The sequence below is a fragment of the Janthinobacterium silvisoli genome (assembly GCF_014200725.1).
GTDB lineage: Bacteria > Pseudomonadota > Gammaproteobacteria > Burkholderiales > Burkholderiaceae_D > Janthinobacterium.
This window is the reverse complement of the sequence record NZ_JACHCL010000003.1, coordinates 56,885-172,227: the sequence shown is the minus strand read 5'-3', so window position 1 is coordinate 172,227 and position 115,343 is coordinate 56,885. Positions and strand designations below refer to the sequence as shown.

Annotated in this window: 100 protein-coding genes, 1 tRNA gene and 1 other RNA gene (2 of these 102 running past the window's edge); 68 read left to right on the top strand and 34 right to left on the bottom strand. The window is 60.4% G+C overall.

Annotation, left to right across the window (positions count from 1 at the left end; translation table 11 throughout):
- The 3 genes in view from HDE75_RS17165 to HDE75_RS17155 are tightly spaced (at most 26 nt apart) and all read left to right on the top strand, a layout consistent with a single transcriptional unit that may run on beyond the window.
- Positions 1–788: the 3' portion of an alpha/beta hydrolase gene (locus HDE75_RS17165; RefSeq protein ID WP_260174172.1), read on the top strand. 304 nt of this gene lie to the left of the window's left edge; only the last 788 of its 1,092 coding nucleotides appear in the window; the start codon falls outside the window, past its left edge; it ends in the stop codon at positions 786–788.
- Positions 789–797: 9 nt separating this feature from the next.
- Complete coding sequence (locus HDE75_RS17160; RefSeq protein ID WP_183678436.1) at positions 798–2,012, top strand: MFS transporter; 1,215 nt, start codon at positions 798–800, stop codon at positions 2,010–2,012.
- 26 nt (positions 2,013–2,038) lie between these two features.
- Positions 2,039–2,596 (top strand): cyclophilin-like fold protein, encoded by a 558-nt coding sequence (locus HDE75_RS17155; protein ID WP_260174173.1) that lies wholly within the window; start codon positions 2,039–2,041, stop codon positions 2,594–2,596.
- A gap of 98 nt (positions 2,597–2,694) precedes the next feature.
- Here HDE75_RS17155 and HDE75_RS17150 read toward each other — a convergent pair whose 3' ends face one another.
- The 5 genes from HDE75_RS17150 to ompA all read right to left on the bottom strand — a co-directional run bounded on the left by HDE75_RS17150 (position 2,695) and on the right by ompA (position 6,613).
- Positions 2,695–3,474, bottom strand: a complete 780-nt coding sequence (locus tag HDE75_RS17150; protein ID WP_183678434.1) for a site-specific integrase — start codon at positions 3,472–3,474, stop codon at positions 2,695–2,697.
- Positions 3,475–3,814: 340 nt separating this feature from the next.
- Positions 3,815–4,175: a transfer-messenger RNA gene (gene ssrA, locus HDE75_RS17145) on the bottom strand.
- 131 nt (positions 4,176–4,306) lie between these two features.
- Positions 4,307–5,011 carry an HAD family hydrolase gene (locus HDE75_RS17140; protein ID WP_183678432.1) on the bottom strand — a complete coding sequence of 235 codons (705 nt, stop codon included), beginning with the start codon at positions 5,009–5,011 and terminating at the stop codon, positions 4,307–4,309.
- Positions 5,012–5,077: 66 nt separating this feature from the next.
- The gene (gene ubiG, locus HDE75_RS17135) at positions 5,078–5,773 is read right to left on the bottom strand and encodes a bifunctional 2-polyprenyl-6-hydroxyphenol methylase/3-demethylubiquinol 3-O-methyltransferase UbiG (RefSeq protein WP_183678430.1); all 696 of its coding nucleotides are present in this window, start codon (positions 5,771–5,773) and stop codon (positions 5,078–5,080) included.
- A gap of 123 nt (positions 5,774–5,896) precedes the next feature.
- The gene (gene ompA, locus HDE75_RS17130; protein ID WP_183678428.1) at positions 5,897–6,613 is read right to left on the bottom strand and encodes an outer membrane protein OmpA; all 717 of its coding nucleotides are present in this window, start codon (positions 6,611–6,613) and stop codon (positions 5,897–5,899) included.
- 584 nt (positions 6,614–7,197) lie between these two features.
- Between ompA and gyrA the strand changes: the two genes are divergently transcribed.
- The 15 genes from gyrA to HDE75_RS17055 all read left to right on the top strand — a co-directional run bounded on the left by gyrA (position 7,198) and on the right by HDE75_RS17055 (position 24,032).
- On the top strand, positions 7,198–9,870 hold the full coding sequence (gene gyrA / locus HDE75_RS17125; protein ID WP_183678427.1) for a DNA gyrase subunit A: 2,673 nt from the start codon (positions 7,198–7,200) through the stop codon (positions 9,868–9,870).
- A gap of 68 nt (positions 9,871–9,938) precedes the next feature.
- On the top strand, positions 9,939–10,487 hold the full coding sequence (locus HDE75_RS17120; protein ID WP_183678425.1) for a DUF2059 domain-containing protein: 549 nt from the start codon (positions 9,939–9,941) through the stop codon (positions 10,485–10,487).
- Positions 10,488–10,513: 26 nt separating this feature from the next.
- The gene (gene serC, locus HDE75_RS17115) at positions 10,514–11,605 is read left to right on the top strand and encodes a 3-phosphoserine/phosphohydroxythreonine transaminase (protein WP_183678423.1); all 1,092 of its coding nucleotides are present in this window, start codon (positions 10,514–10,516) and stop codon (positions 11,603–11,605) included.
- Between the two features lie 84 nt (positions 11,606–11,689).
- Positions 11,690–12,760: a prephenate dehydratase gene (gene pheA, locus HDE75_RS17110; protein ID WP_183678421.1), complete on the top strand. Its 1,071-nt coding sequence runs from the start codon at positions 11,690–11,692 to the stop codon at positions 12,758–12,760.
- An 89-nt stretch (positions 12,761–12,849) separates the two neighbouring features.
- Positions 12,850–13,956 (top strand): histidinol-phosphate transaminase, encoded by a 1,107-nt coding sequence (hisC, locus tag HDE75_RS17105; protein WP_183678419.1) that lies wholly within the window; start codon positions 12,850–12,852, stop codon positions 13,954–13,956.
- A 4-nt stretch (positions 13,957–13,960) separates the two neighbouring features.
- Entirely contained in the window at positions 13,961–14,869 is a 909-nt protein-coding gene (locus HDE75_RS17100) for a prephenate dehydrogenase (RefSeq protein WP_183678418.1), read from the top strand.
- Positions 14,870–14,883: 14 nt separating this feature from the next.
- Complete coding sequence (gene aroA, locus HDE75_RS17095; protein ID WP_183678416.1) at positions 14,884–16,239, top strand: 3-phosphoshikimate 1-carboxyvinyltransferase; 1,356 nt, start codon at positions 14,884–14,886, stop codon at positions 16,237–16,239.
- A gap of 80 nt (positions 16,240–16,319) precedes the next feature.
- On the top strand, positions 16,320–16,988 hold the full coding sequence (gene cmk, locus HDE75_RS17090) for a (d)CMP kinase (protein ID WP_183678414.1): 669 nt from the start codon (positions 16,320–16,322) through the stop codon (positions 16,986–16,988).
- Between the two features lie 116 nt (positions 16,989–17,104).
- Complete coding sequence (gene rpsA / locus HDE75_RS17085) at positions 17,105–18,817, top strand: 30S ribosomal protein S1 (RefSeq protein ID WP_183678411.1); 1,713 nt, start codon at positions 17,105–17,107, stop codon at positions 18,815–18,817.
- 20 nt (positions 18,818–18,837) lie between these two features.
- On the top strand, positions 18,838–19,143 hold the full coding sequence (locus tag HDE75_RS17080; protein WP_183678410.1) for an integration host factor subunit beta: 306 nt from the start codon (positions 18,838–18,840) through the stop codon (positions 19,141–19,143).
- Between the two features lie 235 nt (positions 19,144–19,378).
- On the top strand, positions 19,379–19,684 hold the full coding sequence (locus HDE75_RS17075; RefSeq protein WP_183678408.1) for a LapA family protein: 306 nt from the start codon (positions 19,379–19,381) through the stop codon (positions 19,682–19,684).
- Between the two features lie 36 nt (positions 19,685–19,720).
- Complete coding sequence (gene lapB, locus HDE75_RS17070; RefSeq protein ID WP_183678406.1) at positions 19,721–20,896, top strand: lipopolysaccharide assembly protein LapB; 1,176 nt, start codon at positions 19,721–19,723, stop codon at positions 20,894–20,896.
- A gap of 77 nt (positions 20,897–20,973) precedes the next feature.
- On the top strand, positions 20,974–22,341 hold the full coding sequence (locus HDE75_RS17065) for a UDP-glucose dehydrogenase family protein (RefSeq protein ID WP_183678404.1): 1,368 nt from the start codon (positions 20,974–20,976) through the stop codon (positions 22,339–22,341).
- Positions 22,338–23,282 (top strand): D-glycero-beta-D-manno-heptose-7-phosphate kinase, encoded by a 945-nt coding sequence (rfaE1, locus tag HDE75_RS17060; protein WP_183678402.1) that lies wholly within the window; start codon positions 22,338–22,340, stop codon positions 23,280–23,282. Before HDE75_RS17065 ends, rfaE1 begins: the two co-directional genes overlap by 4 nt.
- Positions 23,283–23,468: 186 nt before the next feature.
- Positions 23,469–24,032, top strand: a complete 564-nt coding sequence (locus HDE75_RS17055) for a ComEA family DNA-binding protein (RefSeq protein ID WP_183678400.1) — start codon at positions 23,469–23,471, stop codon at positions 24,030–24,032.
- Positions 24,033–24,113: 81 nt separating this feature from the next.
- Here the strand turns inward: HDE75_RS17055 and HDE75_RS17050 are convergent, their stop codons facing one another.
- A complete protein-coding gene (locus HDE75_RS17050) occupies positions 24,114–25,034 on the bottom strand; it encodes a LysR family transcriptional regulator (RefSeq protein ID WP_183678399.1) in 921 nt (306 codons plus the stop codon).
- A gap of 123 nt (positions 25,035–25,157) precedes the next feature.
- Here HDE75_RS17050 and HDE75_RS17045 point away from each other — a divergent pair, with 123 nt between their 5' ends.
- Positions 25,158–26,558, top strand: a complete 1,401-nt coding sequence (locus tag HDE75_RS17045) for a DHA2 family efflux MFS transporter permease subunit (RefSeq protein ID WP_183678397.1) — start codon at positions 25,158–25,160, stop codon at positions 26,556–26,558.
- On the opposite strand, the gene HDE75_RS17040 is transcribed toward HDE75_RS17045, so the two are convergent.
- Together HDE75_RS17040 and HDE75_RS17035 are read right to left on the bottom strand one after the other, a co-directional pair.
- The gene (locus HDE75_RS17040) at positions 26,473–27,333 is read right to left on the bottom strand and encodes a sterol desaturase family protein (RefSeq protein WP_183678395.1); all 861 of its coding nucleotides are present in this window, start codon (positions 27,331–27,333) and stop codon (positions 26,473–26,475) included. The two genes, HDE75_RS17045 and HDE75_RS17040, sit on opposite strands and share 86 nt — an antisense overlap.
- Positions 27,334–27,409: 76 nt before the next feature.
- Entirely contained in the window at positions 27,410–28,162 is a 753-nt protein-coding gene (locus tag HDE75_RS17035; RefSeq protein WP_183678393.1) for a PEPxxWA-CTERM sorting domain-containing protein, read from the bottom strand.
- Positions 28,163–28,517: 355 nt separating this feature from the next.
- On the opposite strand from HDE75_RS17035, the gene HDE75_RS17030 reads away from it, so the two are divergent.
- The gene (locus tag HDE75_RS17030; RefSeq protein WP_183678391.1) at positions 28,518–29,873 is read left to right on the top strand and encodes a M28 family peptidase; all 1,356 of its coding nucleotides are present in this window, start codon (positions 28,518–28,520) and stop codon (positions 29,871–29,873) included.
- Positions 29,874–29,877: 4 nt separating this feature from the next.
- On the opposite strand, the gene HDE75_RS17025 is transcribed toward HDE75_RS17030, so the two are convergent.
- Positions 29,878–31,641: an FAD-dependent oxidoreductase gene (locus HDE75_RS17025; RefSeq protein WP_183678389.1), complete on the bottom strand. Its 1,764-nt coding sequence runs from the start codon at positions 31,639–31,641 to the stop codon at positions 29,878–29,880.
- 265 nt (positions 31,642–31,906) lie between these two features.
- On the opposite strand from HDE75_RS17025, the gene cysM reads away from it, so the two are divergent.
- Entirely contained in the window at positions 31,907–32,809 is a 903-nt protein-coding gene (gene cysM / locus HDE75_RS17020) for a cysteine synthase CysM (protein ID WP_183678387.1), read from the top strand.
- Positions 32,810–32,939: 130 nt separating this feature from the next.
- Here cysM and HDE75_RS17015 read toward each other — a convergent pair whose 3' ends face one another.
- The 5 genes from HDE75_RS17015 to HDE75_RS16995 all read right to left on the bottom strand — a co-directional run bounded on the left by HDE75_RS17015 (position 32,940) and on the right by HDE75_RS16995 (position 38,728).
- Positions 32,940–33,272, bottom strand: coding sequence for a hypothetical protein (locus tag HDE75_RS17015; protein WP_034751784.1), 333 nt, complete (start codon positions 33,270–33,272; stop codon positions 32,940–32,942).
- A 437-nt stretch (positions 33,273–33,709) separates the two neighbouring features.
- Complete coding sequence (mltB, locus tag HDE75_RS17010) at positions 33,710–34,882, bottom strand: lytic murein transglycosylase B (RefSeq protein ID WP_260174174.1); 1,173 nt, start codon at positions 34,880–34,882, stop codon at positions 33,710–33,712.
- Between the two features lie 8 nt (positions 34,883–34,890).
- Positions 34,891–36,876 carry a transglutaminase TgpA family protein gene (locus HDE75_RS17005; RefSeq protein ID WP_260174175.1) on the bottom strand — a complete coding sequence of 662 codons (1,986 nt, stop codon included), beginning with the start codon at positions 36,874–36,876 and terminating at the stop codon, positions 34,891–34,893.
- A gap of 8 nt (positions 36,877–36,884) precedes the next feature.
- The gene (locus HDE75_RS17000; RefSeq protein ID WP_183678381.1) at positions 36,885–37,805 is read right to left on the bottom strand and encodes a DUF58 domain-containing protein; all 921 of its coding nucleotides are present in this window, start codon (positions 37,803–37,805) and stop codon (positions 36,885–36,887) included.
- 5 nt (positions 37,806–37,810) lie between these two features.
- On the bottom strand, positions 37,811–38,728 hold the full coding sequence (locus HDE75_RS16995; protein WP_183678379.1) for an AAA family ATPase: 918 nt from the start codon (positions 38,726–38,728) through the stop codon (positions 37,811–37,813).
- Positions 38,729–38,922: 194 nt separating this feature from the next.
- On the opposite strand from HDE75_RS16995, the gene HDE75_RS16990 reads away from it, so the two are divergent.
- Positions 38,923–39,849, top strand: a complete 927-nt coding sequence (locus HDE75_RS16990; protein ID WP_183678377.1) for a histone deacetylase family protein — start codon at positions 38,923–38,925, stop codon at positions 39,847–39,849.
- 12 nt (positions 39,850–39,861) lie between these two features.
- Here the strand turns inward: HDE75_RS16990 and HDE75_RS16985 are convergent, their stop codons facing one another.
- The gene (locus HDE75_RS16985; RefSeq protein ID WP_183678375.1) at positions 39,862–40,263 is read right to left on the bottom strand and encodes a hypothetical protein; all 402 of its coding nucleotides are present in this window, start codon (positions 40,261–40,263) and stop codon (positions 39,862–39,864) included.
- Positions 40,264–40,415: 152 nt separating this feature from the next.
- Positions 40,416–41,093 (bottom strand): hypothetical protein, encoded by a 678-nt coding sequence (locus tag HDE75_RS16980; RefSeq protein ID WP_183678373.1) that lies wholly within the window; start codon positions 41,091–41,093, stop codon positions 40,416–40,418.
- 316 nt (positions 41,094–41,409) lie between these two features.
- Between HDE75_RS16980 and ylqF the strand changes: the two genes are divergently transcribed.
- Positions 41,410–42,357, top strand: coding sequence for a ribosome biogenesis GTPase YlqF (gene ylqF, locus HDE75_RS16975; protein ID WP_183678371.1), 948 nt, complete (start codon positions 41,410–41,412; stop codon positions 42,355–42,357).
- 50 nt (positions 42,358–42,407) lie between these two features.
- On the opposite strand, the gene HDE75_RS16970 is transcribed toward ylqF, so the two are convergent.
- On the bottom strand, positions 42,408–43,226 hold the full coding sequence (locus tag HDE75_RS16970) for a DODA-type extradiol aromatic ring-opening family dioxygenase (RefSeq protein ID WP_183678369.1): 819 nt from the start codon (positions 43,224–43,226) through the stop codon (positions 42,408–42,410).
- Positions 43,227–43,340: 114 nt separating this feature from the next.
- Between HDE75_RS16970 and HDE75_RS16965 the strand changes: the two genes are divergently transcribed.
- From HDE75_RS16965 to HDE75_RS16945, 5 genes are all read left to right on the top strand, one after another.
- The gene (locus HDE75_RS16965) at positions 43,341–44,243 is read left to right on the top strand and encodes a LysR family transcriptional regulator (protein ID WP_183678367.1); all 903 of its coding nucleotides are present in this window, start codon (positions 43,341–43,343) and stop codon (positions 44,241–44,243) included.
- Positions 44,244–44,359: 116 nt separating this feature from the next.
- A complete protein-coding gene (locus HDE75_RS16960) occupies positions 44,360–46,288 on the top strand; it encodes a TonB-dependent receptor (protein ID WP_183678365.1) in 1,929 nt (642 codons plus the stop codon).
- A gap of 176 nt (positions 46,289–46,464) precedes the next feature.
- Entirely contained in the window at positions 46,465–47,136 is a 672-nt protein-coding gene (locus HDE75_RS16955; protein WP_183678363.1) for a thiol:disulfide interchange protein DsbA/DsbL, read from the top strand.
- Between the two features lie 33 nt (positions 47,137–47,169).
- On the top strand, positions 47,170–47,394 hold the full coding sequence (locus tag HDE75_RS16950; protein WP_183678361.1) for a hypothetical protein: 225 nt from the start codon (positions 47,170–47,172) through the stop codon (positions 47,392–47,394).
- A 220-nt stretch (positions 47,395–47,614) separates the two neighbouring features.
- Positions 47,615–48,361, top strand: coding sequence for an SDR family oxidoreductase (locus HDE75_RS16945; protein ID WP_183678359.1), 747 nt, complete (start codon positions 47,615–47,617; stop codon positions 48,359–48,361).
- Here HDE75_RS16945 and HDE75_RS16940 read toward each other — a convergent pair whose 3' ends face one another.
- The 6 genes from HDE75_RS16940 to HDE75_RS16915 all read right to left on the bottom strand — a co-directional run bounded on the left by HDE75_RS16940 (position 48,362) and on the right by HDE75_RS16915 (position 54,154).
- Positions 48,362–49,282, bottom strand: coding sequence for an efflux RND transporter periplasmic adaptor subunit (locus tag HDE75_RS16940; protein ID WP_183678357.1), 921 nt, complete (start codon positions 49,280–49,282; stop codon positions 48,362–48,364).
- Between the two features lie 30 nt (positions 49,283–49,312).
- Positions 49,313–49,513, bottom strand: a complete 201-nt coding sequence (locus HDE75_RS16935) for a DUF1656 domain-containing protein (RefSeq protein WP_183678355.1) — start codon at positions 49,511–49,513, stop codon at positions 49,313–49,315.
- Positions 49,503–51,662: an FUSC family protein gene (locus HDE75_RS16930; RefSeq protein ID WP_260174176.1), complete on the bottom strand. Its 2,160-nt coding sequence runs from the start codon at positions 51,660–51,662 to the stop codon at positions 49,503–49,505. Before HDE75_RS16930 ends, HDE75_RS16935 begins: the two co-directional genes overlap by 11 nt.
- A gap of 14 nt (positions 51,663–51,676) precedes the next feature.
- Positions 51,677–52,183, bottom strand: coding sequence for a MarR family winged helix-turn-helix transcriptional regulator (locus HDE75_RS16925; RefSeq protein ID WP_183678353.1), 507 nt, complete (start codon positions 52,181–52,183; stop codon positions 51,677–51,679).
- Position 52,184: 1 nt separating this feature from the next.
- Entirely contained in the window at positions 52,185–53,681 is a 1,497-nt protein-coding gene (locus HDE75_RS16920) for an efflux transporter outer membrane subunit (protein ID WP_183678351.1), read from the bottom strand.
- Between the two features lie 170 nt (positions 53,682–53,851).
- A complete protein-coding gene (locus HDE75_RS16915) occupies positions 53,852–54,154 on the bottom strand; it encodes a DUF4148 domain-containing protein (protein WP_183678349.1) in 303 nt (100 codons plus the stop codon).
- A 363-nt stretch (positions 54,155–54,517) separates the two neighbouring features.
- Here HDE75_RS16915 and HDE75_RS16910 point away from each other — a divergent pair, with 363 nt between their 5' ends.
- Positions 54,518–54,823: a hypothetical protein gene (locus tag HDE75_RS16910; RefSeq protein WP_260174177.1), complete on the top strand. Its 306-nt coding sequence runs from the start codon at positions 54,518–54,520 to the stop codon at positions 54,821–54,823.
- Positions 54,824–54,869: 46 nt separating this feature from the next.
- Positions 54,870–55,340: a DUF2244 domain-containing protein gene (locus HDE75_RS16905; protein ID WP_183678347.1), complete on the top strand. Its 471-nt coding sequence runs from the start codon at positions 54,870–54,872 to the stop codon at positions 55,338–55,340.
- Positions 55,341–55,343: 3 nt separating this feature from the next.
- On the opposite strand, the gene mgrA is transcribed toward HDE75_RS16905, so the two are convergent.
- A complete protein-coding gene (gene mgrA, locus HDE75_RS16900) occupies positions 55,344–56,384 on the bottom strand; it encodes an L-glyceraldehyde 3-phosphate reductase (RefSeq protein ID WP_183678345.1) in 1,041 nt (346 codons plus the stop codon).
- Positions 56,385–56,522: 138 nt separating this feature from the next.
- Here mgrA and HDE75_RS16895 point away from each other — a divergent pair, with 138 nt between their 5' ends.
- The gene (locus HDE75_RS16895; protein WP_183678343.1) at positions 56,523–58,082 is read left to right on the top strand and encodes a CYTH and CHAD domain-containing protein; all 1,560 of its coding nucleotides are present in this window, start codon (positions 56,523–56,525) and stop codon (positions 58,080–58,082) included.
- 37 nt (positions 58,083–58,119) lie between these two features.
- On the opposite strand, the gene HDE75_RS16890 is transcribed toward HDE75_RS16895, so the two are convergent.
- The 4 genes from HDE75_RS16890 to xseA all read right to left on the bottom strand — a co-directional run bounded on the left by HDE75_RS16890 (position 58,120) and on the right by xseA (position 61,798).
- Positions 58,120–58,992 (bottom strand): Kdo hydroxylase family protein, encoded by an 873-nt coding sequence (locus HDE75_RS16890; protein WP_183678341.1) that lies wholly within the window; start codon positions 58,990–58,992, stop codon positions 58,120–58,122.
- Positions 58,993–59,096: 104 nt separating this feature from the next.
- Positions 59,097–59,468: a lysozyme inhibitor LprI family protein gene (locus tag HDE75_RS16885; protein WP_183678339.1), complete on the bottom strand. Its 372-nt coding sequence runs from the start codon at positions 59,466–59,468 to the stop codon at positions 59,097–59,099.
- A gap of 227 nt (positions 59,469–59,695) precedes the next feature.
- Positions 59,696–60,274 (bottom strand): superoxide dismutase [Fe], encoded by a 579-nt coding sequence (sodB, locus tag HDE75_RS16880; RefSeq protein ID WP_183678338.1) that lies wholly within the window; start codon positions 60,272–60,274, stop codon positions 59,696–59,698.
- 165 nt (positions 60,275–60,439) lie between these two features.
- A complete protein-coding gene (gene xseA, locus HDE75_RS16875) occupies positions 60,440–61,798 on the bottom strand; it encodes an exodeoxyribonuclease VII large subunit (protein ID WP_183678336.1) in 1,359 nt (452 codons plus the stop codon).
- Between the two features lie 1,387 nt (positions 61,799–63,185).
- Between xseA and HDE75_RS16870 the strand changes: the two genes are divergently transcribed.
- The 8 genes from HDE75_RS16870 to HDE75_RS16835 all read left to right on the top strand — a co-directional run bounded on the left by HDE75_RS16870 (position 63,186) and on the right by HDE75_RS16835 (position 70,116).
- Complete coding sequence (locus HDE75_RS16870; protein ID WP_183678334.1) at positions 63,186–63,791, top strand: MotA/TolQ/ExbB proton channel family protein; 606 nt, start codon at positions 63,186–63,188, stop codon at positions 63,789–63,791.
- Positions 63,788–64,228, top strand: coding sequence for an ExbD/TolR family protein (locus HDE75_RS16865; RefSeq protein ID WP_183678332.1), 441 nt, complete (start codon positions 63,788–63,790; stop codon positions 64,226–64,228). The genes HDE75_RS16870 and HDE75_RS16865 overlap by 4 nt, the downstream gene beginning before the upstream one ends.
- A 59-nt stretch (positions 64,229–64,287) precedes the next feature.
- Entirely contained in the window at positions 64,288–65,340 is a 1,053-nt protein-coding gene (gene lpxK / locus HDE75_RS16860; protein WP_183678330.1) for a tetraacyldisaccharide 4'-kinase, read from the top strand.
- Positions 65,321–65,497: a Trm112 family protein gene (locus HDE75_RS16855; protein WP_183678328.1), complete on the top strand. Its 177-nt coding sequence runs from the start codon at positions 65,321–65,323 to the stop codon at positions 65,495–65,497. The genes lpxK and HDE75_RS16855 overlap by 20 nt, the downstream gene beginning before the upstream one ends.
- A 3-nt stretch (positions 65,498–65,500) precedes the next feature.
- Positions 65,501–66,259 carry a 3-deoxy-manno-octulosonate cytidylyltransferase gene (kdsB, locus tag HDE75_RS16850; RefSeq protein ID WP_183678326.1) on the top strand — a complete coding sequence of 253 codons (759 nt, stop codon included), beginning with the start codon at positions 65,501–65,503 and terminating at the stop codon, positions 66,257–66,259.
- A gap of 229 nt (positions 66,260–66,488) precedes the next feature.
- A complete protein-coding gene (gene adk / locus HDE75_RS16845; RefSeq protein WP_183678324.1) occupies positions 66,489–67,145 on the top strand; it encodes an adenylate kinase in 657 nt (218 codons plus the stop codon).
- 182 nt (positions 67,146–67,327) lie between these two features.
- A complete protein-coding gene (locus HDE75_RS16840; RefSeq protein WP_183678322.1) occupies positions 67,328–69,469 on the top strand; it encodes a sodium-translocating pyrophosphatase in 2,142 nt (713 codons plus the stop codon).
- A gap of 173 nt (positions 69,470–69,642) precedes the next feature.
- On the top strand, positions 69,643–70,116 hold the full coding sequence (locus HDE75_RS16835; protein WP_260174178.1) for a hypothetical protein: 474 nt from the start codon (positions 69,643–69,645) through the stop codon (positions 70,114–70,116).
- Between the two features lie 22 nt (positions 70,117–70,138).
- Here HDE75_RS16835 and HDE75_RS16830 read toward each other — a convergent pair whose 3' ends face one another.
- Positions 70,139–72,208, bottom strand: coding sequence for a TonB-dependent receptor domain-containing protein (locus tag HDE75_RS16830; protein ID WP_183678320.1), 2,070 nt, complete (start codon positions 72,206–72,208; stop codon positions 70,139–70,141).
- A gap of 284 nt (positions 72,209–72,492) precedes the next feature.
- On the opposite strand from HDE75_RS16830, the gene HDE75_RS16825 reads away from it, so the two are divergent.
- From HDE75_RS16825 to HDE75_RS16800, 6 genes are all read left to right on the top strand, one after another.
- Positions 72,493–72,954 carry a hypothetical protein gene (locus tag HDE75_RS16825; RefSeq protein WP_183678319.1) on the top strand — a complete coding sequence of 154 codons (462 nt, stop codon included), beginning with the start codon at positions 72,493–72,495 and terminating at the stop codon, positions 72,952–72,954.
- Positions 72,955–73,037: 83 nt separating this feature from the next.
- On the top strand, positions 73,038–73,796 hold the full coding sequence (locus HDE75_RS16820; RefSeq protein ID WP_183678317.1) for a 3-hydroxyacyl-CoA dehydrogenase: 759 nt from the start codon (positions 73,038–73,040) through the stop codon (positions 73,794–73,796).
- 195 nt (positions 73,797–73,991) lie between these two features.
- Positions 73,992–75,767 (top strand): gamma-glutamyltransferase, encoded by a 1,776-nt coding sequence (gene ggt, locus HDE75_RS16815; RefSeq protein WP_183678315.1) that lies wholly within the window; start codon positions 73,992–73,994, stop codon positions 75,765–75,767.
- 41 nt (positions 75,768–75,808) lie between these two features.
- On the top strand, positions 75,809–76,978 hold the full coding sequence (locus HDE75_RS16810) for a patatin-like phospholipase family protein (RefSeq protein ID WP_183678313.1): 1,170 nt from the start codon (positions 75,809–75,811) through the stop codon (positions 76,976–76,978).
- 44 nt (positions 76,979–77,022) lie between these two features.
- Positions 77,023–81,303: a two-component regulator propeller domain-containing protein gene (locus HDE75_RS16805; RefSeq protein ID WP_311735132.1), complete on the top strand. Its 4,281-nt coding sequence runs from the start codon at positions 77,023–77,025 to the stop codon at positions 81,301–81,303.
- A gap of 79 nt (positions 81,304–81,382) precedes the next feature.
- Positions 81,383–82,105, top strand: coding sequence for a response regulator (locus HDE75_RS16800; protein WP_183678311.1), 723 nt, complete (start codon positions 81,383–81,385; stop codon positions 82,103–82,105).
- Positions 82,106–82,117: 12 nt separating this feature from the next.
- Here HDE75_RS16800 and HDE75_RS16795 read toward each other — a convergent pair whose 3' ends face one another.
- Positions 82,118–82,861, bottom strand: a complete 744-nt coding sequence (locus HDE75_RS16795; RefSeq protein WP_183678309.1) for a hypothetical protein — start codon at positions 82,859–82,861, stop codon at positions 82,118–82,120.
- Positions 82,862–82,907: 46 nt separating this feature from the next.
- A tRNA-Arg gene (locus tag HDE75_RS16790) sits at positions 82,908–82,982 on the bottom strand.
- Between the two features lie 232 nt (positions 82,983–83,214).
- Between HDE75_RS16790 and HDE75_RS16785 the strand changes: the two genes are divergently transcribed.
- The 21 genes from HDE75_RS16785 to HDE75_RS16685 all read left to right on the top strand — a co-directional run bounded on the left by HDE75_RS16785 (position 83,215) and on the right by HDE75_RS16685 (position 108,870).
- The gene (locus HDE75_RS16785; protein WP_183678307.1) at positions 83,215–85,125 is read left to right on the top strand and encodes an ATP-binding cassette domain-containing protein; all 1,911 of its coding nucleotides are present in this window, start codon (positions 83,215–83,217) and stop codon (positions 85,123–85,125) included.
- A gap of 232 nt (positions 85,126–85,357) precedes the next feature.
- A complete protein-coding gene (locus HDE75_RS16780; protein WP_183678305.1) occupies positions 85,358–86,029 on the top strand; it encodes a CAAX prenyl protease-related protein in 672 nt (223 codons plus the stop codon).
- Positions 86,030–86,097: 68 nt separating this feature from the next.
- A complete protein-coding gene (gene epsL / locus HDE75_RS16775) occupies positions 86,098–87,342 on the top strand; it encodes an XrtB/PEP-CTERM-associated polysaccharide biosynthesis outer membrane protein EpsL (protein ID WP_183678303.1) in 1,245 nt (414 codons plus the stop codon).
- A gap of 8 nt (positions 87,343–87,350) precedes the next feature.
- The gene (locus HDE75_RS16770) at positions 87,351–88,733 is read left to right on the top strand and encodes an undecaprenyl-phosphate glucose phosphotransferase (RefSeq protein WP_183678301.1); all 1,383 of its coding nucleotides are present in this window, start codon (positions 87,351–87,353) and stop codon (positions 88,731–88,733) included.
- 348 nt (positions 88,734–89,081) lie between these two features.
- Complete coding sequence (locus HDE75_RS16765; RefSeq protein ID WP_260174179.1) at positions 89,082–89,990, top strand: EpsD family peptidyl-prolyl cis-trans isomerase; 909 nt, start codon at positions 89,082–89,084, stop codon at positions 89,988–89,990.
- An 83-nt stretch (positions 89,991–90,073) separates the two neighbouring features.
- Positions 90,074–90,841: a polysaccharide export protein EpsE gene (epsE, locus tag HDE75_RS16760; protein ID WP_260174180.1), complete on the top strand. Its 768-nt coding sequence runs from the start codon at positions 90,074–90,076 to the stop codon at positions 90,839–90,841.
- Positions 90,842–90,909: 68 nt separating this feature from the next.
- Complete coding sequence (gene epsF, locus HDE75_RS16755) at positions 90,910–92,319, top strand: chain length determinant protein EpsF (RefSeq protein ID WP_183678297.1); 1,410 nt, start codon at positions 90,910–90,912, stop codon at positions 92,317–92,319.
- Between the two features lie 16 nt (positions 92,320–92,335).
- Positions 92,336–93,223 (top strand): chain length determinant protein tyrosine kinase EpsG, encoded by an 888-nt coding sequence (gene epsG, locus HDE75_RS16750; protein ID WP_260174181.1) that lies wholly within the window; start codon positions 92,336–92,338, stop codon positions 93,221–93,223.
- Positions 93,224–93,625: 402 nt separating this feature from the next.
- Complete coding sequence (locus HDE75_RS16745; protein WP_183678293.1) at positions 93,626–94,777, top strand: glycoside hydrolase family 5 protein; 1,152 nt, start codon at positions 93,626–93,628, stop codon at positions 94,775–94,777.
- Positions 94,778–95,310: 533 nt separating this feature from the next.
- A complete protein-coding gene (gene xrtB, locus HDE75_RS16740) occupies positions 95,311–96,204 on the top strand; it encodes an exosortase B (RefSeq protein ID WP_183678291.1) in 894 nt (297 codons plus the stop codon).
- A complete protein-coding gene (epsI, locus tag HDE75_RS16735; RefSeq protein WP_183678289.1) occupies positions 96,197–96,910 on the top strand; it encodes an exosortase-associated protein EpsI, B-type in 714 nt (237 codons plus the stop codon). The genes xrtB and epsI overlap by 8 nt, the downstream gene beginning before the upstream one ends.
- Positions 96,911–96,955: 45 nt before the next feature.
- Positions 96,956–98,242, top strand: a complete 1,287-nt coding sequence (locus tag HDE75_RS16730; RefSeq protein WP_183678287.1) for a polysaccharide polymerase — start codon at positions 96,956–96,958, stop codon at positions 98,240–98,242.
- A complete protein-coding gene (locus HDE75_RS16725; protein ID WP_221291912.1) occupies positions 98,232–99,359 on the top strand; it encodes a glycosyltransferase family 4 protein in 1,128 nt (375 codons plus the stop codon). Before HDE75_RS16730 ends, HDE75_RS16725 begins: the two co-directional genes overlap by 11 nt.
- A 179-nt stretch (positions 99,360–99,538) precedes the next feature.
- Positions 99,539–100,606, top strand: a complete 1,068-nt coding sequence (locus HDE75_RS16720) for an acyltransferase family protein (RefSeq protein WP_183678285.1) — start codon at positions 99,539–99,541, stop codon at positions 100,604–100,606.
- A gap of 51 nt (positions 100,607–100,657) precedes the next feature.
- Positions 100,658–101,860, top strand: a complete 1,203-nt coding sequence (locus HDE75_RS16715) for a glycosyltransferase (RefSeq protein WP_183678283.1) — start codon at positions 100,658–100,660, stop codon at positions 101,858–101,860.
- Between the two features lie 13 nt (positions 101,861–101,873).
- Positions 101,874–103,367, top strand: coding sequence for a lipopolysaccharide biosynthesis protein (locus HDE75_RS16710; RefSeq protein WP_183678281.1), 1,494 nt, complete (start codon positions 101,874–101,876; stop codon positions 103,365–103,367).
- 18 nt (positions 103,368–103,385) lie between these two features.
- Positions 103,386–104,111, top strand: a complete 726-nt coding sequence (locus HDE75_RS16705; RefSeq protein WP_183678279.1) for a WecB/TagA/CpsF family glycosyltransferase — start codon at positions 103,386–103,388, stop codon at positions 104,109–104,111.
- 147 nt (positions 104,112–104,258) lie between these two features.
- Positions 104,259–105,404, top strand: a complete 1,146-nt coding sequence (locus HDE75_RS16700; protein ID WP_183678278.1) for a sugar phosphate nucleotidyltransferase — start codon at positions 104,259–104,261, stop codon at positions 105,402–105,404.
- Positions 105,405–105,420: 16 nt separating this feature from the next.
- Positions 105,421–106,839 (top strand): mannose-1-phosphate guanylyltransferase/mannose-6-phosphate isomerase, encoded by a 1,419-nt coding sequence (locus tag HDE75_RS16695; protein ID WP_183678275.1) that lies wholly within the window; start codon positions 105,421–105,423, stop codon positions 106,837–106,839.
- Positions 106,840–107,080: 241 nt separating this feature from the next.
- Entirely contained in the window at positions 107,081–107,671 is a 591-nt protein-coding gene (locus HDE75_RS16690) for an FxDxF family PEP-CTERM protein (protein ID WP_183678273.1), read from the top strand.
- Between the two features lie 212 nt (positions 107,672–107,883).
- Entirely contained in the window at positions 107,884–108,870 is a 987-nt protein-coding gene (locus HDE75_RS16685; RefSeq protein ID WP_183678271.1) for a TIGR03790 family protein, read from the top strand.
- A 4-nt stretch (positions 108,871–108,874) separates the two neighbouring features.
- On the opposite strand, the gene HDE75_RS16680 is transcribed toward HDE75_RS16685, so the two are convergent.
- Entirely contained in the window at positions 108,875–109,705 is an 831-nt protein-coding gene (locus HDE75_RS16680) for a PEP-CTERM sorting domain-containing protein (protein WP_183678269.1), read from the bottom strand.
- 391 nt (positions 109,706–110,096) lie between these two features.
- On the opposite strand from HDE75_RS16680, the gene HDE75_RS16675 reads away from it, so the two are divergent.
- Both HDE75_RS16675 and HDE75_RS16670 read left to right on the top strand, forming a co-directional pair.
- On the top strand, positions 110,097–113,114 hold the full coding sequence (locus HDE75_RS16675) for an ExeM/NucH family extracellular endonuclease (protein ID WP_183678268.1): 3,018 nt from the start codon (positions 110,097–110,099) through the stop codon (positions 113,112–113,114).
- 10 nt (positions 113,115–113,124) lie between these two features.
- Entirely contained in the window at positions 113,125–113,772 is a 648-nt protein-coding gene (locus HDE75_RS16670; RefSeq protein ID WP_183678266.1) for an NF038129 family PEP-CTERM protein, read from the top strand.
- Here HDE75_RS16670 and HDE75_RS16665 read toward each other — a convergent pair whose 3' ends face one another.
- Complete coding sequence (locus HDE75_RS16665; protein ID WP_183678264.1) at positions 113,773–114,105, bottom strand: protease inhibitor I9 family protein; 333 nt, start codon at positions 114,103–114,105, stop codon at positions 113,773–113,775. It lies immediately after the preceding gene.
- A 114-nt stretch (positions 114,106–114,219) separates the two neighbouring features.
- On the bottom strand, positions 114,220–115,343 hold the final stretch of the coding sequence (locus HDE75_RS16660) for a S8 family peptidase (protein ID WP_183678262.1). Its footprint extends 2,029 nt past the window's final position; the window shows 1,124 of its 3,153 coding nt (coding positions 2,030–3,153); its start codon lies beyond the right edge, outside the window — the gene reads right to left on this strand; the stop codon is at positions 114,220–114,222.

Sequence of the window (115,343 nt, the reverse complement as noted above, 5' to 3'; positions counted from 1 at the left end):
AAAGTTCGAACCTGTACGCGCAGAAACTGGCCGAACAGGGCTTTGTCACCCTGGCCATCGATCAGTCGTTCTGGGGCGACAGCGCCGGCCAGCCGCGCAATGCCGTGGCGCCGGATATCTACGCCGAAGCGTTCAGTGCGGCGGTGGACTATCTGGGTACCCAGTTGTACGTCGACAGGGAGCGGATCGGCGTTCTTGGCATTTGCGGCAGCGGCAGTTTCGTCATCAGTGCCGCTAAAATCGATCCGCGCATGAAGGCCATTGCCACTGTCAGCATGTACGACATGGGTGCCGCCAACCGCAACGCGCTGAACCACTCGCAGACGCTAGCGCAGCGCAAGCAGATCATTGCAGAGGCTGCGCAACAGCGCCACGTGGAGTTTGCCGGTGGCGCAATCGCCTACACCGGCGGCACTGTGCACCAGCTCGATGCCAATACGCATCGCATCCAGCGCGAGTTCTACGACTTTTATCGCACTGCGCGCGGCGAATTCACGCCGGCAGGGTCGTCGCGCGAACTGACGACGCACCCGACTCTGGCCAGCAACGTCAAGTTCATGAACTTTTACCCGTTCAACGATATCGAGACGATTTCCCCGCGCCCCATGTTGTTCATCACGGGCGACCAGGCGCATTCCCGGGAGTTCAGCGAAGATGCCTATCGCCTCAGTGCGGAGCCGAAGGAACTGGTGATCGTGCCAGGCGCCGGGCACGTCGACCTGTATGACCGGGTCAAGCTCATCCCCTGGGACAAGCTGAACGCGTTCTTCCACAAGAATCTGGCGTAGGCGCATCCCATGACAGCACCAATCATCAACGCAACCCCAGATGGCGTGCACGGGCACACTGATGCCGTTACGCAAGCGGCCATGTGGGGTGGGGTCTTCGCAATGACGCTGTGCGTTTTCGCGCTGATCGCCTCGGAATTCATGCCCGTCAGCCTGTTGACGCCCATGGCTAGGGATCTCCTGGTCAGCGAAGGCTTGGCAGGACAGGGCATTGCCATCTCCGGCGCCTTCGCCGTGCTCACCAGCCTGTCGATTTCCACAATCGCTGGCAGTATGGACCGCAAGACGCTCCTGCTGGGGCTGACCGCACTGATGGCCGTTTCCGGGGCCGTCGTCGCGATGGCGCCGAACTATCTTCTGTACATGGCGGGACGTGCGTTAATCGGCGTGGTGGTTGGCGGCTTCTGGTCTTTGTCGGCCGCCACCGCGATGCGCCTGGTGCCTTCCCATCAGGTGCCGCGCGCGCTGGCCATCTTCAATGGCGGCAATGCGCTGGCGACCGTCGTCGCCGCGCCCCTGGGCAGTTACCTCGGTTCCGTCATCGGCTGGCGTGGTGCCTTCCTTTGCCTGGTGCCAGTGGCCTTGGTTGCCTTTGTCTGGCAGTGGATCAGTCTGCCTTCCATGGCGCCCCAGGCCAGCTCGGCGGGTACGCGCAAGGTCTTCACACTGCTGCGGGACCTGAAGGTTGCCCTGGGCATGCTGGCTGTCAGCACGTTTTTCATGGGACAGTTCGCCTTGTTCACCTATTTGCGTCCATTCCTTGAAAGCGTGACGCGCGTAGACATATCCACGCTGTCGCTGATACTGCTGGCGATTGGCGCAGGCGGCTTTATCGGCACCACCGTCATCAGCAAGTTCCTGAAGTGGAATTTTTCCAGCACGATGGTGGCCATTCCCGTGCTGATGGCATTGATCGCCGTGGCGCTGCCCCTCGTTGGCGGCAAGGTCGCTGCCGTGACGGTACTGCTGGGCATCTGGGGCGTTGTCGCGACCGCTGCGCCGGTGGGCTGGTGGTCATGGTTGGCTACAACGTTGCCGCGCGATGCAGAGGCGGGGGGCGGGTTGATGGTTGCCGTCGTGCAACTCGCCATCGCCCTCGGTTCCACGATTGGCGGCTTGCTGTTCGACAAGAGCGGATATCAGAGCACGTTCATCGCCAGCGCGGCCGTACTGCTGCTGGCTGCCTTCCTAACCTCGCGCTCGCAAGCGCTGCAGGCAAGCTGATCCGTCTACCAAAGAAGGGGCAAGCAATGACTACACGCAAGCCAGCGGTATTTAAAGGCGCCTGGCACCCATTGGCCAGCAAGAGTGAACGCCGCCTATCTGATGGCCTGCATAGGCTGGGCCTGTTGCTTGGCATGCTCATCCTCGGTGCTTGCGAAGCCCGACAGCAGTCCGCCTCCATGCCATTCGCTCTTGCCCCGGTTGCGGCTAGCGCATCCCTGAGGCCCGAAGCGTCGCGTATGTGGATGGTCGTTGGAGAACGTCGCTTCGTCGTCATCTTGTCCGACAACCTGACCGGGCATGCATTTGCCAAAATGCTGCCGCTGACGCTGGATATGGCCGAACTCAACGGAAACGAGAAGTATGCAGATCTGCAAGGGGCGCTGCCGGCTAACGCGACTAGGAAGGAAATGATCAGCAATGGCGACCTTTTGCTGTACGGCTCGAAGACCTTGGTTGTCTTCTATAAGGCATTTACTTCACCGTACTCCTACTCAAACGTTGGTCGCGTGGCAAATCCGGTTGGGCTGGCCCATGCACTGGGCGAGCACGGCGCTAGGGTCGAGTTTCTTAGATACAAATGAACGCTCACATGGCTTGCACAATGACCGCTTTGGGGCCTTTCCTGCCCCTCAGTCAGGATAGGTAATGTTGCATGACAGCCAGCCTATAGACTTAATCCTTAAAGACCGAACACAATTTCCGCTTTTGATCCGGCCGCCTGATCTGCATCCGGCATCCAACGCCCATATACCCTGGCAATCATTGTCCAATCAGCATGCCCCATCTGTTTTGCCACCCACATAGGGTGCTCACCTGCCGACAGCATCATGCTGGCATAGGTATGCCGCGTCTGATATGGGTTGCGATACCGCACCCCAGCGTTTTGCAGGACGCCAGTCCATAGTGTCTTGCGGATTGGCTGGTCACCCTCCCAGCGCCGCTCCAGGCGCGGATTTTGAAACACTTCCTCGCCCTTCACCCAGGTGAATACCTTTTGTTCCTGCAGCGCATGCATGGCACGCTCCAGCAGCTTGACCTCGCGGCGGCCGGCGTTTGTCTTGGTGCTTTCTGCCGCTTTGGAATGCTGGGTGAGGGCGCGCGTCACCATCACTACGCCGCGCACGAAGTCTACGTCGGCCCAGTCCAGGGCCACCAGTTCGGACGTGCGCAAGCCGGTCCAGAAGGCAAATTGCAACAGGTTGCGCCCCTGGCCGGTTGCCTGCGAAAGAATCGCGGCCTGCTCCTCCTTCGTGAACGGGTCGATATCGTCCTTTGACTGCGGCGCCTCGACCTTGGAATAGCACCAACGCGCCAGCGGGTTGACCTCGATCAGCTCGTCCTCTATCGCGTCGTCCAGTGCCTTGCGCAACACGCTCTGAATGTTGGCCATGGTCTTGTTAGTCGCATTCATGGGCTCCAGCTTCGCCCGCACGTCTTTCTTGCGCAGCGCCGATCGCATGATGGTGCTGAACCAGGGGATCAGCTTGCCGACGACGATCTTGTGACGCCAGCAGGAAGCTAAGGGCCGAAACCAGGGCAGTTCTGCCGGTTCGATACTGACTGGGTATGGGATGGTGTTTTTAGTAACGGCAGCCAGTATCCTAAAACCTGGTCAGAAGAATCGGAGGGGGTTGCGCTTGCAAGCGCAACCCGGTTTTGCGGCGGCGAGCTGCGCTCGCCGAAGTCCCGCAAAACCCCCGCGTCCGTACCGGACGCGGATTCGAACCCGGCTATCGGCGCCCTGGATAAAAAATAAAGGCCCCGTCGCTTGCGCTCGGGGGCCTTTATTTTTTATCCAGTGGTGGAGACGGCGGGAATCGAACCCGCGTCCGCAAGCACTCTACAGACAGTTCTACATACTTAGCACTATCATTTAATTTAACCGGTATGGCACGGATGTGCACGTTACATACAAGCGAGTCACCTATTATTTAGTCGAATGCTAAGTAACCCAGCATCAGACGAGTCCCTGTAAATGACTCCAGAGCTTTTGACGGCCCACCCCAGGGACGAGGTGTTCTAGAGCTAGCAGCGATTAAGCTGCCAGTGCGTACGAGTTATCGTTTGCAGTTAAGTTTTTTCTGGGTGTATTTACGAGGTAACCAGCCCTCGGTATGCCCTGCGCTGCTTTGCAACCCACGTCGAAACCAGGTCGTCCCCACAGAACCTTCATTGTAGCGCAATCTTCACACTCTTGCATGATGCATTCGAGGTAAGCAAGCGCACATGCTCAAATCGTTTGAGCCAGACGAATCGGGGAGGCTTGCGCTGGCAGGCGCAAGCGATCAAATTCAAGCCGCCATCTGTCGCTCTTGCTCTGCCTTCACCACAGCCTGCACCAGTTCCAGCAATGCCAGTGGCGTATCGAGCAGGTGGTCGGCTTTCCAGTGCTGTGGCTCGAGCGGGCCGCAGTAGCCCCAGGCGCAGGCGATGGTGCGCATGCCGGCGGCGCGGCCGGCCTGGATGTCGCGCAGGTCGTCGCCCACGTACCAGCACGTTTCCGGCGCCAGGTCCAGGCGGCGGGCTGCTTCGAGCAGAGGGGCGGGGTGGGGTTTCGGGTGCGGCATGGTGTCGCCGGAGATCACGCAGCCGGCCGCGCCCAGGCCGATCGGGCCGACCAGTTTATCGGTGAAGCGGGCGGCCTTGTTGGTGACGACGCCCCAGGCCAGGCCCAGGGAGGTCAAACCGTCGAGTAGAAAGGGGATGCCGTCAAATAAACGGCTTTCTACCGCCAGGGCTGCTTCGTAGTTGGAAAGAAAAGCGTCTTTCAGGGCTTCGTAGCCGCTTTCGCCGGGGGCTATACCGTAGGACGCGCCTATCATGCCGCGTGCGCCGGCCGAGGCGGTGGGGCGCAGGATGTCGTAGGGGGTGGGCGCCAGGCCGTCGCGGGCGCGCAGGCGGTTGATGGCCGCTGCCAGGTCGGGCGCGGTGTCGGCCAGGGTGCCGTCGAGGTCGAACAGGATGGCGCGCGGCGCTGGCAAGTGGTCAGTGGTCATGGCGGTCGTGTGGCTGGATCAGGATGAAAAATGGCGGCCGCAGCCGCCTGGTGGTGGTCTTGCCGCCTATGCTGGCCGGGTGCAGGCCACCAGGTAATTGACGCTGGTGTCGTTATTAAGTGAGTAAATCTTGGTTAATGGATTGTAGCCCATGCCACGCATGCTGTTGACGTCCAGGCCGGCGCTGCGGGCAAATTGCGACAACTCGGCCGGGGTGATGAATTTGTCGTAGTCGTGCGTGCCTTTGGGCAGCAGGCGCAGCACGTATTCGGCGCCCAGGATGGCGAACAGATAGGCTTTGGCGTTGCGGTTCAGGGTCGACAGGAAGATGTGGCCGCCCGGTTTGACCAGGGTGGCGCAGGCTTTCACGATGGCGGCTGGGTCAGGCACGTGTTCCAGCATTTCCATGCAGGTGACGACGTCGTACTGGCCCGCTTCGGCGTCGGCCATGGCTTCGGCGGCGATCAGCTTGTAGCGCACCTTGGCGCCCGATTCCAGGCTGTGCAGGTCGGCCACCTTCAAGGCTTTTTCGGACAGGTCGATGCCCGTCACGTCGGCGCCTTTGCGGGCCATCGATTCGGCCAGGATGCCGCCGCCGCAGCCGATGTCGATCACGCGCTTGCCGGCCAGCGGCACTTTTGCGTTGATCCATTCCAGGCGCAGGGGGTTAATTTCGTGCAGGGGACGAAACTCGGAAGTGGGGTCCCACCAGCGGTGGGCCAGCTCACTGAATTTTTGGATTTCAAGAGGGTCGGCGTTCATAGTGGAATGATAGCGGCAATTTCGCAATCGGGCAGCCACGGACGAAAAAAAACCCCGCCATGGCGGGGTTTTTATCTGCTGCGCCTGACTTGCTGCTGCTGTCAGGCGCGGGCAGTGGAGTGATTACTTGTTGCGGGTACCAACAACTTCGATTTCCACGCGACGGTTTTTCGCACGGCCTTCGGCAGTTTTGTTATCAGCAACAGGTTGTTTTTTGCCTTTGCCTTCGGTGTACACACGGTTGCTTTCAACGCCTTTGGAGATCAGGTAGGCTTTGACAGCATCAGCACGACGTACCGACAGTTTTTGGTTGTAAGCATCGGTGCCGACGGAGTCGGTGTGACCCACAGCGATGATGACTTCCAGGTTGATGCCGCCCAGTTGAGCCGTCAGCTCGTCCAGTTTGGCCTTGCCTTCTGGTTTCAGCGTGGCTTTGTCGAAATCGAAGAATGCATCAGCAGCGAAGCTGACTTTTTCCGAGGTAGGAGCAACTGGTACTGGCACAACGACTGGCGCTGGTGCTGGAGCAGGAGCTGGTGCTACTGGCGGTGGTGGAGGAGCCACGCACTTGCCGTTTTGCAGGGTTTCTGGTTCTACGCACAGTGGAACGTCGCAGCCTGGCACCGCATCAGCTGGTGTCCAGTAGCCGGTACGCCAGCACAGACCGAATGGATCACGCACGATTACGCCGCGAGCATCTTGCACATAAGCGCTTTTTGGGCTTGGTGCTTTCAGATCGGTGGTCACTGGCGCGAACGGTGGCGAGGTTGGGGTTTGAGCCGAAGCCGAGCCGGCGATCACTGCGGTTGCAGCGAAAAACAGCGTTACAAATTTATTCATTCTTCTTTCCTTTCGGGGGGTAATATCCGCAGCACAACACTGCGCTACTGGTGCTACGTGCCGAGATTTTATCATGTAGACCACATGCGCTCGTTTCAGATTGTGAAACTAGCAATTAACTTCCCAGTTATTTTGCCACACGCACCGGGGGTGCACGACCGTGGTTAAATCAAAGCTTCCCGGATTTTAGACCGCCCGTTGTTTCTGCGCAACGAAAATGCCCGATTATGAAGCACCTGTAACATTTGATTACTTTTTGTGCCTCTTTTATGGGCAAGGGTCTTGAACTCATATTGCTATTGTGCATTAGTGTGTCCTCTTGACAAGCACGGGCCACCGTACTGAGCCAGCACCGGCTGCGTGGTCCTGATGCAAACTGTTAATTTTTGCTGACCTGGCAATTTGTACTGATCGCAGGGCGCGCATGCTAAAATCGTGCGCTTGACTGTCACGGATGGGCACCAGGCCACGCCAGCAGCGCGCGGTACAGGGGTCCACGACCACAGCCGCCTAGGATATGCAGTATTGCTCATACATTGCGTAACAGATAAGTTAACCACAGCCTGAGATCAGTCGAACCGCCAATGGATCAATTCGCAAAAGAAACAATTCCTATTTCCCTCGAAGAAGAGATGCGCAAGAGCTACCTCGATTACGCCATGAGCGTGATCGTCGGCCGTGCCTTGCCGGATGTGCGCGATGGCTTGAAGCCAGTGCACCGCCGCGTCCTGTTCTCGATGCACGAGTCGAACTACGTGTGGAACCGTCCTTACGTCAAATGCGCCCGCGTGGTCGGCGACACCATGGGTAAATACCACCCGCACGGTGACGCATCGATCTACGACACCCTGGTGCGCATGGCCCAGGACTTCTCGCTGCGCTACACGCTCGTCGATGGCCAGGGTAACTTCGGTTCCGTCGATGGCGACGCCGCCGCGGCGATGCGCTACACCGAGTGCCGCCTGGACAAGATTGCCAGCGAATTGCTGGCCGACATCGATAAAGACACCGTCGACTTCGCGCCCAACTATGACGGCAAGGAAAAGGAACCGACGGTATTGCCGACGCGCATCCCTAACCTGCTGATCAACGGCTCGTCCGGTATCGCAGTCGGCATGGCGACTAATATTCCTCCGCACAATATTACGGAAGTCATCAACGGCGCGTTGCACGTGCTGCGCAATCCGGAATGCACGATCGATGAATTGATCGAGCTGATCCCGGCGCCGGACTTCCCGACCGGCGGCATCATTTACGGCGTCTCTGGCGTGCGCGATGGGTATCGCACGGGCCGTGGCCGCGTGGTCATGCGCGCCAAGACGCACTTTGAAGAATACGGCAAGGATGGCGGCCGCATCGCCATCATCGTCGACGAGCTGCCATTCCAGGTCAACAAGAAGTCCTTGCTGGAGCGCATCGCTGAAAACGTGCGCGACAAAAAGCTGGACGGCATTTCCGACATCCGCGACGAGTCCGACAAATCGGGCATGCGCGTGGTGATCGAGCTGAAACGTGGTGAAGTGCCGGAAGTGGTGCTGAACAATCTGTACAAGCAGACCCAGTTGCAAGACACCTTCGGCATGAATATGGTGGCCCTGGTCGATGGCCAGCCACGGTTGCTGAACCTGAAGCAGATGCTGCAATGCTTCCTGGCGCATCGCCGCGAAGTGGTCACGCGCCGCACCGTGTTCGAACTGCGCAAGGCGCGCGAACGCGGCCACGTGCTCGAAGGCCTGGCCGTTGCGCTGGCCAATATCGATGACTTCATCGCCATCATCAAGGCGGCACCGACGCCACCGATCGCCAAGAGCGAACTGATGTCGCGCGCCTGGGATTCGTCCGTGGTGCGCGAAATGCTGGCCCGTACCGGCGATGGCAATACGCCAGGAGGCATCGACGCCTACCGTCCGGAAAATCTGCCGGCGCACTATGGCATGCAGAAAGACGGCCTGTACAAGCTGTCGGACGACCAGGCGCAAGAGATCCTGCAGATGCGTCTGCAGCGCCTGACCGGCCTGGAACAGGACAAGATCGTCAACGAGTACAAGGAAGTGATGGATCATATCGCTGACTTGCTCGACATCCTGGCCAAGCCTGAACGCGTCACCGTCATCATCACCGATGAAATGACGCTGGCGATGAACGAATACGGCGCCGGCAAGAAAGACGTGCGCCGCTCGCAGATCGAACTGAACGCCACCGACCTGGAAACGGAAGACCTGATTACGCCGCAAGACATGGTGGTGACCCTGTCGCACACCGGCTACATGAAGGCGCAGCCGATTTCCGAATACCGCGCGCAAAAACGCGGTGGCCGCGGCAAGCAGGCGATGGCGACCAAAGAGGAAGACTGGATCGACCAGCTGTTCATCGCCAATACGCACGACTACATCCTGTGCTTCTCGGATCGTGGCCGCATGTACTGGCTGAAGGTGTGGGAAGTGCCGCAAGGCTCGCGCAACTCGCGCGGCAAGCCTATCGTCAACATGTTCCCGCTGCAAGACAACGAAAAGATCACCGTGATCCTGCCGCTGTCGGGCGAGAACCGCACCTTCCCGGAAGACCATTACGTGTTCATGTCGACCAGCCTCGGCACCGTGAAGAAAACGCCGCTGAAAGACTTCAGCAATCCACGCAAGGCCGGCATCATCGCGGTCGACCTGGACGAGGGCGACTTCCTGATCGGCGCCGCGCTGACCGATGGCAAGCACGACGTGATGCTGTTCTCCGATTCGGGCAAGGCAGTGCGCTTCGATGAAAACGATGTGCGTCCGATGGGCCGTACGGCGCGCGGCGTGCGCGGCATGAACCTGGAAGAAGGCCAGCACGTGATCGCGCTGCTGGTGGCCGAGAACGAGCAGCAGTCGGTGCTGACGGCCACCGAAAACGGTTACGGCAAGCGTACGCCGATCACCGAGTACACGCGCCATGGCCGTGGCACGAAGGGCATGATCGCCATCCAGACGAGCGAGCGCAACGGTAAAGTGGTTGCCGCGACCCTGGTCAATACCAGCGATGAAATCATGCTGATCACCACCGGTGGCGTGCTGATCCGCACCCGCGTGTCGGAAATCCGCGAAATGGGCCGCGCCACGCAAGGCGTGACCCTGATCGCCGTGGAAGACGGTACCAAGCTGTCGGGCCTGCAGCGTGTGGTAGAGACCGATATCGACGAAGTCGAACTGACGACGGAGGCGGCCAGTGTAGCGGCCGCACCAGAGCCGGCCGATCCTGTCGATCCGGCCCAGCCGGAGTAAGATCATTGGGGCTCTTTCGGGAGCCCCAATTGTTTATGGTTTCCCCCTTCTAGCCATCGTTTAAAAACATGAAGAAATTATTTGCCGTTTCGCTTGCCTCGATAGCCTTGCTGTTCGCTGCGCCGGCCTGGGCCAAGGATGAAGTCTCTCCTGAAATGAAGGTCGCGGTTGAGCAACTGCTCGATACCATGCAGTTTAATGACATGGCGCGCAAAACCATGGGTCAGATGATGCAGGTGATGCCTGCCATACTGCGCCAGAGCGCCTTGCAGACGGCCAAGGCCGGCCGCAAGCTGAGTGCCGAGGACGAGGCGCAAGTGAGCGAGCTGCTTGAAAAATTTATTCCGGAAGCGTCTGCGGCGATTGGGAAGGTGGTGACGGATCCTGCCTTGATCGCTGAAATGCGTACGGAAATGGTGCCCTTGTACGCGCGTTATTACACGGTGCAGGAAGTGCGCGGCCTGGCTGCGTTCTACGCATCGCCGCTGGGTCAGAAAATGGTCAGCATCACACCTGAGCTGACAGCCGATTCGATGGCGATCAGTCAGCGCGTGCTAATGCCGCGCACTAATGCCGTCATTCAAAAAATCGTGCAGAAGATACTCGCATCGCAATAATCCCACCATCAGACTAGGACCGTATCGTGACTCACATCTACAATTTCTCCGCCGGCCCGGCCGTGCTGCCCAAGGAAGTGCTGGCGCAAGCGGCCGCTGAAATGCAGGACTGGCGCGGCAGCGGCATGTCGGTGATGGAAATGAGCCACCGTGGTCCCGAGTTCGTCTCCATCTATCGCCAGGCGGTGGCCGATCTGCGCGAGCTGCTGGCCGTGCCCGACAATTACAAGATATTGTTCCTTCAGGGCGGTGGCCTGGGCGAGAACGCCATCATCCCGATGAATCTGGTGGGCCATGGCGCCACGCAGCCTGCCACCGTCGACTTCGTCCACACCGGAACCTGGTCGGGCAAGTCGATCAAGGAGGCGGCCAAGTATGCCAACGTCAACGTGGCCGCCTCGTCGCAGGCCAGCGGTTTTGACGGCGTGCCGCCAGTGTCTGACTGGAAGCTGACGCCGGGCGCCGCCTATCTGCATATCTGCACCAATGAAACCATCGATGGCGTGGAATACCAGCACGTACCGCAAGTGCCGGCCGGGACCACCATCGTGGCCGACATGTCCTCGCACATCCTGTCGCGCGTGATCGATGTGTCGCAATACGGCGTCATCTTCGGCGGCGCGCAAAAAAATATCGGTCCGGCCGGCCTGACAGTGGTCATCGTGCGCGAAGACTTGCTGGGCAAGCCGCTGCCGATTTGTCCATCGGCGTTTGACTGGACCATCGTCGCTGAACATGAGTCGATGTACAACACGCCGCCCACTTATTCCATCTACATCGCCGGCCTGGTTTTCCAGTGGCTGAAACGACAGGGTGGCGTGGCTGCCGTGGAACAGCGTAATATTGAGAAAGCGGCGCTGCTGTATGCGGCGCTCGATGCGGACGACTTTTACCAGACCCGGGTCGCCCCCGCATACCGCTCGCGCATGACGATTCCATTCTATCTGCGCGACGACAGTTTGAACGATGCATTCCTGGCCGGCGCGAAGCAGCGCGGCCTGTTGCAACTGAAGGGGCACAAGTCCGTCGGCGGCATGCGTGCAGCGATTTATAACGCGATGCCGATCGAGGGCGTGCAAGCATTAGTGAATTATTTGAACGAGTTTGCCGGACGCTGAGTCGCCATAGACGACCGCGCTGGCCCGCCGCCGGCGCAGGCCGTGCGGTTATGATTGATATACAGCTGACGAAACAAACCCACCATGACTGACAAATTAAAACCGCTGCGCGAACAGATCGATGCGATCGACGCGCAAATCCTGGAATTGCTCAACCGCCGCGCACTGGTCGCACAAGAAGTGGGGCACGTGAAAGCCGAAACCCAGGCGCCCGTGTTCCGCCCCGAGCGCGAAGCGCAAGTGCTGCGCGGCGTGGCCGAGCGCAATCCCGGCCCGATGGGCGACCGCGAAGTGCAAACCATCTTCCGCGAAATCATGTCATCGTGCCGCGCGCTGGAAAAGCGCGTCACCGTCGCCTACCTGGGCCCGGCCGGCACTTTCAGCGAACAAGCCGTGTACCAGCAGTTCGGCAGCGCCGTCGATGGCTTGCCTTGTGCGTCCATCGACGAAGTGTTCCGCTCCACGGAGGCAGGTACGGCGGACTTCGGCGTGGTGCCGATCGAGAATTCCTCGGAAGGCGCCGTCAACCGCACCCTGGACATGATGCTGCAAACAAGCCTCATCATCAGCGGCGAAGTGTCGATCGCCGTGCACCACAGCCTGATGACGAAGAGCGGCAACATGGATGGCGTGACCGTCATCTGCGCCCATTCGCAGGCGCTGGCCCAGTGCCAGGCCTGGCTGAACCAGCATTACCCGCATATCGAACGCCGCGCCGTGGCCTCGAATGCCGAAGCGGCCCGCATGGCTGGCGGCGATGTCACAGTGGCGGCGATTGCCAGCGAACTGGCAGGTACGCAGTACCAGCTGGGCGTGGTGCAAGGCCATATCCAGGACGACCCGCATAACCGCACGCGCTTTGCCGTGGTGGGCACCCTGCAGACGGCGCCGTCGGGCAAGGATCAGACCTCGCTGGTATTGGCCGTGCCGAACAAGGCTGGCGCCGTGTACCAGTTGCTGGCGCCGCTGGCGAAACATGGCGTGTCGATGACGCGCTTCGAGTCGCGCCCCGCGCGCATGGGCAGCTGGGAGTATTATTTCTATGTCGATGTGGAAGGCCATGGCCAGGATGGCGCCGTGGCGCAAGCCCTGGCCGAGTTGCAAAACAATGCGGCCTTCTTCAAGGTGCTGGGGTCGTATCCGGTCAGCCTTTGACCCAGTCAAAAGCCGAAAATTCTGGGGTCAGACCCGACGGGACTAGGCGTCCCCGTCCGACCCCGATCTTAACTTTTAAAGAATTTATTATGTCTAAAACTATCGGTCCAGAATACGTCCGCGCCCTCGCTCCTTACCAGAGCGGCAAACCCATCGCCGAAGTGGCGCGTGAATTCGGCCTCGACGAGGCTGCCATCGTCAAGCTGGCCTCGAATGAAAACCCGTTCGGCATGCCGGAATCGGCCAAGCAGGCGATGATCGCCGCCATCGATGAACTGGGCCGCTACCCGGACGCCAACGGCTTCGAGCTCAAAGCCGTGCTGTCGCAGCGCTACGACGTGCCTGCCGACTGGATCACCCTGGGCAATGGCAGCAACGACATCCTGGAAATTGCCGCGCATGCGTTCGTCGAGCACGGCCAGTCCGTGGTTTACTCGCAATACTCGTTCGCCATCTACGCCCTGGCTGCCCAAGGCCTGGGCGCGCGCCATATCGTGGCGCCGGCGCAAGCGTATGGTCATGACCTCGATGCGATGGCGGCCGCGATTACGGACGACACGCGCCTGGTCTTTATCGCCAACCCGAACAACCCGACCGGCACTTTCCTGACGGCGGCGCAGCTGGAAGCGTTCCTGCACAAAGTGCCGCAGCACGTGGTGGTCGTGCTCGATGAAGCGTACAACGAATTCCTGTCAGCCGAAGACCAGTACGAGTCGACCACCTGGGTGCGTCAATTCCCCAACCTGGTGGTCTCGCGCACCCTGTCGAAGGCCTATGGCCTGGCGGGCCTGCGCATCGGTTTCGCCATCGCCCAGCCGGTGCTGACGGATCTGATGAACCGCATCCGCCAGCCATTCAACGTCAACTCGATGGCGCAGGCGGCCGCGATTGCCGCCCTGAGCGACAAGGAATTCCTGGAGAAAGGCGCGCGCAATAACGCGGCTGGCTACCAGCAATTCACCGAAGCGTTCACCCAGCTGGGCCTGGAATACGTGCCGTCGTACGGCAATTTCGTGCTGGTGAAAGTAGGCGACGACGATGGCGCCGGCGCGCGCGTGAATTTGTCGCTGCTTCAGCAGGGTGTGATCGTGCGCCCGGTGGGCAGCTATGGCTTGCCGCAATGGCTGCGCATTTCCATCGGCCTGCCGCAGGAAAACGCGATCTTCATCGCCGCGCTGACGAAAGCGCTGGCTTGATAGTATGGCTTCCCCTGTCTTCAATAAAGTAGTTATTTTCGGCGTCGGCCTGATCGGCGGCTCGTTTGCGCGCGCGCTCAAACACATGGGCGCAGTCGGCACGGTGGTTGGCATGGGCCGTTCGCCAGCCTCGATGACGCGCGCGCTGGAGCTGGGCATCATCGATGCCATCGGCGGCGACATGATGGATGCCATCCACGGCGCCGATCTGGTGCTGGTGGCGGCGCCAGTGGCGCAGACGGGCGCCATCCTGGCGTCGATTGCACCGCATCTGCAGCCGGGTACCGTGGTGACGGACGCCGGCAGCACCAAGTCCGATGTGGTGGCCGCTGCGCGCGCTGCGTTGAAAGACAAGATCGCCCAGTTCGTGCCGGGCCACCCGATTGCCGGGCGCGAAACGAATGGCCCCGATGCGGCCATTATCGATCTGTACCGTGGCAAGAAAGTGGTACTGACGCCATTGGCGGAAAATGCCGCCGCCGGCGTGGACCGGGTGGCGGCCGCCTGGCGCATTTGCGGCGCCATCATCCACGTCCTGACGCCGGCCGAGCATGACAAGGTGTTTGCCGCCGTCAGCCATTTGCCGCATTTGCTGGCTTTTGCGCTGGTCGACGACATCGCCCGGAAACCGCACGCGGATTTGCTGTTCCAGTATGCGGCCAGCGGCTTCCGCGACTTTACGCGCATCGCCGGCTCGTCGCCGGAAATGTGGCGCGACATCAGCCTGGCCAACCAGCCGGCATTATTGCAGGAGCTGGATGCCTACCTGGCGCAATTGACGACATTGCGTGCCAGCCTGGCTGCCGGCGACGGCGCCGCCATCGAAGGCGTGTACGCGAATGCCCAGCAGGCCCGTCAGCAATGGATAGGCGCGATCGAGGCGGCCGAAGTGCCAGCCCCTCCCGCACAATAATCAAAGGAATCAGCATGACCCAAACCAAACAATACCCGCATCATATCGATTTGACTCCGGTGATGCATGTCGAGGGCACGGTGCGTTTGCCCGGCTCGAAAAGCATTTCCAACCGTGTGCTGCTGCTGGCCGCGCTGGCCAAGGGCACGACCAGGATCGTCGACTTGCTGGCTTCTGACGACACCTTCGTCATGCTGACGGCATTGACCTCGCTGGGCGTGCACTGGAAGCAGGATGAACTGATTGGCGACCCTGCCACCGCCCACCAGGTGCACCACGTGGAAGGCTGCGGCGGTGTGTTCCCGCACCATGAAGCGGACCTGTTCATGGGTAACGCCGGCACGGCGATCCGCCCATTGACGGCGGCCCTGGCCGTGATCGGCGGCGACTACACCCTGCATGGCGTGTCGCGCATGCATGAACGTCCTATCGGTGACCTGGTCGATGCGCTCAACGCCGTCGGCACGCAGATCGAATACACGGGCGAGCAGGGTTTCCCGCCGCTGCGTATCCGCCGCGGCCACATTCACGCGCAGCGCATCGCCGTGCGCGGCAATGTGTCTAGCCAGTTCCTGACGGCCTTGCTGATGGTGGCGCCGCTGATGGCGCGCGACCACGCCGTGACGATCGACGTGACGGGTGAACTGATCTCGAAGCCGTATATCGAAATCACCCTGAACCTGATGCGCCGCTTCGGCGTGACGGTCGAGCATGACGGCTGGCAGTCGTTCACCGTGCAGCCGGGCCAGCAATACCAAAGTCCGGGCACCATCCATGTCGAGGGCGACGCGTCCTCGGCGTCCTATTTCCTGGCAGCCGGCGCCATCGGCGGTGGCCCCGTGCGTGTGGAAGGCGTGGGTCGCGACAGCATCCAGGGCGACGTGCGTTTCGTCGAAGCCTTGCAGCAGATGGGCGCAAGCATCACCATGGGCGAGAACTGGATCGAGGCGCGTGCCAATGGCGTGCTGAAAGCCATCGACATGGACTTCAATCACATTCCCGACGCTGCCATGACGATCGCCGTGGCCGCCCTGTATGCGGACGGCACCAGCACCTTGCGCAATATCGCCAGCTGGCGCGTGAAAGAAACCGACCGCCTGGCGGCCATGGCCACCGAGCTGCGCAAGCTGGGCGCCGAAGTGGAAGAGGGCGCGGACTACCTGCGCGTGACGCCGCCGGCCGAGATCCAGGCTGCCACCATCGATACCTATGACGATCACCGCATGGCGATGTGTTTCTCGCTGGCATCGTTGGATGGCGCTGCCCGCCGTGGCAACGCCATGCGCATCAATGATCCGAAGTGCGTGGCCAAGACTTTCCCCGAGTATTTCGCCGCGTTTGCGGGGATTGCAAAGGATAGCCTGATTTAACCGAAGGCTAATTCTGGGGTCAGACGGGGACGCCAAGTCCCGCCGGGTCTGACCCCAGCTCTAATTTTACCGATAAAACAATGTCCACATCTCACATTCCCGTCATTGCCATCGATGGTCCCACCGCTTCCGGCAAGGGCACGGTGGCGCACCGCGTTGCTGACAAGCTCGGCTTTCACTACCTCGATTCGGGCGCCCTGTACCGGCTGACGGCCCTGATGGCGATCCGCCGTGGCACCGACTTGCGCGACGAGCACGCGCTGGCCAAGCTGGCCGAGCACTTGCCATGCCACTTCACGGGCGGCGAGATCCTGCTGGCGAATGAAAACGTTACCGAACAGATCCGTGCCGAAGCGGTTGGTAATACGGCTTCGCAGATTGCCGTCCTGCCAACGGTACGCCAGGCATTATTTGCCTTGCAACTATCTTTTCGCAAGGCGCCTGGCCTGGTGGCCGACGGGCGCGACATGGGCACGGTGATCTTTCCGCACGCCCCGCTGAAGGTGTTCCTGACGGCCAGCGTGGAAGCGCGCGCGGGGCGGCGCTACAAGCAATTGATAGACAAGGGAATTTCTGCTACTATGGAAGACCTTCTGATGGATTTGCAGGCGCGGGACGAACGTGATACTCACCGTGCGATTGCGCCGCTGGTCCCTGCGGAAGGGGCGCATGTCCTCGATACCTCGGCCATGACAGCTGATGAAGCTGTTGAAACCGTGTTGAAATGGTATGCCGCTGTAACGAAATAGCTGCTTTTTCGCTATGTGGTGCCCGTGACGGCTCCTGGCCAGTCCGGGTGTGTCAAAAACCTAACCCAGTTTAAGTCGCATCGTGCGATCTCTGCTGGATAACCTGTGTGAACCCTATGTCTACTGTTACAACTAACGAATCTACCGGTATGGAAAGTTTTGCTGCGCTCTTCGAGGAATCGTTGTCGCGTCAAGATATGCGCTCCGGCGAAGTTATTTCCGCTGAAGTCGTGCGCCTCGACCACAATTTCGTGATCGTGAACGCTGGCCTCAAATCCGAAGCATTCATCCCTGTCGAAGAATTCAAAAACGACCACGGCGAACTGGAAGTCAAAGTTGGTGACTTCGTTTCCGTGGCGATCGAATCGCTGGAAAATGGTTTCGGCGATACCATCCTGTCGCGCGATAAAGCCAAGCGTCTGGCTTCGTGGCTGGCTCTGGAAAAAGCGATGGAATCGGGCGAAATCGTCGTCGGTACCGTCAATGGTAAAGTCAAAGGCGGCCTGACCGTATTGACCAACGGCATCCGCGCATTCCTGCCGGGTTCGCTGGTTGACACCCGTCCTGTCAAAGACACCACCCCATTCGAAGGCAAAACCCTCGAATTCAAAGTTATCAAACTGGACCGCAAGCGTAACAACGTCGTTCTGTCCCGCCGCGCTGTCATCGAAGCTTCGATGGGCGAAGAGCGTCAGAAACTGATGGAAACGCTGAAAGAAGGCACGGTAGTGACCGGCGTCGTCAAAAATATCACCGACTACGGCGCGTTCGTGGATCTGGGCGGTATCGATGGCTTGCTGCACATCACCGACCTGGCATGGCGCCGTGTACGTCACCCGTCGGAAGTGTTGACGGTTGGCCAGGAAATCACCGCCAAAGTCCTGAAATACGATCAAGAGAAAAACCGTGTTTCGCTGGGCGTGAAACAACTGGGCGACGATCCTTGGACCGGTCTGTCCCGTCGTTACCCACAAAGCACCCGTCTGTTCGGTAAAGTAACGAACCTGACCGACTACGGCGCGTTCGTTGAAGTGGAACAAGGTATCGAAGGTCTGGTACACGTTTCCGAAATGGACTGGACGAACAAAAACGTTGCTCCTAACAAAGTTGTCCAACTGGGCGACGAAGTAGAAGTGATGGTTCTGGAAATCGACGAAGAGCGTCGTCGTATCTCGCTGGGTATGAAACAGTGCAAAGCCAACCCATGGGATGACTTTGGCGTAACCCACAAGAAGGGCGATAAAGTCCGCGGCGCGATCAAATCGATCACCGACTTCGGCGTGTTCATCGGCCTGGCCGGCAACATCGACGGTCTGGTTCACCTGTCCGACCTGTCCTGGACCGAAACCGGCGAAGAAGCCGTACGTCGCTTCAAGAAAGGTGACGAGCTGGAAGCCATCGTTCTGGCCATCGACGTTGAGCGCGAGCGCGTTTCCCTGGGCGTCAAGCAACTGGAAGGTGACCCATTCAACAACTTCGCAGCCATGAACGACAAAGGTTCGCTGGTAACCGGTACCGTTAAATCGGTAGAGCCTAAAGGCGCCGTGATCCAACTGTCCGAAGAAGTTGAAGGCTACCTGCGCGCTTCCGAAATCTCGCGCGACCGCGTTGAAGATGCTGGTACGCACCTGAAAGTCGGCGACACCGTTGAAGCTCTGGTTCTGAACATCGACCGCAAAGCCCGTGGTATCCAACTGTCGATCAAAGCGAAAGACAACGTTGAAACCCAGGAAGCGATGCAAAAAATGGCAGCTACCGACAACAACGCAGCTTCGGGCACCACCAGCCTGGGCGCATTGTTGAAAGCTAAGTTCGATAACAAGAACTAAGACCACGCGGATACCGGCAGATGACAAAGTCCGAGCTGATCAACCGCCTCGCTGAGCGTTATTCTCAGCTGGTGGCGAAAGATGCGGAGTATGCCGTCAAGACCATTCTCGATGCGATGACCACGGCCCTGTCGACCGGCCAGCGTATCGAGATCCGCGGTTTTGGCAGTTTTGCCCTGAACAGCAGGCCACCGCGTATCGGCCGCAACCCGAAGTCTGGCGACAAAGTGATGGTGCCCGAAAAACGGGTGCCTCATTTCAAGCCAGGCAAACAGTTGCGCGAGCGCGTGGACGCGATGGTCGGACAACCGATCATCGAGGATTAATCGTCTGCTGGAAGGCGACATAAAGAGCGGCGTCCTTGGATGCCGCTTTTTTTTGCTAATATGCAGGGAATACCTGACATAAGCTACTGCGCGTCGCGCTTTGCGGCCTGCGATGCTCACCGTGCGCCAGCACGGTTGCGCTTCTCGGCCACAAATCACTGACGCTCGCTACGCTTCTGTCAGGCATTCCAAGGTTGTGCCATACGGGCATTTTTTGTACTTTCTGGGCGTATCGATGAAAATTATTACCACCATCGTTGGCTGTGTTCTTTTCGTCCTGTTCTTCAGTTTTGCGCTGAAGAATGCGCAGGTTGTCGACCTGCATGTTTTCCTCAATTATGAAATTCGCGGCCCCCTGGTCTTGATGCTGCTGGGCTTTTTTGTCGCCGGCGCCAGCCTGGGCGTACTGGCCTTGACGCCGACCGTGTTCCGTCATCGCCGCGAAGCGAACAAACAAAAAACCACCATTGCCGCGCTGCAAACCGTCGTCGCTCCCAGCACTGTCCAGCCGCAGCCGGATGGCGTGAGCGCACAGGCCTGAGCGCAGGCACATTTTTACTCTTACTCGAAATAACGCATGGAATATGAACTCTGGTGGCTCTTGGGCATCCCCGTGTTTTTTGCACTGGGCTGGATCGCCGCGCGCGTAGACATTCACCAGCTGGTGTCGGAATCGCGCAGCTTGCCCCGCAATTACTTCAAGGGCTTGAGTTTCCTGCTCAATGAACAGCACGACAAGGCGATTGACGCCTTTATCGAAGTGGTCAAGCTCGATCCTGAATCGGTCGATATGCACTTTGCCCTGGGTAATCTGTTCCGCCGCCGTGGCGAGACGGAGCGGGCCATCCGCGTCCACCAGAACTTGCTGGCGCGCCCAGACCTTCCCGTGGAACAACAGGGGCACGCAGCCTACGAGCTGGGCATGGATTACCTGAAGGCAGGCTTGCTGGACCGTGCCGAAGAAACCTTCAATGGCCTGGTCGAGACGCAATACGCAGTGCAGGCGCGCCGCGCGCTGCTGGAAATTTACCAGCGCGAAAAGGAATGGCCGCGCGCGATCAAGGCGGCGCAAGGCTTGCAGGAATCGGGTGCTGGTGCTCGCCAGAAAGAAATCGCCCAGTTCTATTGCGAGCTGGCGCATGATGCACTGGTGCATCTGAAGCCGGACGACGCCATGCCGTTGCTGGAAAAAGCCCTGGAAACGGACCGCAAGAGCGTGCGCGCCACCATCCTTACCGGTGATGTGCTGCTGGCGCGCGGCGACGTGGAAGGCGCCTTGATGACCTGGCGCCGGGTGGAGCAGCAAAGCGTGCCGCATGTCGCCCTGGTGGCGCAGCGCCTGATGGATGGCTACACCAAACTGGGCCGCCCGCAGGAAGGCGTGAACCTGCTGCGCTCCTACCTGGAAGAAGCGTCCTCGATCGATTTGATCGAAGTGGTGTTCAAGGCGGTGATCGAGCTCGACGGCGTGGACGCGGCCAAGCAATTGGTCAGCGCCGAACTGCGCCGTACGCCAACCTTGCTGGGTCTCGATAAATTGCTGGAAGCGCGCATGATGGACGCCCCGGCAGCCATCTGGTCGGAGCTGTCGATGGTGAAAAACCTGGTGCACGGCTACACGCAGAAACTGGCCCGCTACCAGTGCAGCCATTGCGGCTTCAAGGCACGCCAGTTTTACTGGCACTGCCCAGGCTGCAATAAGTGGGAAACCTATCCACCGCGGCGTACAGAAGAGCTTAACGTCATGAATTAATCCTACCCGCCACCATGCCCCAGGCATCGGGGCGGGTACTTGTATGTAACACAGAATATTATTAACACGGCAATCCAATGAAAATAACCATTATCGGCACCGGCTATGTGGGCCTCGTTACGGGCGCTTGCCTGGCAGAATTGGGCAATGACGTCTTTTGCCTCGACCTCGACGAAAAAAAGGTCGCCTTGCTCAACAGCGGCGGCATCCCCATCCATGAGCCTGGCCTGGAAGAAGTCGTGGCGCGCAATCGCGCCGCCGGCCGTCTGCACTTTTCCACCAACGTGGAAGCCGCTGCCGCCCATGGCGTGCTGCAATTTATCGCCGTCGGCACGCCGCCGGACGAAGACGGTTCGGCCGACTTGCAGTACGTCGTCGCTGCCGCCCGTGGCATCGGCAAGTACATGACGGACTACAAGGTCATCGTCGACAAATCGACAGTGCCTGTGGGCACGGCAGAAAAAGTGCGCGCCGCGATCCAGGGCGAGCTGGACGCGCGCGGCGTCGTGACCACCTTTTCGGTGGCATCGAACCCGGAATTCCTCAAGGAAGGCGCGGCCGTGGAAGACTTCATGCGCCCGGACCGCATCGTCATCGGCGTCGATTCCACGCCGGAAGGCGAACGCGCCCGCGATTTGCTCAAAACCCTGTACGCACCGTTCAACCGCAACCATGAACGCACCTACTGGATGGATGTGCGCTCGGCCGAATTCACCAAATACGCGGCCAACGCCATGCTGGCCACGCGCATCTCGTTCATGAATGAACTGGCCAACCTGGCCGATAAAGTGGGCGTCGATATCGAAGCGGTGCGCCACGGCATCGGTTCCGACCCGCGCATCGGCCACAGCTTCCTGTACGCCGGCTGCGGCTACGGCGGTTCCTGCTTCCCGAAAGACGTGCAGGCGCTCGAGCGCACGGCGCGCGGCTATGGCCAGGAATTGCTGATCCTGCGCGCGGTGGAAGCGGTCAATGACAAGCAAAAGCAGGTGCTGGGCGAGAAAGTGGTCAAGCGCTTCGGCGCGGATCTGACCGGCCGCCATTTTGCCGTGTGGGGCCTGGCGTTCAAGCCGAATACGGACGATATGCGCGAAGCGTCGGCCCGCGTCTTGCTGGCCGACCTGCTGGGCCGTGGCGCCACGGTGGCGGTCTACGATCCGGTCGCCATGGCGGAAGCGAAGCGCGTGCTGCAACTGGACTTGACGCCCGAGCAACTGGCCAAAGTGCGTTTCGCCACCAGTCCGCTCGATGCCTTGCAGGATGCCGATGCACTGACTATCGTGACCGAGTGGAAGGCTTTCCGCAGCCCCGACTTCGAGCAGATCAAGACGCGCTTGAAGCAGGCGGTGATCTTTGACGGCCGCAACCTGTTCGAGCCGGCCGTCATGGTCGAGGCTGGCATCGAATACCACGGGATCGGTCGCTCGATCCTGACACGCGCATGAGCGCCCGCGACATGATCGCGCCAGCGACTCTGGCCGAAGTGCGCCTGCTGGTGGTGGGCGATGTGATGCTGGACCGTTACTGGTTCGGCGACGTCAGCCGTATCTCTCCGGAAGCACCGGTGCCCATCGTGCGTATCGAAAAGCGCGAAGAGCGCCTGGGTGGCGCCGCCAACGTAGCGCGCAACGCGGCCGCGCTGGGTGCGCAAACCAGTTTGCTGGGCGTGGTGGGCGACGATGAGGCCGGCAGCCAGGTTGAGCGGCTGCTGGTCAGCGATGGTATCCATAGCTATTTGAAGCGCGATGCCGCCATTTCCACCATCATCAAGCTGCGCGTGATTGGCCGCCAGCAGCAAATGCTGCGCATCGATTTCGAGGAAGCGCCCAGCGATACGGTGCTGCGTGACAAGTTGGCGCAATTTAATGCCTTGCTGCCCAACTATGACGTGGTGATCCTGTCGGACTACGCCAAGGGCAGCCTGGTGAACGTGGCCGAGATGATCAAGGTAGCGCGCGCCGCTGGCAAGATTGTCATGGTCGATCCGAAAGGCGACGATTTCTCGCGTTATGCGGGTGCATCAGTGCTTACTCCGAACAAGTCCGAATTGCGCCGCATCATCGGCAACTGGAGCACGGAAGAGCAGCTCACGCAGCGCGCGCAGCAGGTGCGCGCCGATCTGGGCCTGGACGCTTTGCTGCTGACCCGTTCGGAAGAAGGCATGAGCTTGTACACGGCCGATGAAGTGGTGCACATGCCGACCGATGCGCGCGAAGTGTTCGATGTTTCCGGTGCGGGCGACACGGTAATCGCCACCATGGCGGCGATGCTGGGCGCCGGCATGGGTCTGGGTGACGCGGTGCGCACGGCCAACCGTGCCGGTGGCATCGTCGTCGGCAAGCTGGGTACGGCTACCGTGACCCGCGACGAGTTGTTCCCGCAATAAACTTCCCCCCACGCTGCGCCGGATCGCTTGATCTGGCGCAGGGTCCGCTTTTCTGCACTGCTCCAATCTTGTCAACCAACTCACGCTGTGGCCGTTAAAGCCTTAAGGCGCTGTCCTCCCTTGCGTTCGAGTGAGCTTGAAATAATGTTGTTAACGATGTTTGACACCACTTCATGGAGAGATCATATGTTCAAGAAATTATTGCTGGCGGTCATCACCTTGATCGCGACGATGGGCTTTGCGTTTGCCCAGGTTGACGTCAACAAGGCTGACCAGGCGGCGCTTGACAGCGTCAAGGGCATCGGCCCCGTCACTTCGAAGGCCATCGTCGATGAGCGTGCCAAGGGCGGTCCTTTCAAGGACTGGGCTGATTTTGAAAGCAGGGTCAAAGGCGTGGGGCCGAAAAGTTCGGTGAAACTGTCGGAAGCGGGCTTGCAAGTGAATGGTCAGGCCAAGTCTGGCGCGCCAGCTGCCCCGGCCGCCGCCAAGTCGACTGCCGCCAAGGCTGCACCGAAGGCAGCCGCTGCTGCTACGGCTCCTGCTGCTGCTGCTGCTGCTGCTGCTGCTGCTGCTGCCGACACCGCTGCCGCGCCAGCCAAAACGGCTGCTGAAACGAAGAAAGAGGCGGCTGCTGCCAAGAAAGAAGCCAAGAAAGAAGCAAAAGCTGCCAAGGCCGCCGCTGCTGCTGCCAAGAAAGATGGCAAGGTGGCTGCATCCGATGCAACCACGCCTGCTACGGATAAAAAGTAAGTTGTTGCTGTAGCGCATGCTGCGTGGTGGTGCCGCGCAGCATTCCAGGAAACCCGCACGGTACCGGCCGTGCGGGTTTTTTTATGGCTGATTCGCTTGCAAGCCGGGCGGTACATGGCTGCGCAAGGTATCGATTACCAGGCGTAGCCGCACCGTCATGGCGCGCGACGCGGGCCAGGCTGCGTACAGGGGCATGCCCGCAGTTGCATACGGTTCCAATACCATCTGCAGGTGGCCATTGGCCAATTCTTTTTCCACCAGCCATAAAGGTAGTTGCGCCAGCCCATGGCCAGCCAGCGCCGCTTGCCTGACGGCTTCCAGATGGCCCAGCCGCAGCCGCGAGGTGATCGCGACGTCGCGCGGTTTGCCCTGCAGATCCTGAAATTTCCACGCTTCCAGCCGGCCATCGCGCAGCATGGCGATACAGGCGTGACGCTCCAGTGCATCGGGCGTGGCAGGCGCACCATGCTGCGCCAGATAAGCGGGCGCAGCGCACACGGCCAGGCGCTGCACGCCCAGCTGGCGCGCCGCCAGATTGGCACTGTCTTGCAATAAGCCGATGCGCACGGCCAGGTCGCAGCCTTCCTCGGCGAAGTCGACGGGGCGGTTGGAAAACTGCGCCTCGATCGCCAGCGCAGGATATTGCGCCGCCAGTTGCAACAACACCGGCATGACCCAGTCACGTCCCAGCAGCACGGGCACGGTGATGCGCAGCCGTCCCGCAGGCTGGCTGCGCCGCTCGGCCAGGCCCGCTTCGGCCTGCTCCAGTTCGCGCAGGGCGCGCAGGCAGCTGTCGTGAAAGGCCAGTCCCTCATCGGTCAGCGACAGGCTGCGCGTGGTGCGATGGAACAGGCGCACGTCCAGCCGTTGTTCCAGGCGGGCCACGGCCTTGCCCACGCTGGACGGCGACATGCCCAGCTGCTGCGCGGCGCGGCTGAAGTTGCCCGCTTCCACCGCCTGCACGAAGGCGCGTATGCCGGCAAAGCGTTCATTGGAGATCATGGCCAGTCCTGTCGATAGTTGATTCGATCATTTTAGTATCAAATGATGGGAATGAGTGGCTTGACTGGCGCTTTCCAGTCGCAGATAGAATCAAGCGTCTGATCATTGAAGAGTGGAGTAGCCATGCACAACCATATTGAGAGCCGCCGCCGCTGGCTGGCCCTGGCCGGTATCGCTATCGCCAGCTTTCTGGGTTGTATCGACTTTACCATCGTCAACACCGCCATCCCGGCGATCCAGACGGAGTTGACAGCCAGCGTGGACCAGATGCAATGGGTCGTCACGGTGTTCGTGATGGCCTTGTCGGCCTGCATGGTGGCGGCCGGCCGCCTGGCCGACTTGCTGGGGCGGCGCCGTTTGCTGTATCTGGGCATGCTGGTGTTTGGCCTGGCCTCCCTGGGCGCGGGCCTGGCGTCATCGATTGCCATCCTCGTCGCCTGGCGTTTGGTGCAGGGCGTGGCATGCGCGGCCTTGTACACCACCTCGGCGGCCATCGTCGCCCATGCGTTTCCGGAAAGCGAACGGGGCACGGCGCTGGGCATGTTGTTTGCGGCCAATGGCCTGGGCCTGGCCGTCGGTCCCGTGGCGGGTGGCTTGCTGGTGGCCAGCCTGGGCTGGCGTTCCGTGTTCCTGCTCAACGCGCCCTTGATCGTTATCGCCTTCATGCTGTGCCTGGGCCGGGTGGCGGAGTCGCGCGGCGAAGCAGACCAGCGCTTTGACGTGGCCGGTTTTGTCTTGCTGGCCCTGGCGCTGCCGTGCCTGCTGCTGGCTATCGGCCAGGGCGGGTCATGGGGCTGGACTTCGCTAGCCACCGTGGGCACGGCCGGCGCCGGGCTGGTCTTGCTGCTGGCTTTTGTGTGGGTCGAGCGCACGGTGGCCTCGCCCCTGCTGCAAATGACCTTATTCGTGAATGGCCGTTTCCTGCTGGCCAGCCTGGCGAACTTTTCACTGGCCTTCTTTTATTGCGCCGCCTTCTTCTTGCTGCCCCTGTATCTTGGCGAAGTGCGGGGGCAGGGCAGCAGCCAGATCGGCTGGCTGCTGCTGCCGATCACGGCCGTGATGGCGCTGGTGTCGCCGCAGGCAGGCCGCGCCGCCGACCGTTTTGGCACGGCGCCGCTGCTGGCGCTTGGTTTCATGTTCCTGGCAGTATCGGCGGCCATGCAGGCCGTTTTTGTGCAAGATACCAGCTGGACCTGGGTGGTGGTGGCGCTGGCTTGCATGGGTACAGGCTGGGGTTGCATCCTAGGGCCGGCCACGGTGGCGGCGCTGGCGTCCGTTTCGCCGCAGTTGGCGGGCGTGGCCATGGGCGCCGCCTGGACCTTGCACAATGTGGGCGCGGCGCTGGGGCTGACGATCGCTACCGTCGTATTCCAGGCGGCAGGCGGCAAGACCGTTTTTTTACCGGGCTTTCAAGCGGCATTGTGGCTATTGCTGGTGCTTAGTTTGCTGACTCTGCTTTGTTTGCTGGTGGGGCTGTGGCAGGCGCGGGGCGCCAGGGAGCGAGCAACTGGCCAGCCAGGCTGATGGGCATTGTTGCTTCGATACCGCAGGCGCTGGGCCATTCACGCGGCAAATGATGGGTGCCGAAGAGGCGATCCAGCACCGGCAGGGTGGACGCATAGTTGCGGTTGATATGGTCGTATTTGCTGTGGTGCCAGTGATGGAAGGCAGGCGTGGCCACCAGCCACTCCAGCGGGCCGAAGCGCCAGCGCAGGTTGGCGTGGATAAAGAAGCCCCACACGGTGCCGACCAGCAACAGCAGCACGGGCGCCGCGCTGCCGGCCGCGCCAGGGCCGGCCAGGCCCAGCAGATATAAAGGCGTCAAGCCGAACAAGCGCGTGACGATCATGTCGACCGGATGGGTGCGCGTATTGGCCAGAAAATACAAGTGTTCGGTGCTGTGGTGGACGGCGTGAAAACGCCATAGCCACGCAATTTCATGGCTGAGCCTATGCCCCCAGTAAGTGCCGACTTCGCCGATCAGCAAGCCCAGCAGCAGCTTGGCCCATAGCGGCAAGTCGGCCAGCGTGGCGGGAATCGCGTCGGGCAGCAGCCGTTGTCCGGCTACCGCGATTAGCGCCAGCGGCATGGCCAGCAAGATGGCCGGCAGCAGGCTGCTAAGGAAATAAAAGCCCAGGTCACTGAACAGTTCGGCTTTGGAGCGCCCCGCGTGGCGCTGGCCGAAAAAGCGTTCCAGCGGCACAAATAACAAGGTCAGCAGCACCAGCCACAGGCTCAGGCGCACCACATCCACGGCCAGGCCGGGCAAGTGTTGTTGTATCGATTGCAGCAAGCTCATGGCAGGATAAGGGACGGTAGATGTAAAAAATCCGGACGGGCAAGGCCGGTCCGGATCTTATCAATACAGCAGATGATCAGGCTGCGTTGTGACGGCGGCGGCGCACCATAAAGCCCAGCAAGCCCAGGCCGCCCAGCAGCATGCCCCAGGTCGATGGTTCCGGCACGGCCGACACCAGCGATACGCCGTCGAGCAGCATGAATGGTGGCGCGCCCGTCGGGCCGCCTTTGGCCATGAAGGACAGCAATTCGCTGCTGCTGTTGGCCGTGAACGTCATGCTGGCCTGGTTCCAGCCCGTGAAGCCCTGGCTGGCGTTGCTCAGTACGGTGGTTTGCTGCGATTGATTACCCAGCGACACATCCCAGTAATTGATCGGATTGGCGCCCGTGAAGCCCACTTGCTGCGCGGCTGCATACGAGAAGCTCAGGGTGTACGATTGACCGGCGACCAGGCCGCTCACTTGTTGGGTGATCGGCGCAGGGAAATAATCCCAGTCGGCGGCGACGAAATTGCCGCCCGTTGGGCTATTGGTCAGGCCGTTTTGCGGGCCACGGCCATTATAGGAATTCGGACCCCACAAGGTCAGGCCGTTCGAGCCCGTGGTGTCGGCCGTGTTTGGACCAAAAACGAAGTTGTAGCCCTGGGTCGACCAGTCGGTCAGTTGCGTGCGGTTGGCGCTGGTGTCACCGTTTTGCGACAATTGCTTCGAGGTGCCGTTGGTGGTTTGTTCGAAATCGCCGTTTTTGACGAGATTGACGCTATCGGCTTGAGCAGCCGATGCGCTGAAGAATGCCAGTGCGGCCAATGCCAGCAGAGTAGATTTACGCATGAAAAGCTCCAATATAGACAGGTTGAGTAACAGACTGTCGGCGAGCTTTTTGGCCAACGGCATGATTCGGCACCATGTAAGGTGAGCGAACCGGATTCTGTGTATTTCGTATTTATGTGACAACTATTATGTCTTCTTGGTCAGATTATAGCAGCGTTTAAAAAAGAGCATGTGAAATATCTTGAAAACAACAGAAATTTAATATTGATAAGTTTTTCAAGTTTACCGTTTTGCTATTCAATTCCTGTGGCGCGTTGCTTTATGGCATCAAAAAGCATGTTCAGCGGATCTCTGCCACGCGGCTATTGCTGGAAATGCGAGAATGTCCAGCTAACAACGATCAGGAGAGCAGTACATGTTACGTATGTTGACAGGAATGACGGCGGCCTTGCTGTCGTCTGGTGTGGTGGCGGCGCCGGCGGCGGACCAGCTGCAGCCCGAAATTGCCCAGATCGTGGCCGGCATTTCGCCGCAGCGCATCGGGGCGCATGTGCGCAAGCTGGTCAGTTTCCAGACGCGCCACACCATGTCCGATACCGTGTCCGACACGCAGGGCATCGGTGCCGCGCGGCGCTGGATCAAGGCGGAACTGGAGCGCTGCGGCGCTCAGGCAGGCGGACGCCTGCAGGTAGCTTTCGACAGCCATATCGCACCGGTTTCGAAGCGTATTTCTCGTCCCACGGAAATTGTCAATGTGGTGGCGACCTTGCCGGGCAGCCAGCCGCAATCGGCCGAGCGCATCTATGTAGTGAGTGGCCACTACGACTCGCGCGCCACCGACGTGATGGACGCCACCAGCGACGCCCCCGGCGCCAATGACGATGCCTCGGGCACTGCGGCCGTGATCGAAATGGCGTGCGTGATGGCGCAATACAAATTTGACGCCACGCTGGTGTTCATGACGGTGGCCGCCGAAGAGCAGGGCTTGCTCGGTTCGGGCCACTGGGCGGAACAGGCGAAATTGAAAAAAATCAATATTGCCGGAATGCTCAACAATGACATCATCGGCAGTTCACGCGCCGACGACGGCACCGTCGATGGCGGCCAGGTGCGCCTGTTTGCCGAAGGCATCCCGGCAGTGAAGGAAATGAGCGATGGCGTGCGCGGCCTGGTGGCGACGGGGGGCGAAAACGACTCGATTTCGCGCCAGCTGGCGCGCCACGTGAAGCAGGTGGGCGAGCGCTATGTACCCGGTTTCCAGGTCAATGTGATCCAGCGCGCCGACCGCTATCTGCGCGGCGGCGACCATATGCCTTTCCTGGCGCAAGGCTATGCCGCCCTGCGTTTTACGGAACCGCACGAGGATTTTGCGCACCAGCACCAGAACGTGCGCGAGGAAGGTGGCAAGCAGTATGGCGACTTGCCGCAATTCGTCGATTATGACTACGTGGCCAAGGTGGCCCGCGTAAATGCGGCGGCGCTGGCCTCGCTGGCCCTGGCGCCAGCCGCCCCAAGCGGCGTGCAAGTGCGCACGGCACAGCTGGAAAACGACACTTCACTGGTCTGGCAGCCGAACACGGAACCGGACCTGGCCGGCTACCGCGTCGTCTGGCGGGCCACCACGGCCGACCAGTGGCAAGGCGCGAAAGACGTGGGCAATGTCACGCAAGCGAAGATCAAGCTATCGAAAGATAACTATTTCTTTGGCGTCCAGGCGATCGACAAGGATGGCAACGTCAGCGTTGCCACCTACCCGACGCCGCTGCGTTAATCCGTCAGGCGATGCCTGCAGGCAGTTTTGCCAGGAAGCCGTGGATTTGGGAAACCACGGCTGCTCCCTCGCCCACGGCGGCCGCCACGCGCTTGGTGGAACCGGCGCGCACGTCGCCGATGGCGAAGACGCCGGGCACACTGGTTTCCAGCGCGGCCCGTTCCGGCAAGTTGTCGTCGCGCGTGTCGCCGGCGCGGATGCGGGCGCGGCATTCCTCGCGCGTGACGTCAAAGCCCGTGCGGATAAAACCCTGTTCATCGACGGCCACGGCGCAGCCGTGCAGCCAGTCCGTGTTCGGATCGGCGCCAACGAACAGGAAGACGCGGCGCACGGCGTAATCGTCTTCCTGGCCCGTCTGGTTGTTGCGCCAGCGCACGCTCGTCAAGCCGTCGTCGTCGCCTTCGAGCGCGATGATTTCCGTGTGCGCGTGCACGCTGATGTTGGCCGTGGCGGCGATGCGGTCGATCAGGTAGCTCGACATGCTGGCCGCCAGGCTGGGGCCGCGTATCACCACATGTACCTTATTGGCGTGACCGGACAGGAACACCGCCGCCTGGCCCGCCGAGTTGCCACCGCCCACCAGTACGATTTCTTCCTGCTTGCACAGCTTGGCCTCGATCGGCGAAGCCCAGTAATACACGCCCCGTCCCTCATAGGTTTTCAGGTTGGCCAGCGACGGGCGGCGGTAGCGCGCGCCGCACGACAGCACCACCGTGCGGGCGCGTACCGTGGTGCCGTCCGTCAAGGTCAGGCGCAGCGGCCAGCTGTCGCATTGCAATTTGGCGGCACTGGCCGGGGTGGCGATCTCGACGCCGAATTTCTGTGCCTGCACAAAGGCGCGGCCGGCCAGGGCGCGGCCCGAGATACCGGTTGGAAAACCCAGGTAATTTTCGATGCGCGCGCTGGCGCCTGCCTGGCCGCCATACGCCCGCTGTTCCAGCGCCAGCACGGACAAGCCTTCCGACGCCGCATACACGGCCGTGGCCAGGCCCGATGGCCCGGCGCCCACCACCAGCACGTCGAAGATACGGTCGCCCGATAAGTCGGGCAGCATGCCCAGGCAGCGCCCCAGTTCCGCGTGGCTGGGGTTTTTCATGACATTGCCATCGGGACACACCACCAGCGGCCATTCCGGCGGCGTGCCCTGGTAACGCTCGACCAGCGCAGCGGCGGCTTCATCCTGGGCCGGATCGAGTACCGTGTGCGGATGGCCATTGCTCGACAAAAAACTTTGCATGTGGAACAGATTGCCATTGCCGCGCGGGCCGACCAGCACCGGGCCGCCCGAGTTGACTTCGATCAGGCCGACCCGGCGCAGTATCAGGGCGCGCACGATGCGCTCGCCCAGTTCCGCTTCGGCCACCACCAGCGCGCGCAGCGATTCCGAACTGATGATCAGTACTTCCACGTTGCCCACCGCGTGGCCGTTGACGAGGGCCGGCCGGCCTGACAGTTGCGCTACTTCGGCAACAAACTGGCCGGGTGTCAATTCGCTCATCGGCGAAGTCTTGCCCAGGCCTTCGTGGCGGCTGATGGCCACCTTGCCAGACAGGATGACCAGCATGCCGAAGTCGCTGCTGCCAGCCTTGAACATGCTGGCGCCATCGGCGTAGCAGGCGCGGTGGCCGAAGCGTTCCAGGCGGCGCAGTTCGGCGGCGCTGAAAATTGGCCAGATCTGGTGGCGGCGGTTGGCCAGTTCGGCCGCGCGCGGCGAGATCGCGTCTTCGGGGGAGGATTCAGGGATGAATTCAGGTGTGTTGCTGGCCATGGCAAGTCCGTTAAGCGAATAAGCAAATAACTAAAATAACTAACTGAGGCGAGTCTAGCGCATGCGCGCGCGCCGTGTGGCGATTGTACCCGCCGCCACCCGTAAAACAGCAAAAATGCGGCCTCAGGCGGCTTGCAGCGTGGCTGTTTTGCCCGCTGGCGCACCGGCCGTGCCCCTTGATTAGCCGTACACAGGCTGGCATCTCATATTAGAATGGGCCTTTGTTGCACTTATTTGCACTTACTCAGACAGACTCGAAGATACGATGGCTTACAAGACACTTGAAGATACGATAGGCAATACCCCGCTGGTGCAATTGACGCGCCTGCCTGGGGCCGATGCAATTGCGCGCAACAACGTCATCCTCGGCAAGCTGGAAGGCAATAATCCGGCCGGTTCCGTGAAAGACCGCGCCGCCATGTCCATGCTCAAGCGCGCTGAAGAGCGCGGTCTCATCAAGCCAGGCGATACCCTGATCGAAGCGACCAGCGGCAATACCGGCATCGCGCTGGCCATGGCTGCCGCCCTGCGCGGCTACAAAATGCTGCTGCTGATGCCAGATAACCTGAGCGTGGAACGGCGCCAGAGCATGGCTGCCTATGGCGCCGACATCTTGCTCACGCCGAAGACGGGCGGCATGGAATATGCGCGCGACCTGGCTGAACAGATGCAGAAAGATGGCCGTGGCGTGATCCTCGACCAGTTCGCCAATGAAGACAATTCGCGCGCCCACTATGAAACCACGGGACCGGAAATCTGGCGCGATACGCAAGGGCGCGTGACGCACTTCGTCAGCGCCATGGGCACCACGGGCACCATCATGGGCGTATCGCGCTACCTGAAAGAACAAAACCCTGCCATCCAGATCATCGGCGCCCAGCCCGAGGAAGGTTCGCAAATCCCCGGCATCCGCAAATGGCCGGAAGCATATTTGCCGAAAATCTATGACAAGGCGCGGGTGGACCAGATCGAATACGTGAGCCAGGGCGTGGCCGAACGCATGGCGCGCAGCCTGGCGGCGGAAGAGGGTTTGTTCTGCGGTATATCGGCAGCCGGTGCATGCGAAATCGCGCTACGCATTTCGCAGACTGTGGAAAATGCAACGATCGTGTTTGTCGTCTGCGACCGCGGAGATCGTTATCTGTCGACCGGCGTGTTTCCAGCCTAAAACTGCTGCGTCGCGCTTTACAGAGCGTTTTTAAATAGAGGATAAAACGGGGGGAGTTTGCTTGGCCAGAACGGCCAGTGAAATACCCCCTCCCCGGAACTGGGGAGGGAAAACCTGCTAAGTGGCAGGATCAGCCTTGTGGCGTTTCGCCTTCTTTAGGCTTGAATTGCTTGTCGCTGATGCGGAATTTGTTGCGACGGTCACCCATCAGGTAGCGCAGGTCACGAATGCTCAGATCGCTGACTTCGTGCATGCGGATCAACAGCGATGCGCCGACCGGCAGGCGGTGGTGGCGGATTTTGCTGATGACTGGTGGCGCTACTTCCAGCGCGCGGGACAGGGCTGCGTCATTTTTCAGGCGCAGGTTTTCGATCAGGGTATCGAGCAATCTGTTTGGGTTGTATTGCAGCAGATCATCGGAATCCGAATCGCTGTTCATATCAATGCCGACTTGATTTGTCATGATGTTATTTGTTCCTTCTGTAGTTGCACTGCAAAGTAAAAACACTCGGAGCTCGCTCTTGCTGCGTTCATGTTCATTCTTTACTAAAAGGAACGATTTCACACATGGTAGATCCGGGATACAGTTTTCGTAATATATACACAATTGTACAGCACGATTCAGTTTCTTGCAGGAAAGTATCTGTATCGTGCTTTGTACTTGGTAGGCGTTGTCGATTTGCAACGCCTATTTACTCTTTGCTATCCTCTATGATAGATCAAAAATTGTACTTTGACAAAAGTTAATTATAAAACCACGCCGTATTTCCCGTCGCACCGAAGACTGGCGAGCAGAGCAAGAACGATGTTGACGTCTCTACCATAAGCCTGATTGGCAAGGCCTTCAACATCGCTTACGCTTTCTTACAAGTAATATTATAACTTTACACCGACTTTTAGTTAGCGAGAGCGCGCTTGGCGAACTGCCTTGCCCAAGTCAATAACGGACATGGCATAAAAGTAACTTCTGTTGTATTGAGTTATAGCAAAGAAGTTATTGGTTGCCAAGCTATACTCTGTTGCTTCGGAACCATTTTGCAGGTCGATCAGGCCAAAAAGCATGTTTTGTGGCGGGTTCGCCACGCTGCTGACACCGGCCGCCTGCAGCTCTTCCAGACGGAATTTTGCCTCCAGTCCCTGGCCGATAAATTTCTCCCAGGCGCGGTTCGGCGACACAGTTGCCGGATAGGTGATGATGGCCGGATCGTCGCGTTTCCAGCCGTGCTGCACCAGGAAATTGGCCACGCTGCCGATGGCGTCGGAGGTCGAATTACGCAGGTCGATGTGACTATCGCCATCGAAGTCCACCGCATATTTCATGATGCTGCTGGGCATGAATTGGGGCAGGCCGATGGCGCCCGCATACGAGCCGAGCAAGGTCAGCGGATCGATGCCATCCTTGCGCGCGAACAGCAGGGCGTTTTCCAGTTCACCCTTGAAAAACTCCATGCGGGCGGTGCGGTTCGGACTTTCCGGATACGAAAACGCCAGGGTAGCGAGCGCGTCGAGCACGCGGAAGCGGCCCGTATTGCGGCCATACACAGTTTCCACGCCGATGATGCCGACGATGATCTCGGCCGGCACGCCGTACTCGCGTTCGGCGCGCGCCAGCGCGTCGGCGTTCTCGTTCCAGAATTTCACGCCCGCATTGATGCGTACCGGTTCGATGAAGCGGGCGCTGTAGGCTTGCCAGTTCTTCGGCTTGCCTGGCGGCGCTGGTTTCATCAGTTGTACGGCCGTATCGACATACCGCACCTTGCTGATCAGGTCGTCGAGTGCTGCCCGGTCGAATCCGTCCCTGGCCGCTATGTCGTCGAGGAAGCTGCGCACTTCTTTCCAGTTGGCGTAGTTGACATCATCGCCTTCGAAGTCGAATTTGGCGGGGGCTTTTTGCGCCACCGTTTTCGGGGAGGACTTCTTGGCGGCTTGCGCCTTGGCTGCGCGCAGTGCCTGGGCGCGGTCGGCGGCCGAGATATTGCTGTTTTCAGCGGCGTAGGCGGTGCTGCACACGCCGGACAGTAACAATGGGAGCGAGAACAGTAGGGACAGGGGGGCGTATTTGATCGGTAGCAAGGAGCGTCTCATCGGCATTGGGTTAGCAGGCGGCGCAAGGTGTGCTGCGCACGGGTTTGTTCATCCAGACTGGCATTACCATACTTCATCGCGGCATAGATTGCCAGGAAGCGTGCCATGGCGGCGTGCGCCTCGGGTGTCGCGGTGGTAGCGGCCAGGCGGGCAGCATAACCGTGCGGGCCTTCATGCGGCGCACGGCTGCAGCCGCGGCGTGCCTGCTGGCGGCAAAATTGCGCATATAGCGCGTCGAGCGCGCTCAGTGGATCGATGTGCGCAGTTTGCCGCCTATGCATCAGCCATCCTGCCAGTGCGGCCATGCTGGCCAGCAGAGCGCAGATGATCGCAATGGTACTGGGCGAGAGCGACCTGGCCGCAGCGAGCGCATCGCGCTGGCGCTGCGGCGTGTAATCGAGCACCCAGCTTTTCCAGCCCTGTTCGACGCGTTGCCACTGGCTGCGCCAGGCATCGACCGTGCCGCCGCTATCGCCATCGAGGCCGATCAGCGTGCGCCAGCTTGCCACGGCAGGCGGCAACGCTGCATCGAGATTGCGTTCGATGCGCAGCGGCGCCACCGCGCTGGTAGGATCGATACGCACCCAGCCGCGCCCTGCCAGCCAGACTTCGCTCCAGGCATGCGCGTCGGACTGGCGCAGGATCAAGCTGCCATCGGCATGGCGTTCGCCGCCCTGGTAGCCAGTCACCACGCGGGCGGGTATGCCCATGGCGCGCATCAGCACCGTAAAGCTGCCTGCATAGTGTTCGCAGAAGCCCGCCTGGGTGCGGAACAGAAAATCATCGACGCCATCCTTACCCAGCAAGGGCGGCTGCAAGGTGTAGCGGAATGGTGCTTGCCGAAAGTACGCGAGCACGGCTTCGACCGCTGCCTCTGGCGGCAATTGTTGCGCGCCGCTGCCGCGTAATTGCCGCGCCCAGACCAGGCTGCGCGGATTGAAACCTGCCGGCAGTTGCAGCCATCGCTGCTGCTGCACCGCTGGCAGCCTGGTTTGCAACTGGTAGCCCATGCTGGAACTGGCCCGGTAGCGCACGGGCGCATCGATGGGACGCACGGTCGACACTTCCAGCGCCGGCGACACCAGGTAGGGATTGCCGGCCAGGCGTTCGATGGAGCGGGGCAGGTCGAGTACCAGAATGCGGCGCTGGCCGCTGGGCTGCAGGTTGACAGCGTAATCGCTGCGCGCGCCATCGAGCGCGATGTCGGCCTTGCCGGCGCTGACAGGTTCTGTGCCGCGGGTCCAGCTGGCGCCATCGTAATCGTTCAGCACCAGGCCACGCCAGTACAACTGATCCTGCGGCGGGACTGGCGTGCTGAAACGCGCCGTCAGCACCGTCTCGCCAGACAGGGCCAGGCTGGCGACCGTACCAGGTGACATGCTGTCGCTCAATCCCGTGTGCGCCTGTTCCCCGTCATGGGATGCGCCCCACAGCGGGCCGCTCAGGCGCGGCACGGTAAAAAACAGCAGCACTGAAAATGGGATAATGATGGCCAGCATCTGCCCCAGCAAGCGCAAACGCTGCCACAGTGGCGCTTGCACGGCGCCGTACTGGGACGACAATAATCCCGCCAGCAGCATCACGACGGTGGCCAGCATCCAGACGGCGGCAGCGATGCCCTGGGTATGAAAAAAACTGGCCAGCAGCAGGAAAAAACTGAGAAAAACAAACACGAAGATATCGCGCCGGCCATGCATTTCCAGCGATTTTAACGACAGCAGCAGGGCCAGCATGGCTACGCCGGGATCGCGGCCCAGCAAGCTGCCATAGCTGAGGTAGACGCCGGCGATGCCCAGCAGCGCCAGCGGCAGCAAGACCCTCAGCGGCGGCTGCTTCTGGCCGCGCACGGTGATCACGGTCCGCCACAGCAGGGGCGCGGCAACGGCCGCCGACAGCCAGATAGGCAAGTGCAGCGCATGCGGCGCCAGCACCATCGCGGCCGCCAGCAACAGCAGCACGATGTCGGTTTTTTCACGGCTCATGGCGCGCATCATGGCGCTTCCGCCAAGGCGCGCAAGCAGCTTTCCTGATGGCGTGGACCGAGGCCGGGCGCCAGGGTCAAACCATCGAGGCGCAGCCCATAAGGCAAGCCTGCACGTTCCGCCTGCAGCACCCAGGCGGCCAGCCGCGACAGCCGCGCTTCCGGCTCCAGGGTGACGGGCAGGCTGGCCAGGTCAAACAGCAGGGCGCCCTGACTGTCCCCGCTATCCTGGAAATGCTTGCTGTATAAATGTTCGCCATCGTGGCGGGCGATCTGGCGCCAGGCCAGTCTTTGCTGCGGATCGCCGGGCTGGTAGGCACGCACGCCGGCCAGTTCCTGATGCTGGTTTTCCTGTTGCCGTGCGGGCATCGGCAAGGCAGGGCTGGGCGTCTCCGGGCGCGGCAGCACCAGCACGCGCGCTTCGGGCTGCCACCAGCACCAGGCATAAAACAGACCCAGTGGAAAACTGCTGGACAGGCGCACGGCGGGCGCTTCCAGCCAGCCGCGCCGGGTGGTCGCCACATTGATGGCGATGGCGCTTTTGCCGTGGGCTGCCACATCGGCTTGCTGCGCCTCGCTAATTGCCGGGTGTACGGTGATGGCGTGGCGCGAACGGCCGCTGCGGTTGATCAGGCGCAGCGTGAACACCGCGCTGTCACCGGCAAATACGGCCTGGCCCGGCGCGGCGGCCAGCGACAGGCCGGCCAGATTGCGGCTGGCGAACAGCATGTCGACGATGGCGCAGGCGGCCGCAAAACAGGTCAGCGCATACCCTAAGCCCAGCTGGAAATTGACGGCGGCGATCCACAGCGCCAGCAACAGCGCGCCAAATGCCAGCCCGGCGCGCGAAGGGCGGATATGCACGCGGTGCGCACCGAGCCAGGGCCGCACGGGCAAATAAGACCGCCATGGTCTGCCGCTGCTCTGCATGGCGCTCAGACGGGTACGGCCAGCAGCAATTGCTGCAGCAGCGCGCGGCTGTGCTGTGTGCCTTGCACCCCTTGCGCCGGATGCAGGCGGTGCGCGCAGACGGGCAGCAGCATCGCCTGCACATCTTCGGGGGTGACGTGGTCGCGCCCCGCCAACGCGGCCCAGGCGCGCGCCGCCTGCAGCAGGGCCAGCGCGGCGCGCGGGCTCAGACCATCGACAAACGCGCCGCCATTGCGCGTGGCGTGCACCAGCGCCAGTACATAGTCGACCAGCGCTGGTGCGGCATGGATGTCTTTCAGCGCCGCTTGCGCCTGCAGCAATTCATCCGCGTTCATCACGGCCGGCAGCTCTTGCAGCATGCGGCGGCGGTCGGCGCCCAGCAGCAGGGCGCGTTCGGTGGCGGCGTCAGGGTAGCCCAGGGTGACGCACATCAGGAAGCGGTCCAGCTGCGATTCAGGTAGCGGGAAAGTGCCCAGCTGGTGTGCGCAGTTTTGCGTGGCGATCACGAAGAAGGGCTGTGGTAGTGAGCGCGTGACGCCATCCTGGCTCACTTGCCGCTCTTCCATCGCTTCGAGCAAGCCCGATTGGGTCTTCGGCGTGGCGCGGTTGATCTCGTCGGCCAGCAGCACTTGCGTAAACAGCGGGCCCGGATGAAACACGAAACTGCCGCTGCCCCGGTCATACACGGACATGCCGGCCACGTCGGCGGGCAGCAGGTCGCTGGTAAATTGCTGGCGCTTCCATTGCAGGCCCAGGGTGATGGCCAGCGCGTGCGCCAGGGTGGTCTTGCCCACGCCGGGCACGTCCTCGATCAGCACATGGCCGCCGGCCAGCACGCAGGCCAGGGTCTGGCGGATTTGCAATTCTTTGCCGACGAGTACTTCGCCGATCTGGCGCGCGGCCGCGTGTATTTTCAAAAACATGGGGTTTCCATCATGGGGCGAGGGCTGATTAATTTACAATGACTGCACTTTGGTCACACGAACGGCGATGCGCCTGCCTGGCGCGCCGCCCGCCAGCGGCGCGCACGTGGTAGATTAGAGCAGATGCAGAGTAAAAGCACGCCAGGATTTTATGCGAGAAGGCGTCCGAGGATACAGAGACCAAGAGTACAGCAATGAGTACAGCTATTTACACCCACCCCGATTGCCGTCGCCATGAAATGGGCGAGTGGCATCCCGAATCGCCGGCGCGCCTGCAGGCCATCAGCGATCAACTGATACTGGCGCATATCAGCGACCTGGTCGAGCACCGCGATGGCGCGCGTGCGCAATTGTCCGATATCGAACGCAATCACAGCGCCACGGCGATTGGCCTGGTGCGCGATAATGTGCCGGCAGAGGGGGATTATTATCCGCTCGACGGCGACACCCTGCTCAATGCGCACAGCTATCATGCGGCGCTGGCGGCGGCCGGTTCCGCCGTGGCGGCCACCGACGCCGTCATCGATGGCGAGATCGCCAATGCCTTTTGCGCCATCCGCCCGCCCGGCCACCATGCGCGGCCCAGCGAACCGATGGGTTTTTGCCTGTTCAATAATGTCGCCATCGCCGCCAAGCATGCGCTCGACGTGCGGGGACTGGAACGGGTGGCCATCGTCGATTTCGACGTGCATCACGGCAATGGCACGGCTGAATCGGTGGCGCACGACCCGCGCATATTGATGGTGAGCTTTTTCCAGCACCCGTATTATCCGTACAGCGATGTGGAGTCGTACACGGACACGCGCGTCAACGTACCCGTGCCGGCCCGCTCGAAAGGCGAGGTGGTGCGGCAACTGGTGCAAGACCATTGGCTGCCGGCGCTGCACCGGCACCGCCCGCAAATGCTGTTCATTTCCGCCGGTTTCGACGCCCACCGCGAAGATGATGTGGGCGGCATGGGCCTGGTCGAAGCCGATTACACATGGATGACGGAACAGATGATGGCGGTGGCCAAACAGTATGGCCAGGGCCGCATCGTCAGCTGCCTGGAAGGCGGTTATAACCTGTCGTCGCTGGGCCGCAGCGTGGCAGCGCATGTGAAGGCGCTGGCCGAATTGTAAGGTGTTCTGATTTTAAAACAGTGGCAGGCGACTGCGCGAGTTGGTATGCCGATGCGTCTGGAAACCGAGCGCGTCGCCAGCCATGAAGCGTCGCCAGGCTTGCGTATAGACGGCCGAAGATTTCTCGGTATCGAAGCTGTCCAGGTGCAGCATGTCGCGGTGATGCTTGATTTCATTGACCAGGTTATCGTACAGCGATTGCAAGCCATACGTGTCGGCGCTCTGGCGTTTCAAGGTGTCTTCCAGCGCCGCGATTTTTTGTTGCAGCTGACGATATTGCTTTTTCAGGCGCGCCAGACTGTGCGGCGGGCGCCTGGCTGGCGCTGGCCGGCGATAGCGCCAACCCGTCTTTTCTGCTCCCGTGACGATATCCCTTGCCAGTGCCGGCGTGTCGCCAGTCTTTTCCCTCATCATGTGTACCGCTTCCCTTCGTTTGATTCCGGCCTGCGCAGGGCGCATACCCCTGAAATCATTGCTTTTCATTTAAGAGGCGGTATTAGAGCATATTTTTTTATTGCTGAAAATAAATATAAGAGTCTTTGTGGAAATATTTCCAATTTTGTATCTTAATGTAAATTGATGGCCGGCGTCTTGCCGCTGGCGACGTGCTCGTGGGCATAGGTCAGTATCAGCAAGGTGTTGTCGTCCCAGCTGCGGTCATGCAGCGGCGGCACATAGCGCCGCATGTCTTCCTTCAGGCGCACCGCCATAGAACGCTCGCCCGAGCGCGCTTCCACGGAGGCAAGCGGATGGCGCGAGGGAAACGGCACGTGGATCAGTGCAGAGTGGCAGGGCCCGCCCGCCATGCGGAAAAAATTGCGCATGATGAACGATAGCTGGTCCTGTTCCACTGCCCAGCGCACTTCGCACTCGAGCCGCAAGTCGCCCAGCCGGCGCACATTGGGCGGCAAGCCTGGCGTATGGATATCGGGCTGCCAGCGCAGCGAGGCGCGCTTCTTGTTGCTGACCAGGTCGGCATTGGCGTCATAGGCGGTCTTGTCGCGCGACAGGGAAAACGTGCCGTCCGGCGCCAGCGGAATGGGAATCGACAGATTATCGGCCGATAGATGCAAGGTCACGTCTCCCATCGCTGCGCCGGGCGCGGAGGGAATCAGCATGAAGCGCAGCGGTGCGCCGGGCGCCAGCTGCAGGTGGTCGGCATATGCGTCCAGCCCCCTGAGCATGGTGCGGTAGGGGCGCAGGTCGGGGTCGCGCGCGCTTTGCACATCCACGATTTTCTGCATTTCCTGTCTTGCCGTGCCGTCGCTGCCTAGGGCCTGCTCTTGAGCCACCCCTGGCAGCATGCATGCGGCCAGGGCGGCGAGGATAGAAAGGCGGGAATGGGGGCGCAGGGGCATGAAAAGCGTGTTCGGTGACGATCGAGTTGAGATTGATGGCTGGCGTCGGATACTGACGAATCTTAGCATCGCGGCAAATGCCAAAATATCACCAATTGTCTCGCCTGCGTCGCACGGCTGGCTCTTCCGTCCATAAAATGCGACGTACGGGCGGCAACCACGTAAAATAGCGGATTGACTGAACGATTTTGAAGGCAAGAGCATGGCGATACAATGGTACCCAGGACATATGAACGCGGCCCGCAAGAAGGCCGCCGAAACCATGGAAAACACCGATCTGGTGATTGAAGTGGTCGATGCGCGTCTGCCGGCCGCCAGTTGCAATCCCATGGTGGAAGAGCTGCGCCTGTTCCGCCAGCGTCCTTGCCTGAAAATCCTCAACAAGATCGACCTGGCCGATCCGGAAGCCACCGCCGCCTGGGTCAGCTATTTCAATGCCCAGGAAGGCGTGACCGCCTACGCGATGACGACCAAGAAGCCGGGCGACGTGGCGCGCATACCGGAACTGGCGAAGTCCTTGGCGCCGCATCGCGGCGTGCCGACCAAGCCGCTGCGCATCATGATCATGGGTATCCCCAACGTGGGCAAGTCGACCCTGATGAACGCCTTGCTGAAAAAACGCGTGGCCAAGGTGGGCGACGAGCCGGCCGTGACCAAGATGCAGCAAAAGCTTTATCTGGACAAGAACACCATCCTGGTCGATACGCCTGGCATGCTGTGGCCGAAGATCGCCGTCCCCAGCGATGGCCTGATGCTGGCGGCCAGCCACGCGATCGGCTCGAACGCGCTGATCGAAGAAGAAGTGGCCGTGTTCCTGGCCGAAGAACTGCTCAAGCGCTACCCGCATTTGCTGCAGGCGCGCTACGGCACCAAGGTTGGTGAAGTCGATGCGATCGGCGTCGTCGAAGGAATCGCCGCCAAGCGTGGTTTCCGCATCAAGGGCGGCGATTACGATTTCGAAAAAGCCTCGCACACCCTGCTGCTCGACTATCGCAGCGGCACCTTGGGCCGCATTTCGCTGGAAACGCCGGACACGCGCGCCGCCCTGCTGGCGCAGCACGCGGCCGAGATGGCGGAAAAAGCAGCCAAGGCCGCCGCCCTGGCAGCCGAGAAGGCGGCCAATGCGGCGCGCGGCAAGCGCGGCAGCTGATAGGCCTGACTCAAAAAAAGCGCCGCGACAGCAATGTCGCGGCGCTTTTTTTATGCGGCGTGGGTATCGCCGAACCTGAAACTGCTCACCGCCAGCGCACCAGCGAAATCATCTTCGTGATACACGACATGCGCCGCTTCCTGTTCGGCTGCGCCCAGCGCCACCATCAGCGGCAGCAGATGGTCTTCATACGGGTGCGACTGGCGTGCGCCGGGCGCTACGTCCCAATGCAGCAAGTGTTCCAGCCGCTGGGCCGCTGGCTGCGCCATGGCCTGGCGCAGCCATGTGTCGAACTGGTGCGAGGCGACGGCGCCCGGCTGGCCGAACTGGCGCAGGTTGTGGTAACTGAGGCCGCTGCCGGCGATCAGTACGCCTTGCCGGCGCAGGCCGGCCAGCGCGCGGCCCACTTCGATATGCGTGAGCGGATCGTAGCCGTGTTTCAGCGACAGCTGCACCAGCGGCACATCGGCTTGCGGATAGATCGGGTACAGGGCGCTGAAGGTGCCGTGGTCAAAGCCCCGCTCATGGTCGAGGCGCGCCGGATGGCCGGCCGCGTCGAGCAAGTCTTTCACTTGCGCGGCCAGCGCCGGGTCGCCGGGCGCCGGATACTGGATTTGATAGGTGTGCGGCGGAAAGCCCGAATAGTCGTACAGCATGCCGGGACGCGGGCTGGCCGAGACCAGGAATTGCGGCCCTTCCCAGTGCGCCGTGACGACCAGCACGGCGCGGGGCCGCAGACCGATCTGGCGTGGAATATCCTGCAGCGAGGCTTCGAGCACGTCGTAGCGGCTGCCGACATGTTCTTTCATGAAAGGCCAGGGGCCGCCGCCGTGCGACAGGAAATAGGTGGGGAAGATGTGCTCTTGCATGGCGATTCCTCGATGGGATGGCTGGTGATAGCCATACTATAGTCATGGCTGGCCAGTTGATCAATACAGGGATTATTGATATATCATTTCCTTTTTGTTGATGATGGTGAGTGCATGGATACCTTGCTCAGCATGCGCGTGTTTCGCGCCGTGGTGGAACTGGACAGCTTTGTGCGGGCCAGCGAACGCCTGAACCTGTCGCCGGCCATGGTCAGCAAGCATGTGATGCACCTGGAACGCCACCTGGGCGCGCGGTTGCTGAACCGCAGCAGCCGCCACCTGAGCCTGACGGAAATCGGCAAGGTGTATTTCGAACAATGCCGCGATATGCTGGCCAACCTCGATGAAGTGGAGGCGACCGTGGGCCGCACGACGGTGGTGCCGCGAGGCATGGTGCGCCTGAGCGCGCCCGTCTGGTTTGCCCATCCCATCTTTACGCGGGTGCTGGCCGCCTACCGCACACGCTACCCCGAAGTCACCTTCGATATCGACCTGAGCGGCCGGGTGGTCAATCTGGTCGAGGAGGGCTTTGACCTGGCGCTGCGCGTATGGCAGCCGGCGATGTCCACTCCCACGCCTAACCTGATCGCCCGGCCTATCGGCAGCATCGAGTTTCACCTGGTTGCCTCGCCCGCCTATCTGGCGCGTGCAGGGCGCCCGCAAACGCCGCAAGACCTGGCGCGGCACGCCATGATCAGCTATTCGCTGCTGGCCAGCGGCAATGAACTGCGCCTCGATGGTGCGCAGGGCCGTGAGACGGTCAAGTTCCAGCCTGTATTGCAAAGTAATAATGAAAGCCTGCTGCACGCGGCCGCGCTGGACGGCATGGGCATCGCCCTGTTGCCATCCTGGCAGACCGATGCCGACCTGGCTGCCGGGCGCCTGGAACGCCTGTTCGATAACTATCGCCTGGCCGGCGGCACGGTGCACGCCGTCTACACCAGCCGGCGCTACCTGTCGTCCAAGGTGCGCACCTTCATCGACTTCCTGGCTGGCGAAGGCCGCCTGGGGCAATAGCATGGCAAGGGGGGCTTTTAGGCCTTTTATCCGGGCTTGCCGGCCAAGCTGCCGTGCGTATAATGGGCCGCCTTTATCCCTATTTTCAATTGGCCATCCGGCCACGCCAAGCCTGCATGTTCAAGCCATCCGCCATGACGTTTGCCACCGCCCGCCCGCGCCTTGCTGCGCGCGCCGTGTTGCTGGCCGTGCTGGCGGTGCCGGGCGTGGCGCTGGCGCAGCAGGTGCTTGTCACGGGGGCGCGCAATGGCCTGGCGCAGGCTAATACCTCGATCGGCGTGCGCGTGTTCAGTGGTGACGAGATCCGCCAGTCGGGTGCTGCCGACCTGGTCGAAGCCTTGCGCAAGCTGGCCGGCATCGATGTGCGGCGCGCACCGCAGTCATCGCAGCGGCCCGATCTGCGCGTTGCCGCTGCAGCCTACAGCGTCAGCACCAAGGTCAACGCTGCGCCAGCGGCGTCCAGTGCCAGCCTGCCGGCCAATGTTGAGCAGGCTAATGCGCAGTTATCCTTGATACCGCTGGAAAATGTAGAGCGGGTCGAAGTGAGCAGCAGCGGCGCTGTCAAGGTGGTCACGCGCCAGCCATCGGCCGGCGCCACGCACGGCTCGCTGTTTACCGAAGCTGGCGAGTTCGACCAGCGCGACAGCCGGGTGTCCCTGGCGCGCAACCGCGACGGCCTGTCGCTCGATGGCGCGCTGGAAGAGCAACGCAACGGCAACTACCGCGACGGCAGCGACTTCCGCCAGCATAGCTTCAGTGGCGGCGCCGAATGGAAGGTGCAGCATGGCCGCTTTGGCTTCAGCGCCGATAGCGTCGATCAGGACACCCGCTATCCGGCGCCACCCGGCCTGTTTTCCAGCATCGCGCCCCTGGACCGGCGTCCCGACGATCTGTATGCGTATGGCGTCAAGCGCGCCAGCGCCTTCGTGCAGCGCTACATCGGCAATATCGACCTGGGCCTGGAAGTGTCGCAGCGTGAAAAGACGGCCTCGACCAGCTACGTGGGCGACAACGGCGGCTATGTCTCGGCCTATGACAGCCGCCAGTGGCAGCTTTCGCCGCGCCTGCGCCATTATGGCAAGTGGGGTGGCGCCACCACCGATACCGAACTGGGAATCGACCTGATGCAATGGCAGCGCCGCACGGGGAGCGAGACGCCCGAGGAAGCCGAGCAAGTGGTCCGGCGCCAGCATTCGCGCGCCGTGCTGCTGCGCGAGGAACTGGCGTTTGGCGGTCCCCATGCGCCACGCCTGCTGTTTGGCCTGCGCCATGAACAGTACCGCCTGGACCCGGCCGATTTGCCGGCCGGCGGCAGCGATTGGGAAAACCAGAATGCCTGGGATCTGCAGGCCAGCTATGACTACACGCCCTTGTTGAGCATCTATGTCAAGGCGGCGCGCAGCTACCGCATCGATGACGACGGCTACACCAGCGCCGGCTACCGTCCACTGGCGGGCCAGCTGCGCCAGGAGCGCGAGGTCGGGGCGACCTGGGGCAATGCGGCGCGCAGCATCTCGCTGCGCCTGTTCAGCGAACACCTGCGCAATGAGATCATCTTCGATCAAAGCCTGGGCCAGCAGGGTTATGCCGGGAACCTGGAACCGACCCGGCGCGATGGCCTGGTGATCGAAGCGGGCATGAACCTGAACCGCGACTGGCGCATCGGTGGCCAGGCGCAGCAGGTCAATGCCAGCTTCGACGACTACCCGTATCACGGCCAGGATATAGCGCTGGTGCCCAAGACGCTGCTGTCGGCGCGCGTGTACTGGGCGCCACCGGGCGGTGCCAACAGCGCGGATATGGGCGTGCAATGGCTGCGCGCCCTACGTTATGGCAATGATTTCGACAACAGCTGCCTGGCCCAGGTGCCAGCCTTTGCCACGCTCGATGGCCGCTATACGCGCAAGATGGGCGCCTGGGAGCTGGCGCTGTCCGGCAGTAACCTGACCAATCGCCGCCACTATGGCGATGCGCCGGCGTGCCGCTCCAGCATTTACCAGAATGACGCGCGGCAGTTGCGGGTCTCGCTGCGTTATCGTTTTTAAAAAACGTTTTTAAAAACCGTTTCTAAAATCGCCACCTCCCCGCCAGCGCTTAAGGCGGCCTTAATCGCGCGCGTGGCAGTGAAAAATGCTGTCTTTTTTGCTGCTGGCGCTGAAAGTCTGCTGCAAAAAGTGGTAATCTCGCGCTGTTCACGACCACTTAATGATGAAGGATTATTATGCGTTTCATGCGTTTCCTGGCCCCCATGCTGGCCGCTGTCGCTTTCATGGCTACCTCCACCGGCGCGATGGCTGCCGATACCGGCTTTACCACGCTCACCACGCCAGTGCCGACCGAGACCAGCAAGAAGGTCGAAGTGGTCGAATACTTCATGTACTCCTGCCCGCATTGCAATGCGCTCGACCCGCTGATGCATGACTGGGTCAAGAAACAGGGCGACAAGATCGCCTTCCGCCGCGTGCACCTGGCGTTCTCCGGCCCGAAAGATCCGCAAGCCCACGCCTATGTCACGCTTGAAGCGATGGGCCAGCTCGATCAATTCCACGACAAGATCTTCCGCGCCATCCACGTTGAGCGCAACCGCCTGAACAGCGACGCCGCCATCCTCGACCTGCTGGTGAAAAACGGTATCGACAAGGCCAAGTACCTGGAGATGTTCAATTCCTTTGGCGTGCAGACCAAGCTCAAACGCAATGAACAATTGATCGCCGCCGCCAAGATCGACAGCGCGCCGACCATCATCGTCGACGGCCGCTTCGTTACCTCGCCGGCGCAGCTGTCGCGTCCAGGCCAGTCTGAGCGCCAGGCACAGGAAGCCACCCTGGCCGTGATGGATGGACTGGTCGCACGCGTGATCAAGGAACGTGGCGCCGCACCGGCCAAGAAGTAATCAGTCAGATTCATTCACCCACCGGAGATCGTCATGAAACAGCTACCCTGGACTTTATGCGTACTGGCCCTGGCCCTCGTGTTCTGGTTGTCGATCGCGGTCGTCAGCACCGAAAACCAGCGTAACGCGCTGGTCAGCAAGACCTGCGCCGACCCGATGTTCAAGGGCGAGGTCGATGCCAAATGCCTGGCGACCGTGCAGACGCGTGCGCACTGGTGGCAGCATTTGACTTACGCCATGACGCATATCCGTTCTTGAAAACACCTGTCAAAACCTACTGCGCATCGGTATAGGCGGCCTGCGATGCTCCCCTTACCTTCATACGGTTGCGCTTCTTAGCCACCTCTCCCTTCCGCTCGCTACGGTTTTGTCAGGTGTCGTTAATTTGGTATTAATTCCTGAAAGCCCGCCGCGTGCGGGCTTTTTTACGTCTGGAGCATGCGCGTATGATGGCTGCATAAAACCACAAGGAGGGACGATGAAAGAAGTGATCTTGATTACCGGTAGCAGCCGTGGCATCGGGGCGGCGACGGCCTTGCTGGCGGCGCGCCAGGGGTATGCCGTATGCATCAATTATGTGCGCGATGTCCAGGCGGCCGAGGCTTTGTCCTCGCGCGTCAATGCAGAAGGCGGCGAGGCGATCGCCGTGCAGGCCGACGTCAGCCAGGAGGCTGAGGTGGAACGTCTGTTTGATGAGATCGATGCACGGCTGGGCAGCTTGACGGCGCTGGTCAACAATGTCGGCGTGCTGGAGCAGAAGTGCCGGCTGGCCGATATTTCGGTACAGCGCCTGGAGCGCGTGCTGCGTACGAATGTGATCAGTTATTTCCTGTGCTGCCAGCAAGCGGTGCGGCGCATGTCGACTGCCACGGGCGGGCAGGGCGGACGCATAGTGAACGTGTCGTCGGTGGCTGCGCGCATCGGTTCCAGCGGAGAATATATCGATTACGCCGCATCAAAAGGCGCGGTGGACACCCTGACTATCGGCCTGGCGAAAGAGGTGGCGACCGAGGGTATCCGCGTCAATGGCGTGCGCCCCGGCTTGATCTACACGGACATCCATGCCTCGGGCGGCGAGCCGGGACGGGTGGCGCGCCTGGAAGCGGGCGTGCCGATGCAGCGCGGCGGCCAGCCCGAAGAAGTGGCCGAAGCGATTCTGTACCTGCTGGGACCGGGCGCCAGCTACATCACGGGCAGTATCCTCGACGTGGCAGGCGGGCGCTGATCAAGCCTTGGGCGCCGCAGTTGCTGGCGCTGCTGGCGCTGCAGGTGCAGCCTTGGCCGGCGCCGAACGCGGCGTGATCACCACGGTGCAGGTGGTGCCGGCTACCAGCACCTGGTCCTTGGCCAGCTGGTCGATCTGGATACGCACGGGGACGCGCTGCGCCAGGCGCACCCAGTTGAAGGTCGGGTTCACGTCGGCCAGCAGTTCATGGCCGGTGGCGGCGTCGCGGTCGGTGATGCCGCGCGCGATGCTTTCGATGTGGCCGTGCAGGGTGCCGCCGCTCATCAAGTTCATTTCCGCCTTGTCGCCCTGCGCCAGCAAACCGAGCTTGGTTTCTTCGAAATAGCCGACCACGTAATACGAGGCGCTGTCGATGATGGCCAGCTTGGGCGCGCCTACGGCGGCGAAATCGCCCTTGTGCACATTGAGGTTGGTCACGTAGCCGCTGACGGGTGCGCGCACCACGGTGCGCTCCAGATTCAGTTGCGCCAGCTCGCGGGCAGCCAGTGCGGCGCGCACCTGTGCGCCGGCCGAAGTGGCGGCGTAGCTGGCCGTTTCGCGGTTCTCGGCCGAGACGATGCTGTCATCGAGGCCAGCCCGGCGCTGGGCTTCCTTGCCGCGGCGGCCTTGCTCGGTCTTTTGCGCGGCCAGCACGGCGTCGGCCTGGGCCAGCGCGCTGGCATAGCGTTCCTTGTCGACGATGAACAGCACGTCGCCTTTTTGCACCACCTGGTTATCGCGCACCATCACGTCCGTGACGGTGCCGGCCACGTCAGCGCTGATGTTGACGATATCGGCCTTGATGCGTCCATCGCGCGTCCATGGCGACTCCATGTAGCGGTCCCAGACGGCCTTGCCTATCCAGACGGCGGCGGCCAGGAGCAGCAGGGTGATTGCATAGCGGGTCAGTTTATTTACCATGACAGCATCTCTTATGTACAGATTGAATAGTTATTTATAGATCGACAGGGTCAGTGCGCCAAAGATGGCGATGAAGATGCATAGCCGCACCAGCGATGGATGCCACACCATGCGGTAAAAGCCCAGCCAGCCGAGACAGGCGTCGAGCACCGCCTGCAGGGCGATGCTGAGGAAGAATAGCGGCAGCAAAGTGGGAATCAGAATCCCGAAAAAGGCGAATTCACGCGGCATGAAGGTCTCCGGCGCCATGCGCCATGTTGTCGAGTAATGAAGTGTAGATCGAGTGCAAATCGGCCAGCGCCGTCTGCAGGCGAACGGCCCGTTCCGGTGCGCACTTCGCTTGCGCACCGCGCACCGCGCTGCCCGCATGCAGGATGGCGGCCAGCGCTGTTTGCCGCTCTGTTTCGCTGCGCGTGCGCAGCCAGCCGGTGATACTGTCCACGCAGCGCTGCAGCGCCTGCACCGCCTCGTCGGTGGCGCCGGCGCTGGAGGTGGCGATCAGGTCGCGCAGTTCCAGCACCGATTGGCCGATTTCCAGCAAGCTCAAGGCCTGGCGCACGACGGCGCGCGTCTCTTCGCCAGGAGTGGGACCGGCGGCTGCATTGAGCTGGCTTAGCAGATCGCGCATGCGGTTGTCGAAACGGTGCTGGCCAAACAGGCGTAGCTGCCGTAACGACGCGGTGCAGGCGCGCAGCGTTTCGCGCCACAGGGCGCGGCCCACATGCTCTTTATTGCCCATGGTGTGTTCGGGCAGGATCACGGCCGACACCACCAGCGCCAGGATCAGGCCGGCGATCAGCGCGATGCTGGTATTGAGAAAGCCGGCGCCATCGACGTGCAGCACATTGTTGGGCGCCACCTGGGTGATGAAGATGGCCAGGCCCAGGCCGATGCCCGCCTTGGCGGGGTTGGTCAGCAAATACAGGCCGACGGCAAGGAAAGGCGCGAAGCTGAGCATCAGCATGGGAAAACCGTCGGCATGCACCAGCAGGAAGTACAGGCAGATGAAAGACAGGGGAAAACCGAGCACGAAGCCGATCAGCACGCCGCGCACCATGGCGATCGGGCGTGGCGACGACGCGGACAGGGCGCAAAACACGATCGCCATCAGCATGGCGACACCGGCTTGCGGCCAGGCCAGGAAGTAGGCGCCCAGCGCCAGCAGTCCCACGTTGAGCGCGGCGCGCACACCGCTGGCGATCACCAGCGCGGGCGGGGTCTTGGGGGCATAGGCTTGCGGCGCGGTGATCGCCAGCGCCGTGCCGTGGCGCAGGCTGAAATACACGGCGTGAAAGCGGCTCATGTCGCGCGCAAAGCGTTCCAGCAATTCGCAGGCGGTGTCGAAATCGATGCGCTGCGCATGCTGGACCTCTGCCGCCCTGATCTGCTGGCGCGCCTCGGTCAGCGCCGCCTGCAGGTGCAGCTGCATGGTGTCGAGCGAGTCTTGCGACGGCGTCGCCTGCAGCGCTTCGGCGACGATGGCGTACAGCGGCGCGCACGCCTGCATCACCGGCGATTCGCCCTCGCGCCGCATGCGTTCGTACAGGCGGTGGAAGGTGTAGAAAGTGGTCAGCGCCGTCATGAACGAGGCATTGAAGGCATGCAGCTTGCGGTTTTGTCCGCGTGCGTGGCTGACCGCTTCACTCAATTCAAACAGCGCCGCCGAGCGGCCATGTTCCAGCGCCGCCACGTCGGCGGCAAATTGCAGATGCGTCACTTCGACCTGGGCCGGCGTCAGCTTTTGCTGCAGCACGTCCTGGCAAAAGGCCAGGAATTTGCCGTAGCGCGCTTCGACCGTGCGCATCACTTGCGTGCCCTGGTGGCGCGGCAGCAGCACGCTGGAAACCGCGGCCGAGCAAATGATCCCCAGGCCGACTTCGGCCGCCCGCGTGACGGCCAGCGCGAATACCTGCGTGGGCTGGTCGATGGCGGGCAGCGCGATGATGCAGGCCGTATAGCCGGACAATACATACACATAGGACTGGGCATTGCGGTACAGGGTGGCGCCGCTGGTGCACAGGCCCACCCACAGGGCCAGGCCCGCATACAGCAGCACCGGCTGTTGCGGGAACAGGCCGATCAGTGTCAGCGCGGCCAGGCAGCCGACCAGGGTGCCGCCCACGCGGTACAGGCTTTTTTCCAGCACCATGCCGCTGCTGGGCAGGGCCAGGATGATGGTGGTAGTCATCGCCGTGCTCGGTGAATCGAGGCCCAGGCGGTAGGCCAGCCACAGTGCGCTGAAGGCGGCGACCAGGGTCTTGAAGACAAAGATCCAGCGTTCCCCTTCGGTTGCGCGCCAGTCTGTCAGCGCCAGCGCCAGCCAGCGGGCAGCCTGGCGCAATGGGCCGGGCAGGGTAGATGGTGCGGAGGCTGGCGTCATCGGTGTGGTGTATGTCAGTTCTGGCTGTTGAGGATATTCAGGTTGCGCAACTGGCGCAGATACAGTTTGTCGAGCACTTGCAGTTCTTCGGCCGTAAAGTCGGCGTACAGCAAGGAGGTTTCCTTGTAGACGTCGGGCAGGGCTTTTTCGATCAGCGCGCGGCCTGCGTCCGTCAGCGAAATCATCACCGAGCGGCGGTCGCCAGGGCGGGTGCCGCGATGAATCAGGCCACGGCTTTCCAGGTCGTTGCACACGCGCGTCAGGTTAGCCGGTTTTTCATGCGAAGCCAGGCCCAGGGTGCAGGCATTCGAGGTTTCACCGTCCGTACCGTACAGCACGGCCAGCACCATATAGCTGGCATCGACCAGGTCATGCTTTTTCAGCGCGGCATTGGTCAGATCCTTCATGCCCTTTTGAATGTTGTAAGTCATGCGCAGCAAACGCATCAGCTCCAGCGGAAAGCCTGGCATGCGCGTGCTGATAGTTTGCAAGCGCCTGGAGGTGGCGTCAAAAGCAATCATGTCATTCCTTTACTGTAGATAAAGCGCTGATTGTATCTTGTTGGTCAGTGTGCTGATCAGCTTGTTGACCATCGGCAACATGCGTCTCGATGCCGCCACCCAATGCATTCATCAGGGAAACGTACAAGTCCAGTTCACGCGCGCCGTTCTGCGCCTGCTGCTGGTCTTCCGCCAGCAGCGCCACTTGCGCATTGAGCATATTGATGGCGTCGCTCATGCCGGCCTTGTAGGCTTTTTCAGCCAGGTCGCGTGTGCGCTGCGCCGTGGCCAGCGCCTGCCGCGTCAGTTCGTTCTGCTTTTGCAGCGACTGGGCGCTGGTGACGGCGTTGGCCACGTCCGACATGGCCTGGATCACGGTGGCGTTGTATTGCTCGACGGCGCCGTCGTAGATGGCAGTCTGGTTGCCCAGTTGGGCGCGCAGGCGGGCGCCGGCAAAGATGGGCAGGCTCAGCGCGGGTGTGACGCCGCGTATCTGCGAATTGATATCGAGGAATTTATCAAAGCCAAACGATTGCAAGCCGGCAAATGCCACCAGGTTCACATTGGGATAAAACTCGGCCTTGGCAGCATCGATGCGGCGCGCGGCAGCCTCGACTCTCCAGCGCTGGGCGGCGATATCGGGGCGGCGGCCGATCAGGTCGGCAGGCAAGGCCTTGGGGATGGCCAGCGGACGGTCCAGGCGCAGCACGGGGCGCGTCAAGGCGGCGCCGGCAGCCGGTCCCTTGCCTGACAGCGCTGCCAGCTGGTTGCGCAGCAGGGCCAGCGATTCGGTCGATTGCTCGAGCTGGCGGCGGCCGGCCGGCAAGGTGGTTTCGATCTGTGCCACATCCACATCGGTGCCGATGCCCGCTTGCCGGCGGCGCTGGGTGATGTCGAGGATGTGCGCGCGCTGTGCCAGGCTGCGTTCGATCACATCTTGCAAGGTGAATTGATAGGAGAGCTGGATGTAGGTGCGCACCAGCGCCGTTTCCAGGGTCAGGCGGGCCATCTGCGATTCGGCCGACGCCAGTTGCACGTCGCCCAGCGCGGCGGCCAGCGCGGCGCGGTTGTGGCCCCACAGGTCCAGGTCGTACGAGGCGCTGACGGTGGCCTGGTTGCGCCAGGCGTAATTGCCGGCCAGCGGCGCGGGCGTGGTGCCGTTGCCTGAATACAGTTCGCGGTTGATGGAGACATCGGCCTGGCCTTGCGGGCGCGTCTTTTCTTCGGCGGCGCCGGCCAGTGCTTCAGCCTGGCGCACGCGCGCCTGGGCGCCGCGCAGGGTGGGGCTGTCGGCCAGCGCCTGCTGCATCAACTGATTTAATTGGGGGTCTTGCAAGTCTTGCCACCATAAGGCGCGCGGCCAAGCGATGGCGGCGGCGCTGGCATCGTCGATGGCTTTGCCTGCTTGCAGGCTGTTCGGGTCCAGCATGGCCGATTGCGGCGCGATATGGCCCATGTCGGCGCAAGCGCTCAAGGCAAGGGTCAGGCTGGCGGCAAGGAGACGGCTGTGCAAGGACATAATAACTCCAGAGGAAACTCCAGGACGGGGGCGGGGTCGGTGGCGTGGAATAAAGATAAAGTGCGGTGGGTCGCGGTGAGCGCCGGGAGTGGCCCGGATGCTGCTGCGCCGCAACTGCGCGATTGGGTCAAGTGCGCCCGCTGACTGGCTGGCTTGACAGGCTTGCTGGCTTACTTGGCGATTTGATGACGGGTTTGGGCAACATCAAAATCGGCTTCCGTTTGCGGGATCTGGCCAGCCTTGCGGGCGGCGTAGAACTCGGCCATGACTTGCTCGCGTGTCACTTTGCTGGGAGCGGCGGCGGGTGCCTGCGGGTAGGCGGCGACGCTGGTGGGGATCTCGCCGGCGTTACGGGCCTGGATGTATTGTGCCTGGCTGTCGCTGACGGTTTTTGTGGCCGGGGCGCTTTGGGCGAAGACCGAGCTGGCGGCGGTAATGGCAAACAATGCGGCTAAAACTGACTTGGCTTGCATGATGAAACTCCTAGAGCTAAGTGGCTGGGTGGATGGGCCGGATCGCCACGTACCGGTCGGGTCGGCAAGGCTCACTGATAGGTACTGCGCTGCCGATGAAGCATGTTTCTGGATGGGAAGCGTGCTTACTTGAGTGAACTATATCAATGAATAGTACATTTGTGAAGTAAATATTTGTAAGCAATTGTGCATTGCCGCATTTTTACTCGAAGGAATGCTTTGCAGCCGTGCGCCATCGCCTTGCGCGGCGGCGTACGATGATTTTCATGTAAGGACGAAGCGGTCAGCGTAAAATGATGGCCGAACGGTAGTCAGGCCGCCATGGCCAGCAGGGCAATATTGCTGAAGAGGATGTAAGCGCAGATGACGGATGAAAAAGAAAAAGGTTTGATGTCGATGTACGAAGGGTCGCGCTCACGCGAGTTCTTTGGTGAAAAAAGCACGACCAATCATCTGCCCTGGAGCATATTGGTGGTCTTGCTGGCGCTGGCGTTCTGGCTGGTGCTGGCCCTGTCAGCGGCGGAAAACCAGCGTTATGCCTTGCAAACCAGGGCGTGCCAGGATCGCGTGTTTCCCACCGAACTCGATACGGGTTGTCTGGCGCAGGTCAAGTCGCGCCCGCACTGGTGGCAGCATGTGGGCCATGCACTGGTGCACCTGGGAAGCTGATAGCGCTGCATTGCTGCTGATGTAGGAGTTTATTGCCGGAGGCGCCATGCCACGCGATTGCTCAAGAGAACAACCTGAATGGCGGTTTATCCGCCACAGCGCGTTGACGGCGCGCCAGTTGCTGCGCGCCTATGGCCTGCTGTGCTTCTTTTCTACCAGTATCGCCCTGGTTTTCGCGCTGCGCGGCTACTGGTATATTTCCCTGTTTTCCGTGATGGAGCTGAGCTCGGTCGCCGCTGCGCTGCTGTATTACCAGCGCCATGCGCGCGACTACGAACAGATTTCCCTGCGCGATGGCGTACTGTTTGTCGAACAAGTCAGTGCACGGCGCCGCCGGCGCAGCAGGTTTGAACCGTGGTGCACGCGTATCAGCGTGCCGCGCGGCCCGCGCCAGCTGATACGCATCACGGCACCGGGCCGGCAGGTCGAGGTGGGTCGCTACGGCACACATGAGCGGCGCCAGCAGGTGGAGCTGGAACTGCGCGCCTTGCTGCCGGGCCTGCCGCCCTCGCTATGAATCTTACTTTGCGCGCGACGGTTTTTCCCACAGATTGATATGGCCTTCGCGCGCCTGCTCATCGATGGCGCGCAACTCTGCCTCTGTGAAACTCAGGTTTTGCAGTGCCGCCACGTTTTCGCGGATTTGCGCGCTGCTGCTGGCGCCAATCAGGGTCGACGTCACGCGGGCATCGCGCAGCACCCACGCCAGCGCCATCTGCGCCAGGGTTTGTCCGCGCTGCTGGGCGATTTGATTCAGGGCGCGCACGCGGGCCAGGTTTTCCGCGCTCAGGTGCTTGCTGGTCAGCGAGCCGCCGCCAGGACGGTTGACCCTCGCGTCTTGCGGTACGCCATCGAGGTATTTATCGCTGAGCAAGCCTTGCGCCAGCGCAGTGAACGTGATGCAACCCATGCCTTCGTCCTGCAAGGTGTCGAGCAAGCCATCTTCCTCGATCCAGCGGTTGAGCAGATTGTAGGACGGCTGGTGGATCAGACACGGCACTTTCCAGTCGCGCAGCAGCTTGGCGGCCTCGGCCGTCTTTTGCGGCGAATACGACGACAGGCCCACATACAGCGCCTTGCCTTGCTGCACGGCTGTGGCCAGCGCGCCCATGGTTTCTTCCAGCGGCGTGTCGGCGTCGTAGCGGTGCGAATAGAAAATATCGACATAATCGAGGCCCAGGCGCTGCAAGCTTTGATCGAGGCTGGCCAGCACATATTTACGCGAACCGCCGCCCTGGCCATACGGGCCTGGCCACATATCCCAGCCAGCCTTGGTGGAAATGATCAGTTCATCGCGGTAGGGCAGGAAATCGTCGCGCAGCAGCTTGCCAAAATTGCTTTCCGCGCTGCCGTAAGGCGGCCCATAGTTATTGGCCAGGTCGAAATGCGTGATGCCCAGGTCGAAGGCCGTGCGCAGCATGTCGCGCTGCGAGTCCAGGCTGTTGCTGTCGCCAAAGTTGTGCCACAGGCCCAGCGATAGCAGCGGCAGTTTCAGCCCGCTGCGTCCGCAGGTGCGGTATTGCATGGTGTCGTAGCGATTGTCGGCGGCGTGATATGTCATGTTGTCTCCATTTGTGAATCGGTGAATCGCTTATTTTGGCGCAAAATCAAACTCTGCGTGCGCGAGCGCTGTATGTGCATTTGTGCGCCATGCCGGGCGTCTTACAATAGCTGTTCAGAAGTCTGACGAGGAGCAATCATGGAAATCGAATTGAAACTGCTGCTGGCGCCAGAAGATGTGCCGCTGCTGCAAGCGCACCCGCTGCTGGCGCAGAATGGCGGCCAGGCGCCGCAGTTGCCACAGATACTTGCCATGCACGATATCTATGTCGATACGCCGGATTTGCAGCTGTGCCGCCACCAGGCAGGCCTGCGCATGCGCCAGGTCGACGGGCGCTGGGTGCAGACTTTGAAGGCCGGTGGCCAGGTCAGCGGCGGCTTGCACAGCCGCCATGAATGGGAAGGCGAGCTGGCTGGCCCGACGCCCGACCTCGATGCGCTGGACGCCGCCATCGGCCGCAAGCAGCCCGTGCGCGCGCTGTTGCGCCAAGCCGAAATCCGTGAGAGCTTGCAAGAAGTGTTTAGTACCCGCATGCAGCGGACAGTGTGGCAATTGCATACGCCGCAGGGCGACCACATCGAATGCGTGCTGGACCAGGGCGTGATCGAGAGTGGAGAGCGCAAGGTCAGCGTCAGCGAAGTCGAGCTGGAATTGAAGGAGGGGCAGGCGTCCAGCCTGTTTGACGTGGCGCTGCTCCTGTTGCGCGAGGTGCCGCTGCAGCTGGGGCATATGAGCAAGGCGGAGCGCGGCTATCGGCTGGCTTTGCCGGAGCAGCCCCTGAAGGCAAGCAAGGCCCAGCCGGTGGTGCTCAATGCCGCGATGACGGTGGAAGAAGTGTTCCTGGCCATCGTCGCCAATTGCCTGGCACAGGTGGGGGCGAACCAGGATGGTGTCATACAGGGCGAGGATGTTGAAAGCCTGCACCAGATGCGCGTGGGCTTGCGCCGCTTGCGCTCGGCGCTGGGCATGTTCAAATCCTTGCTGGCCTTGCCCGTAGAGTTGCAGGGCGAGCTGGACTGGCTTAGCGGCGCGCTGGGCGAGGCGCGCGACTGGGACGTGTTGGCCGGCCATACCCTGGCCCAGCTTGACGGCGACGCCGATGCAGGCTTTGGTCCTGGCGCCCTGGCGCAATTGACGCAGGCGGCCCGAGGGCAGGCACACGAAAAGCACGCCCTTGCCGCGCAGGCGGTTGCTTCGAGCCGCTACACGGCGCTGATGCTGGGTTTGCAGCGCTGGCTGCATGGGCGCGGCTGGCGCAGCAGCCGCACGCCGCGCCAGTTGCAGAGGCTCGATGCCGGTGTGCAAGGCTTTGCGCAGCGTACCTTGCGCGCCGACCAGCGCCGTTTGATGAAACGGGGCAAACGCTTGCTGCACGCTACGCCGCAACAGCGCCACCGGGTGCGCATCGCCGCCAAGAAGACGCGCTACGCCACGGAATTTTTTGCCTCGCTATTGAATAACGGCAAAGTGCTGCCCTACGTGGGGCGGCTGTCGCTACTGCAGGATGAACTGGGCGCCATGAACGACGTGCGCGTCGCTGACCGTTTATTGCAAGAATTGCCCGATGGCCAGGCGGATTTACAAGTGCACGCCGCCTTTATCCGCGGCTATCTGGCAGCCCGGGCACAGGGCGGCGATAACGAACGCCGCATGGACAAGGCCTGGCGGCGTTTTACCTCAGCGCGCCTGCCCCTCTGAGGGAGTGTCTACACCCTCAAAGGTAGGCGAAACCAGGCTAGACCAAGCGGCGGCCCAGTTGGTTTTCCAGGATGGCCAATGGCGACTTGGCCGGATTGGCCATGGCGGCCACCGGCAGCAGCCAGGTTTGCTCCATCGCATGCTGGCCGCGCAGGGCCGCATGGGAGACCAGGTCGGTGTATACCATCCAGGTCTGCCCCGGCGCGAACTCATGCGTATATTGTTCCGCATGTGCCTGGTAAGCCAGGTCAGCCTTCATGCGATCGTGTAGTTGCAGCATGTAATGATCGTACGGTGTACGCAAGGTCTTGGTCACCTTCATCCACCGCAGCAATGCTGCCGCGGCGGCACTAGGCTTGGGCGTGGTGGGCAGGAAGTGCTGTGCCACTTGGGTGAATGGCGCCCCCAGTTTCCACACACGCGGTGCGCCATGCTGGTTGATATTGCTAAACACACGCAAGATGCGTCTGCCATGCGTGGGGGAAGACGGGAAACTGTCGACATGCAGGCGCGTATCGTCCTTGCGCCAGGAGAGGGAGCGGCCAGCGATTTCGACGGGGCGGAAGCTGGTCTTGCCTTGCTGCAGTTGCGATGCGTAAGTGGGCAATAGATTCGATAGCAAGGTGCGCGTTTGCGTGGCGTAACGTTCCATCATGGCTGCCAGCAATGTAGCGTCATGGCTGGCACCGTGGCCGCGTACGCCGCGGGTGGCGTCCCAGCTGATGCTCTTGGCCTTGCCAGCCATGGCATTCATTTCGCCCAGCAAGCTCGTTTCTTGTTGCACATCAAAGTTAAGTCGAGGAAGCAGCAGGACATGCCCGTCCTCCAGCGCCTGCAGTGCCGCGCTTTGTTGTGCTGCAGAGCAACTGTCATCCCAGTGTGCTAGCGCTAATTCGGTTAAGTTGACCATTGGACACAACTCCTTGTTGGAATTGGGACAGACAATATAGCGTGAACCATATGCACAGTGATTGTTTTACGTTGTGTTACTTTCTATTACATCAAGCCGAGCGTTTAGAGCTTGCTATTTAGGCATCCTGAGCTGGCGCATTCGCGGACGCGGTCTTGCAGGAATTGCGAGCGCGTGATAGTGGTCCTGGTGGCGCAATCGAGGTTCACATAGAAACCGTCTGCATCGCTCTTCGAGCAGCTTTGGTTGCGTGCATTGATCCAGGATAATTGACCGGACTTTAATGCTTGCTTGCCAGCATTGTCGAGCTTGGCGCTGAGCTTTTTGTAGTTCTCGTTGAGCTCTTTATCAGCTTCCTGGTATACCTTGTTCAGGCAATACAGGCCGTCGAAATCGTTCTTGGGTCTATCGCATGCAGAATTTGCCAGGGCCGCGCCGGAAGAAAAGACGAGCAGGGCGAGGATGAGTTTTTTCATTTCTCTTGGTGTTTAGAATAGAGGTGGCAATGCACGAAGTGTGAGCATATCAGCACGATTCTTGCCATCCTATCGCATTCTGTGGCTTGACCCCCGTTCAATTGGTATTGTTGTAGTCCGTAATTTTTGAAGCAAAAAAAAGCTGATGCCCAAGAGCATCAGCTTTTTCATGGAAGGCGCGTCCGGCAATGGCTGCGCCTGACTGTTTTACGTTGACAGGAATCCGCTTACGCGAAGTTCTTGGCAACGAATTCCCAGTTGACCAGGCCCCAGAACGTTTCCACGTACTTGGCGCGCAGGTTGCGGTAGTCGATATAGTAAGCGTGTTCCCACACGTCGCAGGTCAGCAGTGGCTTGTCGCCGGTGGTCAGCGGGCAGCCAGCGTTCGAGGTGTTGACGATGTCAACCGAGCCGTCGGCCTTTTGCACCAGCCAGGTCCAGCCGGAACCGAAGTTACCGACGCAAGACTTGGTGAATTCTTCCTTGAATTTCTCGAACGACGACCATTTTGCGTTGATCGCGTCAGCCACGGCGCCGGTAGGTGCGCCGCCGCCTGCTGGCTTCAAGCCATTCCAGTAGAAGGTGTGGTTCCATACCTGGGCTGCGTTGTTGAAGATGCCGCCCGACGATTTCTTGATGATCTCTTCCAGCGACAGTTCTTCGAACTCGGTACCCTTGATCAGGTTATTCAGGTTCGTCACATAGGCCTGGTGATGCTTGGCGTAGTGGTATTCCAGGGTTTCCTTGGAGATGTGTGGCGCCAGGGCGTCCATTGCGTATGGCAGTGGTGGCAGGGTATGTTCCATGTGATGTCCTTTTATGTGAATGATCGTGACAATCTGGCCGTCGGCCAGATTGTCGAGTCAAGTATTCTTGCTGAACGAGCCATGATTGTAAAGCGGATGGCTGAATGCTGCTTCCGCGCGCTGTTTTACGCGCGGCAATTATTGCCAGCGGAGTTGCCAGCGGACTCAGTCCAGCGTGGCTTGCACACTGGCAATACCGATTTGCGCGCTGCCTTCGGCCAGGCGCACATCGAGGTTTTGCCTGGCTTTTAATTGTGCGGGCGAACGCACGATCACGCCTTTTTCATCGCGCACGATGGCGTAACCGCGTTCCAGGGTGCGTTGCGGGTTCAGCAGTTCCAGCTGCGCCGCCAGCGCGCCCAGGCTGTGGCGCCGCTGGAGCAGGCCCTGTGTGATCGCCGCGTCGCTGCGGCGCTGCGTTTCGTGCAGGCGCGCGCGCAGCAGGCTCACGTCAGGGCGCTGCGCCGCCCAGCGGTCGCGCACGCGTTCCAGCGCATGGCGCGACTGGTTCAGGGGCGCGCGCGTGGCGTGCGTCATGGCGGTCGACAGGGCTAGCAGTTTCAAGCGTTGCTGGCCGATCTGTGCTGCCGGGTTGAGCAGGCGGCGGCTGTGGCGGTCCAGCGTCTGCGCCGCATCGTCCAGGCTGCGGCGCATGGCGCGGCGCAGGTCAGCCGCATCGGCGCGCAGGGAATTGAGCCAGTCGGCGCGCGGCGTGACGGCCAGTTCGGCCGCCGCCGTCGGCGTGGCGGCGCGCAAATCGGCGGCGAAATCGGCGATGGTGAAATCCGTTTCGTGGCCCACGCCACTGATCACCGGCATGGAACACTCGGCAATCGCATGCGCCACCTCTTCATCGTTGAACGACCACAGGTCTTCGATGCTGCCGCCACCACGGCAGACCAGCAGCACGTCGCACTCGGCCCGCTGCGAGGCGGTGCGGATCGCCTGGGCAATCTTTTCCGGCGCCTGCTGGCCCTGCACGGGAGTCGGGTACAAGATGATGTTCACATGCGGCGCGCGGCGCTGCAAGGCGGTCAATACGTCGCGCAAGGCTGCCGCCTGCGGGCTGGTGACAATGCCGATCGTGCGCGCGAACAGGGGAATGGCGCGCTTGCGCTCGGGGTCGAACAGTCCCTGCGCGGCCAGCTTTTCCTTCAGGCGCAAGAATGCTTCATACAGGGCGCCCACGCCGGCGCGGCGGATGGCTTCCACATTGATCTGGTAATCACCGCGCGCGCCATACAGGGTGACCAGCGCGCGCACTTCGACCTTGTCGCCTTCGCGCGGCGTGAAGCCGGCAAATTGCGCGCGGCCGCGGAACATCACGGCGCGCACCTGGGCTGCATCATCCTTCAGGGTGAAATACCAGTGGCCAGAACTGGCGCGCGTAAAGTTGGAAATCTCGCCCGCGATCCAGGTCAGGGGAAACGAGCGCTCGAGCAGGCGCGCCACGGCCTGGTTCAGTGCGCTGACGGTCAGCACGGGCGGGGCGGCATAGCCGCTATCAGTCGGGTTATCTATCATTATCGGCGGTCATTCTGGCGTGGGAAGGCAGCAACTGTCCACATATTTTCAGCGAGGTCATGCTTATGTCATATATCGTGCAAAACAACAAGTTCTATTTCTAAGTAATTGATTTTATGATGAATTCATTGTTGCCTGATTTGCGTGCAGCAAGAAAAAATCCTTTAGGATCAAGCACATCAGTCATGCGGCCCTCACTTACGCACAAAGTTATCCACAGAAAGTGTGCGGAACTTTGTGTGCTCGATAGACAGGCCCGGCCTGGGCCTGAAACCGCCAGGAAAATGCCTTGCTGTATTTTTGCGCAATAAAATAAAATCATTGTAAATCAAGGGTTTAGTATGTCATGCATGGCCTTGCGCACAATCTTATCCACAAAAAATGTGCAGAACTTGTGCGCCGACGATATTTTATCCATCGGGCGCATCTGTTGAGCGCCTCCGATTGTTGTGCCTTTTTTTTATGCAATATATTAATGCTGATATAAATCAATGACTTGTGATTATTTCTTGGTATTGCACACAATCTTATCCACAGAATATGTGCAAAACTGGCTAAATCGTTTCAGTGGTAGCGCTGGTTTGCACCGTGTTTTCCTGCTTCTTGCTCGATCCCATATCTGCCTTATTTTTAATCAATATAAAAAAATCGTTTAAAATCAAGGCTGTTGTATCGAGTCGGGCGGCTTGCTCACAATCTTATCCACATTTTATGTGTGGAACTGGCGTGGCAGTGGAAAAGTACTCCGAAGCCTGCTGATTGCCCCCTGTTTTCTGTGCCATACGGGCCATTATGGTCCTTTGCCCTATTTTTATGCAGTCGAATAAAAACGATATAAATCAATGTACTTAGCGTGTATTCGTATGCTTGCGCACAATCTTGTCCACAGATTATGTGCAGAACTTGGCCTACGCACATCGCCGCTTTTGAATAAAGTCTGCCACTTTTTTAAACAATGAAAACAAGTCCTTTATAATCAATGGCTTACTTTCATTCAACAGCCTTGCACACAATCTTGTCCACAGTAAATGTGCAGAACTTTTGAATTCTTGTCTTTACAACATTGACTAATGGCGCTCAGCTGCTATGCCTGTATTTTGCGCAGCACTATAATTGATAATGAAATCAATGACTTATTGTTTATGCTTGCCGCTTGCGCACAATCTTATCCACACAATATGTGCAAAACCGCTGGCAAAGAAGCGCCTGCACACAAGCACTTGCCGCAAGCGCCACTTGCCGCCGGCGCTGCAACGCGCTACATTGCGCCATTCTGCCGCTGGCCATGTGAATATGGCCGGTGGGTACAATAGGGGCTGCCGTGCTTGACCAGTATCATGGACATCGATAGACACGGCGCCTTGCCCAACAAAACCAGGAGTTTCTTTTGCTCGCTATATTCCAAGCCGCCGGCTGGCCCATCTGGCTGTTGTTGATCGCTTCCATCGTGGCCCTGGCCCTGATCATCGAACGCCTGCTGTATTTACGGCGCAGCAAAATCTTGCCGCGCAAATTGTTCGATGAAGTGGTGCAGGTGTATCGCGGCGGCAAGATCACGCCCGATACCATCAGCAAGCTGGAAGACAATTCACCGCTGGGCGTGGTGCTGGCCGCCGCGCTGCGCAACGTCAACGCGCCGCGCGAAGTGATGAAGGAATCGATCGAAGAAGCGGGCAGCGGCGTGGCGCATGTGCTGGAACGTTTTTTGACTACCCTTGGTACGATCGCCACCCTGGCGCCGCTGATGGGCCTGTTTGGCACGGTGGTCGGCATGATTGAAATCTTCGGTTCGCAAAACGCCAGCGGTTCGAATCCGGCCCAACTGGCGCACGGCATTTCGGTGGCCCTGTATAACACAGGTTTTGGCCTGGCCATCGCCATGCCGACCCTGGTGTTTTACCGCCATTTCCGCGCCCTGGTCGATAGCTTCGTGATCGACATGGAGCAGCAAGCCGTCAAATTCGTCGATATCGTCCACAGTGGCCGCCAATGAACTTCCGCAAAGGCAAGGGGCGTGAAGACCCCGAAATCAACCTGATCCCGTTTATCGACGTGTTGCTGGTGATCCTGATCTTTTTGATGGTCAGCACTACCTACAGCAAATTCACGGAACTGCAGATCACCTTGCCCACGGCCGACGCCGAGCAAGCCAAGGAGCAGCCGCAGCAGATCGATGTGACGGTGGACGCCAAGGGCAATTACACGGTCAACCGCCAGCCGGTGTCCTTCCGCGACGTGGCCGGCCTGGCCGGCGCCCTGCAGGAAGCGGCCAAGGCTGCCAATGGCGGCAAGCCGCCCGCGCAGACACCGGTGGTGGTGGTCAACGCCGACCAGTTCGCCATGCACCAGATGGTGATACACGTGATGGAAGCGGCGCGTCTGGCCGGCTATGAAAAGCTGACGTTTGCGGCGCAGGCCAGCAGCAAGTAAGTTCCTCTTCAACCCCGCTGCCTTCAGGTGTGGCGGGGTTTCATTTTTAGTCGATACCGATGTCCCAACACTCCCCCCAGCTTGAATCCACCCTCACCCGCGCCTGGCTCAAACGCGGGCCGCTGGCCTGTGCGCTGTGGCCCGTATCGCTGCTGTTTGGTGGCTTGAGCAGCCTGCGGCGCGGCCTGTACCGCGCGGGTATATTGAAGTCGGCGCGCCTGCCCGTGCGCGTGGTGGTGGTCGGCAATATCTTTATCGGCGGCACCGGCAAGACGCCGTTGACGATCTGGCTGGTGCAAGCCTTGCGCGCGGCCGGCATGCGTCCGGGCGTGATCTCGCGTGGCCACGGCAGCGTGGACAGGCTGCCGCGCCCCGTTACGGCCGCATCGACGCCGCAGCAGGTGGGCGACGAACCCTTGCTGATCTTCCAGCGCGGCGCTTGTCCCGTGATGGTAGGGCGCGACCGGGCGGCGGCGGGCAGGGCGCTGCTGGCTAGCCATCCTGAAGTCGATGTGCTGGTGACGGACGACGGCTTGCAGCACTATGCCTTGCAGCGCGATGTGGAAATCGTGCTGTTCGATGGCCGCGGCGTGGGCAATGGCTGGCTGCTGCCGGCCGGCCCCTTGCGCGAGCCGCCGCGCCGCCGCCGCGACGTGACGGTGATCAATACGCCGCATCTGGAATCTGCTTTGGCGGCCACGGTGGCGCCCCAGGGCGGGCTGGTGGTGCCCATGCAACTGGCCGGCAGCGTGGCCGAACGCCTGGCAGACCGTACTGAGCGCAAACCGCTGGCCGAGCTGGCAAACGCTGGCCAGCGCATCGTGGCGGCGGCCGGCATCGGCAATCCGCAGCGTTTTTTTACCATGCTGCGCCAGGCCGGTTTGAGCTTTGCCGAACTGCCTTTGCCCGACCATCACGATTTCCTCGATCAGCCATTTGCCGGACTCGATGCCGAGCTGATATTGATCACGGAGAAGGATGCAGTAAAATGTGCGCAAATTGAATATCTCAAAGACGACCCGAGACTGTGGGTCGTCCCGGTCAGTGCGCATATTGATAACGCGCTGGCACAACAAATTGTGGAGAAATGTCGTGGACGCTCGACTGCTTGATATTTTGGTATGCCCTGTTTGCAAGGGCCAGCTTGAACACGATAAGAAGGCGCAGGAATTGATTTGCCGCGCCGACCGCCTCGCTTACCCTATCCGTGACGGTATCCCCATCATGTGGGCCGACGAAGCGCGCACCCTGCAAGACGCAGTGGAATAAGCGATGTCGTTTATCGTCATCATCCCGGCACGCCTGGCATCCACGCGCCTGCCCAACAAGCCGCTGGCCGACCTGGGCGGCAAACCGATGGTGGTGCGCGTGGCCGAGCAGGCTGCCCTGTCGGGTGCTTCGCGCATCATCGTCGCCACCGACCATGAAGACATCCGCGCCGCCTGCGCCGCGCATGGCGTGGAAGTGTGTATGACGCGCGCCGACCATCCATCGGGCACGGACCGCATCGCCGAAGTGGCGCGCACCCTGGACCTGGCCGATGACGCCGTGGTGGTCAACCTGCAAGGTGACGAGCCGCTGATCGATCCATCGCTGCTGGCTGCCTGCGCCGCGCAGATCGGCGTGCACGTGCCGATGGCCACTTGCGCCCATCCGCTGCACGAGGCGGCCGACGCCTTCAACCCGAATGTAGTCAAGGTAGTGCTGGACAAGGCTGGCCGCGCGCTGTACTTCTCGCGTGCAGCCATCCCCTGGCACCGCGACGGCTTTGCGCAAGCGAAAGACAGCCTGCCTGCCGGCTATGTGCCGCTGCGCCATATCGGCTTGTATGCGTATAGCAATGCGTTTTTGCAAGCTTACCCCGGCCTGTCCGTCTCGCCGCTGGAGAGCATCGAGGCGCTGGAACAGCTGCGCGTGCTGTGGCATGGCTATGCCATCGCCGTGCATGTGACCGAGTCAGCCCCGGCCGCCGGCGTGGATACGCCGGAAGATTTAGCCAGAGTACAAGCGCACTATCGCCACGCTACTTGAGCCGTGAGTGCGTCAGGCAAAGACTATGTGTGCCTGCAACAAAAACCACAATTCGAAACGCCCAAGGCGATAAAAGCTGGCTTCGATCAATCTGCTCATAGCAAATTGATAGCAAACTGGCGTTCCGGTGAATTTTTGTGGTAAGTTTCGTAGGGAAAGATAGTCATTGCAACACCATCTAAAAATAATTACATAGATCCCATCCAAAATCTGCTTTTTAGGAAACTTCATGCGTTTGATACTGTTAGGAGCACCCGGTGCCGGTAAGGGCACCCAGGCTAATTTCATTAAAGAAAAATACAATATCCCCCAAATCTCCACGGGCGACATGCTGCGCGCGGCGATCAAGGAAGGTACCGAACTGGGCCTGGCTGCGAAAAAAGTCATGGACCTGGGCGGCCTGGTGTCGGATGACATCATGATCGGCCTGGTCAAGAACCGCCTGCAAGACGCCGATTGTGCCAATGGCTACCTGTTCGACGGCTTCCCGCGCACCATCGCGCAAGCGGACGCCATGAAAGACGCCGGCATCAATGTCGACTACGTGCTGGAAATCGACGTGCCTGACGCCTCGATCATCGAGCGCATGGATGGCCGCCGCAGCCACCCGGGTTCGGGCCGCGTGTACCACACCAAATTCAATCCACCCAAAGTCGACGGCATCGACGACGTCACCGGCGAACCGCTGATCCAGCGCGACGACGACAAGGCGGAAACGGTCAAGAAACGCCTGGATGTGTACCACAACCAGACCAAGGTCTTGCTCGATTACTACAACAACTGGGCCCAGTCCGGCCTGCCAGGCGCGCCGAAATACCGCCGCATCGCCGGCGTCGGTCCGGTAGAACAAATTCGCGACAGCGCATTTGCCGCCCTGGCGCAATAAATCACTTAAAAGCGGACCCCAGTGTCCGCTTTTTTTGCGCCTGATTTTCACAGGCCCTGTCATTTCTTTTTCGTAGTTGAAGTTTTTTGCAGTGCGTGTTTTCCTGGTTGCGCATGCCGGTCCTGTGTCGGTGTGGTCTGCAGCCTTTGGCAATGACGTCGATAAAAACAGAAGGAGACGATATGGCAGCCAGTCTGTGGTTTGCGGTAGCCTGCGGCGTGGTCGCAGTGATCTATGGTTTGGTGTCGCGCAGCTGGATCTTGCGACAGGATCCCGGCAATGCGCGCATGCAGGAAATCGCGCTGGCCATCCAGCAGGGCGCGGCCGCCTATCTGGCGCGCCAGTACCGCACCATCGCCATCGTCGGCGTGGTGCTCTTGATCGTCATCTACGCCTTGCTCGGCTTGCACACGGCGCTGGGTTTTTTGATTGGCGCCGTACTGTCGGGCGCCTGCGGCTTTATCGGCATGAATGTCTCGGTGCGGGCCAATGTGCGCACGGCGCAGGCGGCCACCCTGGGCATCAACCAGGCGCTCAACGTGGCCTTCAAGGGCGGGGCGATTACCGGCATGCTGGTGGTCGGCCTGGGTTTGCTGGGCGTGACCCTGTTTTACTGGCTGCTGGTGACGACGGGAGCGCCGGGCCTGACCCAGCATGATCTGATCAAGCCGCTGATCGGCCTGGCCTTTGGCGCCTCGCTCATTTCCATCTTCGCCCGGCTCGGCGGCGGCATCTTCACCAAGGGCGCCGACGTGGGGGCCGATCTGGTGGGCAAGGTCGAGGCGGGCATTCCCGAAGACGATCCGCGCAACCCGGCCGTCATCGCCGATAACGTGGGCGACAATGTGGGCGACTGCGCGGGCATGGCGGCCGACCTGTTTGAAACCTATGTCGTGACCCTGATCGCCACCATGCTGCTGGGCGCCTTGCTGCTGGCCGACGCGACTACCGCCGCCATCATTTATCCGCTGCTGCTAGGGGCGGTATCGATTATCGCCTCCATCGTCGGCTGCTCGATGGTGAAAACCAAGCCGGGCGCGAAAATCATGTCGGCCCTGTACACGGGGCTGTGGTGGGCAGCTGGCCTGTCACTGATCGGCTTTGCCATCGTCACCTGGCTGCTGTGGCCAGACGACACCATGCGCTACAAGATGATGGGTTCCACCGTGGTCGGCATCGTGCTCACAGGCTTGATGGTGTATATCACCGAATACTACACGGGCACCGACTTCAAGCCCGTGCGCCATATTGCCGAAGCATCGACCACCGGCCACGGCACCAATATCATCGCCGGCCTGGGCGTATCGATGAAGTCTACCGCCTATCCGGTGCTGGCCGTCTGCGTGGCGATCCTGGTGTCGTATCAATTGGCTGGACTGTACGGCATCGCGATAGCTGCCACTTCCATGCTGTCGATGGCTGGCATTATCGTGGCGCTGGACGCTTACGGCCCGATCACCGATAACGCGGGCGGCATCGCCGAGATGTCGGGCTTGCCGGACTCCGTGCGGGCGATTACCGATCCTTTGGACGCTGTCGGCAATACCACCAAGGCCGTGACCAAGGGCTACGCCATCGGTTCGGCCGGCCTGGCCGCGCTGGTGCTGTTTGCCGACTACACGCATGCGCTCGAATCGGTGGGCCAGCACATCACCTTTGATTTGTCGAACCCGATGGTGATCGTCGGCCTGTTCATCGGCGGCCTGATACCGTATCTGTTCGGCGCCATGGCGATGGAAGCGGTGGGCCGGGCGGCCGGCGCCGTGGTGGTGGAAGTGCGGCGCCAGTTCCGCGATATCAAGGGCATCATGGAAGGCACGGCCAAGCCCGAATATGACAAGGCGGTCGACATGCTGACGGCGTCGGCCATCCGCGAAATGATCGTTCCCTCCTTGCTGCCAGTAGTCGTGCCCATCGTGGTCGGCATGCTGCTGGGGCCAGCGGCCTTGGGCGGCTTGCTGATGGGCACCATCGTCACGGGCTTGTTCGTCGCCATTTCCATGACCACCGGCGGCGGCGCCTGGGACAATGCCAAGAAATACATCGAAGATGGCCATTTCGGCGGCAAGGGTTCCGAAGCGCACAAGGCGGCCGTCACGGGCGACACAGTGGGCGACCCCTACAAGGATACGGCCGGCCCGGCCGTCAATCCGCTGATCAAGATCATCAACATCGTGGCGCTGCTGCTGGTGCCGCTGCTGCCCGCCACGGGCTGGCTGGCGGTCGCCACGCCAGCACCCGTGCATGCGACGGTGCCGCCCATTCTGACACCGGCCACGCCACCGGCGCCACAAGCGCCGGCGCCGATCACGCCGCCCCAGTAATTGGGCTGCAGCCAGATGCCCCGCAAACGGGGCATTTTTTATGCTGCTGAGAGTGCTATCTATATGCCTTGCGTATAAAAGGTGAGCAATTGTTACGGTTCCTTTCATATATGGACTTGTCTGCCAATAATGAATCATGCCTGTAGACCGGGCTGACCAAGGCAGGAGAAATCATGAACACGCAACTGAGTAATATCAAACGGCGTAGCGCGCTGGCGCTACTGGTTCTGGCTTGCGCCGCCTTGGCGGGCACTGCGGCTGCCGCGCCTGGCGGCCATGGCGGCGGTTTCCACGGTGGTGGCTTTCACGGCGGTGGTTTTCATGGTGGCTACCATGGGGGGTATCACGGCGGCGGTTATTACCATGGCGGTGGCCATGTGGGCGTCGGCGTCTGGCTCGGTGCGCCATGGGGTTATGGCTATGGGCCAGGTTGGTATGGCGACCCCTGGTACAACTACCCCTACACCGGCACGATCGTCGTGCAGCAACAACCGCCCGTGTATGTGGAGCAGGGCGGTACGCAAGCCGCCCCCGCTTCTTACTACTGCGACAATCCGCAAGGCTATTATCCTGACGTGAAAAGCTGCAGCGTGCCCTGGCGGCAAGTCGCCCCCACAAGCGCAGCACCCGGCAGCGTATCGCCCTGATACACCGTCTTCTGGCGCCGGCTTAGAAGCGTGACGTCAAACCGACAAACATGCGCCGGCCGGGTACGTAGTACTCGACCAGGCCATCGTTTGCCGGGCCTTTCTTGAACAGGTTTTCCAGGCCGCCGCGCAAGGTCCAGTTTGGTGTGACCTTGTACGACACCACCGTATCGACGATGGTATAAGCCTTGTTGGGTGGACGTCGCGTGGACGTGCGCGCGTCGGCGTCGAGTTCCTTGCCCGTGTACTGGGCCGATACTTCAGCAAACAATTGATCCGTGGCTTGCCATCCCAGCGCCGAGTACAGCGAGACTTTCGGCGTGGCCAGCAGGTTGGTGCCCAGGGTCAGGTTTTTCGCTTCCGCCATATAGGTCAGGTTGTTGCGCCAGTTCAGGTGCTTGCTCAAAGGAATGGTCAAGGTACCTTCGAGACCGCTGGTGCGCGCTTTCTGGATATTGGTCATGCGCGTCCACCATTTTTTCTGGTAAAAGCCCAGCGGCGCATAATCGATCTTGTTCTTGAAATCCGTATTGAAATAGGTCAAGCCTGCATCCCAGCCATTTTTTTCATAGGCAATCCCGATTTCAGCCGCCGTGCTGGTTTCCGGTTTCAAGTCGGGATTACCCGCCATAAAGCACTCGCCGCGGATATAGCCGAGCGGGTACAGACTGGTGCAGCCACGGCCACCCGAGTTGGTGGCGGACGCTGGCGAGTTTTCCTTCAGGCTCGGTGCGCGGAAGCCTTGCGAGATACCGCCCTTGACCGTCCATTCCGGCGCCGGGTGGTACACCAGGTATAAACGCGGGCTGTGGTGATTGCCGAACTTGCCATGGTGGTCCAGGCGCCAGCCGATGGTGGCCGTCAGGTTTTCGCGCAGGAACAGCTGGTCTTCCGCGAACAGGGCCGAGGTGGTGCCCGACAAGGTGGCGCCGCTGACGGGGGTGCCCAGGTAATCAGTCGGCACCGTGCCGATGATGTCGGTATTGGTCAGCTCTTCATGTTTCCATTGTGCACCCATCACCAGCAATTGCTCGACGCCCCAGCCCAGGCGTTTTTCCAGGGTCGCATCCAGTGTATTGTCCTTGGACTTGGCGACCGTACCCGGGTACTGGTTGTCGTAATCGTTGTGGTACAGGTTGATACGCGTCTTGCCAAAATCCCAGCGGCCTTCATAGCCGATGGCGGCGCTCTTGCGTATCAGCTTGCTGGCGCCCCAGGCGCCAAACAGCGGATAACCGTCGGCATCCTGGGTCGAGGAATCGCTCGCTTCCTGGCGGCCGTAGCTGGCGTCCAGCGATAGGCTGTGCTTGCTATTCAGCGCCCAGTTCAATTGCCCCGTGATGCTTTGATTGCGCTCGCCGCCGATGCCGCCCGCCTTGCCGATGATTTTCTCATCGGGATTCTGGCGCGATTGCGCCACGCCGATGCGCATGCCGACCGCTTCCGACAAAGGGCCGGCCAGATTCAGGCTCAGCTGGTGCGCCGTGCCGCGGCCGCTGTCTTGCGGTTGCGTGTAATTGGCCGTGGCCGAGCCATTCCATTTGCCGGGCACCTTGCGCGTGATGATATTGATCACGCCACCCATGGCGTCCGAGCCATACAGCGAAGACATGGGGCCGCGCACCACTTCGATGCGTTCGATCATGTCCGGCGAAATCCAGTTCAAGTCCTGGCGGCCCAGGTCCGGGCGGTAAGAAGTGTCGGCCGAACTGCCGACGCGTTTGCCATCGACCAGGATCAAGGTGTATTTGTCGGGCAAGCCGCGCAGCTTGATCTTTGACTCATCGCCAACCGGGCTGGTGCCGCCCGTCACTCCGGGGATGCGGCGCAGCAAGGTGTTCAAGTCATATACGGGCTGGCGCTCGATTTCATCGCGCGTGATGACGCTGATGCTGGCCGGCGCATCCTTGATGTCGATGGCCGTGCCGGAAGCGGTCACAACCACCGTGCTCATGGTGGGATCGGTATTGACTGGATTAGCTTCGGCCCAGGCCTGGCTGACGGCCAGCGACAGCAAACAGGGCAGGAGGACGGCGGCGCGGTGCAAGGAAGAGGTGTGGCGTGCGGCAAAAGCGGAACTGCGGCTGGTCATAGTGGGCTTCCCGAAAGGTGGTGATGTCCTGGCTGCCTTCCGGGTGGCTGGGGATATAGATGTTGTGATGTAATGCGCTTGCATCAAATGAGAATAAGAATCGTTCTTATTGTAATGCTATCCTGGCAATAAAGAAAGCGTAGTCTGAAAATAAAACACCGTTACCACTTGCTTTGCTGAGTGGAAGTCCTGCGTCTTGCCCTGAAACGTGAGAAATTGTTACCGGCACTTGGTACTGGCGTCGCTTGTGCCAATAATGAAAGCAGACGTCTTATGGAGCCGCCATGAACCTTGCCTTGCCCCGTTTTTCCCTGTCCGCTTTGGCCATGCTGATGTTGTGTGCGGCTGTTGCTGGCGGCCGTGCTGTGGCGCAGGAGCAGCCGGCGGCCGAACCCGATGCAGTGCCGGCGCAAGAGTTGCCCGTCTGCCGGCTCGATCCGCATGACAGCAACAAGCTGGCCGTCGAGCCATGCCGGCCAGCGCCGCCCGTCGGCACGCGCCGCGCGGTGGCGCAAGTGATCGGCCGTATGCCTGCCACGCAGATGGCGCCGCCTGTGGTGCACTTTCAAACCATGCCACCGGGCTCAAGCGCTGTCGTTTCCAGGCCATTGGTGCCAGCTGGCGCCTGCGATGTGGGCGGTTGCCGTGACGCCGCTGGCGCGCGCTACAACGGTGCGGGCAATAGCACGCTCGATGCCAATGGTCACATCTGCCAAAGGAATGGTGCTTTCATTCAATGCTTCTGAGGTAAAATTGTCGTCGATATGACGTTTACGTAAACGTCAAATATGATGCCGATAACAGGCTATCACTACATCAGGAGACGACATTGCAAATTCAAGATCAGGTATTCATTATCACGGGCGGTGCTTCGGGTTTGGGCGCGGCGACGGCGCGCATGCTGGCGGGCGCGGGCGGCAAGGTCGTGCTGGCCGACGTGCAGGTCGAGGCGGGCCAGGCGCTGGCCACTGAACTGGGCGGTGTCTTCGTCAAGTGCGACGTCACCTCGGAAGAAGATGGCAAGGCCGTGGTGGCTGCCGCCGTGGGCTTGGGCACCTTGCGTGGCCTGGTCAATTGCGCCGGTGTCGCGCCAGCCGTGAAAACCGTGGGCAAGGATGGCCCGCACCCATTGGAGTTGTTCCAGCGCGTGGTCAACATCAACCTGGTCGGCACCTTCAATATGTGCCGCCTGGCGGCAGACGCCATGGGCAAGACGGACGCCACGGCCGAAGGCGAGCGCGGCATCATCGTCAATACGGCATCGGTCGCCGCCTTCGATGGCCAGATCGGCCAGGCCGCGTATGCCTCGTCGAAGGCCGCCGTGGCCGGCCTGACCCTGCCGATGGCGCGCGACTTGTCGCGCAGCGGCATCCGCGTGATGACGGTGGCGCCCGGCATTTTTGAAACCCCGATGTTGCTGGGCATGCCGGCCGAAGTGCAAGATGCCTTGGGCAAGATGGTGCCGTTCCCTTCACGCCTGGGCAAGCCGGGCGAGTACGCGCAACTGGTGAAAGCCATCGTGGAAAACGTGATGCTCAATGGCGAAACCATCCGCCTTGACGGCGCGATCCGCATGCAGCCTAAGTAAAAGCGCCGGAGAAACGTCCAGGACGTTGTTGCAGGGCCTCGCTGTAATATTCGTACTGTCTTCGACCCTGCGCTTGGTCCTGAACATTTCCCGGCACTTTGAGGCTACTGCAGGCATTAGTTGATTTAAGGTAGGATACCTCTGTATCTGGCGCACAGCCGTGGTCGGCTGTGCGCTTTTTTTATCGGAGAATCCATGATCAGAATGAAGTCGCTGGCGTTGAGCCTGAGCTTGCTGGGCGCGCTGGCTGCCAGCCCCGCCTTTGCCGAAGTCCCCCAGAAAGCGCCGGAAATCGCCACCGCCTATGTGGAAAAGGCCGGCTGGCCGGCGCAGAAATTCATGGTCGCCGCCGCCAATCCGCTGGCGGCCGATGCCGGTTACCAGATGCTTAAAAAAGGCGGCAGCGCGATCGACGCGGCGATTGCCACGCAACTGGTGCTGACCCTGGTCGAGCCGCAATCGTCGGGTATCGGCGGCGGCTCCTTCATGTTGTATTCGACCAACAAAGGCGTGCAGGCGTTCGACGGGCGCGAAACCGCCCCGGCCGCCGCCGATGAACATTTGTTCCAGCATCCGGACGGCACACCGCTGTCGCGCAACGCCGCCATCATCGGCGGGCGTTCGGTCGGCGCTCCTGGCGTGCTGCGCATGCTGGAACTGGCGCACAAGGAACACGGCAAACTGGCCTGGGCGACGTTGTTCGCACCCGCGATCAAGCTGGCGCAAAACGGTTTTCCCGTTTCCCAGCGCTTGAATGGCTTGCTGGCCTGGGACCAGGCCCTGAAGCGCGACCCGGTCGCCGCCGCGTATTTCTATGACAAGGATGGCAAGGCCTGGCCGGTCGGCCATCTCCTGAAAAATCCGGAACTGGCGCGTACTCTGCGCGAAATCGCCCGTGGCGGCGCCGACGTTTTTTACAAGGGCCGCATCGCGCGCGATATCGCCGCCAAGGTCGCCGCCCATCCGACCAATCCCGGCAAGCTGACGGCGGCAGACATCGCCGGCTACCAGGCCAAGGAGCGCGATCCGGTCTGCAGCGACTACAAGGCCTGGACTGTGTGCGGCATGCCGCCACCGTCGTCGGGCGGCATTGCGATTGCGCAAATGCTGGGCATCCTGGAAGTCAAGGACATCAGCCCGTATCCACCGGTCGATGGCGTGCTCGATGCCAAAGCCATCCATCTGTTCTCGGAAGCAGGGCGCCTGGCGTATGCGGACCGCGACCGCTATGTAGCCGACACGGATTTCATCCCGCTGCCGGGCAAGGGCGTCTCGGCCATGCTCGACAAGACCTATCTGGCCCAGCGCGCTTCGCTGATCGGCGACAAGTCGATGGGCAAGGCCTTGCCGGGCACGCCGCCCGGCATGCAGGTGGCATGGGGCCTGGACAATGCGCTGCAGCGTCCATCGACGTCGCACCTGGTGGCGGTCGACCAGTTCGGCGGCGGCCTGTCGATGACCACCAGCGTGGAAGACGCCTTCGGTTCGCGCCAGATGGTCGACGGCTTCCTGCTCAATAACCAGCTGACCGACTTTTCGTTCGACTCGCAAAATGCCGACGGCCCGATCGCTAACCGGGTACAGGGCGGCAAGCGCCCGCGCAGCGCCATGTCGCCGACCCTGGTGTTTGAAAAGGGCACGCACAAGCTGGTGCTGGCTACCGGGTCGCCGGGCGGCTCGTCCATCATCAATTACGTCGCCAAGGTGCTGGTCGGCACCATGGACTGGGGCTTGAACGTGCAGCAGGCGATCAGCCTGCCTAACTTTGGCAGCCGCAACGGTCCGACTGAACTGGAAACGGGCCGCGCGCCGGAAGCCCAGATCGCTGCTTTGAGAGCCATGGGCCACGACGTGCGCGTGATCGAGCAAAACTCCGGTTTGCAAGGCATCATGCGCCTGAACGCGCATGGCCATGACTTCTGGTTTGGCGGCGCCGATCCCAGGCGTGAAGGCATGGTGCGGGGAGATTAAACTTTTCCACAAAGCATCAAGACCCATGCTAATCTGCCGGCATGGGAATGGAAAATAAAACCGGCTTGATACTGACGGGGGGCGGCGCCCGCGCTGCCTACCAGGTGGGGGTGCTGCAGGCGATTTCGGCGATCTTGTGGGAAGCGGGCTGGCCGCCGGCGCGCAACCCTTTCGATATCATTTGCGGCACTTCGGCCGGCGCCATCAACGCCACGGCGCTCGCCTGCCGGGCCGACAATTTCGGCGAAGGCGTGCAAAAACTGCTCGACGTCTGGCAGCATATCGAGGTCGAGCAAGTCTACCGCGCCGACTCGCTGGGCGTGCTGCGCTCGGGCGCGCGCTGGCTGTCGCTGCTGTCGTTTGGCTGGCTGCTGCGCAAGTGGCATGCCGCGCCGCCCAATTCCCTGCTCGACAATACCCCGCTGGTCAGCCTGCTGCACCGCATGCTGGACTTGCCGCGCCTGGATGCGGCCCTGGCCGACGGCTTGCTGCATGCACTGGCTGTGACCGCCTCGTCGTATTCGGGCAGCCGCCACATGACGTTTTACCAGACGGCCGCAGAGATTGCGCCGTGGGTGCGCACCCAGCGGCTGGCGCTGCAAGACCAGATCGGCGTCGAACATTTGCTGGCGTCGGCCGCGATTCCCTTCATCTTTCCGGCCGTGCCCCTGTATATCGGCGGCCAGCGCGAATACTGTGGCGATGGCTCGATGCGCCAGCTGGCGCCGATTTCCCCGGCGATCCACCTGGGCGCCAACAAGGTGCTGGTGGTGGGCGCGGGACGCATGACGGAGCCGGCACCCGGCCCAGGCGATGCGGCGCGCTACCCCAGCCTGGCGCAAATCGCCGGCCATGCGCTGTCGTCGATCTTCCTCGATGGTCTGGCGGTCGACATCGAGCGCCTGAACCGTATCAATTTGACCTTGTCGATGCTGCCGCCCGAATTGCTGGGCAAGACGGCCTTGAAACCGGTGGAATTGCTGGTGATTGCGCCATCCGAGCGGCTCGATGCCATCGCCAGCCGGCATATCGGCAGTTTGCCGCGCCCAATCCGTACCATGTTGTCGGGAATTGGTGCTGCCGAGGCCCGTGGTGCGGCTTTGGCCTCGTATTTATTGTTCGAATCGACATATACTAACGAGCTGATCCGTCTTGGACAGCGCGATACGCAAGCCCGCAAGGACGATGTACTGGCGTTTTTTGGTTCCTGAGACGGGCTGACGGTTTTTTTCGCGTTTTTTTTGACAGGACGATTGTGCTGGGATTTCGACGTGCTTGCGGTGTGCCATGGATATTGTGCCTGTGCCTGCTTTTGGGCGCCTGGGGCGGGGCCGGGGCCGCGCCTGCACGCAGCCTGCGTTTCGATCAGCTCAGCGTTGAACATGGCCTGGCGCAGGAATCGGTGCTGTCCATCGCGCAGGACCGGCAAGGCTTCATGTGGTTTGGCGGCCAGTCGGGCTTGAGCCGTTATGACGGATACCGGGTCGTCGTGTACCGGAATGTCGAAGGCGACAGCAGCAGCCTGGCCGACAACTGGGTCGGCGTGCTGCATGTCGATAGCCAGGGCCAGCTCTGGGTCGGCACAGACAATGGGCTGGACCGTTTCGATTCCGTCAGCCAGACTTTTACGCATTATGTGCAGCCCGATACGAACAAGCGTGGCAATGGCAGCCGGCATGTGCACGCCATTCTTGAAGATGGCGCGCGCGGTTTCTGGATCGCCACCTCGGATGGCTTGCAGCATTTCGATCCCGTCACCGGCACCTTTCGCAGCTGGCATCACGATGACAAGGACCCGCATAGCCTGGGCGATAACGAGATCAAGGCGCTGGCGCTCGATGCGCAGGGGCGTTTGTGGATAGGCACGGTAACCGGCCTGGACATGCTGGCGCCGGGCAGCAGCCGTTTCGAGCATTACACCATCGATGCGCTGCCGGCCTCGAAATTCAATGTGATCCAGTCGCTGCTGGTCGACAGGCAGGACAATCTGTGGATAGGCACCATGGCTGGCGCCGAGCGCTGGCGCCTCGATCCTGCAGGCCGGGCGCCGCTGGCGCGCCTGCGCCTGAGTGAAAAGCAGGGTTTCAACGCGATCCGCATATCGAGCCTGTTCCAGGATATCGATGGCACCGTCTGGGTCGGCAGCAATGCCGATGGCTTGCTGCGCTGGCAGCCCGAAAACGACACCTTCCTGCAATTCCGGCACCAGACGGGAGACAAGTTCAGCGTCGCCGACAATCAGGTGGCCTCCTTGTTCCGCGACCGCGCCGGCAGCTTCTGGGCCGGCACCTGGTATAACGGCGTGAGCCGGGTGGACCTGGGCAGCGGCGGTTTTTCACGCATGGTGCGCGCGCAGGACGATACCGCCACGCTGGTCGACAAGAAGGTGCGCGCGCTGGCCGATGCGGGTGGCGGCAAGCTGTGGCTGGGCACCACCACTGGCCTGAAGCTGTACGATACGCGCGATGGCGCGACGCAGATATTCGATATGCGCAGGACGCCGGGCATGTCGCGCGACGAGCAGGTGTCGACCCTGTACCGGGCCCCGGACGGCGTGCTGTGGGTGGGCGGACGCACGGGCTTGCACCGTTTCGACCTGGCCACGCGGCGCTTTTCCACCACGCGTTTTGCGGTGGGCGACCCGAACAGCGACACCATCCGCAATATCGCCGGCGACCGTAGCGGCATGCTGTGGGTGTCGTCGCGCGGCGGCCTGCATCGTTTCGATCCCGTCACGAAAAAATTCACCACCTTCCGTCACGACCCTGCCGATCCGGACAGCCTGTCCGACAATATGGTGCGGCCGGTGCTGGAAGACCGCAAGGGCCAGCTGTGGATAGGCACTTTCCATGGCCTCGACTTGCTGGACCGGACGACTGGCCATTTCCGCCATTTTCGCCACGATCCGGCAGATCCGCAGAGCCTCAGCCACGACGAAGTGCATTTTCTGCACGAAGACAAGCGCGGCGTGCTGTGGGTGGGCACGGCCAATGGCTTGAACCGGATGGATGTCGATACCAAGGGGCAGATCCGCTTCCGCCGCTATTTGCGCAAGGATGGCATGGCCGACGATGCGGTGGCCAGCATCCTGGAGGACGATGCCGAACAGCTTTGGCTCAGCACCAACAGCGGCATCACCCGGCTGGACATGCGCAGCGGCCAGTTCCGCAATTACGACAGCGCCGATGGCACGGTCGAGGGTTCCTATTTCGACGGCGCCGGTGTGCGCGCGGACGACGGCAGCATGTATTTCGGTGGTTTTAACGGTATGACCGCCTTTGCACCCAAGGATATCCACGACAACCTCGTGCCGCCACTGGTGGTGGTCACGGAACTGCAGATCTTCAACAAGCCCGTGCTGATCGGCCGCGGCGAGTTTGCCCATGTGCTGGACACGGCCATCGACCATAGCCGCAGCCTGACCCTGACTTCGCGCGAGAGCGTCTTTTCGCTGGAATTCGCCGCCCTGCATTTTGCCGCCCCGCAGCGCAATATGTTTGCCTACCGGCTCGAGGGTTTCGACCAGGACTGGGTCATGACGGATGCGGGCCGGCGCTTTGCCACCTATACCAATCTTGATCCGGGCGAGTACGTGTTCCGTGTCAAGGCGGCCAACAAGGATGGGGTGTGGAATGAAAGCGGCACGACCCTCAATATCACCATCTTGCCGCCGTTCTGGAAAACCTGGTGGTTCCGCAGCCTGATGGCCTTGCTGTCGCTGGGGCTGATCTACGGCGTGTACTGGCAGCGCATGCACATACTGCGGCGCCAGCAGAGCAAGCTGGAGCGGCAGGTCACCGAGCGCACGGCCGAGGTATCGCAAAAGAATGCCGAATTGCGCGGCAAGGAAATCGAAGTGCTGGCCCAGTCCCACGAGCTGGCGCTGGCTAACAGCAGCCTGAAGAAAAACGAGGAAAGCCTGCGCCAGGCCAAGCGCAAGGCCGAAGATGCCACGCGCCAGAAATCGGAATTCCTGGCCAATATGAGCCACGAGATGCGCACCCCGCTGGCCGGCGTGATAGGCATGCTGGGCTTTGCCTTGCGCGATCAGCAATTGCATGCGTCGACGCGCGAGCAAATCCTGCGCGGCCAGGCCAATGCCGAGTCCCTGCTGGCCATCATCAATGACTTGCTGGACTTTTCCAAGATCGAGGCCGGCAAGCTGAGTATTGAAAATATCGATTTTGCCCTCGGCGCGGCGATGGAGCATGTGGTCAGCCTGTTCGAAGAGCAGGCGGCCGCGCGCAGTATCGGCTTTTCCATCGATTTCGCGCCGGACTTGCCGCCCTTCGTGGTGGGCGACCCCAGCCGTTTGCGCCAGGTACTGGTCAACCTGGTCGGCAATGCCTTCAAGTTCACCCAGCATGGCGGCGTGAGCGTACGCGTGGAGCGCGCCGGCGTGGCGCCTGGGCAGCTTAATTTGATACGTTTCAGTGTCAGCGACAGCGGCATCGGCATCGATGCCGCTGCGATGGCACGTTTGTTTCAGAAATTCGAACAGGCCGACGCCAGCACCACGCGCCGCTATGGCGGCACGGGCCTGGGCCTGGCGATTTGCCGCCAGCTGGTCGAACTGATGGGCGGAACCATCACGGCCACCAGCGTGCAGGGGCAGGGCAGCACCTTTACCTTCATCTTGCCGCTGGCCGATGGCGAGGCGCCACCGCTGGTGCCGCCAGTGACCCTGGCGCCGCACAGTCACCAACTGCATGTCCTGTGCGCCGAAGATTTCCCGACCAACCAGATCATCATCCGCGTGATGCTGGAAGACCTGGGGCACCGGGTCGACGTGGTGGCCAACGGTACCCTGGCGGTGGCCGCCTGCGCCCAGACGCCGTACGACCTGGTGCTGATGGATGGACGCATGCCCGAGATGGATGGCGCCACGGCGACCCGGCTGATACGCGCAGGTGGCTTGCCCGAGCATCCCGTCCACGATCCGGAAGTGATGATCGTGGCGCTCACTGCCAATGCCAGCGAAGAAGACCGCATCCGTTACCTTGGCGCCGGCATGGATGACTTCCTCAGCAAACCGATCGATGAAATGGCCTTGCATGTGCTGCTCGAGCACGCGATCGAACACCAGCTTGAGCGTGAACGCCCCTTGCCGCGTATGCCCGTGGCCGCGCCGGGCAGCGCGGCGCCGGGCCAGGCCGAACTCGATATGCTGTTTGGCGTGCCGCCGGTGCCGCCGCCTTCGTCTGCTTCGTCTTCCTCATCCTTGCAGGATGGCCGTGGCGGCGACCTGAAGCGCCGCATCCGCGCCGCCTTCGTGGGCGACCTGTCGAGCCGCCTGCATGAACTCGATGCAGCCATGGCGGCGCAGAACAAGGAGGAAGCGGGCCGTTTGCTGCATGGCTTGAAGGGCAGCGCCGCCTATCTGGACGAAGCCGAGCTGCATGGTTTGTGCACGCAGCTGGAAGAAGCGGCCGATAGCGGGCAATGGCAGCAGGTCACCGTGCACCTGCCGCGCCTGCATGGCTTGCTGGCGGAGATCGCTGCCTCCGTCAACGAAGTGCAAAATATGCAAGATTAATCATTAAAATCCGCCTGAAAGCCGGTAAAATACGCTCAAACAGCTTGGTACGGCCAATAAAATTGTGGAGAGCGTAATAATGAAGGTACTGGTGGTGGACGATGATGTCGTATCGCGCATGGTGTTGATGCACCTGATCGACAGTTGTGGCGTGCATGACATCGTGGAGGCCGAGGATGGCGCCGCCGCGTGGGAGCAACTGGAAGCCGGCTTGCGTCCGGCGCTGTGTTTTTGCGACTTGCGCATGCCCCGTTTGTCGGGCATGGAACTGTTGCAGCGAGTTAAGGGCAATCCTGAATTGCAGGCCATGCCCTTTGTGCTCATTTCATCGGCTACCGACCGTGACACCGTCGATGGCGCCAGTGCCGCCGGGGCTGACGGTTATATCGTCAAGCCTTTCCAGGGCGACGAAGTGCGGCCTTTCCTGCAGCGCATGCGGGCCCCCGCCATCGCCTGGGCGGCAGAGCCACCTGGCCAAACCCGGGTCCGCCTGGGCGTGGGGGCGGAGCGTCTGCAAGCGTATTTAAAAGGGTTCGAGGCGCAGCTGGCTGCCCTGTCGGGCGAGATCGGCAGCCTGGCCGTGGGCGACGCCGGTGCGCTGCGGGTACAGCTGGAGCGCCTGCACGTCGGCTGCGCTACCCTGGGACTGAGCGGCGCGGCCGAGGCCGTGCAAACGGCGCTGATCGATACCCCCGATGCCCCCGCGCTGCATGCGCTGCTGGCGCAACTGCGGCAGTCGGTGCTCTGGCAGGAAGAATTGCTGGTGCAAGATAGCAGCCTGCAGGCATCGGGCTTGCAGTAAAAATTGCGGTAGCTAGTCCAGCTTGTCTGCAAACACCATGCGCGTCAGCAAGGTCGATAGCGGCACATACACCAGCATATCGTCGAAGGCGCCGCCGGGCAGGGCGCTGTTGTCGGTAGCCTGGCGGACGATGAAATGCTGCGTCGCCTGGTCGTTGCTGCGCTCGTCGGCATTTTCCACGTTCCCGCTGCGCTGTTTCACGCCTTGCACGCTGGTGCCGAAATTGTGCTTGCCGGTCGAGAAAATTACGGCCGGCGAACAGGCGCCGCGCCCGCACAAGTCATCCCCATACACATAGCGCACACTGCCGTCGGTGTAGCGTGTTTGTATGGTTTTGCTGGCCAGCACCTCGTTGCGCTTGATCGGCGTCTGCGTGAAGCCCGGTGTCACGCTATAGCGCAGCACATGTCCCCAGCTATCGGCCGCCTCCACCCCCAGCGCCACCCACGGCAAAAAACCGCTGCAATCGGCGTCGCTGGCACACGGCTGCGCGCTCTCTCGGCCATCCTGGGCCGACATGGCGGGCCGTGGCAAGCGTCCATGCTGCAAGGCGAACCCCATCAAGGCATCGCGCGACTGCGCCAGGGTTTGCTGCGTATGTTCAACCCGGCGCTGCTCCATGACCTGCGCACTGAAACCTGTCATCAGCAGGGTGGCCGCGCCCAGGGCCAGCACGGTGACCAGCAGCAGCAGTGCAGCGCCGCGCTGTTTGTTGGCGTGCACTGTACGTGGTGAGTGATGTTTGCTTGGGTGCATGGCCAGTATCGTAGACGAAACTGCAATGTATGCGGCGTATTGAAGCTGGTCCCCCCGACTGGAATCGAACCAGTATCCCACGCTTAGGAGGCATGTGCACTATCCATTGTGCTACGGGGAGGACGCTGTCGGCGGGCTGGGCCTGCCGCCTTCGGCAGCGCGCAGCGATAAAAAGCCTCTGCTACGCTGTGAAGCGAGCGCAATTATAGCCGACAGATTGCAAGATATGCCTATGCTTGCGCGACTATCGGTACAATGCGTGCTTCTTTCATCATCTGATCGGCGGCTGTGTTGCCTACCACGCGGTATATTTGGTAGGCAAGGTACGGCGCCCGAGCACTTTACTCATCATTATGGCTGTCATCTCTCTTTCATCGGCGCAACTTGCGTTCGGTCACGTCGCGCTGCTCGATCACGCGGAATTTTCACTGGAAACCTCGGAGCGGGTCGGTTTGATCGGCCGTAACGGCACGGGCAAGTCCTCGCTGTTGAAAGTCATTTCGGGCAAGTTCAAGCTCGACGACGGCTTGCTGGTGATGCAGCAAGGCATCAAGATTGCCTATGTAGAGCAAGAGCCGCAATTCGACCCGGACATGTCCGTGTTCGACGCGGTGGCCTCCGGCATGGGCGAGTCGCAAGCCTGGCTCAAGGAATATGATGCATTGACGGGCCAGTTTGGCCAGGGCAATGACGATGAATTGATGGAACGCATGCACGATATCCAGGTCAAACTGGATGCGGCCGATGCGTGGAGCTTGCCGAACAAGGTGGAAACCGTGCTCGACCGTCTGAACCTGACGGGCGACATGCTGATGAAAACCCTGTCGGGCGGTATGCAAAAGCGCGTGGCGCTGGCGCGCGCGCTGGTGTCGGCACCCGATGTGCTGCTGCTCGATGAGCCGACCAACCATCTCGATTTCAGCTCCATCCTGTGGCTGGAAGGCTTGTTGCGAGACTTCAAGGGCAGCGTGCTGTTCATTACCCATGACCGCTCCTTCCTCGACAACGTGGCCACCCGCATCATCGAGCTGGACCGTGGCCGCTTGCTGTCGTATCCAGGCAACTTCACGGCCTATCAAGTGCGCAAGGCCGAGCAGCTGGAAATCGAAGAAGTGGAAAACGCCAAGTTCGACAAGTTCCTGGCGCAGGAAGAAGTGTGGATACGCAAGGGCGTCAAGGCGCGCCGCGTGCGCGATGAAGGCCGCGTGCGCCGCCTGGAAGCGCTGCGCCTGACGCGCAATGCGCGCCGTGAACAGCAAGGGCAAGTCAAGCTGGACGTGTCGGCTGGCGAACGCTCGGGCAAGATCGTGGCGGACCTGGAAAACGTCTCGAAGACCTATGGCAGCAAGGTCATCGTCAAGGATTTCACGGCCACCATCTTGCGTGGCGACAAAGTGGGCCTGATCGGCGCGAACGGCGCCGGCAAGACCACCTTGCTGAAAATGATCCTGGGCGAAGAGACGCCGGACACGGGCAGCGTGCGCCTGGGTACCAAGTTGCAAGTGGCATATTTCGATCAGATGCGCACGCAGCTGAATGAAGAGGCTAACCTGATGGAAACCATCGCGCCGGGCAGCGACTGGGTCGAGATCAATGGCCAGCGCCGTCACGTGATGACCTATCTGAACGATTTCCTGTTTGCTCCCGAGCGCGCCCGTTCGCCCGTCAAGACCTTGTCCGGTGGCGAGCGCAACCGTTTGCTGCTGGCGCGCCTGTTCGCCAAGCCGGCCAACGTGCTGGTGCTCGATGAACCGACCAATGACTTGGATATCGATACCCTGGAATTGCTGGAAGAGTTGCTGGAAGAGTACACCGGCACCGTCTTCCTGGTCAGCCATGACCGTACTTTCCTCGACAACGTCGTCACGCAAGTGATCGTGGCCGAAGGCGAAGGCAAGTGGCGCGAATTCGTCGGCGGCTACACGGATTGGGAGCGCCAGCGCGCCAGCGTGCCAGCAGCCACGGCGCGCAGCGCACCGAAAGCCGCCGCCGCGCCTGCCGCAGCCGCCCCGGCCCCGGCGCCGGTCGCCAAGCAGAAAAAGCTCAGCTATAAAGAGCAGCGCGAACTCGATGAGTTGCCAAATATCATGGCCGCGCTGGAAGATGAGCAAGCCGTACTGGCCGGGCAATTGTCGCATCCCGATTTCTACAAAAAAACGCCAGCCGAAGGCAAACGCCTGAACGCACGCATGGCGGAAATCGAGAATGAACTGCTGGCTGCCCTGGAAAAATGGGAAGCCATCGAAGCACGCGCCAAAGGCTGATCCTTATAAATTGAGCTTATCCGATTGCCGCTACCGGCGGCAATCGTTCCATCCCCCCACGACCCGCACACTGCAGAACATCTGCCACAAACCGCTTTTACATTTCTGCTAAAATATTGATCACAAGACAATATTGCCGCTCATTGTCAGTTTCTCCGTAGCGACACTACCCGGTGTCATTTCTATCGCTTTAGCCACGCCACTTGACCGTCTGCACGGGAGGAGCGCCTGCATGTTTGACCGACTCGCACTGCCGCGCGTACTGCCTTTTTTTACTTATCTCTTTTTCATTCTTATTGCTGATGTGTTAATATGGGCGGGCTATGCTCAGGAGCAACTTCGCTATCTGTATGTGGTGAAGATAGCCGCCGTCCTGGCGCTGCTCTGGTGTTACCGCCGCCATTACTCGGAACTGGCCTGGCCCGGTCGCGCCACTATGGGATGGCCGGCCATCGCCTGGTCGGTACTGGCAGGTGTGGTTGTCTTGCTGCTATGGCTGAATCTGGGCGCTTCCTGGATGGTGGTCGGTGAGCCGGCCGGTTTTGATCCCCGTTCCGGTGGCGGAACCGACTGGCTGCTGGTCGTGGTGCGCATTGCCGGCGCGGCACTGGTGGTACCCGTCATGGAAGAGTTGTTCTGGCGTTCATTCCTATTGCGTTGGTTACAATCGCCAAATTTTCTAACGGTGGACCCGTCACTGCTGAAGTTCCGCTATATTGTTGTTACGGCGATACTATTTGGCTTTGAACATAATTTGTGGTTTGCAGGCATTGTGGCTGGTTTGGCATATGGTTGGCTTTACGTGCGTTTTCGCACCCTGTGGTCGGCCATCATTGCGCACGGCGTGACGAATGGCTTGCTGGGTGCCTGGGTACTCATGACCGGGCAGTGGGCTTATTGGTAGACGCAGCATTCGCGTCAATAACGTCATTGGTGTCATTAGATAATGCAGTAATCACAAAGATGAGAAGAATGTTGAGCCTGACTGAAGAATTGCGCGCTGCCGGTGATGCGGCACGCCCCCGTGCGCCGCGCCGCGCCGCGCTGGCATTGTTGATCGGCTCGCTCTGTGCCGGTAGTGTCCATGCGGAAATCAGCGATACCATCCATCCGTTTATCCAGACCACTTTCGCTTATGACGACAACTTGCTGCGCCTGAGCGAGTTTCCGGGGCAGATACCGGACTTGAGCGATACCAGCCGCACTGTGCAGGGCGGTTTCCTGTTCGAACGTCCGCTTGGCCGGCAATTATTCACGGGCTACGCCAAATTGAGCCACGTCACTTTTAACCGCTTTACCGAGCTCGATTACAACGGCAAGGACGCGCTGGTCGACTGGGCCTGGCAGCTGGGCAACCGGTGGCAGGGCCATCTGGGCACCAGCTACCTGGAAACCCTGGCGCCATTTACCGACACCAATTCGGACCAGCGCAATTTGCGCACCCAGCGCCATCACTATGCCGACGCCACCTGGCTATTCCATCCCAACTGGCAGGTGCGCGCGGGTTTTTCGCGCTTTATGGCCGACTATGAATTGCCCGCGCAACAAATCAATAACCGTACGGAAGATGCGACCGAACTCGGCCTCGATTATTTGGCCACCAGCGGCAGCAAGGTCGGCATACAGCTGCGCCAGCTGAAATCGAATTATCAATTCAAGGGCAATCCCCTGTTGGGCTTGCCTGACAATGATTACACGCAAGATGAAATCAAGGCCAACGTGCTGTGGCTGGTGAGCGGTCCCACCAAGTTGTCCTTCCTGGGTGGCTGGGTACGCCGCACGCATCCGCAGTCGGTGTCGGGCGGCAGCAGCAGCGGCGCCAATGGCCGCCTGATCGGTGACTGGATTGCCACTGGCAAGCTGCGCTTCAATGCAGCCCTGTGGCGCGAATTCCAGGTGGTGGAAGGCGGTATCGTGGGTAGCAGCCTGAACAAGGGCGCCAGCGTGGCGGGTTTTTGGACTGCCACGGCAAAAGTGGCCCTCAACGCCCAGATACGGCGCGAGAAGCGTGATTTCAGCACCATCAATGGTTTCTCGGCCTTGAGTGGCCTGTCCGATTCCAGCACCAGCAGTTCGCTGGGCCTGACGTATACGCCACTGAACAATATCCAGCTGGAACTCGATGCCTTCCGTGACCGGCGCAGTGGCAATCCTATCGTGGGCAGTAATACCTACCGTGCCAAAGGTGTTTCGTTCTCCGCCAATGTTCAATTCTGAAAAGCAAAATGACGATTAACGATATACCCCTGATTTCTTTTTTTCAGCGCGTACTCGACCCGCTGATCATCATGTTGACCTTGTATGTCTGCTCGCTCGTCTTCGGTTCCTCGTTTGACGGCTATGCGCTGGTATTGATGATACTGGCGTTCTTTATTTCATCGACCATCTACCAGCATGTCGACCCTTACCGCGCCTGGCGCGCCGGCCGCATGTGGGCTTATGCGCGCGATGTGATCGTCGGCTGGGGCATCACGGCGCTGATCCTGGTAATGCTCGGTTCGGTCAGCGGCTTGTCGCAGCACTACCGTGACTCTGTCGTGCTGGCCTGGTTCGTCATCACGCCGCTGTTGCTGATCTTTCTGCAACTGACAGTGCGCCGCGCGCGCTCCATCCACGGCAGCGGCAATGAAGTACGTTCCGTGGCCATCATCGGCGCCAATAGTGTCAGCGTGCGCTTTGCCGACGCCATCAGCAAGCACCCGAACCTGTTCATGCAGGTGGAAGGGTATTTCGATGACCGCGAAGAAGAGCGCTGGCCGGAAGACATGCAGCAGCCGATGCTGGGCCGCATGGATGAGATTGCCGCCTATGTGCGGGCCAACCAGACCAAGATGATCTTCATCAGCCAGCCGATCTCGGCGCAGCCGCGCATCCGCAAGCTGCTCGATGAATTGCAGGACACCACCACCTCGGTATATTTCCTGCCGGATATCTACGTGTTTGACCTGATGCAGGCGCGGTTTGACAATGTCTGCGGCATGCCGGTGATCGCCATCTGCGAATCGCCTTTTACGGGCTGGAACAGCGCCATCAAGCGCATGAGCGACCTGGTGATCGGCAGTTTGATCCAGCTGTGTTTGCTGCCCATCATGCTGGTCATCGCAATTGCCGTGAAGCTGACCTCGCCGGGGCCCGTGATTTTCAAGCAGCGCCGCTATGGCTTGTATGGCGAAGAAATCATCGTCTATAAATTCCGTTCGATGACGGTGGCCGAAGATGGCGCCAAGGTGGTGCAGGCTACCAGGAATGACCAGCGCGTGACGCGCATCGGCGCTTTCCTGCGCCGCAGTTCGCTCGATGAGTTGCCGCAGTTCATCAATGTCTTGCAAGGCCGCATGAGCATCGTCGGCCCCCGTCCGCATGCAGTGGCGCACAACGAGCAATACCGCAAGCTGATCAAGGGCTATATGTTGCGGCACAAGGTCAAGCCGGGCATTACAGGCTGGGCGCAGGTCAATGGCTTGCGCGGCGAGACGGAAACCCTGGACAAGATGGAAGCGCGGGTGCGCTTCGACCTCGATTATCTGCGCAACTGGTCGCTATGGCTCGATTTGTGGATCGTGGTGCGCACGGTGCAAGTGGTGTTGAAGCGTGAAAACGCGCACTGAGGAGGTGCTGATGACAGAAGCGGCGATAGCGGGTATCAATTCGATTGCCGCGCGGATACACATTGTGGCGTCGCGACAACTGCAGCCGCGGCCTGCCGTCCGGCATTCATGTTGACAGCAGAAAAGTGATTGCATCATTTGTAATTTTTGTAATCTCGTTGCATAATTTGTACCTGTTGCGTACGCAAACTTCATGATGGCCTGTAAGATAGCGTTCTCAATCCAGCGTACTGAAACTATGTACACGCATACATCTTTTGACGTGCTTGCGCCCAGTGTTGCGGCAGCGTTTGAAAACATGTTGAACCCTTTAAGATGGCAAGCCCGATGAAAATGAAACGAACTGATTTGCAACAACGTGTCCTGAGCGCTGGCGTTATTTTGCTGACCGTCGCTGGCCTGGCTGCCTGCGGCGGCGACAAGGCGAAGAAGACGGGCCAGGCGCTTGCCAGCGTGAATGGTCAGGAAATTACGGCACTACAATTGAATGAAGAATTGCAGCGTGCCGGCGTGCCGGCTGCGCAGCAGGAAGCGGCCAGCAAACAGTTGCTCGAAGCGCTGATTGATCGCCAGGTGGTCGAGAACGTGGCGGTCAAGGAAAAGATCGACCGCGACCCGAAAGTCATGCAAGCCATCGAGCGTGCCAAGGCGCTGATCATCAGCCAGGCTTACATGCAAAAGAAACTGAGCACGATTGCCCGTCCGACCAAGGCGGAAGTGGAAGAATACTTCAACCAGCACCCTGAGTTGTTCAGCAATCGCAAGCAGTTCGACATGCGCCAGTTGCTGATCGCCAGCAAGGACATGAACGATGCACTCAAGCAAGTGATCGACAAGAGCAAGTCGCTCGAAGAAGTCGCTGCCTGGATGGATAGCAACAAGGTGGGTTTTGCCCGTGGCCAGGTCTCGCGCACCAGCACCGATCTGGCGCCGGAACTGGGCGCCAAGCTGCAGGGCATGCCGAAGGGCCAGCTGTTTATCATCAATGAAGGCGAGCGTTCGATGCTGATGACTATCGTCGACGTCAAGGATGTGCCTTTGACCCTGGCCGTGGCCGGACCGCAGATCGAGCAATACCTGGTCAACACCCGCACCAAGGATGCCGCCAAGCAGGAAATGGACCGCTTGCGCGCAGCCGCCAAGATCGAATACCTGAACCAGGCCGCACCTGCAGCCGCTGCTGCCGCCTCGGGTGCTGCGTCGGCAGCTTCGGCAGGTGCAGGCGCCACCGAACGGGGCGTTGCCGGCCTGAAATAAGCCGATTTATTTTTCGCTATTTTGCCTACCTAAACCGCGTGACCGACGAGATTGAGCTGATGATGAAACGACTGATACTTTTGATGATGACTGCGCTGCTGGCCTTCACGGTGGGCAGCGCCAACGCCGGTGAAGTCTTGCTGGGTGCTGGCGATGTACTGAAAATTTCCGTGTACGGCAACCAGGACCTGGGCGTGGAAACGCGCGTCAGCGAAGCGGGCGATATCACCTTTCCGCTGATTGGCCAGGTCAATGTGATGAACTTGCCTGTCGCCGAGGCGGAAAAGAAAATCGCCAATAAACTGGAAACGGGCGGCTTCGTGAAAAAGCCGCAAGTCAACATCATCGTCACCTTGCTGCAAAGCCAGCAAGTGTCGGTGCTGGGCCAGGTGAACCGTCCGGGCCGTTATCCGGTCGATGGCCGCCGCAGCCTGCTGGACTTGCTGGCGCTGGCCGGCGGTATCGGCCCTGAAGGCGGCGACACGGCTAGCCTGATCCGCAAGCGCGATGGCAAGACCACCACCGACGTGGTCGATATCGTGGACATGGTGCGCACCGCCGACCTGAACCGCGATTTCGACCTGTCCGCCAATGACGTGGTGTTCGTCGAGCGTGCGCCCCGCATCTATATTTATGGCGAAGTACAGCGCCCGGGCGTGATCCGCCTGGAGCGTTCTATGACGGTGCTGCAGGCGCTGTCGGCCGGCGGTGGCCTGACGCAGCGCGGTACCGAACGCGGCATTCGCATCAAGCGCCGTGGCCCTGACGGCAAGCTGCAAATCATCGACGCCCAGCACGATGACCTGCTGCAGAGCGACGACGTGGTGTATGTGAAGGAAAGCTGGTTTTAAGCAGTGGCAGCAGAGACTTGCTGCCGCATTTTGTACTGATTGTTTTGCGATGATATGAGACGGTGTCTATGAATTTCTCCCAGTTCCTACTGATATTGCGCGCCCGCCAGCGCGTCATCTGGATCACCCTGGTGATCGTGGTGGTGGCAACCCTGGCGATCAGCCTGGTCTTGCCCAAGACGTACAAGGGTACAGCCTCCGTGCTGCTCAACTACAAGGGCGTCGATACCGTCACGGGCCTGGCCATGCCAGGCCAGCTGATGGCAGGCTACATGGCCACGCAAATCGATATCATCAGCAGCAAGAACGTGGCGCTGCATGTCGTCGATTCGTTGAAACTGGCGCAAAATCCGGCCGTCATCGCCCAGTTCAACGCCGCCACCGGTGGCGAAGGCACGGTGCGCGACTGGCTGGCCGACTTGCTGCTGAAGAAACTCGATGTCGTGCCGTCGCGTGAAAGCAGCGTGGTGGAAATCAGTTTCAGTGGTTCGGATCCGCACTTCGTGGCGGCCATCGCGAATGCTTTTGCGGAAGAATACCAGCGCGTCAGTATTCAATTGAAAGTCGATCCCCTGAAAAAGGCTTCCGCCTATTTCAATGACCAGACCCGCCAGATGCGCGATGTGCTGGAAGCAGCGCAAAGCCGTTTGTCGAAGTACCAGCAGGAAAATGGCATCGTCAGCCTGGATAACCGGGTGGATGTGGAATCGAACCGTTTGAACGACTTGTCGCAACAGCTGGTGATTGCGCAGTCGCAATCGATGGAAGCGACTTCGCGCCAGCGTATGGCGCAAGGCGCCTCGACGCTGGAATCGCCAGACGTAGCGCAAAACCCGATGATCCAGAATCTGAAGATCGCGCTGGGCACGGCCGAATCGAAATTTGCCGACATTTCGCAGCGCCTGTCGCAAAACCACCCGCAATACATCAGCGCCAAGGCGGAACTCGATAAATTGCGCAGCGATCTGGCTGCCGCCATCAAGGTGACATCGGGCAGCGTCAGCAACAATGCGCAGATCCTGCAGCAGCGCGAAGGCGCCATCCGTGCCGCGATGGCGGCGCAAAAAGCCAAGGTGCTGGAACTGAACCGTACGCGCGATGAAATGGGCGTGCTGATGAAGGATGTGGAAAGCGCCCAGCGCGCCTACGACGCCACCTCGCAGCGTTTCTCTCAGACCAGCATTGAAGGCCAGGCGGAACAGTCCGATATCTCGATCCTTAATCCTGCCGTGCCGCCAGTCGTGCCGTCCGGTCCGAAAGTCTTGCTCAACACAGTGCTGGCCTTCTTCTTTGGCGGCTTGCTGGGCCTGGGCTTGAGTATTGTGCTGGAAATGCTGGACCGCCGCGTGCGTTCCGAGCGCGACCTGTTCGACGCCTTGCAAATCCCGGTGCTGGGTTCGATTTCCTGGCAAGCGCCGAAGCGCCGCCGTTTCAAGTCCCTGAAGTCGGTGTTCTCTAACCGCTTGCGTTTGAACTAATAAGATGGGAAACACCATGAATCATCCTGCACTGGCTGGCCACGTACCAGCGTCCAACGCCAACACGGCGCACACCGGCGATTCCAGCATCGGCGGCTTGCTGCTGGAGTCGGGCAAGATCACGCCGGAAAATGCCGAACGCGTGCTGCGCATGCAGAAAGAACTCGGTATCCGTTTTGGCGAGGCGGCGCAACGCCTGGGCCTGATTACCGAAGCCGATATCGAACAGGTACTCGCCCAGCAGTTCAACTATCCCTATCTGCCGCGCGGCACGGGCGCTTTTTCGGACAAGCTGATCGCGGCCTACGAGCCGTTCGGCCAGCAAGTCGAAACCCTGCGCGCCATCCGCAGCCAGCTGATGCTGCGCTGGTTTGCGCGCGGCCGCAAGGCGCTGGTGGTGGTGAGCGTCAATCCGGAAGACGGCGCGGCCATCTTTGCCGCTAATCTGGCGGTGGTGTTTTCACAGTTGGGCGAACAAACCCTGCTGGTTGACGGCAACTTGCGTACACCGCAACAGCAGGAAGTGTTTGGCTTGAAAGGGCGCCAGGGCTTGTCCGATCTGCTGGCCGGCCGCGGCGACCTGGACGCGATTGCCAGGATCGATTCCTTCGTCGCCCTGTCGGTGATGAGCGCGGGCACCTTGCCGCCGAATCCGCAGGAATTGCTTAGCCGTACTTCGTTTGCCACGCTCAATGAACAAGTGGCCTCGCGCTATGACGTGGTGCTGTACGATGTGGCGCCATTCGCCAGCGGCTCGGACGCGCTGGCGATTGCCGCACGCGTGGGCGGCGTCTTGCTGGTGGCGCGCAAGAACGCCACCGGACTGGCGGACCTGGCAACCTTCGCCGAACAGCTGGAACGCAACGGTGTGGAGATTGTCGGGACGGTGCTGCAAGAGTTCTAAGTTTTCAAGTTTTTGCTGACCCTGCTTCGGCCGCCTTGTGCGGCCGAATGTACTTTTGCCTCGGCAACTTTTGCTCGATAAGCTATGGTTCACCACGTGAGGAAAAATTTCCGTATCGAAATCGCTACGTCGCCCCTAAAGTGGAAAGTAACTGTCGGTCTTTTCTTGACTGCAACTATCAGGGGTATATAGTGCTTAAACGACATGTAAAAAAAGAAAGGGTGAGCGTGCGTAGTGAGTGTATTAATGGTTTCCTGCCGCACAAATTTGCCGTGTTGAAATCGAGACGATCTCCGTAACCATGTGCCTATACATCAAGCAACTCTCGGTTTTTTCTTGACGGCAACTATTGGGAATGTATAGTGGTCCAACGGTGTATTCCACAATGGAAGGAATGGGAGCATGAAATTTTTGATCGAGAAAGTCCGCGGATGGACAAGTAAATCTGGGCTGCCTGAAGCGGGCGTGACCACGGTGGCGGGGCGCGTGCGCCGCTGGGGCGCGCTGGCCGTGTTGCTGGGCGCCGCCACGGCGATTGCCGTGCCCGCTGGCGCCACTTGCCTGAACAAGCTGCCTTTGCGGGGTGTCAATCTGGCCGGGGCAGAGTTCAACGGCAGCAAGATTCCTGGCACCGTGTTCAAGGATTATATGTATCCGAGCGCGACCGACATCACTTATTTTGCGGACCTGGGCGCCAACATGATACGCCTGCCCTTCCTGTGGGAACGCTTGCAGCCGGTAGCCGGTGGCCCGCTCGACCAGACCCAGGTCAAGTTCATTGCCAAGGTGATCGAGACGGCCAAGTCGCGCAATATGTGCGTGCTGCTCGATGCGCACAACTATGGCGCCTACAAAGGCATTCCATTGGGCAAACCGGGCGCGACGACGGAAAACTTCGCCGACTTCTGGGTGCGCATGGCGGCCGCCTTCCCCGATGTCGATACGGTGGCGCTGGGCCTGATGAATGAACCGGTGCTGACCAGCTTGAAGCAATGGGGCGAAACCTCCAAGGCTACCCTGGCAAAATTGCGTGAAAATAACGCCAAGCACCTGGTCGTCATCGCCGGCGGCACGTATAGCGGCGCACACGACTGGGCGACCTTGCGCGATGGCGTCTCCAATGCGAGCACATTCGCCACCTTGAAAGACCCGTTGACCCGCACCATGATCGAGGTGCATCAGTATGTCGATTCGAATTATTCCGGCACCAAGGCCGATTGCATCTCGCCGGCCAAGCTGAACGATATCCTCGAGAAGGTCAAGGTCTGGGCCGTGGCGAACAAGCAGCGGCTGTTCATGGGGGAATTCGGCGTTGCCGATACGCCAGAGTGCTTGCCGACCCTGCAGGCGGCGCTGACGGCGATGCGCGGCGCGCCATGGTCGGGCTGGACTTACTGGTCGGCAGGCGCCTGGTGGGGCAAGACCTACATCTTCAATGTGCAGCCTATCACTGGCGTGACGCGCAATTCCGTGAGCCTGCTGCAGGCTGCCTGGAACAACGAGGATCTTGATTTAAACAAGATCCTGCAAAAGCAGCAAGCCGTTGTCAAGTAAGCGTCCAGTAATTGCTTGCCAGTAGTTCAGCGTAAGTAGTCAGGCGCAAGCCAGCATATTGCCAGCGAGTCCATGATCTTTTCAGGAGCCGGCCAGTCCGGCTCCTGGAGATCCTTCCAACCAGATGGGCGCGAGCCTCCCGCCGTGGCCTGTTTTTCCCTGTATTTTCCTTCCACTTGTGTCGTGGCGCCGGATGCTGTGCAGGGCGGTCAGCGCATATTAAGGTTGATCAAAAGAATTACCTTTCCACGCAGCAAGTTATTGATTGCATAGGGATTTGTCTCTTTTGCGGATATTTTTGCATGGACAAAAAAATAGCCTGCCCAAATGCAGTATTGAGCTTGACCATCGTTGCTGCTCCGTTATAATCTTAGTGTTTTGTTAAAATAGTTTCCTATCATTTAAAGGTTTCTTTGGGGGCTATCTGGCAAAGGCGATAATCGGGTGTTTTTGGCCGATGCCGACGATGCGGTGCAGTACTATATTTTGGTGATGCAAACGCTTTTTATACGACAGTCACTCATGGGGTCTTGATGCAAACCTCTTCCTTAAGCTCCCGCGCCGCCGCGACGCCCTGGTGGAAGTCCGCCATTCCCGAATGGGGACCGGTCGTGATCGGTTTGCTGGCTCTTTACGTTCCCTCGTTTTATGACTTGATCACCGGTTTGTGGATGAGCGAGGAGCAGGCGCATGGGCCGATCATCCTGATCCTGTCGACCTGGCTGCTGTACCGCAAATGGCCGGAGATGATGGCCAGGACCGAAGGCCAGCCTTCGTCGAAGGCGGGCTGGGTAGTTGCCGCGCTGGGCCTGGTCATGTATGTGCTGGGCCGCTCGCAGCAGTTCTCGATCTTTGAAATCGGCTCTTACATCGTCTTGCTGGCTGCCGTGCTGCTGATCAAACGCGGTACGCTGGCCTTGCGCATCCTGTGGTTTCCCCTGTTTTTCATGCTGTTCATGATCCCCTTGCCCGGTATCCTGGTGGCGATGCTGACGATGCCGATGAAGACGGCGGTGTCGTATGTCACCGAGCAGGTGCTGTTTTTCCTCGGTTATCCGATCGCCCGCAGCGGCGTGATTTTGCAGATAGGCCAATATCAGCTGATGGTAGCCGATGCCTGCGCCGGTTTGCATACGCTGTTCACCCTGGAAGCGCTGGGTTTGTTCTATCTCAATCTGGTGCGCCATACTTCGGCCTTGCGCAATGGCGTGCTGGCCGTGCTGATCGTGCCGATTTCCTTTACGGCCAATGTGATCCGCGTGATGACCTTGACCCTGATTACCTATTATTTTGGCGATGCGGCAGGGCAGGGCTTCCTGCATGGTTTTGCCGGCATGGTGCTGTTCATTTCCGCCCTGCTGCTGATCCTGGGCGTCGATTGGCTGTTGCAGGCATATGTGCAGCGGCGGGAGAAAAAACATGCGTGATGTATTGCAAACCATACCGCGCAAGGCGCTGTTCGCCAGTGTGCTGCTGGGCCTGTTGATGGTGTCGACCTCGGTGCTGACCAAGGTGGTGACGCCCACGGTCAAAATGTCAGAAGGCAAGCCCGCGCTGGATTTGACGGCGCTGGTGCCGTCCGAGTTTGGCGAGTGGCATGAGGACCGCAATGCGGCCGCCGCCGTCGTCAATCCGGAAACCGAGGCGGCGATCGCCAAGATTTACACGCAAACCCTGGCGCGCACCTACGTCAATGCGGCGGGCGACCGCGTCCTGCTATCGGTCGCTTACGGCGATGACCAGCGCGGCGAAGCGACGCAGGCCCACCGCCCGGAAATTTGTTATACGGCGCAAGGCTTTGCCATCACCCGCAACGATGTGGGCGTCTTGAAGGCGGCCCAGCGCAATATTCCGGTGCGCCGCCTGGTGGCCGTCAGTGGCAGCCGCAACGAACCGATTACTTACTGGGTGACCGTGGGCGACCGCGCCACCTTGCCTGGCGTGGGCCGCAAGCTGCTGCAACTGTTTTATGGCCTGGGCGGCAAGGTGCCCGATGGCTTGCTGTTCCGCGTCTCGACCATACAGCCGGACAGGGCGGCGGCGTATGCGCTGCAGGATCAATTCGTCAACGCCTTGTTTGACCATATCGGCAAGGCGCCGACAGAAAAGCTGGCCGGCAAGTTTGACGACTAGCCCGTTCTGTACTGTATTTCCATCTTAACCAGCGATGAAACAAGCATGACTCTTTACGCCCGCCAAACACCTGCCAGCCTGCGCGACGCCGGCGAGGAGAGCAACAAGCGCCGTTTGTTGCTGGCGATCCTGATCGCCGCCACGGTCTACCAGGCCGTGCTGTGCTTCGTGCACACGCATTTTTTCAAGGCGTCGACGGCGCTGGTGGCGTTTTCAGAGCTGTGCATTTACGCCGCTTGCGCCGTGCTGCTGTTCCGCCGCATCGAATTGTCGTTCGTGGCGATCCTGACCCTGATCGCCTCGTACCTGCTGTTGCTGGCTTTGCTGCGCAGTTCGCTCGATCCCAAGGGCTTCCGCGACGTGATCATCCTGGTGCTGTTCTATTTTCTTGGGCGTAATTTTGGCGACGAGAAATTTGCCGACCGCTTCTTGAAAATCATTGTTTATCTGGTGCTGGTGGTGGGCTTTTTTGAGCTGCTGTTTGTCGATGTGTACTCGAAGCTGTTCAATGTTTATTCGTATTATCTGGCGCAAGGCAATATCACGACCAGCACCAACTGGGCCGAAGGCAGCACCCTGGCGCTGAACGGCATCCGGCCGGCCGGCATCGGCCGCACCATCCTGCCTTTCCTGCTGGGCAATCACCGGGTCTCGTCCATCTTTCTGGAACCGGTATCGTTCGGCAACTTTGCCGTGATCGTGGCGGCCTGGGGCCTGTCCAAGGACCGCGAGCAGTGGCGCGATATGGTCTTCTTCCTGGCCGCCGCCGCCATCATGATCACCCTGGCCGATTCGCGTTATGGCCTCGTTACCGTGGCCCTGATGGTGCTGGTGCGCCTGCTCATTTCCGGCCGCGGCAACCGCATGGTAATGGTGCTGCCCTTTATTTGCGCCGTCATCCTGATCCTGTTCGGCCTGTATTACGATGGACGCTATAGCGACAACATCCCTGGCCGCCTGTATTTGAGCGGCATTACCATGGTGCGTTTCGGTCCCGCTGAAATTTTCGGCCTGGCTGGCTATAACATCAATTTTGGCGACATGGGCTATTCCATCGTCCTGACGCGCTTTGGCCTGTTCGGCTGTGCCGTGTTGTGGATCGGCTTGTGGATGATCAAGATGCGCGACGAGCGCGGCGAGCGTTTCCGTACCTACATCGTTATCTATATGTCGCTGATCCTGTGCATCAGCGGTACTTCCCTGTTTGCGCTGAAGTCGGCCGGCGTGCTGTGGTTCCTGCTCGGCTGCTACGCCGTGCGCGACAAGAAATGGCTCGCCACCCCCTTGCGTTCTGCCCAACCTGTTGCTGGAAAAGTCCATTATGCCGATTAAAGTTGCACACGTCGTTCGCCAGTACTATCCATCGATCGGTGGCATGGAAGATGTCGTACAAAATATTGCGCATTACCAAGCCCGTTGCCATGGGCACATTCCGACCATCATCACGCTCAACCGCGTGTTTGTGAACCAGGCTGAAATCCTGCCCGCCGAAGAAATGGTCAACGGCGTGCGCGTGATCCGCATTCCCTACAAGGGCTCGACCCGTTATCCATTGTCGCCCGGCGTAGTGCGCCTGCTGGGCGAGTATGACGTGGTGCATGTACACGGCGTCGATTTTGCCTACGATTACCTGGCTGCCACCAAGTGGCTGCACGGCCGTCCGCTGGTGGCCTCCACCCATGGCGGTTTCTTCCATACCAGTTTCGCCTCGCGCCTGAAAACCATCTTTTTCAACACCGTCACGCGCGCCACTTCGCGCGCCTATGCGCGGGTCGTCGGCACCAGCGACAACGATGGCCAGCTGTTTGGCAAGATCATCAAGGCGCCGCGCCTGACAGTGATCGAAAATGGCGTGAATGTGGAAAAATACCGCGGCAAGGGCTCTGCTACCAAGACGCCTTGCATCATGTATTTCGGCCGCTGGTCATCGAACAAGGGCTTGAAGGAAACGCTGGAACTGTTTGGGGTGCTGGCCGCGCGCCATCCCGAATGGCGTCTGGTGATTGCCGGCCGTGAATATGACCTCAGCCGCGCCGACCTGGAAACCCTGGCGCGCGAGAAAGGCGTTGCCGAGCGCGTCACGATAGTGGCCAATCCCAGCGATGCCCAGCTGGCCGAGCTGATGTCACAGTCGAGCTATTACGTTTGCCTGTCGCGCCACGAAGGCTTTGGCATTGCCGCCATCGAAGCCATGAGCGCCGGCTTGACGCCCGTGTTAAGCGATATTCCGCCATTCCGCAATCTGCTGGAGAAAGCGCAGCTCGGTATCTTGCATACGGGCGGGGTGGACCAGACGGTGGCGGCGATTGCCGCTGCGCATGCTCAAGACCAGGCCGCCTATGCGGCGCGGCGCGTGCAATTGCAGGATTTTTCCGAGCAGTACAGCTGGAATCATATCGGCGGGCGCTATGTCGATATCTATGAGGAATTGCTGCGCAAGCAGCGCTAGTGCGGTTTTTCCTGCCTTGAGGATGATGTAAAAGCCATTGTTTCACACTGCACTCCTATTGTGCAGACAATAAATATTAATTTAATTATAATAATGCTCTGCGATGGTGCCTTGAGCGCCATACGCAAGAGCAGCCGAGACGGCTATGTTTATTCCTTCATAACCGGTGAATTATCTCAGTGAACAAGAAAATTGACTCAATCTCGGGCCTGGCCGGTTTTGCCGCCTTGATGGTGATTTATGCCCACATGGGTAGCGAAGGGTTTTTGCACCTGTCGCACCACTTTCATAACCTGGGTGTGATGATTTTCTTTGTCCTCAGCGGCTTCCTGCTGGCCTATCTCTATCTCGACAAGAAGTTCTGTGTCGAAGATGTCACCGCCTATAGCCTGGCCCGTTTCACGCGTATCGCCCCTGCCTATCTGTTCACGATCCTGGCCTCCTTTATCATCTTTACGTTTTTCGACCCGCAGTTCGTGTACCAGATCAGTACGCATAACTTGCTGCGCCATATCTTGTTCATTGGTAACGAGTCGGTGTTCTGGACGATCGGCCCGCAAGTGCAGTTCTACGTCCTGTTCCTGGTGCTGTGGAGCGCGGTGGCCCACTATGTGGCCACCAAAAATCCCTTGCCGCTGATCTTTATTGTTTTCGTGGCCATCCTGGTGATCATGATGCGCCGCAGCCTGCCGGGCACGTTTGTGGGTTCCAATTTGCATTATTTTGTCTTTGGCGCGCTGGCCGGCGTGGTGCGCAAGAAGATGCATATCGAATTGCGCCAGCCACAGCTGATCAATATCATCCACGTGGCCTTGCTGCTGATTTTCCTGGCGGTCGAATGCGGCATCATCCAGATCAGCGCGCGCATGATCCATGAAAACCTGAGCACCCTGGTGATGGCAATCCTGGTGGCTTTCTTTATTTTCGTGTTTTCCTTCGATTCCTTTAGCTCCCGCCTGCTGTTCGGCAACCCCTTGCTCCGGTTGATGGGCACCCTGAGTTTTTCCCTGTACCTGTTGCACATGCCGGTGCTGTACTGGGTCAAGAAACTGTATCCGGACGATATTACCCACCCGGTGGTGGTTGCGCTCACGTTTGCGCTGATCATCGCGCTGGCGACCTTGTATTTTTATACGGTCGAACGCTACTGCGCGCTGGCCGTCAAAACCCTCGGCAAAAAATACGCCAGCGTGCTCGGACGCCTGTTCATGTATCTGGGCGTCAAGGACAGGGCTACCGCCGGCTGAAGCCGTACTCTCCATAGACCATTTATTTCTCTTTATTGATCGAGCGCTGACTTGAAAATTTTGCTTGTATGTGCCGCCTTTCCTCCGCGCGGCAAGGGCGGCGGGCCGGAAGGCTCCTTCATGATCGCCAGTGGTTTGCTGTCCCAGGGACATGACGTGCGTGTCGTCACCGTGGGCGATGCCGACGGCGTGGAACAGTACAAAGGCGTGGACGTGCACATCATGCGTTCGCCGAATGTGTACTGGGATTACTTCTTTACCAAACGCTCCGCAGCCCTGAAGATGGTCTGGCATGTGCTGGAAAACTTCAATCCCCGCGCCTATTGGCGTTTGCGTCCGCACGTCAAGGCGTTCCAGCCTGACGTGGTGATGACAGTCAGCATCGAAAACACCAATGTGGCGACCTGGTTGCTGGCGCGCATGCACAAAGTGCCTGTGGTGCATGTGATCCAGAGTTATTTCCTGGCCTGCTGGCGCGGCGGACTGTTCAAGAATGGCAGCAATTGCGCGGGGCAGTGCGGCAGTTGCAAGGTTTTGTCGGTAGGCAAGAAGCCCTTGTCGCAACTGGTCGATGGGGTGTTTGGCGAAACCCGTTTCGTGGTCGACCAGCATCTGCAACTCGGTTATTTCAAGCAAGCTACCTCGGCCGTGATTCCCGGCCCCGTGTTTCCCATCGCAGGCCGGGTGCCGAAGGCGCGCGACGGCAAGCTGGTGGTCGGCTATATGGGCGTGCTGGCGCCGCACAAGGGCGTCGACGTGCTGGCGGACGCGGCGCGCTTGATGGGGCCGAACAGCAATGTGCGTTTCCTGATCGGCGGTACCGGCGAGGACGAAGCTTATGTGGCCAGCCTGCGCGAGAAATTCGGCGATGCCGACGTGGAATTCATGGGCTGGGTCAAGCCCGATGACGTCTATCCCCTGTTCGACGTGCTGGTGGTGCCGTCGAAGTGGAAAGAACCGTTTGGCCGCATCGTGGTCGAGGCACTGGCTTACGGTGTACCGGTGATTTGCGCGCGCTCGGGCGGCATCGCCGAAAGCATCCGTGAAAACGAGAATGGCTACACCTTTGCCTCGGGCCAGCACGATGAATTGATCACCTTGCTGCGCGATGTGCTGGAACCGGACGAACCGGCGCGCATGCGCCTGGCGGAAAATGCGCTGCAGCATTCGCACCGCTTCGATATCGGCTCTATTGCCGCGCGCATCAGCGACTTCGTGACTGCCACCGTGGCCGGCTACCAGGCGCGCCGGTGAGCGGGGTGGTGGCATGAGCGAAAACAAAGGTGAAAACAAATCCGGTGGAATGGCCTCCGGCTCGTTCTGGGCCGTGCTCGACAATCTTGCCCAGCAGGGCTTGTCCTTCATCATCTTCGCCATCTTGGCGCGGCTGCTCAATCCGGCCGAATTCGGCTTGCTGACCATCGCCCATCTGTTCATCCTGTTTTCTCGCCTGGTCGTGCTCGATGCGCTGGCCATGCCCGTGATCCGCGCCCAAGAGCCCGACGACAGTGCGTATTCGGCTCTGTTCTGGCGCTGCACGGCGGCCGGCCTGCTGCTGTGCGCCTGCATGTTCTTGAGCGCGGGTCTGGTTTCATCCCTGTTCCAGGCGCCGTCGCTGGCGCCCGTGCTGCAAGGCATGAGCTTGTCGATCCTGTTTTTCGGCATGGTGCGTTCGTACGAGGCGCGGCTGGTGCGGCAAATGAAATTCAAGCAGCTGGCCATCCGTTCCACCCTGTCCGTGATGCTGGGCGGCATCGTTGGCATCGCACTGGCCTACCGTGGCTGGGGCGCCATGTCGCTGGTAGTGCAGCAAGTGATGGCGTCCGGATTGGCGCTATTGCTGGTGGTGCTGCAAAGCGGCTGGCTGCCCAGCCTGGCCTGGCGTGCGCGTCCGGCCCGCTACTGGCATGACGTGCGCCAGGTCAGCGTGTCCGGCGTATTGTCGTTTGCCAACAGCAATGGTGATTCCTTGCTGGTGAGTATCTTTTTGGGGCCGTATGCGACCGGGCTGTACAACCTTGCCAAACGGCTCACGTCGGCGGTGTACCTGGTGATCACGGCCTCGCTGCTGCGTGTGTCGCTGCCGGTGTTTGCGGCAGCTGTCGGCAAGGCTGAACAACTGCGCCAGGCGTATCTGCAATTGCTGCTCATGATGCTGTTCCTGATGCTGCCCATGCTGCTGTTCCAGGCTGCGCTGGCCGAGCCGCTGGTCGTAACCGTGTTTGGCCAGAAATGGTTGCCAGCTTGCAGCACCATCGCCGCCCTGGCCTTGCTGTATTGCCTGTCTTCCGTGTCGGAGCTGAACAATTATGTGCTGTTTGCCCTGGGCCACAGCCGCTGGCCGCCGCTGCTGGGCATCTTGCAGCTGAGCCTGGCTGTGATCCTGGCGGCCTGTTTCAGCCATTACGGCTTGCTGGCCATGAGTCTGTCGTTTGCCGCCGCTTATGTGCTGATGCTGCCATGGTCGCAGCACCTGACGCTGAAAGTCATGGACTTGCCGCTGAAACGTTTTGTAGCGGCGCTGCAACCGGTCCTGGCAGGCAGTACGGCCTTGCTGCTGGCCTTGTATGCCATGGCGCGCTGGTGGCAGGGCGGTGCCGTAATGCTGCTGGTGCTGGCCTTGCTGGCGGGCGCCGTCGCCTACTTGCTGCCGATGATCTTGCTGGGGCGTTTGCGGCGCGGCACGGAGGGGAATTTCGATCCCCTGTCGCTGCTGAAGAATTTACGTAAGTTGAAGCACCGCGGCGCCGCTGCGGATTGAAAAAGGCCTACTAGCACCATGGACGCACCAGAAATTATCCGCATCAGCCAGTTTCCCGTCTTGAGCACGACGCGCGAGTGGCTGGCCCAGCATTTGCTGGGCATTATCGCGCGCGGCGAAAAACAGGCGCTGTTCTTTGCCAACACCAACTTTATCGTGAAGAACCGTTTTGTGCTGGCGCCGGAACTCGTGCGTCGCTGCGTGATCGTCAATGACGGTATCGGCATGGATATCGCTGCCAAATTGATACAGGGCCGCCGTTTTGCCAGCAACCTGAACGGCACCGATTTCACGCCTTTCCTGTTCCAGCAAAGCCCGCAGCCGCTGCGCGTTTTCATGCTCGGTGCGCAAGCCGACGTGCTGGCCAAGGCAGTAAGGTATGTGCGCGAGGTGCTGGGGCAGGAGGTGGTGGGCAGCTGCGATGGCCATGCCGGCATCCGCAATGCACACGACCTGGTGCAGCAGATCAATGCGACACGCGCCCAGGTGGTGCTGGTGGCGATGGGCAACCCGATCCAGGAGCGCTGGATACTTGAACACCAGGACGCTTTGAGCGCCAATGTACTGGTCGGCGTGGGGGCGCTGTTCGACTTCTGGTCGGGTGGGAAACGGCGTGCGCCCGCGTTTGTGCAGCGCATCCATATGGAGTGGTTTTACCGCTTGCTGCAAGAGCCGCGCCGGCTGCTGCGGCGCTATACCTGGGATATCCTGGTATTCCTGCGTGCGTGTTTTAAATACCGTTGATCAGGCCAGCCTCAAAGATTCTGACAAGCATGCTGCAGTGCGCCAAAAAAGTATGAAAAAAGTAATAATGTTGCTAAATTGGTGATATTCTATTGCCTCGGCATAGTTCAGCAGAGTTCGGTGTTCATCCATAGACGGGAGCGTGAAATGAAAGCAATGATTTTGGCTGCAGGCAAGGGCACCCGCGTGCGCCCGCTGACCTATGACTTACCCAAGCCCATGATCCCCATCCTGGGCAAGCCGGTAATGGCTTATCTGATCGAGCACCTGGCCAAGTATGGCGTGCGCGATATCATGGTCAATGTCAGTTACCTGCATGAAAAGATCGAAGAGTATTTCGGCGATGGCCACCAGTATGGCGTGCAGATCGGCTACTCCTTCGAGGGCTATACGACCGATGACAGCGTGGTGGTGCCGCAGCCTATCGGTTCAGCCGGAGGCATGAAGAAGATCCAGGAGTTCGGCGGCTTTTTTGACGACACCACGATCGTGCTGTGCGGCGACGCGGTGATCAATCTGGACATCCAGTCGGCCCTGTTCGAGCATCGCCGCAAGGGCGCGCTGGCCAGCGTGATCACGCGCGAGGTGCCGTGGGACAAAGTATCGAGCTATGGCGTGGTAGTCAGCGACAAGGATGGCCGCATCGAGGCCTTCCAGGAAAAGCCCAGCCAGGAAGCGGCCCTGTCCAACCATGTCAGCACCGGTATCTATATTTTCGAGCCGGCCGTGCTGGACCTGATACCGAAGGATGCGGTGTTTGACATCGGCGCCGACCTGTTTCCCTTGCTGGTGGAAAAAGGCTTGCCCTTTTACGCGCAGTCGCGCTCCTTCAACTGGATCGATATCGGCAATATCAAGGATTACTGGGAAGTGTCGCAAAGCGTCATGATGGGCGAAGTAGCCCATATGGACGTGCCTGGTATACAGTTGAAAGACGGTATCTGGGTCGGTTTGAATACGCGCATCGACTGGGAGGGCACGCAGATTGAAGGGCCCGTGTATATCGGCTCGGGCTGCAAGATTGAGGCGGGCGCCACCATTATCGGCCCCACCTGGATCGGCCATGGCAGCCACATCTGTTCAGATGCGCGCGTGGTGCGCAGCGTGCTGTTCGAATATACGCGCGTGCTGCCGAAGATTTCACTGGAAGAAGTCATTGTCTTCAAGGAGTATAGCGTCGACCGTAACGGCGACATGAAGCATGTGTCCGAATGCCTGACCGATGAATGGTCGAATGCGCGCGACCGCCGCAGCAAGCGCCGCAATCCCGTTGAACTTGCATTATCGAAATAAATAAAGGATGTCCACCATGAAGATTTATCCCGTTATCCTGTCTGGCGGCGCCGGCAGCCGCCTCTGGCCCTTGTCGCGTGCCGCGCTGCCCAAGCAACTGTTGCCGCTGGTGTCAAACAAGACCATGCTGCAGGAAACGGTGTTGCGTCTGGCCGGCCGGCCGGAAATGATGGCACCGTTGCTGATCTGTGGCGACGAGCACCGCTTCCTGGTCGCTGAACAGATGCGCGATATCGGGCGTGAACCGCTGGCCATCATGCTCGAATCGGTGGGCCGCAATACGGCGCCTGCCGTGGCCGCCGCAGCCTGGTATCTGCAAGCGACCGATCCGGAAGCCATCATGCTGGTACTGCCGGCCGATCACGTGATCGAAGACCCGGCTGCCTTCCATGCTGCCATCGAACGGGCGCTGCAGCCTGCCTCGCAAGGTGCGCTGGCTACTTTTGGCATCGTGCCGACGGCGCCGGAAACTGGCTATGGCTACATCCGGCGCGGCGCGGCCATCGCCGGTAGCGAGGCGTGCTACCAGGTCGAGCGTTTTGTGGAAAAACCCGATGCGCAGACGGCGGCCGGTTTTGTCGCCAGCGGCGATTACTTCTGGAACAGCGGCATGTTCTTGTTCAGCGCCGCCAGCTATTTGCAGGAGTTGAAACAATTCCAGCCGGCCATGGCTGATGCCACGAAAACGGCTGTAAGCCTGGCTTACCGCGACCTGGACTTTTGCCGCCTGAACGAAGAGGCGTTCGCCGCCTGTCCCGCCGACTCCATCGATTATGCCGTGATGGAACACACCAGCCACGCCGTGGTGGTGCCGGCCGAAATCGGCTGGAGCGATGTCGGTTCCTGGTCCGCCCTGCGCGAAGTCTTGCCGCACGATGCAGATGGCAACGCCGTGCGCGGCGATGTGTATCTCGATGCTGTGAGCAATTCGCTGGTGCGCGCCGAGAGCCGCATCGTGGCGGTGATCGGCCTCGATGACGTTGTCGTGGTGGAAACAGCCGACGCCGTACTGGTGACGCACAAGGACCAGGTACAGCGGGTCAAGCAGGTGGTGGGACATTTGCAAAGCACGGGGCGTACCGAACATTTGCAGCATACCAAGGTGTACCGTCCGTGGGGCTGCTACGAAGGCATCGACCTGGGCGACCGTTTCCAGGTCAAGCGCATCACCGTCAATCCTGGTGGCAAGCTGTCCTTGCAGATGCACCATCACCGCGCCGAACACTGGATCGTCGTCAGCGGCACGGCGCAGGTGACGTGTGGCGATGAAGTCAAGCTGCTATCGGAAAACCAGTCGACCTATATTCCTATCGGCATGACGCACAGGCTGGAAAACCCGGGCCGTTTGCCGCTGCACCTGATCGAAGTGCAGTCGGGCAGCTACCTGGGCGAGGACGATATCGTTCGCTATGAAGACGTCTACAAGAGAGTCTAAGTACGATCCCATCAGTATTTTCAAGCCTGGAATATGCTGGTGGGAAACAGTCTCGCCGGAAACAGCTAGTGTTATCCCTGTGCGTAAACTATTGGTATAAAAGTGAGCCCAATAAGTTTCCATTAAGTAATTATTTATTATATTTAATGTAATGAATTGTGGGTTTTTGTGATATTATTTCGTCATGGAATTTTTATCAACGCGTGGGTGCTTCGGCATCTGCCAGCCCTCAAGGTCCTCGATGAATAACAAGATGAATGGTGTATCGGCGTTCGCTTCAAGCAAACAAGCCTTTCGGGCCGCTGCCATGGCCTGCGTGTTTGCCACTGCGGCGCTGGTCTCGAATGCCGCGTTGGCGGCCGATATCAGCAAAAAGACCAGTGTCATTGAGCTGACCGATGGTTCGGGCGGTTTCTTCAGCACCTTTGGTAAAAACAATGCAAACGGCACGTTCATCGATAACTACACTTTCAGCATCGATGAACTGAGCAGCTTCAGCGGTATCACGACCTCCATTTCCACCAAGCCCAGCATCGACTTGCTGGAACTGACGGGTTTCAAGCTGACCGATTCGCTCGGCAATGTCTTCAACGGCACGCGCATCCAGTCGGGCCAGGTCGACGAGTGGAATCTGTTGGTCGACAAACTTGCCGTGGGCGCTTACACCCTGAGCGTCAGCGGTACAGTATTGACCAGTGCCGCCGCCAGCTATTCGGGCACCATCAACCTGTCCGCCGTGCCTGAACCGGAAACCTACGCCCTGCTGCTCGCTGGCCTGGGTGTGATGGGTTTTGTGGCCCGCCGCCGCAAGCTGGTCGTCAAGACTGCGTGATACAGGCGGTGGAATATGAAAACGGATGCTGCGGCATCCGTTTTTTTTGCGCCTCAGATCAGGGCCGCGCTGGGAATATCGCTTGGTAGGGCAGGGATTTCAAGGTAAATTAGCAATTGCTGCAAGCGCACGCTTGTCCCTACGACCCGTACAGGCTACTCCTATTCGCTTTGAAATATCTGCTCTTTCCCCTGCTGTTCGCCGGTGCTTTAATGCACACCCACGCCGATGCCCAATTTGCCTCGTCCGCCATGCCTCCCGCGCTGACCGCCGGGCAACTGGCGCTGGTAGTCAACGACGATGAGCCGAACAGTGTGGCGATTGCCGAGTATTACCGGCAGGCGCGCAATATTCCAGCCGCCAATATCATCCATGTGCGCATCCCCAACCGTCCGCGCAAGCTCAGCGCCGGCGAGTTCGCCCCCCTGAAAAAGCAGATCGACAGCCAGCTCAAGCCGGAAATCCAGGCCGTGCTGATGGTCTGGACGGCGCCGTATGCTGTCGAGTGCAATTCCATCACCTCGGCTTTTACCCTGGGCCTCGATGCAGGCCTGTGTTCCAGCAGCTGTGGCGTGGGCCAGCCCAGCAGCTACTTCAATGCAGCACGCGGCTTGCCCTATGGCGATTACAAGATGCGCCTGAGCATGCTGCTGCCCACCGAATCCGTGGCCCAGGCGAAAGAGTTGATCGATCGTGGCGTCAGTGCCGGTTTCCGGGTGCAGGAAGCCAATGCCTATTATCTGATGACCAGTGAAACGGCACGCAATAGCCGCGCGCCATTCTTTCCACCGGCCGGCCGGCTGCCGTCGAAGAAATTGAATATCAAGCGCTTGCGTGCCGACGAGCTCGACGGCGCATCGGACATCATGGTGTACCAGACGGGAATGGCGCGGGTGGGCAAGCTCGAGACCTTGAAGTTTGCGCCAGGCGCACTGGCCGATCATTTGACGTCGTATGGCGGCGACTTGCTGGGTACGGGACAGATGAGCAGCTTGCGCTGGCTGGAGGCGGGCGCCACGGCCAGCTATGGCAGCGTCAGCGAACCGTGCAATTACTGGCAGAAATTTCCGCAGCCGACAGTGCTGCTGCAGCGTTATTTATCGGGCGACACCGCCATCGAAGCTTATTGGAAAAGTGTCGCCTGGCCCGCGCAAGGCGTTTTTATCGGTGAACCTTTGAGCACGCCATACCGCCGCTGAAGCCTTAGTTGCGGCGGCGATTTAAGACCAGACTGAGCAGACCCAAGCCCGCCAGCAGCATGGCCCAGGTGGACGCTTCCGGTATGGCCGGGATATTCGGATCGACAGGCGTCACGATGGGCGGCGTCACCACGGGTGGCGTGATGACCGGTGGCGTCGTGGTGCCGGTATCGGGCGTATCGGGTGGCGCGACACCGCCCGATACCGGCGGGTTGGTGCCAAACAGCCCAGGGTCTCCCGTATTGCTGCCAACGCCGCCGGGACTGACGAAGCTGGCGGCCGCCAGGCGTTCGGTGCCGCCAAAATTGCCCGCTGGCCAGCCTACCGCTGCTGCTGGCTGGAACGGCTGTATGGTTGATGCCGCATTGAAACTGTCTGTGCCGGTGCTGGATGCGGGGCCATTGCCGGACGCCAGCGGACGGCTGGCAACGCTGGGGAAGTTCAGCGCATCCGATGGCAATCGTTTTACTGCTGTCTTGCCATCGTCGCTGGACAAGGGGCGGTGGTAGGCAGCATCGTCGCCGAGGCTGCTGACCGTGCCTGGACCGACACCATCATTCTTGAATTCATCGTAATTGATATCGCCATTGGACAGGCTGCATGGGCTGGCTACGCCTTCCAGGCTGACCGCAGAGGCGTTCTGTCCCTGCGCCTTGCCTTTTTCATCCTGCATCGATTGTGAACAGTTCGGCTTCTTGGCCGGCGGCACGGCTTGCGGGTTCACATAGTAACCGGTGTAGCTGTTCGCCAGGGCAGGCAAGGGAGATACCAGTAGCGTAGCCAGGACGGCGGCAAGCAACAGCGTCGGGTTTGAATGGTTGCTATTTTTTCTCATGATCAATATTCCCTGTTTCTGCTGTCTGTGTCTCTACTATCGTTCGCCCGGCGTATCGCTGCTTCTTGATGGCAAGCGTTTTATTGGTACCGCAACCGATAGTAACACGCTTGCTCTGCCGGCAATATCCAATAACTTATTTTCATTTATGTTTAGATAATAAGTGCATACTTTTATGCAACAAAATATTGTCTGATTATTCAAGTTGCCACTGCTGCATCTGCCAGCTACATGCATACCAGTTAAGTTTTGTCATCAAGTTGTCACGGCTGAATATTATGATTGAGTTAATAACAAAAAGCCTATCTAATTACCTAATTTTGTTGTCTTAACTTTAGCGCCGCCTGTTTATTGTGATGGGCGGAAATTTTAATTTCCATCAGGAATCTTCATGAAAAATTGTTTTACGCCAGGCTCGCCTGGACAACCACGCTGTGCCGGACAATGGCGTCTGACGGTCATGGCCAGTTTGCTGGCATCGCTGGGCCTGCCCGCGCTGGCCGCCTCCGATGTGGTCATCAGCCAGGTGTATGGTGGCGGTGGCAATAGTGGCGCCTTGTATCGCAATGATTTTATCGAAATCTTCAACCGCAGCGCCAGCCCCGTCAATTTGACCAACTGGAGCGTGCAATATGCTTCTGCGGCAGGATCGAGCTGGGCTGTAACGGCCTTGCCAGCAATTGAGTTGCAAGCTGGCCAATATCTGCTGGTACAGCAAGCCCAGGGGACAGGCGGCACGCAGGATCTGCCGACGCCGGATGCCACGGGCACTATCGCCATGTCAGGGACGGCGGGGAAAGTGTTGTTGAGCAGTAGCAAAACGGCCCAGACGGGCGCCAATCCCGCTGGTTCGCAAGTGGTGGACCTGGTCGGCTTCGGTACCGCCAACGGTTTTGAAGGCGCTGTTGCGCCTGCGCCATCGAATACCCTGGCGATTCTGCGGGCGAATGGCGGTTGCGTCGATACGGATGACAATGGCAACGACTTTGCCACCGGCAGCGTCACGCCGCGCAATACGGCTTCCGAGCGCCGTGTGTGCGGCGGTGCCGTGGTGTACCCCATCGTTACCAGCTGCCCGGCCAGCCTGGCGCTGGCGCTCGGCAGTGGCGGCAATGCCGTGCTGCGCGCCTCCGACGTCGATGGCATTGTCAACGCCGCCGTGCTGACTTCCCCGGCAGTGGCCGGCATCAGCCTGGGCCAGTTCAGCGCGGCCGGCGTGGCGGGCGAGAGCGCCAGCGTCAGCTTGCTGGTAGCCGCTGGCGTGCCGGTGGGCAATTACCCCGTCGTCGTCAAATTCAGCAATGACCAGCAGCAAACAGCGACCTGCCAGGTGAATGTGGCCGTACAGGGCCTGGCTGCTGTTACCCATACGATCCCGCAAATCCAGGGGCCTGGCGCGAGCAGCCCGTATGCCAATTCGGTGCAGACCACCGAAGGCGTGGTGACCTTGAAAGTGGGCACCGGCTTCTTTATCCAGGATCCGGCCGGTGATGGCGATCCCACCACCTCGGACGGCATCTTTGTGTACACGGGCAATACGGTTGCAGCAGTGCAGCCGGGCGACCTGATACGCGTGACGGGTACGGTGTTCGAATACACGCCATCAGGCGCAAAAAATTCGTACACGGAATTGAAGGACGTGACTTCCATCATCACGCAAAGCAGCGGCCACAGCATCGTGCCGGTCAATGTGACGTTGCCCAACGATAATCTGGGCCAGGTGGAAGGTATGCTGGTGCGTTTTACGCAGCCATTGACCGTGTCGCAAAACGCCTTCCTGGGCACCCGTGGCGAGCTGACCTTGTCGGCAGGCCGGCGTGAAGTGCCGACCAACCGCTATCCGGCCGCTTCGCCCGAAGCACTGGCGCTGGCCGCTGCCAATGCCGGCAATATCATCGTGCTCGACGACGGCATCTTTGTGGCACCTGCCACGATACCCTACCTCGGCGACGATAACACCGTGCGCAGTGGCGACACGGTGGCCGACCTGACCGGCGTGGTCGACTTCGGCGCCATCGGTGGCGGTGGCGCTGCCTACAAACTGCAGCCGACCGTGACGCCGCAGTTTTCGCGCGACAACCCGCGCACCGGCGCCCCGGACCTGCCATCGGGCAACGTCAAAGTCGCCAGCGCCAACGTGCTCAATTTCTTCACGACCTTTACCAATGGCAATACGGTGTTTGGACAGACGGGGCAGGGCTGCACGATAGGCTCGTCCACAACCAAGTCGAATTGCCGTGGTGCCGACAACCTGGCTGAATTCATCCGCCAGCGCGACAAGATCGTGGCCGAACTGAAAGCCATCGACGCCGACGTAGTGGGCTTGATGGAAATTCAGAACAATGGCGAAACGGCTGTCAGCTATCTGGTCGACCAGCTCAATGCCTCCATCGGTGCCGTCAGCTACGCCGTGGTGCCCAAGCCGGCCGCCACTGGCACGGATGCGATCCGCGTGGCGATGATCTACAAACCGGCCAAGCTGGGCCTGGTGGGCGGTGCGCTATCCGATGCGGCGGCCATCAACAACCGGCCACCGATGGCGCAAACCTTCCGCGCGGCCAATGGCGAAAAATTCTCGCTGATCGTCAACCACCTGAAATCGAAAGGCAGCTGCCCGTCCGGCAGCGGTCCTGATGCGGACAACAACGACAGCCAGAGTTGCTGGAACGCTACCCGCGTGCAGCAGGCGCAGCGCCTGGTCGGCAGCTTCGTGCCGCAAGTGGCCGCCGCCGCCGGCGACAGCGACGTGCTGATCATCGGCGACTTGAATTCGTATGGCGCGGAAGATCCGATCCAGGTCATCACGGGCGCCGGCTTCGTCAATGAGCTCGAGCGTTACGTGCGTCCGGCGGGCATGCCGTATTCGTTTATCTTTGGCGGCCTGAGCGGCTATCTGGACCATGCGCTGGCCAGCGCCAGCCTGAGCCCGCAAGTAGCCGGCGTGGCGGAATGGCATTTGAATGCCGATGAACCGGAAGTGATCGACTACAACATCGACTCGGCCAAGCCGCAAGACTTGTACAACGCCTTGCCTTACCGCGCCTCGGACCATGACCCGGTCGTGATCAGCCTCGACTTGCAGCCGTCTTACCGTGATATCACGGGCGCCGTTTCGCTTGCCAGCTCGGGTCTGGTCTACAACCGCGTCACGCAAAAGTACACGGGCAGCTTCAGCTTCACCAACACGGGCGCGAGCGCCATCAACGGCCCATTCCAGGTGGTGTTCGGCGGCTTGCCTGCTGGTGTCAGCCTCGATAACGCCAGCGGCAGCCGCGCGGGCGCGCCATATGTCAGCGTCAAGACAGCCAGCCTGGCGCCGGGCGCGACAGTGTCCTTCGCTGTCAGCTTTAGCAATCCTTCAAAACTGACCATCAACTATAACGCCGGCATTTTCGCTGGCAGCTTCTAAGGGGACTACCATGTTTGCACCGACCTTCAATCTGAATCTCACCTTGCGCCGTGCCGTGCTGGCTGCGCTGCTGGCCGCTGGCAGCAGTGTTGCCATGGCTGATCCTCTGCACTATCACGTGGAAATCGATACCAGCCAGTTCTCTGGCGCTGGTTTCCTGGACTTTGCCTTTCTTGCTGGCAATAGCCCGGCGCCTGGCGCCACCGCCACCCTGAGCCAGTTCTCGGGCGCCTTTGGCGCGCTCGACAGCAAGGAAGGAAATGTCAGCGGCAGCGCACCGGGCACCCTGGTGTTCGGCAATGGCGGCGGCTATAACGACTGGTTCCAGAACGTCAGCCTGGGCGGCAGGTTTGCCTTCGACATTGTGTTTGGCGGCGACTTCCTGGGCACGAATGGCAATGTGGGTACCACCTTCAGCCTGGGCTTGCTCGACCAGTCGGCATCGGCCTACCTGGGCAATCCGAACGGCAACTTGCTGCAGTTCGACTTGATGCCGCTCAATGGCGCTTTGCCGGCGTCGATCGCCGCCAGCACTTACGCCAGCATCGCGTCGATCTCGGCCGTGCCGGAAGCGTCGGAATGGATGATGCTGACGGGCGGCCTGGCGCTGATTGGCTTTGCCCTGCGCCGCCGCCGCGTCGCCGCTTTGACTGCTTGATTATTGTTGCTTGTTGTTGATCGCCGCACCGTTGACCTGTTCGACGGTGGCTGACGATACCTGTGTCACGCCTGGAATCACCTTCAGGCGTGACACTTCGTTTTCTGTCAGCAAGGCTGCAAAACCATTCAGTGTGACCGTGTAGTGGTATTGCACAGGTACATTTCCAAGCAATGCCAGCACGGCGTTCTGCTTTTCTTCCAGATCAAGTACATAGCGGCGTGCCGCCTCGCTATCGCTCTCCAGATGCTGCCCTTGAACTGTATAGGACGCCAGCGGTGGCTCGGCCAGCAGCACGATATACGCGTGTCTTTCTGCGGATGCTATCTGCATGGCAATACTCCTTGTATTGAAGGCTGACCAGGAATCATAGTCCTTGTACTGGTGTCGCACGCATAAAAAAACGCGCCCCGCAGGGCGCGTTCAAGTAGCAGTTGCCGGGTGATATTAGAGCGCGCTATCGACCTTCGCTTCGCGCAGGGCAGGCGCCGCCAGTGGCAGCGGGCTGTTGGTCTCTACCGACAGCACGGTGGTGGCTGCTGCTGCGTTACTGCCATCGAGGAAGACTACGCCGCCCAGATAGCGTTTGCCGCTGTCCAGCGCAGACCAGCTGACGCCGGCCGTGGCGCTGCCGCCCACATACACTTTGCTCGGCACGGTAGCTTTCAGGTTGCCGCCCTTGTCGGCCGTCGTGACGACGGCTGACGACAGGCCGAAGCCGGTCGACACGTTATTGGCCACCGAATAGCCGATCACGCACAGGCGGTAAGTACCGGCCGCTGGCGTGCTCAAGGTGATGGACTCGTTGCTACCCGAGTTGGTCGAGGCGGCGACGGTGGTGCCAGCGCTGTTCAACAGCAGCAAGTCCAGATCGTTGCCTGCGCCTTCCGTTGTGTCGCGGTCAAACGTTTCAAAGCGGGCGACTACGGTATTGGCCGGAATTGGCACGCTGAGCACGCGGGTGCCCGTGGCGCCGGTACGGCATGCGGTATTCATCTGCGCCAGCGTTTCCACGCTGCCAGCGATGGCCTGGCTGATCGTTTGTGCGCTGCGCGTGACTTCCTTCAAGCCACCGGTCGTTGCGCCAACCTTGCCGGCAAAGCCGGTGGACAAGGTGAGCGAACGCAAGCCGCTGACGGTGTTCGCCTGTATCAATGCCGGCGATTGCACCGAGCGTCCCGAGCGGGCCGTGACGGGGCTGCGCACCGAGTGCTCGCCATCGCTCCACACCAGTGCGCCGTATTGCCACACATTGTCTGGCGCCGTGGTGCGCGTCAGGGTGACGGTGAACGATTTGGTTTCGCCAGGCGCCAGGCTCAAGCTGCTAGGCGCCACTGCGATGCTATAGCCCGAGATCGAGGCGCTGGCGTTGTAGGTGGCGCTGCTGCTGCCAACGTTGGTGACCCGGCGCGTGACGGTTTGAGTACCGAGTACGTTGCCGATGGTGATCGATGGCAAGTTCAGGTTGTAACCGGCAATGCTGCCAGTGGCGCATTCAGTGGCCATGCCGGCGCCGCACATGTATTTCTTGTAGTCGGCCAGGTCGGCGTCATACACCAGCCCAGGATCGG

Excerpts from the sequence above, each read along its gene's own strand:
- HDE75_RS17075 (WP_183678408.1), top strand. The coding sequence starts at position 19,379 with ATGAAAATTATTACCACCATCGTTGGCTGTGTTCTTTTCGTCCTGTTC.
- ylqF (WP_183678371.1), top strand. The coding sequence starts at position 41,410 with ATGGCGATACAATGGTACCCAGGACATATGAACGCGGCCCGCAAGAAG.
- sodB (WP_183678338.1), bottom strand. The coding sequence starts at position 60,274 with ATGGAACATACCCTGCCACCACTGCCATACGCAATGGACGCCCTGGCG.
- HDE75_RS16990 (WP_183678377.1), top strand. The coding sequence starts at position 38,923 with ATGAGTACAGCTATTTACACCCACCCCGATTGCCGTCGCCATGAAATG.
- HDE75_RS16885 (WP_183678339.1), bottom strand. The coding sequence starts at position 59,468 with ATGAAAAAACTCATCCTCGCCCTGCTCGTCTTTTCTTCCGGCGCGGCC.
- HDE75_RS17155 (WP_260174173.1), top strand. The coding sequence starts at position 2,039 with ATGACTACACGCAAGCCAGCGGTATTTAAAGGCGCCTGGCACCCATTG.
- epsG (WP_260174181.1), top strand. The coding sequence starts at position 92,336 with ATGAATCATCCTGCACTGGCTGGCCACGTACCAGCGTCCAACGCCAAC.
- mgrA (WP_183678345.1), bottom strand. The coding sequence starts at position 56,384 with ATGACATATCACGCCGCCGACAATCGCTACGACACCATGCAATACCGC.
- HDE75_RS17050 (WP_183678399.1), bottom strand. The coding sequence starts at position 25,034 with ATGATCTCCAATGAACGCTTTGCCGGCATACGCGCCTTCGTGCAGGCG.
- aroA (WP_183678416.1), top strand. The coding sequence starts at position 14,884 with ATGACCCAAACCAAACAATACCCGCATCATATCGATTTGACTCCGGTG.
- HDE75_RS16995 (WP_183678379.1), bottom strand. The coding sequence starts at position 38,728 with ATGTTTTTGAAAATACACGCGGCCGCGCGCCAGATCGGCGAAGTACTC.
- HDE75_RS17005 (WP_260174175.1), bottom strand. The coding sequence starts at position 36,876 with ATGAGCCGTGAAAAAACCGACATCGTGCTGCTGTTGCTGGCGGCCGCG.
- HDE75_RS16960 (WP_183678365.1), top strand. The coding sequence starts at position 44,360 with ATGTTCAAGCCATCCGCCATGACGTTTGCCACCGCCCGCCCGCGCCTT.
- xrtB (WP_183678291.1), top strand. The coding sequence starts at position 95,311 with ATGCAAACCTCTTCCTTAAGCTCCCGCGCCGCCGCGACGCCCTGGTGG.
- HDE75_RS16800 (WP_183678311.1), top strand. The coding sequence starts at position 81,383 with ATGAAGGTACTGGTGGTGGACGATGATGTCGTATCGCGCATGGTGTTG.
- HDE75_RS17140 (WP_183678432.1), bottom strand. The coding sequence starts at position 5,011 with ATGACCACTGACCACTTGCCAGCGCCGCGCGCCATCCTGTTCGACCTC.
- adk (WP_183678324.1), top strand. The coding sequence starts at position 66,489 with ATGCGTTTGATACTGTTAGGAGCACCCGGTGCCGGTAAGGGCACCCAG.
- HDE75_RS16940 (WP_183678357.1), bottom strand. The coding sequence starts at position 49,282 with ATGGTAAATAAACTGACCCGCTATGCAATCACCCTGCTGCTCCTGGCC.
- HDE75_RS17035 (WP_183678393.1), bottom strand. The coding sequence starts at position 28,162 with ATGCGTAAATCTACTCTGCTGGCATTGGCCGCACTGGCATTCTTCAGC.
- rpsA (WP_183678411.1), top strand. The coding sequence starts at position 17,105 with ATGTCTACTGTTACAACTAACGAATCTACCGGTATGGAAAGTTTTGCT.
- HDE75_RS16705 (WP_183678279.1), top strand. The coding sequence starts at position 103,386 with ATGGACGCACCAGAAATTATCCGCATCAGCCAGTTTCCCGTCTTGAGC.
- lapB (WP_183678406.1), top strand. The coding sequence starts at position 19,721 with ATGGAATATGAACTCTGGTGGCTCTTGGGCATCCCCGTGTTTTTTGCA.
- HDE75_RS16680 (WP_183678269.1), bottom strand. The coding sequence starts at position 109,705 with ATGAGAAAAAATAGCAACCATTCAAACCCGACGCTGTTGCTTGCCGCC.
- HDE75_RS16825 (WP_183678319.1), top strand. The coding sequence starts at position 72,493 with ATGAACCTTGCCTTGCCCCGTTTTTCCCTGTCCGCTTTGGCCATGCTG.
- HDE75_RS16985 (WP_183678375.1), bottom strand. The coding sequence starts at position 40,263 with ATGATGAGGGAAAAGACTGGCGACACGCCGGCACTGGCAAGGGATATC.
- HDE75_RS16725 (WP_221291912.1), top strand. The coding sequence starts at position 98,232 with ATGCCGATTAAAGTTGCACACGTCGTTCGCCAGTACTATCCATCGATC.
- epsE (WP_260174180.1), top strand. The coding sequence starts at position 90,074 with ATGATGACTGCGCTGCTGGCCTTCACGGTGGGCAGCGCCAACGCCGGT.
- HDE75_RS17030 (WP_183678391.1), top strand. The coding sequence starts at position 28,518 with ATGTTACGTATGTTGACAGGAATGACGGCGGCCTTGCTGTCGTCTGGT.
- HDE75_RS16955 (WP_183678363.1), top strand. The coding sequence starts at position 46,465 with ATGCGTTTCATGCGTTTCCTGGCCCCCATGCTGGCCGCTGTCGCTTTC.
- HDE75_RS16895 (WP_183678343.1), top strand. The coding sequence starts at position 56,523 with ATGGAAATCGAATTGAAACTGCTGCTGGCGCCAGAAGATGTGCCGCTG.
- HDE75_RS16910 (WP_260174177.1), top strand. The coding sequence starts at position 54,518 with ATGACGGATGAAAAAGAAAAAGGTTTGATGTCGATGTACGAAGGGTCG.
- HDE75_RS17080 (WP_183678410.1), top strand. The coding sequence starts at position 18,838 with ATGACAAAGTCCGAGCTGATCAACCGCCTCGCTGAGCGTTATTCTCAG.
- HDE75_RS16935 (WP_183678355.1), bottom strand. The coding sequence starts at position 49,513 with ATGCCGCGTGAATTCGCCTTTTTCGGGATTCTGATTCCCACTTTGCTG.
- HDE75_RS16915 (WP_183678349.1), bottom strand. The coding sequence starts at position 54,154 with ATGCAAGCCAAGTCAGTTTTAGCCGCATTGTTTGCCATTACCGCCGCC.
- cysM (WP_183678387.1), top strand. The coding sequence starts at position 31,907 with ATGGCTTACAAGACACTTGAAGATACGATAGGCAATACCCCGCTGGTG.
- lpxK (WP_183678330.1), top strand. The coding sequence starts at position 64,288 with ATGTCCCAACACTCCCCCCAGCTTGAATCCACCCTCACCCGCGCCTGG.
- HDE75_RS16980 (WP_183678373.1), bottom strand. The coding sequence starts at position 41,093 with ATGCAGAAAATCGTGGATGTGCAAAGCGCGCGCGACCCCGACCTGCGC.
- HDE75_RS17160 (WP_183678436.1), top strand. The coding sequence starts at position 798 with ATGACAGCACCAATCATCAACGCAACCCCAGATGGCGTGCACGGGCAC.
- HDE75_RS17040 (WP_183678395.1), bottom strand. The coding sequence starts at position 27,333 with ATGAGCTTGCTGCAATCGATACAACAACACTTGCCCGGCCTGGCCGTG.
- HDE75_RS16670 (WP_183678266.1), top strand. The coding sequence starts at position 113,125 with ATGTTTGCACCGACCTTCAATCTGAATCTCACCTTGCGCCGTGCCGTG.
- HDE75_RS17150 (WP_183678434.1), bottom strand. The coding sequence starts at position 3,474 with ATGCGATCGGCGCTGCGCAAGAAAGACGTGCGGGCGAAGCTGGAGCCC.
- xseA (WP_183678336.1), bottom strand. The coding sequence starts at position 61,798 with ATGATAGATAACCCGACTGATAGCGGCTATGCCGCCCCGCCCGTGCTG.
- rfaE1 (WP_183678402.1), top strand. The coding sequence starts at position 22,338 with ATGAGCGCCCGCGACATGATCGCGCCAGCGACTCTGGCCGAAGTGCGC.
- hisC (WP_183678419.1), top strand. The coding sequence starts at position 12,850 with ATGTCTAAAACTATCGGTCCAGAATACGTCCGCGCCCTCGCTCCTTAC.
- HDE75_RS16830 (WP_183678320.1), bottom strand. The coding sequence starts at position 72,208 with ATGACCAGCCGCAGTTCCGCTTTTGCCGCACGCCACACCTCTTCCTTG.
- HDE75_RS16890 (WP_183678341.1), bottom strand. The coding sequence starts at position 58,992 with ATGGTCAACTTAACCGAATTAGCGCTAGCACACTGGGATGACAGTTGC.
- HDE75_RS16865 (WP_183678332.1), top strand. The coding sequence starts at position 63,788 with ATGAACTTCCGCAAAGGCAAGGGGCGTGAAGACCCCGAAATCAACCTG.
- HDE75_RS16665 (WP_183678264.1), bottom strand. The coding sequence starts at position 114,105 with ATGCAGATAGCATCCGCAGAAAGACACGCGTATATCGTGCTGCTGGCC.
- epsL (WP_183678303.1), top strand. The coding sequence starts at position 86,098 with ATGTTGAGCCTGACTGAAGAATTGCGCGCTGCCGGTGATGCGGCACGC.
- HDE75_RS16810 (WP_183678313.1), top strand. The coding sequence starts at position 75,809 with ATGGGAATGGAAAATAAAACCGGCTTGATACTGACGGGGGGCGGCGCC.
- HDE75_RS16780 (WP_183678305.1), top strand. The coding sequence starts at position 85,358 with ATGTTTGACCGACTCGCACTGCCGCGCGTACTGCCTTTTTTTACTTAT.
- HDE75_RS16730 (WP_183678287.1), top strand. The coding sequence starts at position 96,956 with ATGACTCTTTACGCCCGCCAAACACCTGCCAGCCTGCGCGACGCCGGC.
- HDE75_RS17100 (WP_183678418.1), top strand. The coding sequence starts at position 13,961 with ATGGCTTCCCCTGTCTTCAATAAAGTAGTTATTTTCGGCGTCGGCCTG.
- HDE75_RS17025 (WP_183678389.1), bottom strand. The coding sequence starts at position 31,641 with ATGGCCAGCAACACACCTGAATTCATCCCTGAATCCTCCCCCGAAGAC.
- HDE75_RS16965 (WP_183678367.1), top strand. The coding sequence starts at position 43,341 with ATGGATACCTTGCTCAGCATGCGCGTGTTTCGCGCCGTGGTGGAACTG.
- HDE75_RS16770 (WP_183678301.1), top strand. The coding sequence starts at position 87,351 with ATGACGATTAACGATATACCCCTGATTTCTTTTTTTCAGCGCGTACTC.
- HDE75_RS16930 (WP_260174176.1), bottom strand. The coding sequence starts at position 51,662 with ATGACGCCAGCCTCCGCACCATCTACCCTGCCCGGCCCATTGCGCCAG.
- HDE75_RS16945 (WP_183678359.1), top strand. The coding sequence starts at position 47,615 with ATGAAAGAAGTGATCTTGATTACCGGTAGCAGCCGTGGCATCGGGGCG.
- epsI (WP_183678289.1), top strand. The coding sequence starts at position 96,197 with ATGCGTGATGTATTGCAAACCATACCGCGCAAGGCGCTGTTCGCCAGT.
- HDE75_RS16840 (WP_183678322.1), top strand. The coding sequence starts at position 67,328 with ATGGCAGCCAGTCTGTGGTTTGCGGTAGCCTGCGGCGTGGTCGCAGTG.
- HDE75_RS16785 (WP_183678307.1), top strand. The coding sequence starts at position 83,215 with ATGGCTGTCATCTCTCTTTCATCGGCGCAACTTGCGTTCGGTCACGTC.
- HDE75_RS16795 (WP_183678309.1), bottom strand. The coding sequence starts at position 82,861 with ATGCACCCAAGCAAACATCACTCACCACGTACAGTGCACGCCAACAAA.
- HDE75_RS16695 (WP_183678275.1), top strand. The coding sequence starts at position 105,421 with ATGAAGATTTATCCCGTTATCCTGTCTGGCGGCGCCGGCAGCCGCCTC.
- HDE75_RS16690 (WP_183678273.1), top strand. The coding sequence starts at position 107,081 with ATGAATAACAAGATGAATGGTGTATCGGCGTTCGCTTCAAGCAAACAA.
- pheA (WP_183678421.1), top strand. The coding sequence starts at position 11,690 with ATGACTGACAAATTAAAACCGCTGCGCGAACAGATCGATGCGATCGAC.
- HDE75_RS17045 (WP_183678397.1), top strand. The coding sequence starts at position 25,158 with ATGCACAACCATATTGAGAGCCGCCGCCGCTGGCTGGCCCTGGCCGGT.
- HDE75_RS16685 (WP_183678271.1), top strand. The coding sequence starts at position 107,884 with ATGCACACCCACGCCGATGCCCAATTTGCCTCGTCCGCCATGCCTCCC.
- HDE75_RS17120 (WP_183678425.1), top strand. The coding sequence starts at position 9,939 with ATGAAGAAATTATTTGCCGTTTCGCTTGCCTCGATAGCCTTGCTGTTC.
- HDE75_RS16675 (WP_183678268.1), top strand. The coding sequence starts at position 110,097 with ATGAAAAATTGTTTTACGCCAGGCTCGCCTGGACAACCACGCTGTGCC.
- HDE75_RS16920 (WP_183678351.1), bottom strand. The coding sequence starts at position 53,681 with ATGTCCTTGCACAGCCGTCTCCTTGCCGCCAGCCTGACCCTTGCCTTG.
- HDE75_RS16710 (WP_183678281.1), top strand. The coding sequence starts at position 101,874 with ATGAGCGAAAACAAAGGTGAAAACAAATCCGGTGGAATGGCCTCCGGC.
- gyrA (WP_183678427.1), top strand. The coding sequence starts at position 7,198 with ATGGATCAATTCGCAAAAGAAACAATTCCTATTTCCCTCGAAGAAGAG.
- HDE75_RS16970 (WP_183678369.1), bottom strand. The coding sequence starts at position 43,226 with ATGCAAGAGCACATCTTCCCCACCTATTTCCTGTCGCACGGCGGCGGC.
- epsF (WP_183678297.1), top strand. The coding sequence starts at position 90,910 with ATGAATTTCTCCCAGTTCCTACTGATATTGCGCGCCCGCCAGCGCGTC.
- HDE75_RS17015 (WP_034751784.1), bottom strand. The coding sequence starts at position 33,272 with ATGACAAATCAAGTCGGCATTGATATGAACAGCGATTCGGATTCCGAT.
- HDE75_RS16950 (WP_183678361.1), top strand. The coding sequence starts at position 47,170 with ATGAAACAGCTACCCTGGACTTTATGCGTACTGGCCCTGGCCCTCGTG.
- HDE75_RS16700 (WP_183678278.1), top strand. The coding sequence starts at position 104,259 with ATGAAAGCAATGATTTTGGCTGCAGGCAAGGGCACCCGCGTGCGCCCG.
- HDE75_RS16745 (WP_183678293.1), top strand. The coding sequence starts at position 93,626 with ATGAAATTTTTGATCGAGAAAGTCCGCGGATGGACAAGTAAATCTGGG.
- ggt (WP_183678315.1), top strand. The coding sequence starts at position 73,992 with ATGATCAGAATGAAGTCGCTGGCGTTGAGCCTGAGCTTGCTGGGCGCG.
- HDE75_RS16925 (WP_183678353.1), bottom strand. The coding sequence starts at position 52,183 with ATGATTGCTTTTGACGCCACCTCCAGGCGCTTGCAAACTATCAGCACG.
- HDE75_RS17055 (WP_183678400.1), top strand. The coding sequence starts at position 23,469 with ATGTTCAAGAAATTATTGCTGGCGGTCATCACCTTGATCGCGACGATG.
- HDE75_RS16835 (WP_260174178.1), top strand. The coding sequence starts at position 69,643 with ATGAACACGCAACTGAGTAATATCAAACGGCGTAGCGCGCTGGCGCTA.
- ompA (WP_183678428.1), bottom strand. The coding sequence starts at position 6,613 with ATGAATAAATTTGTAACGCTGTTTTTCGCTGCAACCGCAGTGATCGCC.
- cmk (WP_183678414.1), top strand. The coding sequence starts at position 16,320 with ATGTCCACATCTCACATTCCCGTCATTGCCATCGATGGTCCCACCGCT.
- HDE75_RS17000 (WP_183678381.1), bottom strand. The coding sequence starts at position 37,805 with ATGCAGAGCAGCGGCAGACCATGGCGGTCTTATTTGCCCGTGCGGCCC.
- ubiG (WP_183678430.1), bottom strand. The coding sequence starts at position 5,773 with ATGAACGCCGACCCTCTTGAAATCCAAAAATTCAGTGAGCTGGCCCAC.
- kdsB (WP_183678326.1), top strand. The coding sequence starts at position 65,501 with ATGTCGTTTATCGTCATCATCCCGGCACGCCTGGCATCCACGCGCCTG.
- HDE75_RS17065 (WP_183678404.1), top strand. The coding sequence starts at position 20,974 with ATGAAAATAACCATTATCGGCACCGGCTATGTGGGCCTCGTTACGGGC.
- HDE75_RS16905 (WP_183678347.1), top strand. The coding sequence starts at position 54,870 with ATGCCACGCGATTGCTCAAGAGAACAACCTGAATGGCGGTTTATCCGC.